Consider the following 112,588-nt stretch of genomic DNA (forward strand, 5'->3'; position numbering starts at 1 on the left):
CTGCCCGAACGCGCTGCCTAGGTTCGCTCGCGCTGCTGGCGTCAATCAGCCTGTTGCAGCCAGGCGATGACCGGCGCCCACTGCTCGAGGTCCTTCGCCGCCTGGCTGGGCGGCAGGTCCCAGAGGGTCAGGCCGTGTGCGGCCATCTGGGGGTAGAGCGTGGTCTGGCGCAGCGTGGTCAGCATCGGCAGACCGTTTTGCGCGACGAAGGCCATAAGCTGCTCAGCGGCATGGGTGCGGGGATCGATGCGCACCCCGACCAACCCGATGTCGAAGCCGCGTTTTTCGCTGGCATCGCGCAGTCTGTCGAGAAAGTCCTGCGTGGCGTAGATGTCGAAAATCGACGCGGACAGCGGCACTAGCACCTTGTCGGCCTGTTTCATCACATCATTGAGCCGCCAGCCGTGCAGCCCGGCAGAGGTGTCGATGACCGCGTGCGCAGTGCCCTTGGGCGGTTTGGCGATGAAATCCGCGCTCATCTCCCAAGTGTCGATGCGGGGCAAGGCGGGGTCGCGCAGCGACAGCCACAGCCGGGCCGACTCCTGGCGGTCGGCGTCGCCCAGCATGACCGGCTCTCCCCGGCTGGCAAAGTATCCGGCGATCTGCGTGGATAGGGTGGTCTTGCCGACTCCGCCCTTGGGATTGGCGACAACGATGACCGACATGGCGCAGCCTTTCTGTTCTGGTGGATAGAGGCAAAACGCAAATTACCAGAACCGGCGCGCAAATACCACGCCGCCGCGCATCGGGTCAGACGATGCGGCAGGCCTGCTCGAAACTCAGCCGCGGGCTGCGTGGGAACAGCGCCACCGGATCGCCATAGCCGAGGTTGCAGAGAAAATTCACCTTGATGTCGGTGCCAGCAAAAAACGCAGCGTTCACCGCCTCGGCATCAAACCCGCTCATCGGGCCGCAGTCCAGACCCAGCGCGCGGGCGGCAAGAATGAAGTAGCCGCCTTGCAGGCTGGAGTTGCGCAGCGCAGTGGTGGCGACGTGCTCTGGCTTGCCGGCGAACCAGTTGCGCGCGTCCGGGTTGTGCGGAAACAGCATCGGCAGCTTGTCAGGAAACGCCAGATCCATGCCGATGATCGCGGTCACCGGCGCCTGCAGGGTCTTGGCCCGGTTGCCCTCGCTCATGCACGGCGCGAGTTTGGCCTTGGCCTCGGGCGACTGCACGAACACAATGCGCGCCGGCGAGCAATTGGCCGAGGTCGGGCCCCATTTCATTAGATCGTAAAGCTGGTGCAGCAGTTGCTCAGGCACCGGCCTGTCCAGCCAAGCGTTGTGGGTGCGGGCATCGTCAAACAACTGGCGCAGGGCGCTGGGGTCGATCACAGGCATGGTTTTTCCCTGAAGTGGCAATGGGTAAATGCTCGCTCAAAACCCCTTTGTCTGCAGCGGCAAGCCGCTGTACGCCCCGCCTGCAGCGACAATATTGATTCGGCACGCGGATGTATCACCCGTCAAAAACTCCTCCTCACGTTCCCGGCGAGCGCAGAGGGGATGGCGCCTGCCCTGCCGTGCGGGGCAGGCCGGGAGGGGGAGGAGTGCAAACCGCTGCGCGCCGGATCGATGAGCCCATCATGTTCAACCCCAGCAAAGACGAGGTCCGCCAGTTCTTTCTCTCCGCCTGGCAGCGGCACCGCAGCGACGGTGTGCTGACCCCGCTGGAGCTGATCGCCGCCGACTGGATGGAGCAGCACCCCGAGTACCACGCCGAACTGTCCGATCCGCAAAGCGCCAGCCGCGACTACAGCGTGGAACAAGGCCGCACCAACCCGTTCCTGCACCTGTCGATGCATCTATCGATCGCCGAACAGGTGTCGATCGATCAACCGCCGGGTATCCGTCAAGCCTTCGAGCTGCTGCGCAGCCGGCTGGGTGAGCACGCAGCGCACCACAAGATCATGGAATGCCTGGGCGAAATGCTGTGGACCGCACAGCGCAGCGGCCTGCCGCCCGATGGTGCTGCGTATGTGGACTGCGTGCAGCGCAGCGCCACCGCGCGCTGAACGGCGCCAGAACCACGCGGTTCAGCCCTCCACCGCTTCGAGCACCAGCTGCACCTGGGTGACGCCCTGCCAGGTGTTGGCCTCCAGCCGGTAAGCGATGTGCGCCTGCTCGGGCAGGAATTCGGTGCGGCCCCAGGCGACCAGGTCGAACAGCGCATCGCCCGGCGCGCTGTCGACATCGAGCAGCCGCACCTTGGTCTTGAGATGCCGCTCGCCGAGCAGCCGTTGCTGCTTGACCTGCACCCGCGCGCTAAACAGCGGCGCGGCAAAGCCCTGCCCCCAGACCTGCGCGCCAAGCAGATGGGCCATTTCGGGGAGCATCCACCGCACCGGCAACGGGCCGTCGACCTCCAGCCGGCGCTGCAGCATCGTGGGCTCCAGCCATTCGTCTGCCACCTGCGCCAAGGCGGCGCGAAAGCGCGCGAAGCCATCGGGCACCAGCGAACACCCTGCCGCCATCGCATGGCCGCCAAAGCGCAGCAGCAGCCCCGGTTCGCGCTTGGACACCAGATCGAGCGCATCGCGCAGGTGAAACCCGGCGATCGACCGGCCAGAGCCGCGCAGCGTGCCGTCCTCTGCCGGGGCGAAGACGAAGGTCGGGCGGTGCGCGCGGTCCTTGATACGCCCGGCGACGATGCCGATCACCCCCTCGTGCCAGTGCGGGGCGAACAGGCTGATCGCGGGCTCGCCGCTGCCCGCGTCCGGACCGAGCGCATCGAGCATGGCCAGCGCCTCGGCCTTGATGCCGTCTTCGATGCCGCGCCGTTCGCGGTTGAAGCGGTCGAGCAGCTGGGCGAGCTCCAGCGCACGGGCCGAATCGTCGGTGCTCAGGCATTCGATGCCTACGGTCATGTCGGCCAGACGACCCGCGGCATTGATCCGCGGCCCCAGTGCAAAGCCGAGGTCCGCACTGTTGACCCGCGCCGGCTCGCGCCCGGCCACCTGCAGCAGCGCCGCAATGCCCGGCTGCATGCGGCCCTCGCGGATGCGCTTGAGCCCCTGCGCCACCAGCACGCGGTTGTTGGCATCGAGCCGCACCACGTCGGCCACGGTGCCGAGTGCGACCAGATCGAGCAGCGCGTCCAGCCGGGGCTGGTTCGATGCATCGAACACGCCGCGTCGGCGCAGTTCGGCGCGCAGCGCCAGCAGCACATAGAACATCACCCCGACTCCGGCGATGGACTTGCTCGGAAACGCGCAGCCCGGCTGGTTCGGGTTGACGATCACATCGGCCGCGGGCAGTGCGTCGCCCGGCAGGTGGTGGTCGGTGACCAGCACACGGATGCCGTGTGCCCTGGCATGCGCCACGCCATCCACGCTGGCAATGCCGTTGTCCACGGTGACGATCCAGTCCGGCTTGCCACCGGGGTGCTGCAATGCCATATCCACCACCGCGGGTGACAGGCCGTAGCCGGTGGTGAAACGGTTGGGCACGAGATAGGAGACCTTCGCGCCCATCGCCCGCAGGCCGCGCAGCCCCACGGCGCAGGCGGTAGCGCCGTCGCAGTCGTAATCGGCCACGATCAGCAGCCGCTCGCCGCGGGCGATGGCGTCGGCCAGACTCTGCGCAGCGGCGTCCACCCCCTTGAGCAGCGCTGGCGGCAGCAGTCGTGTCAGGCTCAGTTCGAGCTCCGCCGGCTCTTTCACCCCGCGCGCGGCGAACAGCTGCGCCAGCAGCGGATGCGCACCGGCCTGCTCCAGCCGGTGCTGGGCGCGCGGATCGGGCTGGCGTTGGACGAATTGCATGGTCGAAAGTTGGTCTGGAACAAACCGGCTATTTGAACCGATCGGCCCGCTGCCTCCCGCGTGCCTGCACCGGGCAACCAATTCATGACGCGATCCCGATTCGGTTCCGCCCCGATGTGCGCCTGCCGAGCACACATGGCATTGCGCCGCCAACCGCCTATGGATCGATTTCCGGCCGCCCCCAGAAATAGCCCTGCCCCCAGTCCACCCCGATGCGGCGCATGGCCTCGGCGGTGGCTTCGTCCTCGATACCTTCTGCAATGGTCTGGATGCCAAGTTCGTGCGCCATGGTGTTGATCGAGCACACCATCGCCCGTGCCCGCGCACTGCGCGCGGCTTCGCGCACCAGTTCGGCCTCGATCTTGATATAGCTCACCGGCAGCTTGAGCACGTAGAGGTACGAGGAATAGCCGCTGCCGAAGTCGTCCACTGCAAGCTGGAAGCCGAAATCGATCAGCGGCTGCACCAGCTTGCGCACGGCTTGGGCATCGCCAATGAGCTGGCGCTCGGTGATCTCGATGACCAGGGGCTTTGCCTTGCCTTGCATGTCCACCGCACAGGCCTCGCAGTAGTGTCGCGCGCGGTCGAGCAGTTGCTGCACATCGCCCGGCCGGCTGAGAAAGTCGGCAGAGCAGTTGACCATGTATTTCATCGGCGTGCCGGTCTGCGCCAGGCGCAGGCTGCAGCGCGCCATGACCTGTTTGGACACACAGGCATCGATGCTGTGTTCGAGCCGCAGGCGGTTGGCCACGTCGATGAACTGCGCAGCGGGTATCGCCTCGCCGGCCTCGGTCACCAGCCGTGCCAGCGCCTCATAGCCGAAGATCTGCCCATCGGCCAACGAGACCAGCGGCTGGTAAGCCACGCGGATGCGGTTGTCCTCGATCGCGCGCTTAAGGGTAAAGCCCTGCAAATAGTCCCGTGCCGATCTGCCCTCGAACAGCCGCACCTGGTTACGCCCGCCGGCTTTGGCGTCGTAAAGCGCCGAGTCGCATTGTCCGAGCAACTCGGCGACACCGACCCGGCGGTCTGTCTCCCAGGCTGAGACGCCAAAACTCGCGGTCAGCCGCAGCTCGGTGCCGCCCACCTTCATGCGGGTGTGCGCGATCAGGTCGCGCAGCTTTTCTGCGGTGGCGTGCGCGGTCTGCAGCGTCGCATCGGGCAGCAGCGCGAGAAACTCTTCACCCCCCCAGCGCGCCACGTGATCTTCGTTGCGCACCCGGGTCTGCAGCAGATGCGCCACCTGCTGCAGCACGGCGTCGCCTCCGGCGTGGCCAAAGCCATCGTTGATCAGCTTGAAATGATCGAGATCGAACAGCACCAGCGCGTAGCCGATGTCGTGCGCGCACGCCCGCTCGTGCGCGCGCTGCAGTTGCTCTGTCATGCCCCGGCGATTGAGCAGCCCGGTGAGGCTGTCCTGATTGGCCAGGCGGTACATGAGTTCGGCACGCTCGCGCAGCTGCGCGCCATCGCGCTCGGCCTGTTTGCGCACCAGACGGTAGACCACGGTCAGCAACGCCAGCCACAGTGCCAGGATGGTCAACGAGGGCCAGTAGGCGCGCCAGAAATCGCGCCACAGTAGCGCGCGGGGCACGGTCATATTGACCAGCACCTGATAATGCGCCAGCCGCACCCAGGCGCCCAGACGGGGAATGTCGTCCGAATCCACCCGCCCGCTGAACATGCCGGACTGCGCGTCGTCTGCCACCTGGCGCACCGCGCGGGCCAGCGCACCCTGCCGTCTGGTGTTATAGAAACGGGGCAGATCGGCGGTGTCCGGCGCCGGCCAGCGTGCCAGCAGATAGCCGTCTGCACGCAGCAGCGCGACCGACATACCGGGCATGGCATGTTGCGCCGCAGCGACCGAGCGCTGCCAGCGCGCGAGAAAGTCGTTGAGTTCTACCGGCACCGCAATCAGGAACTGCGGCTGTCCCGCGGCGTTTCTGACCATGAGCCGCAGCGGAATCACCCAGCGGTGCAGCATCGGGCCGTACACCGTATGGCCCACTTCGAGCCTGTCGGTCTGCGCCGCCTGCTGGGAGCTCGGCCAGATATCGGGATTGGCGCGCAGGTTGGGCAGCGCGTTCACATCCGGCAGGGTGGTGGCGAACATCTGCCCGTCCGGGGTGGACAGGTTGATTGCCAGTGCCTGATCGGCACCGAGCAGATCGCGGTAGCGCTGCAGCAGACCTCGCAGACGCGCCGGTGCGGTCAGCAGTTCCGGGTAAGCCAGCAGATCGCTGCCGAGAGCGGAGATGACCGTCTCGTAGCGGTCGAGATAGGCCGCGGTGGCATCGGCCAGAAACGCGGTCTCCACCCGCAGGGTGCTGCGCAACGTCTCGTCCTGCCGCTGCCAGTTGATCCACGCCAGCCAGACCGCGAAAAACAGCGTCAGCGCGATCAGCCCCCAATAGCCTCGGCGCAGTCGTCGCTGCATCGCCGTTGCATCTTGCACCGCTGGCGTCTGGGTGGGGGATGGCGATTGGTTCAGACCGGTAGGCATGCAGCGCAGTGAGGGTGGCCGGGGTGCTGCACCCTGCGGTGCAATCGCCCCTGGTGCGTCAGGAACCGGCGAAGTGTAAAGGCGCGCGTAACCGCGGCCGTGTGAATTGGTTCACGCTTTGCCGCTGCCCCCGCGAATGAGCGCTTCACCCGATGCGCGCAGGTCGGGGTCACATCCCTACGTAGTTCGGCCCGCCACCGCCCTGCGGCGCGACCCAATTGATGTTCTGCGTCGGGTCCTTGATGTCGCAGGTCTTGCAGTGCACGCAGTTCTGCGCGTTGATCTGCAGCTTGTCGTTGCCGTCCGTGCCCTTGACGAACTCATACACCCCGGCCGGGCAGTAGCGCGACTCGGGCCCGGCGTAGATCTTGAGGTTGATCTGCACTGGCACCGACAAGTCCTTGAGGGTGAGGTGCGCCGGCTGGTTTTCCTCGTGGTTGGTATTGCTCAGATAGACCGAACTGAGCCGATCGAAGGTCAGCACGCCATCGGGCTTGGGATAGTCGATGCGCGGACACTCGGCAGCCGGCTTGAGCATGGCATGGTCGGGAACATGGTGGTGAATCGTCCAAGGCGGCGACTTGATGCCGATGCGCGGCAGTAACCAGCGTTCCACCCCGGTCATCAACGTGCCCACCAGACGGCCCTTCTTGAACCACTGCTTGAAATTGCGCGCGGCCTCGAGCTCATCGTACAGCCATGACCGCTCGAACGCCGCGGGGTAGTCCGCCAGCTCGTCTTGCGCACGGCCGGCGGCCAGCGCGTCGGCGATGGCTTGCGCCGCCAGCATGCCGGTCTTGATCGCCGCGTGGCTGCCCTTGATGCGCGAGGCGTTGAGAAACCCGGCCTCGCAGCCCACCAGACAGCCACCAGGGAACACCAGTTTGGGCAAAGACAGCAGGCCACCAGCGGTGATGGTGCGTGCACCATAGCCCAGGCGCTTGGCGCCGTCGAACAGCCCGCGGATCGCTGGGTGGGTCTTGAGCCGCTGGAATTCCTCGAACGGGCTGAGCCACGGGTTGCTGTAGTCCAGGCCGACCACAAAGCCGATCGCCACCTTGCGGTCTTCAAGGTGGTAGAGAAAGCCGCCGCCATAAGTGCTCGGGTCGAGTGGCCAGCCGGCGGTGTGCAGCACCAGCCCGGGTTGATGCTTGGGCGCGGCGACTTCCCAGAGTTCCTTGATGCCGATGGCATAGCTCTGCGGATCGCGCCCAGCGTCGAGTTGATAGCGCGCAATCAGCTCCTTGCCGAGCTGCCCACGTGAACCTTCGGCGAAGACGGTGTATTTCGCCCGCAGTTCCATGCCTAGCGCGAAATGGTCGGTCGGCTCGCCATCCTTTCCCAACCCCTGGTTGCCAGTGGCCACGCCGCACACCCGGCCCCGATCGTCGTACAGCACCTCGGCCGCGGCAAAGCCGGGGAAGATTTCCACGCCCAACCCTTCGGCCTGCTGCGCCATCCAGCGCACCACATTGCCCAGGCTAATGACATAGTTGCCGTGGTTCTTGAAACAATCGGGCAGGAAGGCGGCGGGCACGGGTCTGGCGGACTGTTCGCCGAGGAACAGGAACTGGTCGGCAGTGACCGGCTGGTTCAGTGGCGCGCCCATCGCTTTCCAGTCCGGGAACAGCTCGGTCAGCGCGCCGGGATCCATGATCGCCCCGGATAGGATGTGCGCCCCGGCCTCCGAGCCCTTTTCCAGCACGCATACCGAAATCTCGCATCCCGCTTTTTGCGCCAGTTGCTTGAGGCGGATTGCCGTGGCCAGACCGCCCGGCCCGGCGCCGACGATCAACACGTCATAATCCATGGCCTCGCGCGGGCCAAACTGTTCCAAGAGTTGATGCGGGGTCATCGCGGTCTCCACGTCATGCGATCATCAGAGGCATTCTACCCATGTCCGCGATAAAAAAGCACGGTCGTTCGTTTTTCCCGGCTGACCGGATCGGGCAACGCCGCGCAGCTGCGTTGGCATGTTCCGGCAAATCCATGCCTGTGCAAGGAACCGGTCGCCGCACTATTCTTGCACTCGCGCGATCTGCCCCGTCCCGCACCTGCGCGTACTTCCTCGAAAAACCTACCGTGAGTTCCACCCCCACCACGCCCGCGCTCAGCCCTGCAGGCAGCGCGCAAGCCGAGCAGACTCGCTTTCGCATTCTTGGCGCGATCAGCTTCTCGCACTTTCTCAACGACATGATCCAGTCGTTGATGCTGGCGATCTACCCGCTGTTCAAGGCCGATTTTCAGCTGAACTTTGCGCAGATCGGGCTGATCACCCTGACCTACCAGTTCACCGCCTCACTGCTTCAGCCTATCGTCGGCGCCTACACCGATAAACATCCGAAGCCGTATTCGCTGGCCGTGGGCATGGGCTGCACGCTTACCGGGCTGCTGACCCTGTCTCTGGCGCCAAGCTTTCCGATGCTGCTGCTGGCGGCGGCGATGGTGGGCACCGGGTCGTCGATCTTCCATCCGGAATCCTCGCGGGTAGCGCGCATGGCCTCGGGCGGGCGGCATGGGCTGGCGCAGTCGATTTTCCAGGTCGGCGGCAATGCCGGGACGGCTACCGGGCCATTGCTGGCGGCATGGATCGTGTTGCCTCACGGCCAACGAAGCATCGCCTGGTTTTCGCTGGCGGCGCTACTGGCCATCATCGTGCTCACTGGCGTGGGGCGCTGGTACAGCCAGCAACATCGCCTGCCAAAAAAGCCCGCGGCCAGCCTCGCGTCGCCGCTGCCGCCGCGCTTGGTGCGCCGCACCCTGGCGGTGCTGCTGGCGCTGATCTTTTCCAAATTCTTCTATCTGGCCAGCATCAACAGCTACCTCATTTTTTACCTGATGCACAAATTCCACGTCAGCACTGAAGTGGGCCAGTATCACCTGTTCGTGTTCCTGTTCTCGGTGGCTGCGGGCACGCTGCTGGGCGGGCCGATCGGCGACCGCATCGGCCGTAAGGCGGTGATCTGGGTGTCCATCCTTGGCGTGGCACCGTTCACCCTGCTGCTGCCCGACGCCAGTCTGGAATGGTCGGCCGTGCTCAGCGCGATCATCGGCTTCATGCTGGCCTCGGCATTTCCGTCGATGGTGGTCTATGCGCAGGAACTCATCCCCGGCAAGGTCGGCACGGTGGCGGGGTTGTTTTTCGGCCTGGCGTTCGGGCTGGGGGGCATCGGCGCAGCGGTGCTCGGGCAACTCGCCGACATGTGGGGCATCGACGCGGTGTACCGGTTGTGCTCCTTTTTGCCGTTGATCGGTCTGCTGGCGGTGTTTCTGCCTAATCTGCACCAGCCTGGGTGCGGCCGCCACAACCCGCAATGCAGGAGCAAGGCTGCATCAAATCAGTCCTTGTGATCCTGCGCTCCGGGGACTTGTTCGGAGTTGACGATTGACTTCGCGCGCTGATGCATGAAGGGTCTCTGCCAAAAACTCCACCACCTCACATCCCTGGCAAGCGCCAACGTCATGGCCCCTCCCCCGCCGTGTGGGGGAAGGTGGAGAAGGGGGAGGCGTTCAAACCGCTTGGTGCCGCTTCAATAAAATGAAGCGAGACTGAAAATCGGTGCGGGCGAGCGAACCTCGGCGCACCGGTGCGGTCTACTTTCGGTGTGTTGAGGGTCTGTCGCGGCTCGGTGCACCCGGATGGCGTGAACAGGCCCACCCCATTGCGAAAGGAGTCGATCATGTCCATCAGATCTCAAGCCCTGCGCCGAGGCGCTGTGGTCGGCGCCCTGGCTGCCTGTCTGTTCAGCCCCGGAATCAGCCAGGCAGCGCAGGTGCATCATGCGGGCGATATTTCCTACGTCTGCGGCGGCGTGGGTGAAGACGCGCTCAAGGATCTGCAGGCGCAGGCACCGCACTACAACATGGGCTTCTGGATGGTCGAAGGGCCGCGCGGCGCCTACCTAGCTGGCGTGCCTATCCGCATTCTCCACCAAGGCAAGACGGTGGCGGAGTTCACCGCGGACGGGCCGCTATGCTATGTGCAGGCGCCTGCTGGCAGCTACACCATCGAGGGCACGCACCGGCAGCAGCAGCGCCGTGTGACGGTGCACACCGGAAATAAAAACGCCTACCTGCGCTGGTAGGCGTTGCCGACGCGAAAGCCGCTTACAGTGGCCGGCTGATGACCACCGCACCACGCAGCTGCCCCGGCGCGTAGCCGGTGGCCTGGTCGTGCGGGTATTCTGTCTTGAGCTTCTCGGCCACACCCGGCGCGAGTTGGTCGGCATTGCCGTGGCAGGCGATGCACTGCGGCTGCAGCACGATGGCCTTGGCGTAATGCAGCGTGGGCTTGCCGTTCTCGGTGACCACTTCGCTCCATTCCAGGGTTTCGGGCTTGGCGCCGGACTTCAGGTCGGCACTCAGATGCGCCAGCGCTTTGCGCTGCCAGACATTTGGCGTGCCCATGTCGACATTGCGCACGCGGGTGCCGACCCGGGTGATTTTCCAGCCGGTGCGGTCGGCCAGGCCTAGGGCGATCTGTGGGGCAATGGTCTTGCATACGCTGATCGAGCCGGCCGGGCCGTTTTTCTGCATGCTTTCCTGTAGCTTGCCGCTCAGGGTCTTGAGCAGTTCGCCGCTGACGGCGCGGGTTTCCTGCAACTGTTCAGGGGTTGCGACCGACTGCGCCTGCGCACCCAGCGGCAGAACGGCCAGGGCCACAGCGGCCATCACGGGGGACAAATGACGCATGGGAATCTCTCCAGAAAATCGCCTCCGCACGCCTTAGCGGACAGCATATGGCGATTATGTAACGAAATGTGCGATGATTCCGCAGTAGCCTGACCGCGCGTTGCGCGCTTTGATCTCTGTCAAGCAGAGCAGATGAGCGACCCGGCCGCAACACCATGTCGCAGCGCGGGTGCATCAATCGCGTGAACAGGCCCTCGCCGTGGCGGGTTCGAGAAAGCCGCCGGCGCGGTAGGTCAGCACCAAGGTGTCGCGCCAGCCACTGCCGGGCTCGCCCTCGGAAAGCACCGGCGTGGTTTCGTGGATCACCCGGGTGTCGTCCATCAGCAGCGCGCTGCACGGCTCGGACAGGGTGAAGTGCACGCCACGCTGGCCGGCCAGCTCGAACACCCGGGTCTCTCCGCCGCGGATGCGGTGACGCGCGATCAGCACCACAGCGACGAAGTCCACCCCGTCGCGGTGCGCGCCCTCGGGCGTGGGGCGGCCGACGCCTTCGCTGGTGTCGATGCGGAACTGATGCGCCTCGATGAACCACTGCGGTGCGCTACGCACCTGTGTAAACAGCCGCCCCAGCCCGAGCAGCAGCGGCTGCCAGAACGCCGCCTGCTGCAGCTCGGCGGACAGCGGTGCGAACCAGCGCAGCATGCCGCCGTGCAGGGCGTTGTACGCGGTGGGCTGCCAGTGCGCTCGGTGCGGCACAGCCAGCAGCGCCGCCTGCCCTGCTGCCGGCTGCAGGGTCTGGACAAAGCGACCGTGGCGGCGGAAACGGTAGTGGCCGCCGTCCTTCAGGTAGTCGTCGGGCGGCAGGTCGTGCCACAACGCGAACGCCGGCGCGCAGCGCGCCGGATCGAACCCGGCCAACGCCGCCAGCTCGACCGCGCCAAGCACACAAAAACCCGCCTGCTGCAGCCGCTGCAGCGCACTGCTGCCCGCAGGCAGCGGCGCGCCGAAGCTCAAGGTATCGGCAGACTGGATCTTCATTTGCCCCAGCTGTCCTTGAGGGTGGTGGTGCGGTTGAAAGTGGGTTGCGCCGGGTTGTGGTCGATGCGATCGGCCACGAAATAACCGTGGCGCTCGAACTGAAATGAGGCACCTGGCGGCGCAGAGGCGAGCGACGGCTCCAGATAGGCCTGCACCGTCTGCTTGCTGTGCGGGTTGAGTGCGGCCAGAAAATCGCGCCCGCCGGCGTCAGGATGCGCCTCGGTGAACAGGCGGTCGAACAGCCGAACCTGCGCAGCCACGCCGCGGCTGACGCTCACCCAGGTGATGACGCCCTTGACCTTGACCGCATCTGCGCCCGGGGTGCCGCTCTTGGTGTCGGGCAGTAGTTCGGCCAGCACCTTGGTCACCCGCCCCTCGGCGTCCTTCTCGCAGCCGGTGCAGCGCACCACATAGCCGTACTTCAGTCGTGCCATGCCACCGGGGGTCAGGCGGTGATAGCCCCTGGGTGGGGTTTCCATGAAGTCCTCGCGCTCGATCCAGACCTGCGCAGTGAGGTCGAAGTGACGCCGCCCCATCTCGGGATGCGCGGGATGCATGGGTGCGCTACAGGGCTCGGCGTGGTCTGCCGCGCCGAAGACCTCGGCCCAGTTGGTGAGTTCGAGCTCGAGCGGATCGAGCACGGCCATCGCGCGCGGGGCGCGTGCGTCGAGATCGTCGCGCAGCGCCTGTTCGAGCACGCCGTAGTCGATCCAGGAGTCGGCCTTGCTCACGCCTATGCGGTCGGCAAACAGCCGCAGGCTCTCAGGGGTGTAACCGCGACGGCGCAGCCCGACCAGCGTGGGCATGCGCGGATCGTCCCAGCCGTCCACATGGCGCTCGCCGACGAGCTGCGCTAGCTTGCGCTTGCTGGTGACCACATAGGTGAGGTTCAGCCGGGCGAATTCATACTGGTGCGGGCGGGGGCTGGCGACGAGGCCCAGGCGTACCAGATGGTCGAGTAGCCAGTCGTAGAACGGCCGCTGGTCCTCGAACTCCAGTGTGCAGATGCTGTGGGTGATGCACTCCATCGCGTCCTCGATCGGGTGCGCGAAGGTGTACATCGGATAAATGCACCAGGCATCTCCGGTGCGGTGATGCCGGGCGTAGCGGATACGGTAGATGACCGGGTCGCGCAGATTGATGTTCGGCGAGGCCATGTCGATCTTCGCCCGCAGCACCATGCTGCCCTCTGGATGCTGGCCCGCACGCATTTGCTCGAAGCGGCGCAGGCTGTCCTGCGGCGCGCGGTTGCGCCAGGGGCTGTCCACGCCAGGCTCGGTCAGCGTGCCGCGGTTGCGGCGCATGTCGTCTGCGCTCTGCTCGTCGACATAGGCCAGACCGTCCTCGATCAGCGCGCAGGCGCAGCGGTACATGAAGTCGAAATCGTCGCTGGCGTAATACAGGTGCGAGACGCCGCCGACGTTCCAGTCGAAGCCGAGCCAGCGCACCGCGTCGATGATGGCATCGACATATTCCTGGTCTTCCTTCTCGGGGTTGGTGTCGTCAAAGCGCAGGTGGCAGATGCCGCCGTAGTCCTGAGCCAGGCCGAAGTTCAGGCAGATGCTCTTGGCATGGCCGATGTGCAGATAGCCGTTGGGCTCGGGCGGAAAGCGGGTGCGGATGCGTGCCGGATCGATCGGCCCCGCCGCATGTCCGGCGGCGTCGGCCGGGTGGCCGGCGAAGCGCCGGTTCGCGTAAGTGCCCAGCGACAGATCGCGCTCTATGATCTGGCGCAGAAAGTTGGAGGGTTTGTCGGTCGGTTCCATGACTGTATTTGAACAGGTCCAGGCAGGACGGGGCACCGGATGTTGCAGCGCATACCGCAGCAGGAGATCGAAACAGAGCCGGAAAAAACATCTCCTGTGCTGTCAGCAAGGACGCGGCCGCGCCGTTGTGATTGCATCGATCACAGGATGCTCAGGAGGATTCGATCATGTTGCGTCACCTTGTTCTGGCCCTTGCCGGCAGCGCAGCGCTGGTTGCTGCGCCGGCTGCGCACGCGGACCGGGTGTTCTGGTCGGTCAATGTCGGGGTGCCCGGCGTGGTGACCAGCTTTTCCAATGCCTACCCGGTGTATCAGGCGCCGCCCGTGGTGTATGCCCCCCCGGTGGTTTACGCCCCGCCGCCCCCACTTCCACCGGTCTACTTTGCTCCACCGCCTCCACCCCCTCCGCCGCCACCGCGTCCGGTGTATTACGGATATGCTCCGGTGTATGGCCCGATTTACGGAGTCCCGGCCTGGCGCTGGGACCGTGATCACTGGCGACAAGGCCGCGGCTGGCGTCACCGGGGTGATGACCGTGGTGACTGGGACGATCACTGATCGCAATGCTTCGCGGCGCAGCGGCGGCTGAGCGTCAGCTCAACGCCGCTTGCTGCCGCCCAGCAGACTGCCGAGCACGCCGCGGATGATTTCGCGGCCCACCGTGCCGCCGATGGAGCGGGCTGCCGACTTGGCCAGCGTCTCGAGTAGCGAATCCTTGCGGCCCGAACCGCGCGCCAGCCCTCCCAGCCCCCCGCCAATCGAATCGAGCAGACCGCCGCCGGAACCTGCCGGAGCGCCGGCGGTTGGTGCGGGTGTAACGGCTTCAGGCGCTGCGTCCAGCCGGCCTTTAAGCAACTCGTAGGCCGACTCGCGGTCCACCGTCTTCTCGTACACCCCGGCCACCAACGAGCGCTGCATCAGCGCCTGTCGTTCTTCGGCGCTGATCGGCCCGATGCGGCTGCCCGGTGCCAGCATCCATACCCGCTCGGTGGGCGCCGGCCGGCCTTTGTCGTCGAGCAGCGAGACCAGCGCCTCGCCGGTGGCCAGTTCGGTGATCGCCTGAGCGATGTCGAGCGGCGGATTGGGCCGCATGGTGTCGGCTGCGGTTTTCACCGCTTTTTGGTCGCGCGGGGTGTAGGCGCGCAGCGCGTGCTGGATGCGGTTGCCCAGCTGCCCGAGCACGGTGTCGGGAATGTCCAGCGGGTTCTGCGTGACAAAGAACACGCCCACGCCCTTGGAGCGGATCAGCCGCACCACCTGTTCGATTTTTTCCAGCAGCGGCTTGGGCGCGTCGTTGAACAGCAGATGCGCTTCGTCGAAAAAGAACACTAGTTTCGGCTTGTCGGGGTCGCCGATCTCGGGCAGGCGCTCGAACAGTTCCGACAGCAGCCACAGCAGGAAGGTGGCGTACAGCCGCGGCGCCTGGTAGAGCTTGTCGGCAGCGAGGATGTTGACCATGCCACGGCCCTGTCCATCGGTCTGCATCAGGTCGTCGATGTTGAGCATGGGCTCGCCGAAGAACTTGTCGGCTCCCTGGCTTTCGAGCTGTAGCAACCCGCGCTGGATCGCGCCGGTGCTGGCGGCGCTGATGTTGCCGTATTCAGTGGTGAAGCTCGCCGCGTTGTCGCCCACCTCCTGCAGCATCGCGCGCAGGTCTTTGAGATCGAGCAGCAGCAGGCCGTTGTCGTCGGCGATCTTGAACACCAGGTTGAGCACGCCGGACTGCGTATCGTTGAGCTGCAGCAGGCGCGCGAGCAGCAGCGGCCCCATGTCGGAGATCGTCGCGCGCACCGGGTGCCCTTGCTCGCCGAACACGTCCCACAGCGTGACCGGGCAAGCGCCGAACACCGGCTCGGGCAGGCCGAGAGTGTTGAGCCGCTCGGCCAGCTTGGGGCTCAGGCTGCCGGCCTGCGACAGACCGGTGAGATCGCCCTTGACGTCGGCCAGGAACACCGGGGTACCGATGCGCGAGAAGGCCTCTGCCAGCACCTGCAGGCTAACGGTCTTACCGGTTCCGGTGGCGCCGGTGATCAGGCCGTGGCGGTTGGACAGGCGCGGCAGCAAGTGGCATTGCACCGCGCCGCTCTGGGCGATGAGGATCGGGTCGGACATGGATCTGGTCTGAATGGGCGAGACGGCCCGCCGGGGGTAAAAGTTACAATGCTCAGTCTATCCAAATGCCCGGCCGCGATGCGGCGCGCGGGGCGTCACCCAGGAGCATTGCACCACCATGGCCGGACATTCCAAATGGGCCAACATCCAGCATCGCAAAGGCCGCCAGGACGAAAAGCGCGGCAAGATCTGGACCAAAATCATCCGTGAAATCTCCGCTGCGGCCCGTCTGGGCGGCGGCGATCCCAGCGCCAATCCACGTCTGCGTCTGGCGATCGAAAAAGCCAAGGCCGCTAATATGCCGGCCGAGACGGTGAAGAAAAACATCGACAAGGCCACCGGCGCGCTCGAAGGCGTGCACTACGAGGAAATCCGCTACGAGGGCTACGGCGTGGGCGGCGCGGCGCTGATCATCGACTGCCTGACCGACAACCGCGTGCGCACCGTGGCCGAGGTGCGGCATGCACTGTCCAAACACGGCGGCAATCTGGGCACCGAAGGCTCGGTGGCGTTCCAGTTCCGGCATTGCGGGCAACTGGTGTTCGCCCCCGGCACGTCCGAGGACAAGGTGATGGAAGTGGCGCTCGACGCCGGCGCGGACGACGTGGTGACCGACGATGATGGCGCCATCGAGGTGCTCACTCCACCTTCGCAATTCGAGGCCGTGCGCGCCGCGCTGCAGGCCGCCGGCCTGCAGCCCGAGGTGGCCGCGGTCACGATGCGCGCAGAAAACACCGTGGAACTCACCGCAGACGACGCCGAGAAGATGCAAAAGCTCATCGATGCGCTCGAAGATCTCGACGATGTGCAGGATGTCCACCACAACGCCGTGTTCGGCTAAGGCGCGCACGACATGAAACTCCTGGTCATCGGCTCGGGCGGACGCGAGCATGCCATTGCCTGGAAGTTGGCGCAGTCACCCAGGGTGCAGACCGTGTATGTCGCGCCGGGCAACGGCGGCACCGCGTGCGATCCCCGGCTGCAAAACCTGCAGGTGGCCAACGCCGAAGAGCTGGCCGCATTCTGCGTGCGCGAAAAAATCGCCTACACCGTGGTCGGCCCGGAAGCGCCGCTGGCGGCTGGGATCGTGGACGGCTTTCGCGCCCGCGGGCTGAAAATCTTCGGCCCCACCCGGGCCGCCGCGCAACTGGAAAGCTCCAAGGCATTCTCCAAGGACTTCATGGCGCGGCACCACATTCCCACTGCGGCGTATGCCACGTTTGAAGACGCCGCCGCAGCACATGCCCATGTGGATGCGCACGGTGCGCCCATCGTGGTCAAGGCCGATGGCCTGGCCGCGGGCAAGGGCGTGGTCGTGGCGCAGACTGTCGACCAGGCCCATGCCGCAATCGACGACATGCTGCAGGCCAATCGCTACGGCGTGCAACACAACGCGGGCCGCGCGCGCGTGGTCATCGAAGAGTTTCTGCAGGGTGAGGAAGCCAGCTTCATCGTCATGGTCGACGGCCAGCATGTGCTCGCGCTGGCCTCCAGCCAGGATCACAAGCGCCTGCTCGACGGCGACAACGGCCCCAACACCGGCGGCATGGGCGCCTATTCTCCGGCGCCCGTGGTCACGCCCGAGGTGCACGCGCGGGTGATGCGCGAGATCATCCAGCCCACGGTCAAGGGCATGGCCGCAGACGGCATTCCCTACACCGGATTTCTCTACGCCGGGCTGATGATCGATGCGCAGGGCCGCGCCAAGACCCTGGAATTCAACTGCCGCATGGGCGACCCGGAAACCCAGCCCATCATGGCCCGGCTCAAGAGCGATCTGTCCGTTGTGTTCGAAAAAGCCATTGCGGGCCGGCTCGACCAGGTGGAACTGGAGTGGGATCGCCGCACCGCGCTCGGCGTGGTGCTGGCCGCGCACGGCTATCCGGACAATCCGCGCAAGGGCGATCTGATCAGCGGCATTCCGCCCGAAGCGCCCGACTGCATCACTTTCCACGCCGGCACTGTGCTCGACGCACAGGGCGCCCTGCGCACCGCGGGCGGCCGGGTGCTGACCGTCACCGCGCTGGGCGATTCACCGCGCATTGCGCAGCAGCGGGCGTACGAGACGATCCACTCCATCCATTTCGATGGCATGCAATACCGCCGCGACATCGGCTGGCGGGCAATCAGACGCCAGCACTGACCCGCGCCTGCGCCAGCAGCGCGGGCAGTGCAGCCGGGTCGAACAACTCGGTGCCCGGCTGCGCCGCGGTGCCGCTGCCGCAGGCCAACGCCAGGCGTAGTGCGTCTGCCGGGGCCTGCCCGCGGGCAAAACCGCCCACCAATGCACCGACCATCGCATCGCCCGCGCCAACGGTCGAGACCACCTGCACCGCCGGCGCCTGCCCGACATACACCTGGGCAGCATTCACCAGCACCGCACCTTCGGCGCCGAGCGACACGCACACCCATCTGACCCCGCGCGCGCAAATCGCCCGCGCCGCAGCCACGACCGCGGCAGTATCGGGCAGGCGCCGCTGCAGCAGCTGCTCCAGCTCGAAGCGGTTGGGCTTGATCAGAAACGGCCGCGCGGCAATTGCCTGCGACAGCATCTCGCCCTGGGCGTCGACCACGGCACGCGCGCCCTGCGCGTGCAGGGCGTCGATCAGCACGGCGTAGTAATCGGTCGGCACCCCGCGCATGCGCGAGCCGGTGAGCACGGCAAAGCCGCTGTCGACCAGTTGCAGCACGGTGTCGGTGATGTGCCGCAGGGTTGCGGCGTCTAGCCGCGGGCCGATGCCGCTGACCTCGAACTGCGCACGCGGCTGTTGCTGCTGCAGCGTGACATTGATGCGCGTCTCGTCGGCAATGCGCACGGCCTGCAGCCGGTCGATCTGCCCGGCGACCAGCCGGGTGAACAGATCGCCGATCTCTCCGCCGAGCACTGCGCAAGCCACTGCGGGAATCTGCAAGCGCTTGAGCGCGCGCGCCACGTTGATGCCGTTGCCGCCGGGGTCGAGCCGGTTGGCATTGGCGTGGACCTTCTGATCCTCAATCAGCTGGGTGACGTCGTAGCTGACGTCCACGCAAGGATTGAGGGTGAGGGTGATCAGCGGGGATGTCTGCATGCTTCAGCCATATCCGCCGCCGCCCGGCGTTTCGATGATGAATAGATCGCCCGCGCGCATGTCCACGCTGGCACATGCAGCCAGCGTGACGCTGCTGCCGTCGGCACGCAGCACACGGTTGATGCCCACCGCGCCGTGCGCGCCGCCGCGCAGGCCGAACGCGCCCACGCGCCGGCCGTTGGACAGGATGGCCGCGGTCATCGGCGCAAGAAAGCGGATGCAGCGCACCGCGCCGTCGCCGCCGCGCCAGCGCCCTGCTCCGCCCGACCCGGCGCGCAGGGTAAAGCGCTCCAGTCGCACGGGATAGCGCTGCTCGAGCACTTCTGGGTCGGTCAGGCGCGAGTTGGTCATGTGGGTCTGCACCGCCGAGGTGCCGTCAAAGCCGCCGACCAGCCGACCGGCGGCATCGAACAACCCTCCGGCGCCCGAGCCGCCGGCGATGGTCTCGTAATACTGGTACTGTGCATTGCCGAAGGTGAAATTGTTCATGGTGCACTGGCTGGCAGCCTGCACCCCGAGGGCGCCGAACAGCGCATTGGTCACGCACATGCTGACCTCCACATTGCCGGCCACCACCGCGGCGGGCGGGCGCGGCGCGAGCATCGATCCCTCGGGAATAATCAGCCGCAGTGGCTTGAGGCACCCGGCGTTGAGCGGGATGTCGTCGTCCACCAGACAGCGAAACACATACAGCACTGCGGCCACGGTGACCGCGCGCGGGGCATTGAAGTTGTCCGGCTGCTGCGGCGAGGTGCCGGTGAAGTCGATGGTGGCGCTGCGCGTGGCCTGATCTACGCGGATGGCCACGCAGATGCGTGCGCCGCTGTCGAGTTCGAGGCTGAAGCGCCCTTCATGCAGCGCGCCGATCACCCGGCGCACCGCGGCTTCGGCGTTGTCCTGCACATGGCGCATGTAGGCCTGGACAACGCTGAGGCCATGCTCCGCCACCAGGCGGTGCAGTTCCTGAACGCCAATCTGGTTGGCCGCGATCTGCGCCTTGAGGTCAGCCAGGTTCTGCTGCGGATTGCGCGCGGGCCATGCGCCGCCTTGCAGCAGCGCCAGTACCTCGGCCTCGCGCAGCCGCCCGGCCTCGACCAGCTTGAAGTTGTCGATCACCACGCCCTCCTCGTCGATGCGGCGTGAGAACGGCGGCATCGAACCCGGGGTGATCCCGCCGATGTCGGCATGATGACCGCGCGAGCCGACGTAGAACAGCACCTGCGCACCGGCGCGGTCGAACACCGGGGTCACCACGGTGATATCGGGCAGGTGGGTGCCGCCGTGGTTGGGGTCGTTGAGCATGAACACGTCGCCGGGCCGCATGGTGGCTCGGTTTTCGCGGATCACGGCCCGCACGCTCTCGCCCATCGATCCCAGATGCACCGGCACATGCGGCGCATTGGCGATCAGCTGGCCTTCGCTGTCGAACAGTGCGCACGAAAAATCCAGACGCTCCTTGATGTTGACCGACGCCGCAGTGCTTTGCAGCTGTACCCCCATCTGCTCGGCGATGTGCATGAACCGGTTGTTGAACAGCTCCAGCCGCACCGGATCGACTGCGGTGTCGTCGTCGCCGCTGCGGGTCTGCGCCGCATGGCGCTGCAGTTCCACATGACCAGCGGCGGTGATGCCGGCACGCCAGCCGGGCGCAACCAGGACGGTGGTGTGCGCATCGACCAGCAGCGCCGGGCCGTCGATGTACTGCCCCGGTCGGCAGTCCGTGCGCCGCACCAGCGCCGTCTGCTGCCAGCGCCCGCCGATGAACACGGGCACCTGCGCCTGGCACGGCATCGCCCCGCTGGCCAGCGGCTGCGCTGGTTCGGCCTCAACGCTCTGGCCACCTCCCGCGGCCTCGATGACCAGCGCCTCGACCATCAGTCCGCGCTCGGGCATGTGGTGCGCAAAGCGCTGCAGGTACGCCTGCTCGAACGCGGCACGCATCGTGCCGGGGCTGTCCAGCGCGACCGGCAACGCCGCGTCGCTGCCGGCGTAGCGCAGCAGTACGCGCACATCGACACGGATCGCATCGCCCGCAACCCCCTGCGCCTGCAGCGCGTGCACCGCCTCGGCGGCGAGGCTATCGCGCAGCGCGTGCAGATCGGGCAGCAGCACTGCGTCGAGCGGCGCTTCCACGCTGCGTTGCACCATCGTGGTCTGCTCGGCCAGCCCCATGCCGTAGGCTGACAGCACTGCAGCAAAGCGATGGATGAACACCCGCTGCATGCCCAGCGCGTCGGCCACGCTGCAGGCATGCTGCGCGCCGGCACCGCCGAAGCACTGCAGCACGTAGCGGGTGACGTCGTGCCCGCGCGCCATGGAAATGCGCTTGATCGCCCCGGCCATGGCCTGCACCGCGATGGCCAAACAGCCTTCGGCCACGCCTTCGGGCGTCTGCGCTTGGCCGGTGTCGCGCTGGATGCGTGCTGCCAGTTCCTCGAAGCCCGCGCGCACCACATCGACATCGAGCGGCTGGTCGGCCTGCGGGCCGAATACCGGCGGAAAATGCGCAGGCCGGATGCGGCCGAGCAGCACATTGGCATCAGTGAGGGTCAGCGGCCCACCGCGCCGGTAGCACGCCGGGCCGGGATTGGCCCCGGCAGAGTCCGGCCCGACGCGCAGCCGCGCGCCGTCGAACTGCACGATCGAGCTGCCGCCTGCGGCGACGGTGTGGATGTGCAGCATGGGTGCGCGCAGACGCACCCCGGCGATTTCGGTGTCGAACACCCGCTCGAAGCGGCCGGCGACATGCGACACATCGGTGGACGTGCCGCCCATGTCAAAGCCGATGACGTGGTCGTACCCCGCCGCCTGCGCGGTGCGCGCCATGCCGACGATGCCCCCGGCCGGGCCGGACAGAATGGCGTCCTTGCCGCGAAAGCCGTGCGCCTCGGTCAGCCCGCCGCTGGACTGCATGAACAGCAGCAGCACGCCCGGCATCTCGGCAGCCACCTGCTCGACATACCGCCGCAGGACGGGCGAAAGGTAGGCATCGACCACGGTAGTGTCGCCGCGCGAGATGAACTTGATCAGCGGGCTGGTCTGGTGCGAGGTGCTGATCTGTGTGAAGCCGATGTCGCGCGCGATGGCTGCGGCTTGCACCTCGTGCACGGTCTGTTGCCAGCCGTGCAGGAAGACAATGGCCACGGCGCGCAGCCCGGCATCGAAGGCCTGCTGCAGCTGCGCGCGCAGTGCGGCCTGGGCCAGCGGCTGCAGCACACTGCCGTCGGCTGCCACGCGCTCGTCCGCCTCGATCACACGGCTGTAGAGTAAATCGGGCAGGACGATGCGGCGGTCGAACAGCCGCGGGCGGTTTTGGTAGGCGATGCGCAGCGCATCGCGAAACCCGCGGGTGGTGACCAGCACCAACGGCTCGCCCTTGCGTTCGAGTAGTGCATTGGTCGCCACCGTCGTGCCCATGCGCACGCACTCCACCTGCTGCGGCGTGATCGGCGCATCCGGCGGCAGGTCGAGCAGGTGCCGGATGCCGGCGACCGCGGCGTCGCGGTACTGCTCGGGGTTGTCCGACAACAGTTTGTGGGTCAGCAGCGCACCATCGGGACAGCGCGCCACGATGTCGGTGAACGTGCCACCGCGGTCAATCCAGAATTGCCAGCGCCCCGGCCCGGACATGATTCGGCCACCCGCGGCTCAGCTGTTCTGCACGCTGATGGTCGGGAACCTGGCGCTGTAGTCGCGCCCCTGCTGCGCCACTTTCACCGCGACGGCGCGGGCGATGGACATGTAGATGTGCGCGATGGCGCAGTCAGGGTCAGCCACCACGGTGGGACGGCCGCCGTCGGCCTGCTCGCGAATACGGATGTCCAGCGGCAAGCCACCCAGGTAATCGACCCCGTACTCGCTGCTCATACGCTGCCCGCCGCCCTCGCCAAAAATGTGTTCGACATGGCCGCAGTGCGAGCACACATGCGTCGCCATGTTCTCGACGATGCCCAGGATCGGCACGCCGACCTTCTCGAACATCTTGAGGCCCTTGCGCGCATCGAGCAGGGCGATGTCCTGCGGGGTGGTGACGATGATGGCACCGGTCAGCGGCACGCGCTGGCTTAGCGTGAGCTGAATGTCGCCGGTGCCCGGCGGCATGTCGACGATGAGATAGTCGAGGTCCTGCCAGGCGGTCTGGCGCAGCAGCTGTTCGAGTGCCTGCGTGGCCATCGGGCCGCGCCAGATCATCGGGTTGTCGGGTTCGATCAGCAGGCCGATGGACATGATCTGCACACCGTAGTTCTCCAGCGGCTCCATGGTCTGGCCATCGCGGCTCTGCGGCTGGCCCGACACGCCCATCATCATCGGCTGCGACGGGCCGTAGATGTCGGCATCGAGCAGGCCGACGCGCGCACCTTCGGCCGCCAGCGCCAACGCGAGATTGGCCGCCGTGGTGCTCTTACCTACCCCCCCCTTGCCGGAGGCCACGGCGATGATGTTCTTCACCTCGGGCAGAGGCTTGAGGCCCCGCTGCACTGCGTGCGACACCACATGGCTGCGCACCGCGACCGATACGTTCTGCACCCCGGACACGGCACGCAGCGCATCGATGACCTGCTTTTGCAGGTCGGCATGCAGGCTGCGCGCCGGATAGCCGAGTTCGACCTCCAGCGACACTTCACCGCCCTCGATACGCAGATTCCTGATGGCCTTTTCCGCCACCAGCGATCTGCCGGTCTGCGGGTCTTGCAGGGTTTGCAGCGCGGCGTGAACCGCCGCTTCGAGCGTTGAGGACATGGTCTGAAAACAGTGCAGGATGCGAAAGCCGCCAGTGTAGGGCTACAAGCGCAGGCGCGAAGTCCCCCGCCGAGCAACCGGTTTGATGCGCCGCGACAATATCCGGCTGCAAAAGAGCATCCCCATGTCTGCCCATTCCCCGGTCTCTGCCCCTGCGCACGCCGCGCATCCGCCGCTGTCGCGCCATTTCATCGGTTTCATGGCGTTGGCCTGCGGGGTGTCGGTTGCCAACATTTATTACGCCCAGCCACTGCTGGAGCAGTTTGCTCAGTACTTGCACACCACGGTGGCAGGCGTGGCCGCGGTGCCTTCAGCCACGCAGATCGGCTATGCCGCCGGGCTGCTGCTGCTCGGGCCGCTGGGCGACCGCCATGCGCGCCACCGGGTCATTCTGATCATGGCCGCACTGCTCGCGCCCGCGCTGCTGTGCGCGGCGCTGGCGCCCAGCGTGTGGCTGCTGGCCGTGGCGTCGTTTGCCATCGGCATGCTGTCCAGCCTTGCACAGCAGATCATTCCGATGGTCGCGCACCTTGCACCGCCTCAGTCGCGCGGCAAGGCCATCGGCCTGGTGATGAGCGGGCTGCTGGTGGGCATACTGGGCGGGCGGGTGCTCGCCGGCTGCATTGCCGGGCTGCTGGACTGGCAAGCGGTGTATGGGTTTGCCGCGTTGGTGAACATCGGCATGTGGCTCATGCTGTGGCGCGTGCTGCCGAGGCTGCCGGTGGACAGAAGCGCTGCAAGCCAGAGTTATGCCGCTCTGCTGCGCTCGACGCTGCAACAGTTCACCCTGCACCGCGAACTGCGGTTTGCCGGAATCACCGGCGGGATGCTTTTCGCCAGCTTCAGCGTGTTCTGGGTGGGGCTCACCCCGCTGCTGCAAAGCCCGGCGTATGGTTTTGGCCCAGCGGTGGTCGGGGCGTTCGGCGTGCTGGGCATCATGGGCGCAACGGTCGCCCCCCTCTCTGGCCGACACTCCGACAGGCCGGGCGGGCCGCGACGGGTGCTGTTCGTCGCCATCGCGCTGACCTTGCTGTCCTGGGCCGTGTTCGCGCCGGGCGCGCATGGGCTGTGGTGGCTGATCGTCGGCGTGCTCTTGCTCGACGCCGGGGTGCAGGGTGGCCAGATCGCCAACCAGACGCGCATCTACGCGCTGGATGCGGCTGCGCGTAGCCGCATCAACGCGGTGTACATGACGCTGTACTTCATCGGCGGCTCGGTGGGCTCGTTCGTCGCCAGCCATGCCTGGACCGCAGGCGGCTGGCCAGCCGTGACCGCCGCAGGCGCGGGTTTTGCGCTGGCGGCACTCCTTCTGCATGCCGTCAGCAGACCGCGCAAAGGCGCTCAATAACCCAGATCGTCGAGTACGGCGAGTGTCGGCTCGGCCTGGTTCAGGGTGTAGAAATGCAGTCCGGGCGCGCCACAGGCGATGAGTTCCTCGCACAAACTGGCGACCACCTCACGGCCGAACGCACGGATGGACTCGCGATCGTCACCGTAGCTTTGTAGCCGCAGCCGGATCCAGCGCGGGATCTCGGCGCCGCACACCTCAGAGAAACGCAGCAACTGGCTGGAATTGGTGATGGGCATGATGCCCGGCACCACCGGCAGGTCCAGCCCCAGCGCGCGCACGTCGTCGACGAAACGCCGGTAGGCCGCCGCGCTGTAGAAGTACTGGGTGATAGCCGAGTCGGCCCCGGCGCGCACCTTCTCGGCGAAATGCTGCAGATCGTCGAGCGGGCTCCTGGCCTGCGGGTGCATCTCGGGATAGGCGGCAACCTCGATATGAAATGCGCTACCCATTTCCTCACGGATGAACGCGACCAGATCGCGAGCGTGGTGGAACTCGCCGCCGATGCCATAGCCCGACGGCAGATCGCCGCGCAGCGCGACGATGCGCCTGACCCCCGCGGCCGCAAACGCCTGCAGATGCCCGCGTACCGAGGCGCGGCTGGCCCCGATGCACGACAGGTGTGGCGCGGCGTCCATGCCCTCGGCAAGGATTTCGCGCACCGTCTGCAGCGTGCCCTCCTGCGTGGATCCACCCGCGCCGAAGGTCACCGAGCAGAACTCGGGGCGACGTGCATACAGCCTCTGGCGCACCGCCCGCAGCTTGTCGGCACCATCGGGCGTCTTGGGCGGGAAGAACTCGAAGCTCAGGCTGACCGGTTGTGACGAAGCCATGCTGTCAGTACCGGTAATGGGCCGGCTTGTACGGGCCTTCTTTGGGCACGTTGATGTAAGCCGCTTGCTGATCAGTCAGTTGCGTGAGCTCGGCATTCAAGGTGCTGAGCTGCAGCCGCGCGACATGCTCGTCCAGATGCTTGGGCAGGGTGTAGACGCCCACCGGGTAATCGGCGGTCTTGGTGAACAGCTCGATCTGCGCCAGGGTCTGGTTGGCAAAGCTCGAGCTCATCACGTAGCTCGGATGGCCGGTGGCGCAGCCCAGGTTGACCAGCCGTCCCTTGGCGAGCAGGATGATGCGCTTGCCGTCGGGGAAGATGACATGATCGACCTGCGGCTTGATCTCTTCCCACTGGTATTTCTCGATGCCCGCGACATCGATCTCGTTGTCGAAGTGGCCAATGTTGCAGACGATGGCCTGATTCTTCATGCGGGCCATGTGGTCGTGGGTGATGACGTGATAGTTACCGGTGGCGGTGACGAAAATGTCGGCCTTGTCGCAGGCGTAATCCATGGTTACCACGCGGTAGCCTTCCATCGCCGCCTGCAACGCGCAGATCGGGTCGATCTCGGTGACCCACACCTGCGCCGAGAGCGCACGCAGCGCCTGCGCCGACCCCTTGCCCACATCGCCATAGCCGCAGACCACGGCGATCTTGCCGGCGATCATCACATCAGTGGCACGCTTGATGCCGTCGACCAGGCTCTCGCGGCAGCCGTAGAGGTTGTCGAACTTGCTCTTGGTGACCGAGTCGTTGACGTTGATCGCGGGAAACTTGAGCTCGCCGCGCTGATGCATCTGGTAGAGGCGGTGCACGCCGGTGGTGGTTTCCTCGGTCACACCTTTGATCTGCGCAAGCCGCGTGGAATACCACTTGGGCGAGGTCGCAAGGCGCGCCTTGATCGCGGCAAACAGCACGCGTTCTTCCTCGCTGGTCGGGTGGCTGAGCACTGCGGCGTCGGTTTCGGCCCGCGCGCCCAGATGCAGCAGCATGGTGGCGTCGCCGCCGTCATCGAGGATCATGTTCGAGTAGCCCCCGTCGGGCCACTCGAAAATGCGATGCGTGTAATTCCAGTACTCCTCGAGCGACTCGCCCTTGACCGCGAACACCGGCGTGCCGTTGGCGGCAATCGCGGCGGCGGCATGATCCTGTGTGGAAAAGATGTTGCACGACGCCCAGCGCACCTGCGCGCCCAGCGCCTGCAGGGTTTCGATCAGCACCGCGGTCTGGATGGTCATGTGCAGGCTGCCGCTGATGCGCGCGCCACGCAGCGGCTGGCTGGCCGCGTATTCATTGCGGATGGCCATCAGCGCCGGCATTTCGCTCTCGGCAATGGCGATCTCGCGGCGGCCCCAGTCGGCCAGGCCGATGTCGGCAATCACATAATCGGGAGAAGTTTTCAAATCGACCACAGCGTTCATACACACTCCGAACAAAGTGGCCGGGAACGGATGCGCACCGCATCCCGCGCCCGGCACGGGTTGGGTGAGCGCCGTTGAAGGAAGGCCGCCTGCAAAGTGTTTCCATGGCGGCCTGCGATCAATGTCCCGAGCCTGGCGACGGCAGGTTTGCGACACCCGCCATGCGTTGCAACGCTCCTCGGAACCAAGCTGGCCGTGCAACGCCCCTGAACCGGTCCGTCTGCGCAAGCGGCTGGCAGGACCACATGGGCCTGACACCAACCCCGTTTTGCGTGCGGATGGACGCGAAGCATCTCAACGACGAGCCGACTGATTCTAGGGCCTGAACGTTATTCGTGCACCCGCGCTGCCCCCAGGCGGGGACGGCTGCAAGGCGGCGGACCCAGACGCGTGGTCAGATACCCGCGCCAGTAGGAAATCCCCAGTCCCGAGCCGAGCCAGTCTTGTTGATTATTACAAATCAAGACATCTGCAATTTTTTGCATCATGTCTTGATTGGCGTCTCAGCCGGAATTCACCAACAACAACCCATCCCGAGGACATTTTTCATGCAGATCGACAACGGTCGCCGAGACCTGCTCGGCCTGATCGGCGGCAGCGCTGCGCTGCTCGCCGCCCGCCCAGCCTGGGCGGTCGTCTCGCCACAAACCGAGACGCCGCTCGAGCCGTTCACCGGCCCGGGGCCGAATCCGCACTGGAACAGCGTCGGCCCATTCGTCACCTACCCGCAGAAGCTGCCGTTGATCCGGCTGACCGACCGGCCGATCCAGCTCGAGACACCGCGGCGCTATTTCCGCACCGCGATCACGCCAAACGAGGCGTTTTACGTCCGCTACCACCTGCCCGAGATCCCGAACGCGGTCGATCTGGCCAGTTGGCGGCTCACGCTCGAAGGGAATTTCGAGCGTCCGCTGCAGCTCAGCCTTGAGCAGTTGCGCCGCGAGTTCAAGCCGGTAACGATCGCCGCGGTCAACCAGTGCTCGGGCAATTCGCGCAGCCGCTTCCAGCCGCGGGTGCCCGGCGGGCAATGGGGTAATGGGGCGATGGGCAACGCGCAGTGGACCGGCGTGCGCCTGGTCGACGTGCTCAAGCGCGCCGGGGTCAAATCCGGCACGGTGCAAATCCAGTTCGAGGGGCTGGACCATGGCCCTGGGCCCGAAGGCAAGGGCTCGAACCGCTTCCTCAAATCGTGGGATGTCGACGAGCCGGTGCTCAAGCTTGCGGTCATCGCCTACCTGATGAACGGCGAGCCGCTGCCGATGCTCAACGGCTTTCCGGTGCGGCTGGTCATGCCTGGCAAGTTCGCCACCTACTGGACCAAGCACTTGAGTTTCATCCGCGCGCTGACCGAGCCTGACACCAATTTCTGGATGAAGCCGGCATATCAAATCCCCGACACGCCCAACGGCAGCACCACGCCCGATGACGTGAAGGCGGGCAAGGTCAAGCTGGTGCCGATCGGCCATGTGAACATGCCGGTGCGCTCGTTCATCGTCGACCCGGATGGTGCCGTGCCGCTGCTGCCCGGCGTGCCAGCGGTCATCCGCGGTGTAGCCTTCAGTGGGCATGGCGCGGTGACCAAGATCGAGGTCTCGGTCGACGACGGCCAGACCTGGCGACTGGCGCGCCTCGGCCCCAACCTCGGGCCCTACTCGTTCCGCGAATACAGCCTGCCGTGGACGCCGACCGCGCCGGGCAAATACACCCTCGCGGTGCGCGCCACCGACGCCAAGGGCCACGTACAGCCCGACACCGGTGTGTGGAACCCGGGTGGCTATCTGTGGAACAAGATCGAGCGCCAAGAGGTGCTCGTGCTCAACGCTTGAGGACGATGACCATGCGCAAAACCCTTCTCACTATTGCCGCGCTGTCGGCTGCGGCCAGCGTCTGGGCGCTCGAGCGCCCTGGCCTCGTCACCTCCGGCGACTACGCCAACGGCACGCTCGGCAGCGTCGCGCAGCCGGCCCGTGCCGAGCCCGGCGCCGGCACCGTCTACCGCGTCGGCAAATGGCCGACCTATACCGCCGAGCTGGCCGCAGGCCCCGGGCGCGACACCGTGCTCGGCCATTGCAGCATGTGCCACAGCGTGACCTACATCACCATGCAACCGCCGCTGCCCGCGGCGACCTGGGAGATGGAAGTCACCAAGATGATCAAGACCTACGGCGCACCGATCGACGAAGCGACCGCCAAGGAGATCACCGCCTACCTGCAGGCCCACTACACGCCACAGACACGCAAGCAGTGAGCCACGAGCCGGCAAGCGGCATGCGCAGCGCGGTGGCGATGGCGTCTGCGGTCTACTCGGTCGAATACGGGCTGACGAGCACCGCGTCACCGAGCTGCTCGGCGGCCCCGGCAAAGCGTGGCAGCACGAGCACGCCGGGGTCGTCCGGGTCTTGCACGGCGATGTACTCCTTCGCGACCGGGTTCATGCCGTCGCGCAGCGGTGTCACCAGCGCCACCCTGCGGCGCGGTACAGCCCAGGCAGACGCTGGCGGGTGACGGTGCGGTGCAGGTAGCGCACCGGCATCCACTCTAGTCCGCCGAAATCGCCGTTAATCGCGCCGCACAGCCCCTCGAGCTCCGCTTGAGCTCGTCGTAGGCGTCAATCCCTTCGCGCGACGGTGCGGCAACCTGGATCAGTGAGGCGCGTTCTCGCGTCTGGGGATAGCGCTCAAGGAGCCGGCGGAATGCCTTCAGCCTTTGCTGCAAGCCCTTGGAATCGTCGAGCCGGTCGACGCCGACGAGCAAATCGCAGCGGGCAAATCGTCGGCGAACAAATCATCCTCGCGAGTTTCAGCTAGCGCGTCGCCCAGGCCAGCCGCAGGCCAAGCACGACGAACAGCCCACCGACAACCCGCCGCAGCCACAGTGCCAGACGCTGCAGCCGCGCCGCCCGCCGCCCTGCATGCGCCGCACCCCAGGCCAGCAGCAGATTGACCAGCGTGCCGTTGACGCTGAACACCAGACCGAGGGCGAGCAGCGCCAATGCCCGGTGCGTGTCGTTTGGATCGACGAACTGCGGCAGGAAGGCGAGGAAAAACAGCACGACCTTCGGGTTGAGCAGATTGGTCAGCAGCCCCTGCATGAACACCGCGCCCAAGCGCTGCGGCGCAGATGCCTCGACCACGACCGGCTCACCCGCGCGAGAACGCAGCAAACCAATACCCAGCCACAAAAGATATGCCGCGCCGAGCCATTTGACGATGGCAAACGCAGTGGCCGATGCCGCAAGCAACGCGGAGAGCCCCGCAACCACCGCGCCCACATGGATCAGACAGCCCACGCCGACGCCGAGCGCCGCCGCAGCACCGGCGCGCACTCCCTGCTGCGCGCTGCGCGAGGCGATGAACAGCATGTCCGCGCCGGGCGTGAGGTTCAGCAGCAAACCGGAAATCACGAACAGAGTGAAATGATGGATGTCGGGCATCGGCGGCAAGGTCAGGTCGGTGGACGTCGTTCATTGTTCACCAGGTGACCTGCTGGACGCAAAGGACGCAGGCGACCCAACGCCTGTCGCGCGCGTCGACACGCCAGCTCCGCCGCCAGGCGCAAACGACGAGCCGGCCCTGCACTGCGACGCGTCGGTTTTGTCGCCCGACCCGCTTTGCCGTCGATCCAACCACACGCTCGCAAGTGTGTCGCGAGCATCACCACGTGCCGCGGCCATCGGCACAGGCCACGACATCACCCCATCCCAAATCGGGTCATTCACAACTTTGTTTTGCGAATAGTTACTATTTGCAAACGATGAACTTTTGCAAGGAGTTGGTGATGCGTGTTTTCACGTTCGATGCCTCGATCCGTTTGCTTCACTCTGCCGCCGGTGCTTTGACGCTGGGCTCGGCGGCGAGCCTGGCGTTGGCCGGCCCGACCTGCACCGACAAGCCGCCGTCTGCCTGGCGCGATGCGGCGACGTTCCAAGCCGAGCTCAAGGCCAAGGGCTACACCATCGATAAATTCAAGACGACCAAGGGCCAGTGCTACGAGATCTACGGCAAGGACGCGGCCGGCAAGCGGGTCGAGATTTATTTCGACCCAGTCGATGGCCGCATCGTCAAGGAAGAGCGGCGTTGAGCTTTCGCCGCATCAGCCCAGCGCTGCGCATTGCCCACTGGACTCTGGCAGGTGGCTGCGCAGCCGCCTGGCTGGTCGAGTCGAGCTCGCGCGAGGCGCACGTCTGGCTCGGGTACCTGGCCGCCGCTGCGGTAGTGTGGCGGCTGGGGTATGCGCTGTTCGGCCCAGCGCCAGCGCGCTTGGCTGCGCTGATGTTCGGTCCGCGTCGGGTGCTGCAGTGGCTGCGCGACCTGCTGCGCGGAGGTGCGCCGCTTGCCCACGGCTACAACCCGCTCGCAGCGTGGAACGTGCTGGCCATGTTCGCCACAGTGCTCGCGCTCGGCGCGAGCGGCCACCTGCTGCGCACCGATGCGTTCTGGGGGGATGAGACGCTGCAGAGCCTGCACGCGCTGGCGTCGGACCTGCTGTGGGGGCTGGTTGCGCTGCACCTGCTCGGCCTCGCCGTCGGTAGCTGGCGGGCGCGCTACCCGCTGCCGCTGGCGATGATCGACGGCAGGGAGCCGCCGCACTGAAGCGGTTCGGTGCCGCACCACGCCAGCGCACGTCGGTGCGACTGGCCGTGCGTATGACGGCCTCGCTCATCCGGAGTCATCGGCCGGCAGGCATCATTCGCGCCGATCGCCTTGCAAGTGCAGCATGCTGCTGGCGTCGCCCGTAGCGATCAGCCCGGCCTTGGCGTAGATGCCGAGCTTGGCGCGAGTGTCGGCGATGTCGAGGTTGCGCATGGTGAGCTGGCCAATGCGGTCGGCCGGGCTGAACGGCGCGTCCTCGACCTTTTCCATGGAGAGACGCTCGGGCGCGTAGGTGAGGTTGGGGCTTTGGGTATCGAGGATGGAGTAGTCGTTGCCACGACGCAGCTCCAGCGTGACCTCGCCGGTGATCGCGCGCGCCACCCAGCGCTGCGCAGCTTCGCGCAGCATCAGTGCCTGCGGGTCGAACCAGCGACCCTGATAGAGCAGGCGGCCGAGCTTCAAGCCATTGATGCGGTATTGCTCGATGGTGTCCTCGTTGTGGATGCCAGTGAGCAGGCGCTCGTAGGCGATGTGCAGCAGCGCCATGCCGGGCGCCTCGTAAATACCGCGACTCTTGGCCTCGATGATGCGGTTTTCGATCTGGTCGCTCATGCCCAGCCCGTGGCGGCCGCCGATGGCGTTGGCCTCGAGGAATAGCGCCACCGGATCGTCGAAGGTCCGGCCGTTGAGCGCAACCGGCTGGCCTTCTTCGAAGCGCACGGTCACTTCCTCGGCCTTGACCTCGACCTCGGGCTTCCAGAAGGCCACGCCCATGATGGGGTTGACGATGCGGATGCTCGACGACAGGCTTTCCAGATCTTTGGCCTCGTGCGTAGCGCCGAGCATGTTGCTGTCGGTGCTGTAGGCCTTCTCCACACTCATCTTGTAGTCGAAGCCGTTTTTGATGAGGAACTCACTCATCTCCTTGCGACCGCCGAGCTCGTCGATGAAGGTCTGGTCGAGCCAGGGCTTATAGATTTTCAGCGCCGGATTGGTCAGCAGGCCGTAGCGGTAGAAGCGTTCAATGTCGTTGCCCTTGAAGGTGCTGCCGTCGCCCCAGATGTGGACGTCGTCCTCCTTCATCGCGGCAACCAGCATGGTGCCAGTGACCGCACGACCCAGCGGTGTGGTGTTGAAGTAGGTGATGCCGCCGGTGGAGATGTGAAATGCGCCGCTCTGGATCGCGGCGATGCCTTCGTGCGCCAGCTGGCGGCGACAGTCCACCAGCCGGGCCTTGACCGCACCGAAGCCCAGCGCCTTGCGCGGAATGTCGTCGTAGTCGGTCTCGTCGGGCTGGCCGAGGTTGGCGGTGTAGGCATAGGGCTGGGCGCCCTTTTGCTTCATCCACAGCAGGGCGGCAGAGGTGTCAAGCCCGCCGGAAAAAGCGATGCCGACTTTTTGCCCGGTGGGCAGGCTTTGCAGAATAGTGGCCATGGGAGGATGCGCGTGTCGACGACGATTCAGCCGAAATGGCAGATGTAGTGATAGGGCTCGGAGGTGCGAATCTCAAAACGGGTGTTGCCTGGCACGCTGAAGCGCTCGCCCACGCTGGACTTGAGCCAGGTGTCGCTGCCCGGCAGCTTGTATTCGCAGGAACCGGCCACGCATTCCATGACTTCGGGCGCGGCGGTCTGGAAGGTGAGTGTGGACGGCAGGATCACGCCGACCGACTTCTTGCTGCCGTCTGGCAGGGTGATGCCGTGGCTGACGCACTTGCCGTCGAAATACACATTAGCCTGGGTATGGACGGTCACGCCGCCGAGTTCTGTGGTGCGCATGAAAGGGTGGGATTGAAATGTCGCGAAGCGGCTATTCTAGGAGGGTGCCCCGTGCGGGCACCCGTTCCATCCGCCGCTTTCCCTCGACATGAACCCACGCACCCTCTACCCCCCGATCGAGCCGTACCGCACCGGCATGCTCGACACCGGAGACGGACACAGCATCTATTGGGAACTGTGCGGCAACCCGAGTGGCAAGCCGGCGGTGTTCCTGCACGGCGGGCCGGGCTCGGGCTGCTCGCCCGAACATCGCAGCCTGTTCGACCCGGCGCGTTACAACGTGCTGCTGTTCGACCAGCGCGGCTGCGGACGCTCCACCCCCCACGCCAGTCTGGAGAACAACACCACCTGGCATCTGGTAGACGACATCGAGCGGCTGCGCACCTTGCTCGGGGTAGACCGCTGGCTGGTGCTGGGCGGATCCTGGGGCAGCACCCTGGCGCTGGCCTATGCGCAGACGCATCCCGAGCAGGTGTCGGCGCTGGTGCTGCGCGGCATTTTCACCCTGCGCCGGGCCGAGCTGCTGTGGTTCTATCAACACGGCGCGTCCTGGCTGTTTCCGGATTTCTGGGAAGATTTTATCGCCCCCATCCCCGAGGCCGAGCGCGGCGACCTGATTGCGGCCTACCGCAAGCGCCTGACCGGCACCGATCCCGAAGAGCAACTGGCCTGCGCCCGTGCCTGGAGCGTGTGGGAAGGCCGCACCATCCGCCTGCTGCCGAGCGAGCAGCAGATCGTGCAGCACGCGCAGGACGCGTTCTCGCTGGCATTTGCCCGCATCGAGAACCATTACTTCGTCCACGCCGGCTGGATGGAGGAAGGCCAGCTGATCCGCAACGCCAGTCGGCTGGCCAATATCCCCGGGGTGATCGTGCAGGGCCGCTACGACATCTGCACCCCGATGCGCACCGCCTGGGAACTGCACCGCGCCTGGCCGCAGGCCCAGTTCCAGCTCGTCCCCGACGCCGGGCACGCCTACAACGAACCTGGCATTCTGTCGCGCCTGATCGAGGCGACCGACCGCTTCGCGAACTGACGCCGCTGCAGCAGGCGGGGTCAGATGGCTGCGGCGGCAGCCCGCGCGCCCAGACCGGCGTCTTCGCGCAGCAGCGCAGCCTTGTCGGTGGCCTCCCAGCTGAACTCGGGCTCGTCGCGGCCGAAGTGACCGTACGACGCAGTCTTCTCGTAGATCGGCCGGCGCAGGTCGAGCATCTGGATGATGCCCTTGGGGCGCAGGTCGAAATGCCGACGCACCAGTTGTTCGAGCCTGGCGTCGTCGATCACCCCGGTGCCTTGCGTCGTGACCATGATGCTGGTGGGCTGCGCCACGCCGATGGCGTAGGAAATCTGCACCAGGCATTTTTTTGCCAGTCCGGCTGCGACGATGTTCTTCGCCACATAGCGCGCGGCGTAGGCGGCAGAGCGGTCGACCTTGGTCGGATCTTTGCCGGAGAATGCGCCGCCGCCGTGCGGGGCGGCCCCGCCGTAGGTGTCGACGATGATCTTGCGCCCGGTCAGGCCGCAGTCGCCCTGCGGGCCGCCGATGACGAAGCGCCCGGTGGGGTTGATGAGGTACTTGACCTCTGCGCGCATGAACTCGTGCGGCAGCACGGGCTTGACGATGTGCTCGATCACGGCCTCGCGCAGATCGGCCAGGGCGATGTCGGGCGCGTGCTGGGTGGACAGCACCACGGTGTCGATCGCCACCGGCCGGCCGTCCTCGTAGCGGAAGGTGATCTGGCTCTTGGCATCCGGGCGCAGCCAGGGCAAGCGGCCGTCGCGGCGCAGCTGGCTCTGGCGCTCGACCAGGCGGTGCGCGTAGAAGATCGGCGCAGGCATCAGATCCGGCGTTTCGTCGCAGGCGTAGCCGAACATCAGGCCCTGGTCGCCCGCGCCGATGTCGAGGTTGTCGTCGTGCGCGCGATTGACGCCCTGCGCGATGTCGGGACTTTGCTTGTCATAAGCCACCAGCACGGCGCAGCTCTTGTGGTCGATGCCGAAGTCGGCGTCGTCGTAGCCGATGCGCTTGAGGGTGTTGCGCGCCACCTGGATGTAGTCGACCACCGCGTGGGTGGTGATTTCGCCCGCAAGCACGATCAGCCCGGTGTTGGCCAGCGTTTCGGCGGCCACCCGCGCGGCCGGGTCTTGCGCGAGGATGGCGTCGAGAATGGCGTCGGAAATCTGGTCGGCCACCTTGTCGGGGTGGCCTTCGGAGACGGATTCGGAGGTGAACAGGAAGTGATTTGCCATGGGGGCCCCTTTCTCACGGTTGGTCTGACGCCACCGTCTGGGTCTCGCACGGCGACGCTTTAGCGGACATCGACACGGCAGACCCGAAAGCCTGCCGCCCCTGCCACCCCGCAAGTTGTCATTAACTCGGTGACAGTGCGCCGCATTCTATGCCCGCGCCGGGCACGCGCCAATCCGTAACATGGCACCCTTTGCATTGCAGGGAAATCATGCTGCTTCGCGTCTTGCGCTGGTTGTCCGTCTTGCCCCTGGGCCTGCTCCAGGCGCTCGGGGCGGCGCTCGGGCTGGCGGTCTATGCGGCGTCAGGCACCTATCGGCGGCGGCTGCGCGCCCATTTGCGTCAGGCCGGGTATGACCCGAAACGCCTTGCGCGCAAGGCCGCGGCGCAGGCCGGACGCATGGTCGGCGAATTGCCCGCGGTGTGGTTCCGCCAGGGGCCCGGAGCGCCGGTTCACCGGGTACGGGTCATCGGCAAGGAGCATGTGGACGCAGCCCGCGCGCAGGGTCAGGGTGTGCTTTACCTCACGCCGCATCTAGGGTGTTTCGATGTATCGGCGCAGACCGCTGCCGCCTGGGGCCCGATCACCGTGATGTATCGTCCGCCGCGCAAGGCCGCGCTGCAGCCGGTGGCACTGGCCTCGCGTCAGCGGCACAATCTGATGATCGCACCGGCCAATCTGGCCGGGGTGCGGCAGTTGCTGCGCGCGCTACGTGCGGGCGAATCGGTCGGGCTGTTGCCCGATCAGGCACCGGGCAGCGGCGAAGGTGTCTGGGCCGACTTTTTCGGCCGCCCTGCCTACACCATGACCCTCCCGGCCCGGCTGGTGCAGTTGGGCAACGCCCGCATCATTCTGGCCTCGGCACTGCGCCTGCCGCGCGGGCGCGGCTACACCCTCATGCTCGAACCGCTCCCGCAGCCGCTGGACGCCGATCCGCAACGCGCAGCCACGCAGATCAATCAGGCGATGGAAACACTGATCCGCCGCTGCCCCGAGCAATACCTCTGGGGCTACAACCGCTACAAGCGTCCCACGGGTGCCCCGCCACCCCCGACGGAGGGCGCGACATGAAGGCAGTGCTTGCGCGCCTAAGCATTGCGCTGATCTGGCTGCTGCACCTGCTGCCCTACCCTCTGCTTGCCGCGCTGGGCGCGGTGCTGGGCTGGCTGCTGTGGCCGCTGGCCCGCTCGCGCCGCCGCATCACCCTGCGCAACCTCGAGCTGTGCTTTCCCGAGTGGAGCGCGGCGCAGCGTCGTGCGATTGGGCGGCGGCATTTCGTCTATCTGGCGCGCGCCTTTCTGGAGCGCGGCGTGCTCTGGTACGCCAGCCCGCGCCGGCTGCAGCGGCTGCTGCATCTGGACGGCGCGGTGACCGAGGCGCTGGACGGCAGCCGCAACACCCTTCTGCTGGGCTTTCATTTCGAGGGACTGGATGCCGGCTGGACCGCGCTGAGCCTGGTGGCGCCGCGCCCGATCTCGGGCATGTACACCCCGCAGAAGAACAAGGTGCTCGACCAGTGGGTGGTGGCCCGGCGCAGCCGCTTTCACACCGCGGCCATCGTCTCGCGGCACGCTGGCGCGGCCGGCATGCTGCGGCAGCTGCGCGACGGGGTGCCGTTCTACACCCTGCCCGACATGGACTTCGGGCCGCGCAGCGCGCGCTTCATCGACTTTTTCGGCGTGCCCGCGGCCACGCTGGACGTGGTGCCACGGCTGGCCGCGTCAGCCGACGCCCGGGTGTACCCGGTGGTCACCCGCATGCTGCCCGGCGCGCGCGGCTATGGCATCACCGTGCATCCGGCCTGGGCCGACTTCCCTACCCTCGACGCCAAAGGCAAGCCCACCGACATCGACGCCGATCTGCGGCGCATGAACCGCTTCATCGAGGAACAGGTGCGCACCATGCCGGCGCAATACCATTGGGTGCATAAACGCTTCAAGACCCGCCCAGACGATCAGCCCTCCGTCTACTGAAAACGCCATGCGCCTGTCCTTCACCAAAATGCACGGCGCCGGCAACGACTTCGTCGTGCTCGATGCCACCCGCACGTCCATCGCGCTGAGCGCGGCGCAGCTGCGGCTGCTGGCCGACCGGCATGTCGGCGTCGGTGCTGACCAGATCCTGCTGGTCGAGCCCGCGCCCTCGGCCGATGTGGATTTCCGCTACCGCATTTTCAACGCCGACGGCGGCGAGGTCGAGCAGTGCGGTAACGGCGCGCGCTGCTTCGTCGCCTATGTGCATGGCAAGGGACTGACCGCAAAGCGCCGCATCCGGGTGCAGACGCTCGCCGGCGTCATCGAACCCGAACTGCAGGCCGATGGCCGCGTGCGCGTGGACATGGGCGCGCCGGTGTTCGATTTGCCGCAGGTGCCGTTCGATGCCAGCGATTTGTTGCCGCGGCAGGTGGACGGATGGGAGCAATGGCCGCTGGATCTGGGCGAGGCAACCGTCTGGGTCAGCGTGCTATCGATGGGCAATCCGCATGCGGTGCAGCGTGTGGCCGATGTGGACGCCGCGCCGGTGCACCAGCTCGGCCCGCGCATCGAGCATCACCCGCGTTTTGCCCGCCGGGTCAACGCCGGATTCATGCAGATCGTCGATCCGCAGCACATCCGCCTGCGGGTGTGGGAACGCGGCACCGGCGAGACCCTGGCCTGCGGCACCGGCGCCTGCGCCGCGGTCGTTGCCGGGCTGCGCCACGGCTGGCTGCAGGGCGCGGTCGATGTGCAGACCCGCGGTGGCCTGCTGACCATTTCCTGGGCCGGGCCAGGCCACGCGGTGCACATGACCGGCCCGGCCGCCTTTGTATTCGACGGCACGATCGATCTGCCCGATCCACGCTGATTTCAGGAGAACCCAATGGAACTGCACGAGCACGAGCTGGCCGCCTATCTGGCCGCCAACCCCGACTTTTTCGAGCGCCATGCCGAGCTGCTCGCCACGGTGCAACTGCCCAGCCCGCACGGCAACCGCGCGGTATCGCTGCAGGAGCGGCAGATGGAAATGCTGCGCGACAAGATGCGCACCCTCGAACACCGCCTGGCCGCGATGATGCGCAACGCGGTGGACAACGAGGCGCTGGCCGGCAAGCTGCTGCTGTGGGCGCGCGACCTGATGCTGGCGCAGCACGGCGCCGCAGAACACCTCCCCCGCGCCTTGCAGGACGCACTCAAGGCGCAGTTCGACCTGCCGATGACCGCGCTCAAGCTCTGGCCGGTGCGCGCGGAGTTCGCCGCACTCGGCTTTGCCACTGGAGTCAGTGACGACGCCAGAACCTTTGCTGCCAGCCTGGCCGCGCCCTTCGTCGGCCCTAACCCCGGTTTCGAGGCCGCGCACTGGCTAGCCGATGCGGCAATGGCGCAGTCGCTTGCGCTCATCCCCTTGCAGAACCCGCACACCAGCATGTGCATGGGCCTGCTGGTGCTGGCCTCGCCCGACACCCAGCGCTTCACCGCGGACATGGGCACCGACTTTCTCACCCATATCAGCCAGCTCGCCAGCGCCGCGCTCGTGGGGCTGCTGGCGCGCTGAGGGCGTCACAACGTTGCATGGCCGCGCCCGCCTCGCATCCCCCAGGCAGCACCGAGCTGCGCGCCCTGGCTGCGGATTACCTCGCCTACGCACAGACCGAGCGACGACTCGCGCCCGGCACGCTGGTGAACTACCGCCGCGATCTGGACGATCTGCTCACACGCGCCGGGGCGTTGCCGCTGGCGCAGATCGACACCGCGCACATCCGCCGCTGGGCCGCGCAACTGCACGCCGCAGGCATGAGCCCGCGCGCCATCGCGGCGCGGCTGTCGGCCTGGCGCAGCTTTTTCCGCTGGATGGGCCGCCGCGGTGTGGTCGCGGCCAACCCGGTGCAGGACGTACGCGCACCCAAGGCGGCCAGGCCGCTGCCCAAGGCGCTGCCGGTCGACCAGGCGGTGGCGCTGGCCGCCTATGCGCCCGAGCCGGCGGTATCGAGCAAGACGCATGCGCGCAACCGCGAAACCCTTGCTGCGCGCCATGCCCGCGTGCATGCCATCGCCGAACTGTTGTATTCCAGCGGCCTGCGCGTGTCCGAACTCACCAATCTGGACCTGCGCGCCAGCCCCGCCGCACGCGGCTGGATCGACTGGGACGCGGCCGAGGCCACGGTCACCGGCAAGGGCAGCAAGCGCCGCAGCGTGCCCATTGGCCAACCCGCGCTGCAGGCGCTGCGGCAATGGCTAGCGCACCGCGCAACCCTGCTGCGCCCCGACGCCGATGCCGACGCACAGGCCGCGCTGTTCCTCGGCGCACGCGGCGGGCGCATCACCGCGCAGCGCGTCTGGCTTGAACTGCGCGAACACGCCCGCGCTGCTGGAATCGATGCCCAGGTGCATCCGCACATGCTGCGCCACGCGTTTGCCTCGCACCTGCTGCAGTCCAGCGGTGACCTGCGCGCGGTGCAGGAACTGCTCGGTCACGCCAGCATCGCCACCACGCAGGTCTACACCCGCCTAGACTTTCAACACCTGGCCAAGGCCTACGATGCCGCGCACCCGCGTGCGCGCAAGAAAAGCTGAGCATTCAGCCCGCCTCGCATGAAAACCATCCGCCTGCACCCCGGCAAGGAACGTTCCCTGCTGCGTCGCCACCCCTGGGTGTTTGCCAGCTCGATCGCCAAGGGCAGCGCCGATAGCGGCGAAACCGTGCGGGTCGAGTCGCACGACGGGCAGTTTCTCGCCTGGGCCGCCTTCAGCCCCAGCTCGCAGATCCGGCTGCGGGTATGGAGTTTCGACGCGGCGCAGCGCATCGACGCGGCGTTCCTTGCCGAGCGGCTGCACGCCGCAATCGAACGCCGCCGCACGCTCGGGCTGGACCTGACCGCCTGCCGCCTGGTGCATGGCGAAAGCGACGGCCTGCCCGGCTGCATCGTCGACCGCTACGCCGACATCGTGGTGCTGCAGGCCGGCAGCGCCGGGATCGAGCGCTGGAAGCCCGCGCTGGTCGACGCGCTGCGCACGCTGCTGCCCAAGGCGCGCGTCTATGAGCGCTCCGACGCCGCGCTGCGCGAGCGCGAGGGCCTGCCAGCGGCCACCGGCTGGCTGCACGGCAGCGGCAGCACCGAGGTCGAGATCACCGAAAACGGTTTGCGGTTGCTAGTCGATGTCGCCACCGGACACAAAACCGGCTTTTACCTCGACCAGCGCGACGCCCGCGCCCGCTTTGCCGAGCTGGTGCGCGACCATGCTCTGGGGCGCGTGCTCAACTGCTTCAGCTACACCGGCGGTTTCACCCTGGCCGCACTGGCCGGCGGCGCGCAGCAGGTGGTGTCGGTCGATTCTTCCGCGCCGGCGCTGGCGCTGGCGGCGCAGCATGTGCTGCGCAACGGCTTCGACCCTGCGCACACGCGCTTTGTCGATGCGGATGTCAACGCCACCCTGCGCCGTCTGCGCGAGCAAAGCGCGCAGTTTGATGCCATTGTGCTCGATCCGCCCAAGTTCGCCTCCAGCCCGCAACAGGTCGAGCGCGCCGCCCGCGCCTACAAGGACATCAACCGCCTCGCGTTCCATCTGCTGCCCGCTGGCGGCTGGCTGTTCACCTTTTCCTGTTCCGGTGCGGTCAGCGCCGAGCTGTTCCAGAAAATCGTCGCCGGCGCCGCGCTCGACGCCGGGGCCGATGCGCAGATCGTCGCGCGCACCCATGCCGGGCTCGACCACCCACTCAGCCTGCACTTCCCCGAAGGCGATTACCTCAAGGGCCTGTTGCTGCGCAGGAATTGACTTTCCACCGAGTGCCCCCAATTCCCACTGTCGGCTCTGAAAAGGAAATCCCCATGTCCACCCTCATCCCCGCCACCATCGTCACCGGCTTTCTCGGCAGCGGCAAGACCACGCTGCTCAAGCGCGTGCTCACCGAAGCGCACGGCTCCCGGATTGCCGTCATCGAAAACGAATTTGGCGAGGAAAACATCGACACCGACATCCTGGTGCGCGAAGAAGGCGAGCAGATCGTGCAGATGTCCAACGGCTGCATCTGCTGCACCATCCGCGACGACCTGCGCGCCACCCTGGCCGACCTGGCGCTCAGGCGCCGCAAGGGCGAGATCGTGTTCGACCGGGTGATCATCGAAACCACCGGTCTGGCCGACCCCGGCCCGGTGGCGCAGACTTTTTTCATGGATGATGAAGTCGCCAGCCAGTACATGCTCGACGCCATCCTCACCCTGGTCGACGCCAAACATGCCAACCAGCAACTCGACACCCGCCAAGAGGCACGCCGCCAGGTGGGCTTTGCCGACCAGATTTTCATTTCCAAGGCCGATCTGGTCAGCAGCGACGAACTCGCCGCGCTGCAACATCGCCTTGCCCACATGAACCCGCGCGCCAGGCAAACCGTGGTGCATTTCGGCGAGGTACCGCTGGCGCAGGTACTCGACCTCAAGGGCTTCAACCTCAATGCCAAGCTCGACATCGACCCCGATTTCCTCAAGGCAGACGAGCATGGGCATGCGCACGACCATGACCACCCTCATGATCACGACCACGAACACGGCGCGCACTGCAACCACCCGCATCATCACCATCATGACGACGATGTGAAGTCTTTCGTGTTCCGCGCCGACAAGCCGTTCGATCCGGCCCGGCTCGAAGACTTTCTCGGCGCCATCGTCCAGGTCTACGGCCCGCGCATGCTGCGCTACAAGGGTGTGCTAAACATGCAGGGCATCGACCGCAAGGTGGTGTTCCAGGGCGTGCACCAGCTCATGGGGAGCGACCTGGCCGCGCCGTGGGGACCGCAGGAACAGCGGCAGAGCAAGATGGTGTTCATCGGCATCGATCTGCCCCGCGACATTCTGGAGCAGGGCTTGAGGCAATGCCTGGTCGGTTGATCGCCTTGCCTGGTCATGCGAAATGAATAGAATCGGGCGGTTTTTCCTGGACGGGCGCCTTAATCGCTTGACGGCTTGCACCATGCGGACGGGCTGATACCGGGTGCAGACGGCGGCATGGGCTGCGCGGCTGGACGAGCGGCCCATGGCCGCTGGAACCAAAAATTTCGGGAGGGTTTTCGCAGTGAAATTGCCTCAGAAAACAGCGTCCAAGCAAGCGTCGTCGAGCACGCCAGCGAACAAGACGGCCGCAGCGCCTGCCAAGTCCTCGCCCGCCGACAGGAAAAAAGCGGCAGCCGCGCCTGGCGGCCAAACCAGTACGGCCGCCTCGGCCAAGTCTGCCGCGCCGGCTGCTGCGCCCGCGCCAGCCAGAAAAACCGCTCCGGCGCTGCGACGCGCCGCATCACCCGGCGTGGGTAAACTCCACGCCGCAAAGCCCTTGTCGGCGGCCATGGGGTCGCCGCAGCCCATCCGACTCGACAGAAGTTCCATGAGCAGCACAACCATCGAACCCGCGCCCAAGAAGTCCGACCCCAAACACGCCAACGCCTGGAAGAACAAACCGGTGTCCGAGCTGACCGAGCAGGACCTGCTGGCCATGCCAGAATCCGAATACATGAACGAGGTACAGCTCGAATATTTCCGCCGCCTGCTCATCAGCATGCGCGACGACCTGATCCGTAATGCGGGTGAGACCACCGAACATCTGCGCGAAGACACCCTGCTCGTCCCCGACCCGGCAGACCGCGCCACCATCGAGGAGGAGCACGCGCTGGAGCTACGCACTCGCGACCGGGAACGCAAGCTGCTCAAAAAGATCGAGCAGTCGCTCGCCCGCATCGAAAGCGGCGAGTATGGCTGGTGCGAGGAGACTGGCGAGCCGATCGGCGTGGGCCGACTGCTGGCGCGGCCCACGGCCACGCTGTCGCTCGAGGCACAGCAGCGCCGCGAGCTCAAGCAGCGCATGTTCAACGATTGAGGGTGACTGATCGCGGCGATCCCGTGCGCGACGCCCACCAGGCTGCATCAGCATGAGCAAATCCGATTCAGGCAGTTTCTGGAAACGGGTGGGGGCATTCGTCAGGAACCCGACCCGCGACTGGTCGCTGACCGACGAGCAGGCGCTGCAAGAGCACGAAAACCAGGCCCGGATCAAGGCACGCGAGGACCAAAAACGCCAGGATGACTTCATCCGCAAGCGGGAACTCGACGGCCTGCGCAAGCTGCGCAAGCGAGAGGCCACCGATCTGGGCATCGATGACAGCCTGCAGACCAATGTGCCTGAGTTGAGTGCGCAGCCGACCCCGGTGCACGACCGAGACGAGACACTGCGCAAAATCAACGAAATCGAAAAGTCGATGGCAGGCGATCAGGCGGCGTCACCGGCCCGCTCGCGGCCGTCAGTCACCCGCCAGATGCCCACCGCGACTGCGGCGCCGGGATCGCGCGCCCCATCGATCGCCCCGCTGCGCACCGGTGCGCCGAACACTGCTGTACCACACACCGCCACGCCAGCGCTGACCGCACCGCCACTGTCTGCGCAAGCCACCGGCGGCTCGGACCGCTGGACCATCGACCCGGCCTATGCCGACACCACGCTGCTGACCAACCCGGGGGGAGCCGCCGTCCCGCCCGGCGCGCCGGCATCATCTGCACCCGTCACCGCCAGCGGCGCGCCGACGACCCAGCCGCCTCTGGATGCACCCACCGTGCCGTTTGCGCCAGCTGCGGCGCAGACACAGGCCCGGGCCGGCAACGCCACACCGCCGTCGTTCGATGACCTGCCCACCCTGGCCGCAGCCACGCGGCTGAGCGCCGACGCCCTGCAGTCTCGTGCCTCTGTGGCCTCCGGCGACAGTTGGCTGCGCCCGAGCAATGATTTCATGCCCAGCGCCTTTTTTGCGGTCGAGGTCCACGAGGCACTGAGCTCCAACCCGCTGTTCGACCAGGCGGTGATGGATTTCGCCAACGGCGACGACGCTGCCGCAGAGACCGCGCTGCGAGACGCCATTTCCAATACGCAGGATCTCGGCGCCGAAAAGGAGCTGTGGCTGGCCTTGTTCGACCTGTTTCGTGCGTCGAACCAGATCGACAAGTTCGAGGCGCTGGTGGTCGACTTTGTCAGCCGCTTCCAGACCTCCGCGCCGATGGCCGACGATGGCCTGCCCGCTGCATCCAACGTATCCAAGCCTGCCCCAAACGGCTTTCGGCCATCGATCCTGTTCTCGGCGCATGTCGACCTGGCACAGGCCGAGCGGCTGCGCAAGCTGGTGCTCGGCGCGCCTGCCGCGCTTGAATTGAATCTGACCGAGATTCGCACCATTGCAGCCGATGCCCTGCCCGCCCTGGTCGGTGCGCTCAAGCAGCTCAACCAGACGGCCTGCACCGTGACTCTACAAGGCGCCGAACATTTGCTCGCGCTGTGCCAGACGCAGGCGCCGGCGATGCAGCGCGAAGCCGATCCGCAGTGGTGGGCGCTGCGGCTGGAATTGATGCGGCTGGTCAACCAGCAGGACGATTTCGACGCCATCGCACTCGACTACTGCGTCACCTACGAAATTTCTCCGCCCCCCTGGGAACCTAGCCGCGCCCGGGTCGAGTTGCCCGGACATGAAAACCCGCTGCACACCGGCAGCACCTCGGTGACAGCGGATTTCCAGAATTCCAGCCTGAATCCGAACTCGGTGCTGGGCAACGGCGGCTCGCGCTCGGCGCAACTGCAGCTCAGCGGCGAGATCACCGGGAATTCCAGCGTCTTCCTCGCCCCCCTCGACCAGGCCGCGAAAAAACATGATCAGCTGAGCATTTCGCTGCGCCAGTTGCGCCGGATCGACTTTTCCAGCGCCGGCGCCCTGCTCAACTGGGCCATGACCCAGCATGAAGCGGGCAAGACCCTGCAGTTCACCGGCGTGCATCGCCTGATCGCCGGGCTTTTCAGCATCCTCGGCCTGCACGAGTACGCGCTCATCCAGCTGCGGCGCGACTGAGGTCGACCCCGCCGCCCGCGCAAGCGGGCCGCGACAGGGCTCTTGAGTTCTCCTTGCACATCCTCAAATCGCCATATGGACCAATATCACGGCACCACCATTTTGAGCGTGCGCCGCGGCGCCACCGTGGCCCTGGGCGGCGACGGTCAGGTGACTCTGGGCAACATCGTCGTCAAATCCACCGCGCGCAAGGTGCGCAGGCTGTACAACGACCAGATCCTGGCCGGTTTCGCCGGCGGCACCGCGGACGCATTCACCCTGTTCGAGCGCTTCGAGGCCAAGCTGGAAAAGCACCAGGGCCAATTGCTGCGCAGCGCGGTCGAACTGGCCAAAGACTGGCGAACCGACCGTATGCTGCGTCGTCTGGAGGCCATGCTGTCGGTGGCCGATGCCCAGCACTCGCTGATCATCACCGGCAATGGCGACGTGCTCGAGCCCGAGTACGGCATCGTCGCGATCGGCTCGGGTGGTGCCTATGCACAGGCCGCCGCACGGGCGCTGCTCGAACACACCGCCCTGAGCCCGCGCGAGATTGTCGCGCAGGCGCTGCGCATCGCGGGCGACATCTGCATCTACACCAACCAGTCGCACACCATCGAAACCCTGGGCGAGTAAAGCCATGAACATGACTCCCCGTGAAATCGTCTCCGAGCTCGACCGTTTCGTCATCGGCCAGACCAAGGCCAAACAGGCGGTGGCGATCGCGCTGCGCAACCGCTGGCGGCGCCAGCAGGTGCCCGAGCCGCTGCGGCACGAGATCACGCCGAAGAACATCCTGATGATCGGCCCCACCGGAGTGGGCAAGACCGAGATCGCCCGCCGACTGGCCAAGCTGGCCGACGCCCCGTTCATCAAGGTGGAGGCCACCAAGTTCACCGAAGTGGGCTATGTCGGGCGCGATGTGGACACCATCATCCGCGATCTGATGGAAGCTGCGGTCAAGCTGGCGCGCGAGAACGCCATGCGCGCGCAGCGCACCCGCGCAGAAGACCGCGCAGAAGACCGCATCCTCGACGTGCTGCTGCCCGCGCCCGCCGATTCCGCCATGCACGCGCCGTCGATCTCCGAGAACAATCCCACCCGCCAGATGCTGCGCAAGCGCCTGCGCGAAGGACAACTCGACGACAAGGAAATCGAAATCGACCTTGCGGTACGTCCGGCCAACATCGACATCATGGGCCCGCCCGGCATGGAAGACATGACCGAGCAGATCCGCGCCATGTTCGCCAATCTGGGCCAGACCCGCAGCCGGCGGCGCAAGCTCACGGTGCGCGAGGCGCACAAACTGCTGATCGACGAGGAAGCCTCCAAGCTCATCAACGAGGACGAGATCAAGGCCAGTGCGCTGCGCGCTGTCGAGCAAAACGGCATCGTGTTTCTCGACGAGATCGACAAGATCGCCTCGCGCAGCGACATCCAGGGTGCCGATGTGTCGCGTCAGGGCGTGCAGCGCGATCTGCTGCCACTGGTCGAAGGCACGACAGTGAGCACCAAGTACGGCATGGTGCGCACCGACCATATCCTGTTCATCGCCAGCGGTGCGTTTCATCTGGCCAAACCCTCCGATCTGATTCCCGAACTGCAGGGGCGGTTTCCAATCCGGGTGGAACTGGATTCGCTGTCGGTGGCGGATTTCGAGGCCATTCTCACCAGCACCGACGCCAGTCTGACCAAGCAATACGCCGCGCTGCTCGCCACCGACGGGGTGCGGCTCGAATTCACCGCAGACGGCATCCGGCGACTGGCAGAGGTTGCATTTGCGGTCAACGAAAAAACCGAGAACATCGGCGCACGCCGGCTGCACACGGTGATGGAACGCTTGCTCGAGGACGTGTCGTTTCATGCCGATGGCGCGCAGCACAAGACCGTGCAGGTCGATGCGGCGATGGTCGATGCGCGCCTGGGCAACATTGCCCGCGACGAAGACCTGTCGCGCTACGTGCTCTGAGCGCCTTGCGCTTGCTGTGCCGCGATGCACAGCAAGCCTTCGAACACTAGGTGCTCGACAAGCTGATGCGGCAGACCGAGCGCATCGCGCAGCTTGGGCGCGGCGCCTCCGGTCAACAGCACCTCGACCCCGCCGGGCTCACGCGCCAGCAGACGCGCATGCATCTGGCGCGCCGCACCCGAGATCGCCAGCGCGCCGCCGGTCATCAGCGCATCGCTCGTGTTGGTAGGAAACGCCACGATCTCGCCCTCGGGCACGCGCAGCCCGGCAGTGCCCATCTCCAGCGCCCTAAGCATCAGGCCGAATCCAGGCAGGATGATGCCGCCGATGAACTCGCCCGCAGCGCTGAGACAATCGACCGTGACCGCGGTGCCCACGCTGATCACCATGGCCGCCCGATCCGGCACCCTCTGGCGCGCCCCCAGCTGCGCCGCCCAGCGGTCCGCCCCCAGAAGCGCCGGCGTGGCATAGCCATTGCGCACCCCGCACTGCTGGGCCTGTGCGCTAATCCAGGTGCAGCGCAGGCCCAGCGCATCGAGTTCGGCGCACACCCGCGCGGTGACCACGGCACCCGCCACCGCACAGCCGATGGCCCGCCCGGCGCGCGGCTGCGCGGCCAGCAAGTACCGCAGCTTATCGACCTCTTCGAGCAGCATCGCCCCTGCGGCCAGCAGCGCAGCACCCGGTTGCGCCCGTTCATACAAGCCCCATTTCAGCCGGGTGTTGCCCACATCGAGAACGAGAAGATGCATGCCGGTTGCCGCGTTGAATGATGCCGGCACAATAGCAGACCGCGGCGCAAGGCGGCCGCATCACTTTACACTTGCCGCGTGATCGCAACCGCTTCGCTGCACATGCATCCAGACACCGTCCTGTTCAAAACACCCTTGGGACAACGCGAAATGGCCAAACAGGCCGTCCTGCAATCGCGTGCCCTGCGGAATGTCTTGCTGCTAGTCGACGGCAAACGCAACCTGCGCAGCCTGCAGGACATGATGCAGGCCATGTCCGCGCCGGCCAATGCCATCGAGCAGCTGCTGGCGCTCGGCCTGATTGCCGCGCAGGCAGAGCCCGCCGCAGCCGCATCCAACCCCGACGGGCGTGCATCCGACCGGTTTTTGCATGAGGATGATGCACTGCCGTCGAAACACGCGGTCGATCTCCGCGCCGCGGCAGAAGAAGACCCGCCAGCGGAGTTCTCCAGCCTGTACCGCCGGCTCAATGCACTGGTCAGCGGCCATCTGGGCATGATCAAGGCGTTTGGCCTGCAGCTCAAGATCGAGCAATGCCAGACCACCGCCGAACTCCTCGCCCTGCTACCGGAGATCGAGGCCGCGCTGCAGGCCAGGCATGGGTCAACCCAGGCGGCAGCGCTGCTGCGCCAGCTCGAAACATAGGGCTCAGCGCGGCGCGAAGAACCACGCGCACACTGCGATCGACGCAATCACCCCGGCCAGATCGGCCAGCAGCGCGCAGCCCACGGTGTGGCGCACGCGGCGAATGCCCACCGCGCCAAAATACACCGCGATCACATAGAACGTGGTCTCGGTGCTGCCCTGCATGGTTGCGGCCAGCAGTGCCGGGTAGCTGTCCACGCCGTCGTGCTGCATGGTCTCGATCAACATCGCGCGCGCGGCGCTGCCGGAGAATGGTTTGACCAGCGCCGTGGGCAGCGCGGCGACGAAATCGGTGTTTAGGCCGAGCGCATGCACCACGAAGCGGATGGCCTGCAGTACACCGTCCAGCGCCCCCGAGGCGCGCAGCACGCCCACGGCACACAGCATCGCAACCAGATAGGGCAACAGATCGCGCGCCACGCTGAAACCGTCCTTGGCACCGTCAATGAACGCCTCGTACACCGGCACCTTCTTAATCGCGCCGGCCAGCAGAAACGCGATGATCACACCGGACAGCGCCAGATTGCCCACTAGCGCCGACACACTGGCCAGCGCTGCCGCGCTCAGGCTCGCCAGGCCCGCGAGCAGACCGCCCAGCAGCAGCGCGCCGCCGCCAAGATAAGCCAGCGCCACCGGGTCCCACAGCCTGAGCCGCTGCATCCACGCCACGCTGAGCAGACCGGTCAGCGTGGACGCGCTGGTGGCGATCAGGATGGGCAGGAACACCAGCGTCGGGTCGGCCGCCCCCTGCTGCGCGCGGTACATGAAAATGCTCACCGGCAGCAGGGTCAGTGACGAGGCATTGAGCACCAGGAACAGGATCTGCGCGTTGCTTGCGGTGTCGCTGCTGGGGTTGAGGGTCTGCAGTTCGCGCATGGCGCGCAGGCCGATCGGCGTGGCGGCGTTGTCCAGCCCGAGCATGTTGGCGGCGAAGTTCAGCGTGATCAGACCAATGGCCGGATGACCTGCCGGCACCTCGGGCATCAGCCGCTGGAACAGGGGACCGAGCGCCCGCGCCAGCAGTTCCACCAGCCCGGCTCGCTCGGCGATGCGCAGCAACCCCATCCACAACGTGAGTGTGCCAAACAGCAGCACCATGACCTCGACCGACAGCTTGGCCATGGCAAACAGGCTGCCGACCACGGCGCCAAACACCGCGGCATCGCCCTGCATCCAGCGCGCCAGCGCAGCCACCGCGGCGACCAGAAAGAAGCCTAGCCAGAGCCGGTTGAGCATCGGGTGCGCGTCTGCAGCGGGGCGATCGGCAACCGCAGCCCTGCCGCTTCAGGGCTTGCGCTTGATGGTCTTGCCACCGGGAATCGGCGCGGCACGACGGCGCGGTACACCCTCGGTCTGCCCGGCGCCGAAGCGCTGCGATGGCATGCGACGCTGCGCCTGCTCGTGCGCCGCATCTCGACCGGGCGCAACCTTGCTGAGCTGCAGCTGCCGTCCAGCCACCCAGGTTTTCTGCAGGGTGCGAAACACATCCCTGGGCATGCCCTCTGGCAGATCAACCAGGCTGTGGTCGGCGCGAATCGCGATATTGCCGATGTGCTTGTTGTCCAGCCCGGCTTCGTTGGCGATCGCGCCAACCAGGTTGCGCACCTCGACCCCGTGTTCGCGCCCGACCTCGACCCGATAGGTCTCAAAGCGCAGACCGCCCGCGCCCGGCGCGCTACGCTCTGGCCGAGTGTGCGCAGGTGACGGACTGAAAGCGTCCCGCTCACGCGGTCTAGTGCGTTCGCGGCCCGGATGCGGCATCGCCGCTTCCTCGCGTGCCACGCGTGGAGTGCGCTCGGGGCGCAAGGCAGCGGATTCCGCGGTGAAAGACGGTTCGCCGCCGGTCGGCATCAGCAGCGGCTTGTTGCCCTGCACCATGCGCGCCAGCGCCGCAGCGATCTCGATCGCCGGCACGTCGTGCTCCTGCTCGTAGCGCTCGACCAGGCGCTGAAACTCCTCCAGCCCACCCTGCTCGCGCGCGGCGGTGATGCGCTGCATGAAGCGGTTAATGCGACTGTCGTTGACCGCCTCGGTACTGGGAAGCTGCATCGGCGTGATCGGCTGGCGGGTGGCGCGCTCGATCGCGCGCAGCAGGTGGCGCTCGCGTGGCGTGACGAACAGAATCGCCTCGCCGCTACGCCCGGCGCGACCGGTGCGGCCGATGCGGTGCACGTAACTCTCGGTGTCAGTCGGGATGTCGTAATTGACCACGTGGCTGATGCGCTCCACGTCCAGCCCGCGCGCGGCCACGTCAGTGGCCACCAGAATGTCGAGCTGGCCGTCCTTGAGCCGCTGCACCAGACGCTCGCGCAGCGCCTGCGGCACGTCGCCGTTGAGCGCGGCGGCGGCAAAGCCGCGCGCGGCGAGCTTTTCGGCGAGCTCCTCGGTGGCTTGCTTGGTGCGGGCGAAGACGATCATACCGTCGAACGGCTCGACCTCGAGGATGCGGGTGATCGCGTCGAGCTTGTGCAGCCCGCTGACCATCCAGAAGCGCTGGCGGATCTGCGTCGCGGTGGTAGTGGCGGCCTTGATCGCGATGTCCTGCGGCTCGCGCAGATAGGTTTGCGCGATGCGCCGGATCGCTGCCGGCATCGTCGCTGAAAACAGCGCGATCTGGCGGCCCGACGGCGTTTTCTGCAAGATGGTCTCGACATCGTCGATGAAGCCCATGCGCAGCATCTCGTCGGCCTCGTCGAGCACGAGATGCGCGAGCCGGTCGAGCTGCAGCGTGCCGCGTTCGAGGTGGTCGATGATCCGCCCGGGCGTGCCGACGACCACCTGCACGCCGCGGCGCAGCGCGGCGAGCTGCGGCGTGTAGCTCTGCCCACCATAGATCGGTAGCACGTGAAAATCCGGCAGATGCACGGCGTAGCGGGCAAACGCCTCGGCCACCTGGATCGCCAGCTCGCGCGTGGGCGTGAGCACCAGCGCCTGCGTGTGCCGCGCGCTGCAATCGATGCGCGCGAGGATCGGCAGAGCAAACGCTGCGGTCTTGCCGGTGCCGGTCTGCGCCTGCCCGACGACGTCGCGCCCGGCAAGCAGAGGCGGGATCGTCGCCGCCTGGATCGGCGATGGGCGCTCGTAGCCGACCTCGCGCAGCGCGCGCAGCAAGGGTTCGGGCAAGCCGAGATCGGTGAAGGACGGATTGTGTTCAGAAGTCATGTTCGAAGCCAGCGGGCGGCAAAACCTCCATTGTGCGCGCTGTCCCAGGCCCGCACACCTTGCACGTCCGGCGGTCAGGCCGCAGTGGAGATGCTGCGCCCTGACCGCCGGACGCTCGATCAAGCCACCATTGCTGCACTGAGTCAGTAAACAACACCCGGTGCGCGACCTGCACGGGTCGTGCAGCCGACGCAGAAAGGGCTGACATCATGTCGGCCCTTTTTCGTGCCGAGCGCCGGACCAACTCACAGCATCAGCAGCCGCGGGGCGGCGCACAATTTTTGCAAAAAATCACTATAAATAAAGTGCGCTACGGCGATGTCCTGCCGTGATCGCTCGAATCACAATATTCTTGGAGACAACATGTCCGCTTCCGTCACGACACCGCTGCCCAGCCCGGGCATGCTCGATCGCGAGCGCACCGTGGCCGGCCCCCGGTTCAACCGTTGGCTGGTCCCCCCTGCCGCGCTGGCCATTCACCTGTGCATCGGCATGGCCTACGGCTTTTCGGTGTTCTGGTTGCCGATGACCAAGCTGCTGGTCGGCACCGATCCGGCAGTATGTGGCAATATGGGTTTCTGGGAACATCTGACCACTTCGACCTGCAACTGGACCGTGCCATCGGTCACGCATATCTTTGAAGTCTTCATCGCGTTTCTAGGCATTTCTGCGGCCATCTGGGGTGCCTGGGTCGAGCATTCCGGGCCGCGCAGGGCCGGTTTCATCGCTGCGCTGTGCTGGGGCGGCGGCCTGGTGATCGGTGGGCTGGGCGTCTACATTCACCAGCTCTGGCTAGTGATTCTGGGTGCAGGCGTGCTAGGCGGCATCGGGCTGGGGCTGGGCTATATCACCCCGGTTTCCACGCTGATCAAATGGTTCCCCGACCGCCGCGGCCTGGCCACGGGCTTTGCCATCATGGGCTTTGGCGGGGGCGCGATGATCGGTGCGCCGCTTGCCGTGGCTCTGATGAAGTCTTTCAGCGCCAGCAGCCCGCAGGGCGTTGCGCCAACCCTGATCGTGATGGGCCTGGTCTATCTGGTGGTGATGACCCTTGGCGCCTTTGGCTTTCGAGTGCCGCCCGCCGGATGGAAACCGCTAGGCTGGACGCCAAAGGCCAAGGCCAGCAATGCCATGATCACCGACCACGAGGTGCATCTGAACAAGGCGATGAAAACCCCGCAGTTCTGGCTGCTCTGGGGCATGCTGTGCCTGAACGTCACCGCAGGCATCGGGGTGATTGCCATGGCCAGCCCGATGCTGCAGGATGTGTTCGGCGGACGGCTGATTGGCGTGGACAGCGGCGCGGCACTGGACGCCGCGCAAAAAGCGGCGCTGGCTGCGGCTGCCGGCGGCCTGGTCGGACTCATCAGCCTGTTCAACAGTGGCGGGCGGCTGTTCTGGGCCGCGCTGTCCGACTACATCGGCCGCAAGGCCACCTACGCAGTGTTCTTTGCGCTGGGCGCTGCGCTCTATGCCAGTCTGCCTGCCCTGGGGCATGCCGGGGCGGCGGGGCTGTTCATCCTGGCGGTCTGCATCATCATGACCATGTACGGAGGTGGCTTTGCCACCATTCCTGCCTATCTGGCCGATCTGTTCGGCACGCAGATGGTCGGGGCGATTCACGGCCGCCTGCTCACCGCGTGGTCGGTGGCGGGGGTGGCCGGGCCGTTTCTGATCGCCGCGATCCGCCAGGCGCAGATCGACGCCGGTATTGCGAAGAATCTGGTGTACGACCGCACGCTCTACATCCTTGCTGGTTTGCTGATCGTGGGCTTGCTTCTCAATCTGCTGGTACGCCCCGTGGCTGCCAGGTTCCGCATGACGCCGGAAGAACTGGCCCGCGAGCGGGCTCTCAAGCACGAGGACCGCATTGCCGGAGATGCCGAGCATGCCGCGCGCGGCCATTTCGGCTTGGTCGGTGTGCTGGCCTGGGCTGCGGTGGGAATTCCGTTTTTCATCGGCGTCACCATTGCCCTGCAAAAGGCAGCGGTTCTGTTCTAGGTGACAAGCTCATCGCCGTCGCTATGGGCGCGAAGCGCGGGGGCAAAGACGCCCCAAACCACCCGCCGCGCCCGTGTCGTGACGCAGTCCCGCCTAACAGGCCGTTGAAAAACGTCGCGAGGATGGCCAGATGCAAGGCGCACGGCGCGCAGCGACCGAGACATATCAAATAGATAGGCGAGGCAGCGAGCACCGTGCAACGCCGCAGATGGCCCACCGCAGTAGTTTTTCAACGGCCTGCTAATGGACACCTAATGGACAAGCTGGGTTCAACCAGCACAACTCGCCACCGACCCGCACCCGAACGCCCTGGTTGTAGCGGTTGGGTCATGGTTCTGGCCGGTCAGCGCGATGACGTGGCAGGTGGGTCGATGCCAGCCCGCCTGTCCTGATACTGCTTCGACTTATACGGTTTGCGCCCATGCCCTCCTCCCCTGCTCCCCTGCTCAACCCGGCACCGGTCGATCCGCAAAAAAGCGCGGCCCGACCTCAGGTGGTGCGTCTGTTTCGCGCCACTCCGCGCGGTGGGCTGATCAGCCCCGAAGCCCGCGCGGCGGTACAGGCTATTTGCGGCCACCTCGCTGCGCGGCCCGATCTGCTGATCGAGCATCTGCACTGCATCAACGATGCCGAGCGGGGGCTTCGACCCTCGCGTCTGGCGGCGCTGGCCGAGCGGCTGCGGCTGTCGACCAGCGAGGTGTACGAGGTCGCGAGCTTCTACCACCACTTTCGCTTGCTGCCGGAGGATGCGCCTGCCCCGGCCACCGTGGTTCGGGTCTGCACCAATCTGAGTTGCGCGCTCGCCGGGGCGGACGCACTCTTGCAGGAGCTGCAGCAGCGCTGCGGCAGTGAAGTGGCTGTGGAGGCAGCATCCTGCATGGGGCTGTGCACGCAGGCGCCGGGCGCTCTGGTCGGACGTCAGGCGTTGGGCCATGCCACCGCGGATGCCGTGCTCGCTGCGCTGCCGCAGGCCAGGCAAGCGCCGCAGCCGCCGGCAGGCGCCGAGGACTTCGACACTTACCGATCGCGCGGAGGTTATGCAGTGCTTGCCGACTGTCGCGCCGGGCGCATCACGCCTGAAGAGGTCATTCAGCGCATCGACGATGCCGCGCTGCGCGGCCTAGGCGGCGCAGGGTTTCCGAGTGCGCGCAAATGGCGTACCGTGGCGCAGCAGCCGGGGCCGCGGTTGCTGGTGGTCAATGCCGACGAGGGCGAGGTCGGCACCTGCAAGGACGGCCACCTGCTGCGCACCGCGCCGCACCGGCTGCTCGAAGGTCTGCTGATCGCCGCCTGGGCCGTCGCCGCTGGCCGGGTTTGGATCTACCTGCGCGATGAATACGCTGCCGAGGGCGCGCTGCTGCACCGCGAACTGCAGGTGCTGGACCAGGCCGGCCTGCTGCGCTACGGCGGGGTGGACATCGGTGGCGCATCGGATGACGAACCGGGGGACGACGCCGCGGTGCGCGCACGGCCGCCGCGCGTGGCGCTGCGTCGGGGCGCCGGGGCGTATGTCTGCGGCGAAGAATCGGCGCTGATCGAATCGCTCGAAGGCAAGCGCGGCATGCCGCGGCTCAAGCCGCCGATCGTCGCCCTCAGCGGCCTGTTCGGCAGGCCCACACTCGAACACAATGTCGAGACGCTGTGGTGGGTGCCCGAGCTGGTGTCGAACCCCGACGCGGACTGGTTCAAGCTCGGCCGCCGCGGCCGCAAGGGGCTGCGGCGCTTCACCGTGTCGGGACGGGTCGCGCGGCCCGGGGTGTATCTGGCGCCGGCAGGCATCACCGCGCTTGAACTCATCGACGAATTCGCCGGCGGCATGGCGCCCGGCTGGACGCTCTATGGCGTGCTGCCCGGTGGTGCATCGGGCGGCATCCTGAATGCCGGGCAGGCCTGCCTGCCGCTGGATTTCGGCACCCTCGATGCGCAGGGCTGCTTCGTCGGCTCGATGGCGGTAATCGTGCTCGGCCGTCATGCCGACGGCCGCGTCGACGCCGCGCGCGCGGCTGCGACCAATCTGCTGCGCTTTTTCTCGCACGAGAGCTGCGGCCAGTGCACGCCCTGCCGCGAAGGCACGCACCAGATGCTGGCCGCGATGGCCGGTGCGCAGTGGGATGCGCAGCACATCGGCACCTTGAGCCAGGTCATGCGCGACGCCTCGATCTGTGGCCTTGGTCAGGCCGCGCCCAACCCCACCGACAGTGTGCTGCGGCACTTTGCCCACGAAGTGACCGCCGCCAAGGAGTGACCCGATGGACATGCCCCCACCGACCCTGACCTTCCAGCTCGACGGCAAGTCGATCACCGCGCACGCGGGCGAGACCATCTGGGCTGCGGCCAAGCGCCACGGGGTGGAGATTCCGCATTTGTGCCACAGCGACCCGTTGCGCCCAGTGGGCAATTGCCGCGCCTGCATGGTCGAAATCGAGGGCGAGCGGGTGCTCGCTGCCTCGTGCTGCCGCACGGCGGCGCCGGACATGAAGGTGCATGCTCACAGCGACCGCGCCCGCGCCGCGCAACGCGGTGTGGTCGAGCTGCTCGCCGCACGCAAGCCGCAACGCGTTGATCGGTTGAACGACGAACTCGACCACTGGGTGCGGCGTCTCGGCGCGGACCGCGAGCGCTACGCCGGCGCATTCCGCGGCGAGCAGGCGCAGGCGGCGCACTGGCCCTCGCCCCCCGCGGCCGACATGTCGCACCCCGCGATCACCTTCAACGCCGACGCCTGCATTCAGTGCACCCGCTGCCTTCGCGCCTGCCGAGAAGAGCAGGGCAACGATGTCATCGGCCTGGCCGGACGCGGTGCAGCCGCGCGCATCGTGTTCGACCAGGCAGCGCCGATGGGCCAGAGCACCTGCGTGGCCTGCGGGGAATGCGTCCAGTCCTGCCCGACCGGCGCGCTCGCCCCCGCCAATGGCTCCTGGGCACGGGTGAGCGAACACACGGTCGATTCGGTCTGTCCCTACTGCGGCGTGGGCTGCGCGCTAACCTACCACATCCAGCTCGACGCCGAGGGAAAAGAGTACATCGCCCGGATCGAAGGTCGCGACGGCCTGGCCAACCGGGGTCGGCTGTGCGTCAAGGGGCGATTCGGCTTTGACTACGTGGCCAATCCCGCACGCCTGACCACACCGCTGATCCGCCGCGACGACGCGCCGAAAGACCCCGAGCAGGTCAGGCTGGCCGACTGGCGCGCTGTGTTCCGCGAAGCCACGTGGGATGAGGCGCTCGAGCGCGCCGCAGCCGGCCTGCTGCGCATCCGGCAGCAGCACGGCAGCGCGGCGCTGGCCGGCTTCGGAAGCGCCAAGGGAACCAACGAAGAGGCCTACCTGTTCCAGAAACTGGTGCGCGTGGGCTTTGGCACCAACAATGTCGACCACTGCACCCGGCTGTGCCATGCCTCCAGCGTGGCGGCGCTGCTCGAAGGCATCGGCTCGGGCGCGGTGAGCAATCCGGTGAAGGATGCGCTGCAGGCCGAGGTGATCCTGATCATCGGCGCCAACCCGACGGTCAACCACCCCGTCGGCGCCACCTGGATAAAAAATGCCATCCGGCGCGGGCGGCGTCTGATCCTGGCCGACCCGCGCCGCACCGAACTGGCACGCAAAGCCTGGCTGACGTTGCAATTCAACCCTGGCACCGACCTGGCGCTGCTCAACGCCATGCTGCACGTGGTGTTCGCCGAGAGCTTGCTGGATCAAGCCAGCATTGCTGCGCGCTGTCACGCCGAGGACGTGCAGGCGATCCGCGAGCACGTGGCCGCGTTGTCGCCGGAAGCGATGGCGCCGGTGTGCGGCGTGCCGGCCGAGGACATCCGCAAGGCGGCGCGCGCCTACGCGACAAGCAAGGCATCGATCATTTTCTGGGGCATGGGCATTTCGCAGCATGTGCACGGCACCGACAATGTGCGGGCGCTGATCGCGCTGTGCCAGCTCACCGGACAGATCGGCCGCCCCGGCACCGGGCTGCATCCGCTGCGTGGGCAGAACAATGTGCAGGGCGCCAGCGACGCCGGGCTGATTCCGATGATGTTTCCCGACTATGTCCGCACGCAGACCCCGGGCGCGACCGAACGGGCCGAGCGCTACTGGTCGCTGCCGCCGCAGAGCCTGAGCCGTACCCCGGGGCTGACCGTGGTGGAAATCGTCCACGCTGCGCTGGCCGGCAAGATTCGCGGCATGTACATCGAGGGCGAGAACCCGGCAATGAGCGACCCCGACGTCCACCATGCCCGGCAGGCGCTGGCCAAGCTGGAACACCTGGTCGTGCAGGACATTTTCCTCACCGAGACCGCTGCGCTGGCCGACGTGGTGCTGCCCGCCTCGGCCTGGCCAGAGAAGACCGGCTCCGTGACCAATACCGACCGCCTGGTGCAACTCGGCCGCAAGGCCCTGCCCTGCCCAGGCCAGGCGCGGGCGGACCTGTGGATCATCCAGGAAATGGGGCGTCGCCTGGGCGTGCCGCCGGTTGCCGAGACCGACATGCACGGCGGTGAGACCGGCGTGGGCGCCGTGTTCGAGGAAATGCGCGGCATGATGCAGTCGATCGCCGGCATCAGCTGGGAGCGGTTGCAGCGCGAGGGCGCGGTCACCTACCCCTGCGCGGCAGAAGACGAGCCCGGCCACCGCGTGGTCTTCGTCGACGGCTATCCCACCGCCGACGCCCGCGCGCGACTCAAACCCGCGCCGCTGGGCTTTGCCGACGAACAGCCCGACAATGCTTACCCTTATGTGCTGATCACCGGCCGCGAACTCGAACACTGGCACACCGGCGCGATGACCCGCCATGCCAGCGTGCTCGACGCGCTCGAACCCGCGCCGACGGTGAGCGTTCACCCGAACCTGCTTGCCAAGCTGGGCGTGCACGCGGGCGAGATGCTGCAGGTCGAATCACGCCGCGGCAGCATCACCCTGGCCACCCGTGCCGATCCGGCACTGCCCGAGGAAGCGGTGTTCATCCCCTTCGCCTACGCCGAGGCCGCAGCCAACCTGCTGACCAATGCCGCGCTCGACCCCTGGGGCAAGATCGCCGAGGTGAAGTATTGCGCGGTCAAGCTGGGCAAGCCGCAACCAGCTTTGGCAAGTGTCTGAGTCCTTCGCGCAAAGCCCAAGAGCGGCTCGATCCGCGTTCTACAGCCCTTGAAAAAGAGCTGGAAATGCGGTTCGCCGCCAAAACATCCAGTCCTTCTGACGACGGATCTGCACGGTGCGCCAGCCAAGCTCCCCGGCGAGGGTGAGCTGCACCGCGCCGTGCTGCTGCACCGCCCGGCCGATCGCGGCAGACAGTGCGGCATCGAGTTGCTGCGCGCCTCGGGCGGGGTCGTCGCGCAGGAAGCGGCGGGCGTCGAACAGTTGCAGCGTCGCGGGCGCTTCGGCTTGCGCCAGCCCACGCAGCGCGGCAGCGAGCATGGGATCGCTGGCCGCGTCATCCGCGTCGATCGGGCACAGCGGGCTGCGCCAGTCGGGCGGCAACCCACCGCAGCCGTGGATCCACAGGGTATTGACATCGGGCAGGCCGCGCTGCGTCCGCGTCTCGTTGACTGCGTGATGCTGCCAGGTCATCTGCACCTGGGTGAGCAGTTGTCGCCACGGGCGCGCTGCCGGGCCGCCGGGCATCCACGCCGCCACACTGCGGCCCTGTGCCCGCGCCACACCCGCGGTCACCACCTCGGCCAGACTGGGATGCGCGGCATACCAGCGCAACGGGGTCACGCGGTGTAGCGTCCAGCCGGCTTGGGCAAATAGCGGGACGATCGCGTCGAACAGTTGCTGCGATTCGTCGGCGCTTAGATCAAGGGCGGCGGGGTCGGTGAGCGACAGACTGTCGCGTCCCAGCCGCAGATGCGCCGGAGTGAGCAGGCCAAGCGGCTGGTCTGCGGCAAGCGTGTCGGTCACGCCGTCGGCCAGCGCGGCCAGACGCGCCCACGGCGCCTGCTCGGCCTCGATTCCGTCCAGCCGCAGCGCATGCAGCAGCCAGCGTTCAGCCGGTGTCAGCCAGGCGGCCTGCGCGTCCTCGCGCGGCGCTTCCTGTTCCAGCACCACGGCCTGCCGGCACAGCGCGGCAGTCGCGGGCAATCCCGGCTGCGCGAGCAACTGGGCAAACGCGGGCGAGGTGGTCGGCAGGTCGAACAGCAGCAGATGTTGCATGATGGGCGCGATCAAAAACCTTATTCATATCGCAGCGCCTGCGCCGGCTGCACCCGCGATGCGCTCCAGCTCGGGTAGAGCGTGGCCAGCAGTGACAGTACCAGAGAGGCCACGGTGATGGTGGCGATGTCGGAAAAGCGCGGGTCGCTGGGCATGGTGTGGATCAGGTACACACTGCGCGGCAGGAACTGGGTGTGCAGCACGGCTTCGAGAAACGACACGATGGGGTCGAGGTTGAACGCGATCAGACAGCCCAGCGCCACCCCGGCAAAGGTGCCGAGAAAGCCTGTGACCGCGCCCTGCAGCAGAAAGATGGCCATGATCGAGCCGGGGCTGGCGCCCTGGGTGCGCAGGATGGCGATGTCGGCCAGCTTATCGGTGACGGTCATCACCAGGGTGGAGACCAGATTGAACGCAGCCACTGCGACGATCATCGTCAGGATGATGAACATCATGCGCTTCTCAATCACTACGGCCTCGAACCAGGTGCGGTTCTGCTCGGTCCACGGCTGCGCCACCAGCTCGGGCGGCAGCACGCGCTGCAGGTCTTGGGCGATCTGCGGTGCGTCGTTCATATTGCGGGTCTGCACCCGCAACCCGGTGGGACCATCGGTACGGAACAAGGCGCTGGCATCCTGCAGGTTGACCAGCGCCAGCGTGCTGTCGTACTCGTAGTGCCCGACATTGAAAATGCCGACCACCCGTAGGGTACGCAGGCGCGGAATCATGCCTGCCGGGGTGATCGAGCCGCTAGGCACGACCATGGTGATCTGGTCACCCAGAGTCACACCGAGTGCATTGGCCAGCTCGTTGCCAAGCACCACACCGAAGTCTCCGTGCTTGAGCGCGAAAAGACTCCCGGCCACCATGTGTTCGGGGATTTGCGACACCCGGGTTTCCTCGCCCGGCTCTACACCCCACACCAGCACGCCCTGCAACTGGCTGCCCTGCGCCACCAGTGCCTGGCCCTGCACGAACGGCGCCACCCCGGTGACCGCCGGGTTGCGCTGCACCAGCTGCGCAACCCGGCGCCAGTCGGGCAGCGGCTGACCGTTGACATTGAAAATCTGGATGTGCGGAATGACGTTGAGCATGCGGTCGCGCACTTCCTTCTGAAACCCGTTCATCACCGAAATGACCACGATCAACGCAGCCACGCCCAGCGCGATACCGCCGACCGACACCGCCGAGATGAACGAAATGAAGCCATTGCGCCGACTGCGCCGCCCGCTGCGGGTATAGCGCCAGCCGATGAGCAGCTCGAAAGGCCAGGACATGGAAGACAACATGGACGGCAGTGTAGGCGACGCCGCAACGCCGTGGGCGCCGCGGGGCAAAGGAGGCGGGCTGCGGCGCGAACGCAAGGCACAATGTCGATCTGATCCAGTCGAACCCGTCCGATGCTCCACGCCACCGCCTTGTCTGCCCTGCTGTGCTGGCTCGGCTGCGCCGCACTCATCGTGCTCGGGCGGCGCAAACAGTTCGGTCTGGACGAAACCCACGGGGTGCAGAAATGGCACCGTCATCCCACGCCGCGCACCGGCGGTCTTGCCATGGCTGCGGGGATGATGCTGGGCATGGTGTGGCTGATGCACCTGGGTTATGTCAGCGCAACTGACACCGGGTTGCTGGCGCTCGCCATCCTGCCAGTGCTGCTGGCCGGCATCGCCGAAGATCTGCGGCGGCATGTGCCCCCTCTGTGGCGTGCGCTGGCCACTGTACTGGCTGCTGCGCTGGCGGTGTGGCTGCTAGGTGCCAGCGTGCATCGCGTCGGTCTGTGGCCGTTCGATGCGTGGCTTCAGGCCTGGCCTGTGCTGGGCTGGCTGCTCGCGATAGTGGCGATCGGCGCACTGCCGCATGCGATCAACATGATCGACGGTTACAACGGCCTGGCCGGCATGGTGAGCTTCATGATCTTCGGCGCGATCGGCTATGTGGCGTTCAAGGTCAACGATGCGCAAATCATGGCGCTGAGCCTGGCTGCCATCGGCGCGCTGCTGGGCTTTTTGTTCTGGAACTGGCCGCGCGGGCAGATTTTTCTCGGCGATACCGGCGCCTATCTGCTCGGCTTCTGGATGGCGCTGCTGAGCGTGCTGCTGGTTGCGCGCAACCCCGCGGTCTCGCCATGGTTCGCGCTGATGGTGCTGATGTATCCGGCGTGGGAACTGCTGTATTCGCTGTGGCGGCGCAAATTCAGGCAGCGTGCAGGCACCGCGCCCGACACCCTGCATCTGCACCATCTGGTGTACTGGCGGCTGACCCGCCTGCTCGATTTCGACGAGCATCCAGACCCACGGCTGCGGCGCAACGCGGCCACCTCGCCTTATTTGTGGGCGGTCGCCGCGTTCAGCGTCGGGCCGGCGATGCTGTGGTGGAGCAGCACACTGATCTTGATGCTGTGCAGCGCGGCCTTCGTGACGCTGTATCTGCTGGCCTATCGTCTGCTGGTGCAGCGCCGCATCTGACCTGCGGCGTCAGCCCACATCCTGCCAGTCGACGCTCCAGGTGCCGCTCAGCAGCTTTTCCAGCCAGAAGGCGCCGATCACGGTCTTGACATCGGTGATCTGGCCCTTGCGCACCCATTCCAGGACATCCTGCGCACTGGCCTCGAACACCTCGAGCAGTTCGTTGTCGTCCAGCGATTGCGCCCCAGCGACCAGACCGCGCGCCACTGCGAGATGGATGGTTTCATCGGAGTAGGAAATGGCGTTGTTGATCGGGCCGATATAAGCCCATTGTCTGGCGCTGTAGCCGGTTTCTTCGCGCAGCTCGCGCTGAGCGCAGGCCAGCCAACCCTCCCCTGCGTCGAGCTTGCCCGCAGGGAACTCGATCATCACCCGTTGCATCGGCGTGCGAAACTGGCGCTCCATCAGTACGCGGCCGTTGTCCAGCAGGGGAATGATCATGACCGCGCCGGAGTGCCGCACATACTCGCGTGTGACCTGCGCGCCGTTGGGCAGTCGCACCAGATCGCGGGCGATGTTGAGAAACTGGCCGCGAAACACCATCTCGCTATCGAGGGTGTGCTCGCGCAGCGCAGCAGGCTGCGACGCCCGTGCCGGATCGCCGCTCATGTCTGGCTCGCGCCCGGATGGCGTTTGACCATATAGCGCAGCACATAGCCCGGAAAGGCCAGCACCAGGAACATGGAAAGCGACACCGCGTAGAACTCCCAATGTTGCGGATAGTTCTGCCCGATCCGCGCTTCGAGCGCACGACCGATGAAGCCGACGACAAAAAACAGAATCAGCAACTCTGCCAGCCGCAGCCAGATCGACTTGGGCGTCTTTTTGAGCGGGAAGACCAGAAAAAAGCGGTTGGACAGGAAGGGCAGGTTCGCGGCAACGAACGCCAGCACGATGACCAGCCAGACAGCGGGAGTTTGCACGTTCGAATCCTTTTTCAGTGCAGGGTATTGGCCATGGCCTGATAGCACAGGGTCATGAGTCCACCGGGCATCAGTCCAAGCAGCAGAACCGCCAGACCGTTGAGCGACAGCAGGGCACGCGCACCGCCCGCGCCGACGGCCCGGCTGGCCGACAACGCCGTAGGCGCATCGAAATACATGACCTTGACCATGCGGATGTAGTAGTAGGCACCGATCACCGACAGAATCACCGCATACACCACCAGCCAGACGCGGCCCGTGTTGAACAGAATGGTCAGCACTTCGAGCTTGGCGTAAAAGCCGGCGAACGGCGGAATCCCCGCCAGAGAGAATAAGAGAAAGGTCATGACACCTGCCATCCAGGGGTCGGTCTTGGCCAGGCCGGCAAAGTCGCGCATTTCCTCAGCCTCGAAGCCCTCACGTGCCAGCAGCAGAATGACGCCGAAGGTGCCCAGGGTGGTCAGCACATAGATGATCATGTAGTACATCGCGCCGCTGTAGGCGGTGGAGGCCGACAGGCCGTTGCCGTTGAGCATGCCCGACAGCAGCGCCAGCAGCACGAAGCCGACCTGCGCAATGGTCGAATACGCCAGCATGCGCTTGAGATTGGTCTGCGCAATGGCCGCCAGATTGCCCAGGCCGATCGACAGCACAGCCAGCACCACCAGCATGCCCTGCCAGTCCATCGCAAGCGGGAACATACCCTCGACCAGCAACCGGATGGCCATCGCGAACGCCGCCAGCTTGGGCGCAGCGCCGACCATCAGCACCACCGCGGTGGGCGCGCCCTGATAGACGTCGGGAATCCACATGTGGAACGGCACCGCACCAAGCTTGAACGCCAGACCGGCAACGATGAACACCGCGCCCAACACCAGCACCGCACGGTTGATCGGCTCGACAGCGATCATGCGAAAGATGGTCACCAGATCCAGCGAGCCGGTGGCGCCGTACAACATGGACATGCCGTAAAGCAGAAAGCCCGAGGCCAGCGCACCGAGCACGAAATACTTCATCGCCGCCTCGGTGGACTGGGTGTGGTCACGCCGCAGCGCCACCAGCGCGTACAGCGCAAGCGACAGCAACTCCAGCCCCAGATAGATGGTCAGCAGATTGTTGCCCGAGATCATGATGAACTGGCCGAGCAGCGACAGCAGCACCAGACTGAACAGCTCGCCACCCCACATCCTGCGGTCGAGTGCGTAACGGCGCGAGTAGATCAGCGTGACGATGGTTGCGCCGACGGTAAGCAGTTTGAGCAGCGACGCCATCGGGTCGATGATCAGCGCCCGCGCCATGGCGAGCTGCCGCATGCCCGAGGCATAGTACAGCTCGCACAGAACACCCAGCAGGATCAGGCCGACCAGCGTCATCCAGTAGCTCACGCGATGCTGGTTGTCCTTCACGAATAGGTCGACGAGCATGACCATGCAGGCCAGCACGAGCAGAAAGATTTCCGGATAAATGGCGATCCAGTTCATAGCGGTCGTTGTCACTGCAATTTGGAAGTCGCCGCAAACTGCAGCAAATGTTGCACCGATGCCTGCATCGGGTCGGTGAAGAATTTGGGATACACGCCCATCCAGAGGACTGCGCCCACCAAGACGGCCAGCATGAAGAACTCCCGCGCGCCGATGTCCTTCAGGGCAGCGACATGGGCATTGCCGATCGGGCCGAAATACACCCGCTTGATCATCCACAGGGTATAGCTGGCGGCGAGGATCAAGGTGGTGGCAGCGAGCAGCCCAATCCAGAAATTGAATTTCACCGCAGCCAGAATCACCATCCACTCCCCGACAAAGCCGCTGGTACCCGGCAGGCCCGCATTGGCCATGCCGAACAGCACCGCCAGCGCGGCGAATTTGGGCATGGTGTTGGTGACCCCGCCATAGTCGGCAATCTCGCGGGTATGCATGCGGTCGTACAGCACCCCGATGGTCAGGAACATCGCGCCGGAAATGAAACCGTGCGAGATCATCTGCACCAGCCCGCCCTGCACGCCCAGATCGGAGAACAGAAAGAACCCAAGGGTGACGAAACCCATGTGCGCAATCGACGAGTAGGCCACCAGCTTTTTCATGTCGGCCTGTACCAGAGCGACAAAGCCGATGTAGATCACCGCAATCAGCGACAGCGCGATCATCACCGGCGCCAACGCGTGGCTGGCATCGGGCAGAATCGGCAGCGAGAAGCGGATGAAGCCATACGCACCGAGCTTGAGCATGATCGCCGCCAGAATGACCGAGCCACCGGTGGGCGCCTCGACGTGGGCATCGGGTAGCCAGGTGTGCACCGGCCACATGGGAATCTTCACGGCGAAGGCAAAGAAAAAAGCGATAAAAATGAGAATCTGCGCACTCATCGACAGTGGCACGTGGTACCAGTTGGCGATCTCGAAGCTGCCGCCCGACTGCAGGTAAAGATAGATCAGCGCCACCAGCATGAGCAGCGAGCCCAGCAGGGTGTAGAGAAAGAACTTGAACGCCGCGTAGACCCGGCGCGGCCCGCCCCAGATGCCGATGATCAGGTACATCGGAATCAGGGTGGCCTCGAAGAACACATAGAACAGCAAGGCGTCGGTGGCTGCGAACACCCCGATCATCAGCCCGGAGAGGACGAGAAACGCGCCAAGGTAGAGATTGACCCGGTCTTGGATGACCTCCCAGGCGCTGATCACCACGATCATGGTCATCAGCGCGGTCAGTGGCACGAACCACAGCGACACGCCGTCGACACCGAGCGCGTACTGGATGTTGAACGGCCGGATCCACGGCACCGATTCGACGAACTGCATGCCGGCCTGCGTGCTGTCGAATCCGGTGATCAGCGGGAGGGTGACGGCAAAGGAGATTGCCGAGCCGACCAGCGCCATCCAGCGCGCAGCAGCCGCACGCTGCGGGCCCTGGAAAAACAAAAGCACGACGCCAAAAGCGATGGGAATCCAGATGGACAGACTGAGCAGTGGAAGGGATTGCATTCTTTTGTAGCGCGCTTGGCTGTTATCTGATGAACCAGCCGGACAACAGCTTGCCCGGAACAAAGTAGCCCATGAACACCACCACACCGGCAATCATCGCCAACGCGTAGTAGTAGATGTAGCCGGTCTGCAGCAGACGCACGACACGCGACGTCCAGCCGACCAGGCGCGCCGAGCCGTTGACCAGCAGGCCATCGATCAGCCCAACGTCCCCCCCTTTCCACAGCCCCTTGCCGAGCAGACGCGCTGCGGCGGCCAGTACATGCTCGTTGAACCAGTCGAAGTAATACTTGTGGTCGAGGATGGTGTAGATCGGCCCGAGCGCGCGCTGCACCGTGCGGGGGAAGTTCAAGTTGACCATGTAGGCGTAGTACGCCGTGGCAAAACCGGCCACCGCCAGCCACAGCGGCAGCGCGGTGAATCCATGCAAGGTCATCGCCAGCGCCCCGTGGAAATGCTCGGCCAGATCGGCCATGGCCGGGTGCGCCGCGGTGTCGACAACGATTGCCCCCTGGAGGAAGTGTCCATACAAGAGCGGCTGGATCAGGAAATAGCCGCTGACCACTGAAGGAATCGCCAGCATGATCAGCGGGAAGGTCACCACCCAGGGTGACTCATGCGGCTCCACGCCATGGCCATGGCCATGGCCGTGCGCATGCGGGTCGTGGCCGTGGTCGTGCGTGACTTCGCGAAAGCGCTCGTTGCCGTGGAACACCAGGAAGTACAGGCGGAAGCTGTACAGCGCGGTGACGAATACGCTGGCCACCACCGCAAAGTAGGCAAAGCCCGCGCCCGGCAGATCGCTGGCATGCACCGCCTCGATGATGCTGTCTTTGGAGTAAAAGCCCGAGAAGAACGGCGTGCCGGTCAGAGCCAGAGTGCCGATGAGAAAGGTGATCCAGGTGATGGGCATGTACTTGCGCAGCCCGCCCATGTGGCGAATATCCTGATCATGGTGCATGCCCAGGATCACCGAACCGGCACCGAGAAACAGCAGCGCCTTGAAAAAGGCATGGGTCATCAGATGAAAGATCGCGACCGAATACGCCGAAGCGCCCAGCGCCACGGTCATGTAACCGAGCTGCGACAGGGTGGAGTAGGCGATCACGCGCTTGATGTCGTTCTGGATCACGCCGAGGAACCCCATGAACAGCGCGGTGATCGCGCCGATGACCAGGATGTACGACAGCGCAGTGTTGGACAGTTCGAACAGCGGCGACATGCGTGCGACCATGAAAATGCCCGCGGTCACCATGGTTGCAGCGTGAATCAGCGCGGAGATCGGCGTTGGGCCTTCCATCGAGTCGGGCAGCCAGACATGCAGCGGAAACTGCGCGCTCTTGCCCATCGCGCCAATGAACAGGGAAATGCAGGCCACAGTGACCAGCATCCAGTCGGTACCCGGCAGATGCAGAAGGGCCAGCTCCGGACCTTTGGCAAAGATTTCGGTGTAATTCAGGCTGCCGGTGTAGGCGGCGAGCAGGCCGATGCCGAGAATGAAGCCGAAGTCGCCCACCCGGTTAACGATGAACGCCTTCATGTTGGCAAACACCGCGCTCGGCCGGGTATACCAGAAACCGATCAGCAAATAGGACACCAGACCGACCGCTTCCCAGCCGAAGAAAAGCTGCAGCATGTTGTTGCTCATCACCAGCATCAGCATGGAGAAGGTGAACAACGAGATGTAGCTGAAAAAGCGCTGGTAGCCGTCGTCATCGGCCATATAGCCGATGGTGTAGATGTGCACCATGAATGACACGAAGGTCACCACGGTCATCATCAGCGCCGACAGGCCATCGATCATGAAGCCTACTTCCATGTGCAGCGTGCCGACCGTCATCCAGTCATAGATCGTGGCGTTGAAGCGGGCGCCGTGGATCACGTCGTTGAGCACCACCAGCGACAGCACAAATGACAGCCCTACCGATGCGGTGGTCAGCCAATGCGACGCGGACCGCCCGATGGTTCGGCCGAACAGGCCGACGATGATGGACGCGGCCAGAGGAGCCAGTGCGATGACCAGCAGCAGGTTGGGGTTCAAGGTGGCTTGCATCGATCAGCCCTTGAGTTGGTCGAGTTCCTCGACGTCGATGGTGTTGAGGTTACGGAACAGCACGACCAGAATGGCCAGGCCGATGGCCGACTCCGCCGCCGCAACAGTCAGGATGAAGAACACGAATACCTGACCGGCGAAATCCTGCAGGTAGTGCGAGAACGCGATGAAATTGAGGTTGACCGCCAGCAGCATCAGTTCGATGGCCATCAGGATGACGATCAGGTTGCGGCGATTGAGAAAGATGCCGACCACCGAAATGGCGAACAACATCGCGCCAAGCACCAGGTAATGCGCCAGGGTAAGTGAACCGAGCATATGGCTTACTCCTTCGGTTGGGCGGGGATGGACACCAGACGCACGCGGTCGGCGCGGCGTGCCTTGATTTGCTCGGAGGCGGGGATGTGCCGCGCATCCTTGCGTTTGCGCAGCGTCAGTGCGATCGCGGCAATGATGGCCACCAGCAGAATGACCGCGGCGATCTCTACGGCAAACAGGTATTGCGAATACAGCACCACGCCCAGTGCCTGGGTATTAGGAATGTGTTTGAGCGGGTTGTCGGGCGAAACCGCCGCCCCGACCTGCGCTGCGCGCGTCAAACCGCCGATCTGGAAGCCCTGCATCAGCACCGCAGCCATTTCCAACACGATGAGGACACCCACCAGCGCAGCCACCGGAAAGTAACGCCAGAATCCCTTGCGGATAGTGTCGAGATTGATGTCGAGCATCATCACCACGAACAGGAACAGCACCATCACTGCCCCGACATACACCAGCACCAGCACGATGGCGAGAAACTCCGCACGCAGCAGCAACCAGATGGCCGACATCTGAAAGAAAGCCAGCACGAGAAAGAGCGCGGAATGCACCGGGTTACGTGCCGTGATCACCCGCAATGCGGCAAACAGCAGCACGGCGGAGAACAGGTAGAACAGGATGATTTGAACGTCCATGGTCACAAAAGGGCCAGTCCACGGCCGGGGCCGTCGGCATCGAAACTGTGGGAAGAGCACCCGACCCGCTGCACAGCGGGCGCGTGGCGTTCAGCGGTACGGGGCGTCGGCCTCCTTGGCTGCGGCGATTTGCGGCTCGTAGCGGTCGCCCACGGCCAGCAGCATCTCCTTGGTGAAGTAGAGATCACCGCGCTTTTCGCCGTGGTACTCGAAGATGGGCGTCTCGACGATCGAGTCGACCGGGCAGCTTTCCTCGCACAGACCGCAGAAGATGCACTTGGTCAGATCGATGTCGTAGCGGGTGGTACGGCGGGTGCCGTCCTCGCGCTGCTCGGACTCGATGGTGATGGCCAACGCCGGGCATACCGCTTCGCACAACTTGCAGGCGATGCAGCGTTCCTCGCCGTTGGGATAGCGACGCAGGGCATGCAAGCCGCGAAAGCGCGGCGACAGCGGCGTTTTTTCCTCGGGGTATTGGACCGTGATCTTGCTCTTAAAGGCGTACTTGCCGGTCAGCGCCAGGCCCTTGAAGAGTTCGACGAGGAAAAAGCTGTTGAAGGTGTCACGCAAAGCGGCCATAGTTGCGCCTCACTTCCAGATGTTCCAAGGGGTCTGTATCCAGGCTGCGACGACCACCAGCCAGACCAGCGTGACCGGAATGAAGATCTTCCATCCCAGCCGCATGATCTGGTCGTAGCGGTAGCGTGGGAAGGTGGCGCGAAACCACAAAAACATGCTGACCATGATGAAGGTCTTGATGCCCAGCCAGATCCAGCCAGGAATGAAGCCGAGAAAGGCCACCGGCGCATCCCAGCCACCGAGAAACAACACGGTGGTCAGGATGGAGATCAGGATCATGTTGGCGTATTCGGCGAGGAAGAACATGGCAAAGGCCATACCCGAATACTCCACCATATGCCCGGCGACGATTTCGGATTCGCCCTCCACCACGTCGAACGGGGCACGGTTGGTCTCGGCCACGCCCGAGATGAAATACACCACGAAGATAGGCAGCAGCGGCAGCCAGTTCCACGACAGAAAGTTCAGCCCCATCTCAGCGAACATGCCCTGGGTCTGGCCCTGGACGATTTGGGTCAGGTTCAGGCTTCCCGAGACCATCAGCACGATGACCATGGCAAAGCCCATCGCGATCTCGTAGCTCACCATCTGCGCCGATGCCCGCATCGCGCCGAGAAACGCATATTTGGAGTTGGACGCCCAGCCGGCAATGATGATGCCGTACACCTCCATCGACGTGATCGCCAGCAGCAGCAACAGCCCGGCGTTGATATTGGCCAGCGCGACATCGGGGCCGAACGGAATCACTGCCCAGGCGGCCAGCGCCGGCATGATGGTCATCACCGGCCCGAGCAGAAACAGGCGCTTGTTTGCGCGGAACGGAATGACGATTTCCTTGAGCAGCAGCTTCAGACCGTCGGCAACAGGTTGCAGCAGACCGAACGGTCCGACCCGGTTGGGCCCGATGCGGATCTGAATCCAGCCGATGAGCTTGCGCTCCCACAGCGTGAGATAGGCAACCGCCCCCATCAGTGGAGCGACGATGACCACAATCCAGATCAGGTTCCAGACCACGGGCCAGGCAATCGGCCCGAGCAAGGAGAGTCCAGCTTGGTTGAACGATTCGAGCATCTCAGACCTTTTCGACGGCAGGTGTGGCAGCAGACGGCGCGGAAGAGGGCGCAACCCGCTCGATCCGTACGGCGCCGAACATCGCTCCCAGCGGGGCGGCTTCCTCCCATGCCGCTGCGACGCGCACTACATTCCCGGCCAGCGTGTCATCGCAGTACGCGGGCAGCACCACCGCCTGTGCATCGGTAGCCGAACTCAGGCGCACGGCGTCGCCGCTGCACAGCCCCAGTCGCTGCCACAGCGCAGCCGACACGCCGACCATGCGCGCCTGCCGCGCATCGCGGGTACGCTGCAGGCTCGGGGCCCGGCGCACGATGGCATCGCTCGAATAGATCGGGACGGTGGCCAGGCGCTCGACCGCCTGAGCAGGCGCGAGGGCTCCGATCTGCGGCAACGGCAGTACGGTTTGCTGCGCCAGTCTGGCGGCGATCTGCTCCGCGCCGCCGAAACTGCCGAACGCTTCGGCACGCACCTCGGCGATGCTCTGGTAGTCGAACCCCGCCAGACCAAGCAGATTGCCGAGCACGCGCAGCACTTTCCAGCCGGGACGGGTTTCCCCCAGCGGCTGGACCACCGGGTTGAACTGCTGCAGCCGGCCCTCCGCGTTGATCAGGCTGCCCGCGGTCTCGGTAAACGGCGAAATCGGCAGCATGACGTCGGCGTGACCTTCCGCCGAGTTGACGAAGGGACTGAACGAGACGATGAACTCGGCCTGCTGCAACGCCCGGGCGAACGCCTGCGGGTCTGCGCCGTCTTCTTCAGGCTCGACATCGAACAGCAACATCGCGCGTGGCGGCTCGGCAAGGATGCGCGCGACATCGCGCCCGGCTGCCAGCGGCGATACGCCCACCAACGCAGCGCCGACAGTGTTGCCCGCTTCTGTCAGATCACCGCACACCGCGCCGGTTTCGCGGGCAATCCATTGCGCCAGCGCGCGCAGTGCCGCCGCCTGCGGGTGCTGAACCGCGGCATTGCCAAGAAAGACCGCCTTGCGTTCACCGGCGAGCAGACAGGAAGCGATCGAGCGGGACTCGGCGCTCGGCTCACTCAGCGCCTGCAGTGCCGCAGGCAGGGCGATGCCCTTGGCCTGGGCCACCGCGGCCGCAATGTCGCCAAGCTGCTGCAGCCACTGGCTGGGAGCAACAGCGATGCGCGCATGCATCGGCATGAGCCAGTCGTCGTTTGCAGCGTGCAGGGTGCAGACCTTGGCGCCGTCCTTGGCTGCTTGGCGCAGCCGGGTGGACAGCAGCGGCTGTTCCTTGCGCAGGGTGCTGCCGATGAACAGCGCAGCCTGCAACTGCGCAACCTCGGCAATCGGCATGCCCAACCAGGCAATGCCCGCGGCCTGCGCATCGGCGGAGAAATCGCTTTGCCGCAGGCGGGTGTCCAGACTGATGCTGCCCATTGCGGTGAGCAGTTTTTTCAGCAAGTACAGTTCTTCGACGGTGCTGGTCGGTGCAGCCAGCGCTGCCAGTCTGCTGCCGTCCGCCGGGACACCAAGCGCACGGCGCAGGCCATGGACGGTGAAATCGAGCGCGGTCTGCCAATCGACTGCTTTCCACTGCCCGTTTTCGCGGATTTGCGGCTGGGTCAGACGTTCGGAACTGTTGAGACCTTCATAGGCGAAACGATCGCGGTCGGACAGCCAGCATTCGTTGACCGCTTCATTCTCGAGCGGCAACACGCGCATCACGCGGTCGCCCTTGACCTGGACGATGAGATTGGCACCGACACTGTCGTGCGGGCTGATCGAGGCGCGCCGCGCCAGCTCCCAGGTGCGCGCACTGTAGCGGAACGGCTTGCTGGTCAGTGCGCCGACCGGGCACAGATCGATCATGTTGCCCGACAGTTCGGAGTCGACCGTGCTGCCGACGAAGGCCATGATCTCGGAATGCTCGCCGCGGTTGGCCATGCCGAGTTCCATGATGCCGGCGATTTCCTGGCCGAAGCGCACGCAGCGAGTGCACTGGATGCAGCGGCTCATTTCCTCCATCGCGATCAGTGGGCCGACATCCTTGTGAAACACCACCCGCTTTTCTTCGGTGTAGCGCGAAGCGGAGGCGCCGTACCCCACGGCCAGATCCTGCAGCTGGCACTCTCCGCCCTGATCGCAGATCGGGCAGTCGAGAGGATGGTTGATGAGTAGGAACTCCATCACCCCTTTTTGTGCCTGCACCGCGCGCTCCGAATGGGTGCGCACCACCATGCCTTGCGCCGCCGGCGTGGCACAGGCAGGCAGGGGCTTGGGGGCTTTTTCCACATCCACCAGACACATGCGGCAGTTGGCGGCAATGGTCAGTTTGTGGTGATAGCAAAAGTGCGGCACATAGATGCCGAGCTTTGTGGCCGCGTCCATGACCATCGCCCCTTCGGGCACCTGGACCTTCCGACCGTCGATTTCGAGTTCAACCATGAGGGGGCGTCCTGTGCGGGATCGGAACGAGCAGCGCTTCAGGCATAGGCCGGCACGAGGCAGGCTTTGTGCGTGATGTGGTGCTCGAATTCGTCGCGGAAGTGCTTGATAAACGATTTCACTGGCATGGCCGCGGCATCTCCGAGGGCGCAGATGGTGCGTCCGGCGATGTTGTCGGACACCGAATTGAGCAGATCGAGATCTTCCATCCGCCCCCGGCCGTTTTCGATGCGATGCACCACACGGTACAGCCAGCCAGTGCCCTCGCGGCACGGTGTGCACTGGCCGCACGATTCATGCTGGTAGAAGTAAGACAGGCGCATGAGCGACTTGACCATGCAGCGCGTGTCGTTGAGCACGATCACCGCGCCTGAGCCCAGCATGGAACCGGCCTTGGAGATTGAGTCATAGTCCATGGTGCAGTCCATGATGATGCTGGCGGGCAGCACCGGAGCGGAGGAGCCGCCGGGAATCACGGCCTTGAGCTGGCTGCCGTCGCGCATGCCGCCAGCGAGCTCGAGCAGGGTGGCAAACGGCGTGCCCATCGGCACCTCGTAGTTGCCAGGCCGGGCCACATCGCCCGAGACCGAGTAGATCTTGGTGCCGCCGTTGTTGGGCTTGCCCACTTCGAGATAGGCTTGGCCGCCGTGGCGGATGATCCAGGGCACGGCCGCGAAAGTTTCGGTGTTGTTGATGGTGGTCGGTTTGCCGTACAGACCAAAACTCGCAGGGAAAGGCGGCTTGAACCGCGGCTGTCCCTTCTTGCCTTCGAGCGATTCGAGCAGCGCGGTTTCCTCGCCGCAGATATAGGCGCCGAAGCCGTGCGCGGCATGCAGCTGGAAGCTGAAATTGCTGCCCAGGATGTTGTCGCCCAGATAGCCTGCCGCACGCGCTTGGCGCAGTGCTTCTTCGAAGCGCTCGTAGTCTTCGAAAATTTCGCCGTGGATGTAGTTGTAGCCCACGGAAATGCCCATCGCAAACGCGGCGATCGCCATGCCCTCGATCACCGCATGCGGGTTAAAGCGCAGGATGTCGCGGTCCTTGAAAGTGCCGGGCTCGCCCTCGTCGGAGTTGCACACCAGGTACTTCTGGCCGGGGAACTGGCGCGGCATGAAACTCCACTTCAGCCCGGTGGGGAAGCCGGCGCCGCCACGGCCTCGCAGCGCCGAGGTCTTGACCTCGGCGATGACCTGCTCGGGCGTCCAGCCTTCGGTGAGAATCTTTCGCAGCGCCTTGTAGCCGTCGCGCGCCAGATAGCCGTCGAGGTCCCAGTTGGTGCCGTCCAGGCCGGCTAGGATCTGCGGCTGGATGTGCCGTCCGTGAAAGCAGGTTTCCTGTCCCGTGCTGCGTCCGAAGGCTTGGTTCATTGCGACTCTCCGTTGGTCGGCTGCGCCTGCGCCGCAGCGCGCAGTTCGTCGATCAGCGCGTCGAGGCGTTCTGGCCGCATGAAGCTGCACAGTCTGCGGTCGTTGACCAGCATGGCCGGTGCGTCGCCACAGGCACCCAGGCATTCTGACTCCTGCAACGTGAACAAACCGTCCGCAGTGGTCTCGCCGAGGGCAACACCGAGCTTTTCGCTCAGATATTGCGCGGCTGCCGTGCCGCCGCTCAAGGCACAGGGCAGATTGGTGCAGACGTTGAGCTTGAACCGGCCGACCGGCCGGGTGTTGAACATGTTGTAGAAAGTCACCACTTCATGCACGGCAATGGGCGGCATGCCAAGATAGTCGGCCACGGCCCGCTCGGCCTCGGGCGAGACCCAGCCCTGCTCCTGTTGCACGATGGCCAGCGCGGCAATCACCGCCGACTGCTTTTGGTCTGCAGGGTATTTGGCAACTTCCTGATCGATGCGCTGACGCGTGGTTTCGGACAACATCATGCGTTGCAGTTCTTGCGATGTGGGAGGGCAGTCCATCAGCGGTCGATCTCCCCGAAAACGATGTCGAGCGTGCCGATGATGGCCACGACGTCGGCGATCATGTGCCCGCGCGACAGTTCGTCGAGCGCGGCCAGATGGGCAAAACCGGGGGCACGGATTTTCAGCCGGTAGGGTTTGTTTGCCCCGTCGGAGACGAGATAGATGCCGAACTCGCCCTTGGGATGCTCTACCGCTGCGTAGACTTGCCCTTCGGGCACATGGATGCCTTCGCTGAACAGCTTGAAATGGTGGATCAGCGCTTCCATGCTGGTCTTCATTTCCTCGCGCGCGGGCGGGGCGATTTTGTGGTTGTCGGTGATCACCGGCCCCGGGTTGGCGCGCAGCCAGTCCACGCACTGCTTGATGATGCGGTTGGACTGGCGCATCTCTTCGATGCGCACCAGGTAGCGGTCGTAGCAGTCGCCATTCTTGCCCACCGGAATGTCAAATTCCAGGCGGTCGTAGACCTCGTAGGGCTGGGTCTTGCGCAAGTCCCACACCACCCCCGAGCCGCGCAGCATCGGGCCGGTCATGCCCAGATTCATCGCCCTTTCGGGAGAGACGACACCAATGCCCACGGTCCGCTGCTTCCAGATGCGGTTGTCGGTCAGCAGGGTTTCATATTCGTCGACATATCCGGGGAAGCGCTGGGTGAAGTCGTCGATGAAGTCGAGCAGCGAACCCTGGCGGTTCCTGTTGCGTTCTTCGACTGCACGGGCGCTGCGGATCTTGGATTCGCCATACTGCGGCATGCGATCGGGCAAATCGCGGTACACGCCACCCGGCCGGAAGTAGGCCGCATGCATGCGCGCACCGGAGACGGCCTCATACATGTCGAACAGATCTTCCCGCTCGCGAAAGGCGTAGAGGAAGATGGTCATTGCGCCACAGTCAAGACCGTGTGCGCCAAGCCACATGAGATGATTGAGCAGGCGGGTGATCTCGGCAAACATCACGCGGATGTATTGCGCCCGCACCGGCACTTCCACGCCCAGCAGCTTCTCGACCGCCAGGCAGTACGCATGCTCGTTGCACATCATCGACACGTAGTCGAGACGATCCATGTAAGGCAGTGCCTGGATGTAGGTCTTGTGCTCGGCCAGCTTTTCGGTGGCACGGTGCAGTAACCCGATGTGCGGATCGGCGCGCTGCACCACTTCGCCGTCGAGCTCGAGCACCAGACGCAGCACGCCGTGCGCCGCCGGATGCTGCGGACCAAAGTTGATGGTGTAATTCTTGATGTCCGCCATATCAGTGTCCCAGACCGCCGTAACCCGGCTCGCGGATGACGCGCGGGGTGATTTCGCGCGGCTCGATAGTGACCGGTTGATAGATCACCCGCTTACTGTCCGGGTCGTAGCGCATCTCGACCGTGCCCGACAGCGGAAAGTCCTTGCGAAAAGGATGGCCGATGAAGCCGTAATCGGTGAGGATGCGGCGCAGGTCCGGGTGGCCCTCGAACACGATGCCGTAGAGATCGAAAGCCTCGCGCTCGAACCAGTTGGCCGCGTTCCAGATGGTGTTGACCGAGGCAACCATCGGCAGATCATCCTGCGGGCAGCGCACCCGAACGCGCAGACGCCAGTTGTGACGCAGTGACAGCAGATGCAAGACCACCATGAACCGCCCGCCGTCATCGCGCAGCGCATTGCCGTACTGCGCGTAGTCCACGCCGCACAGATCGATCAGCTGCTCGAAGTGCAGGTCTGCATGGTCATGCAGTGTGGTGCAAACCTCGAGGTAATGCGTCGCATCCACGTCGAGCGTGAGCTCGCCCAGGCTGGCTTTGAGGGCCATGATGCGCTCGCCGAGTGCGGCGCGCAGGGCGGTGTCGAGTTGTGGGAGCTTGCTGGTCATGACATCGGCCAAGGGGGACGTGCGAACACTGAGGCTCAGCGCGCAATGGTTTCAGTGCGCCGGATCTTGTTTTGCAACTGGATCAGGCCGTAGAGCAGCGCCTCGGCGGTCGGCGGACAGCCCGGCACATAGACATCGACCGGCACGATGCGATCACAGCCGCGCACCACAGAGTAGGAGTAGTGGTAGTAGCCGCCGCCGTTGGCGCACGAGCCCATCGACACCACCCAGCGCGGCTCGGCCATCTGGTCGTAAACCTTACGCAAGGCCGGCGCCATTTTGTTGCACAAGGTGCCAGCGACGATCATCAGATCGGATTGGCGCGGGCTCGGACGGAACACGATGCCGAAGCGGTCGAGGTCGTAACGTGCCGCTCCGGCATGCATCATCTCCACCGCGCAACAGGCCAGACCGAAGGTCATGGGCCAGAGTGACCCGGTTCGCGTCCAGTTGATCAACTTGTCTGCCGAGGTGGTGATGAAGCCCTCGCGCATCACGCCTTCAATGCTCATGATCCACTCCTGATCAACCATTCAGACTGGCGCCGCCACGCAAGGGTTCAGCCCCGCCAGGCGCACCGGGTTCACTCCCAATCGAGCGCCCCTTTTTTCCACTCGTAGATGAAGCCGATGGTCAGGATGGCGAGGAAGATCATCATCGCCCAGAAGCCGATCAGGCCGATGTCCTTCAGGGCAACCGCCCAGGGGAAAAGGAATGCGATTTCGAGGTCGAACAGGATGAACAGGATGGCGACGAGGTAGTACCGTACGTCAAACTTCATCCGGGCGTCTTCGAAGGCTTCGAAGCCGCACTCGTAAGGGGAGTTTTTCTCGGCGTCAGGACGACGCGGGGCGATGAGATAACCGAGCAACTGCGGCACGACACCGACGCCGATGCCCACCAGGATGAACAACAACACCGGCAGATACTGCTCAAGGTTCATCGCACTCCATCTCCTATTGTGATCCGGGCAGATGGTGACCCTGCCCTTTGCTCTTTTGGTGCCGACGGCGAGACTCGAACTCGCACAGCTTTCGCCACTACCCCCTCAAGATAGCGTGTCTACCAATTCCACCACGTCGGCTCAAAACCGGATGCTGCCAGAACACCGCCGCTGGACTCGGGTGCGGCGAAGACAGCCCAGCGCAACATGCCGCAGGACAGGCTGGTCGAGCCGCCAGGCGACTACCGAGGCGGTCAAGTGCCACTTGCTATGGCACTTGACCGCCCACCTATCTTGCCGCAACACGGTTTGGAGCCTGCTGGATTGGCCTGGCAAGCCTCGCACCGTGCGAGTCTGTTACTGGATTTTCAAAACAGAAGAATCTTACCCGCTTCCCATGCGCCGAAGCAACACAGCCTTCCGAGATATTGCGCCGCCTCAAGGCGCCATTTCACTGAGGATTGACAAGTCGCAGAACTTGTGTTTGCTGCAACGCACAATCCAACGGATTGCTTGATGCAGATCACACCAAAATTCATTTTGTACTGGATACGCTGGGCTTGGGGCCAGAGGCTGGCTGCGGCGCAACGGGCGCAGCAGGAACTGTAGGAATCTGGCTGATCGGACCACTAGGTTTGACGGGCGCGGCCACCGACGCCGCCGGCGCTGGCGCGGCAAGCTTTTCCATCAGCCCACCGTCGCCCGAGCCGGCGCGGTTACCGAAGTAGGCCATCATCAACGTGGTGGCAAAGAACAGCGTGGCTGCCACGGCGGTGCTGCGGCTGAGGAAATTGGCCGATCCGGTCGCGCCGAACAGGCTGCCAGATGCACCGGAGCCGAATGACGCCCCCATATCGGCACCCTTGCCATGCTGCATCAGCACCAGAACGATCATCACGAGTGCAGACAGAATCTGCACCACCAGGGTCAAGGTCATCAGGATTTGCATGTCAAACTCGATCGCGCCGCCAGGCGCGTGTCACAACATCAAAACAACTGGGCCAGCCGCGCGGCATGTCAGCGTGCCGCGGCTATGATGGCAAGAAAGTCGGCGGCCTTGAGCGATGCACCGCCGATGAGGCCGCCATCAATGTCCGGCTGGGCAAACAGCACCGCGGCATTGTCGGGTTTGACGCTGCCGCCGTACAGAATGCGCACGTCGTCGGCCGCAGGGTGGACACTGCGCAAATGCGCGCGCAACACTGCGTGCACCTCCTGCGCCTGCTCCGGCGTTGCAGTGCGACCGGTGCCGATCGCCCAGACCGGCTCGTATGCAACGACGATGCGCCGGGTCTGATCGCCCAGCAGGTGGGTCACGGCCTGCAGCTGGCGCAGCACCACGGTGGAAGTCTCGCCGGCCTCCCGCTGCTCCAGGGTCTCCCCGACGCAGACGATCGGTGTCATGCCCGCTTCGAGCACGCGCTCGGCCTTGGCCGCGACCTGCACATCGGATTCATGGTGATCGGCACGGCGCTCGGAGTGACCGACGATGACATACCGGCAACCGAATTCCTGCAGCATGCCGACCGCGACTTCGCCGGTATGCGCACCGCTGAGATGCATCGAGCAATCCTGCGCACCGAGCGCAACCGGACTGGACTGCAGCAATTGCTGCACCTGAAACAGATAGGGATAGGGCACGCAGACCGCTACCTCGCAGCGCGCGGCGGCAACCCCGGCGAGGACATCCCCCAGCAACGCGGCATTTCCAGCCAGGCTGCCGTGCATTTTCCAGTTACCGGCTACGAACTGCTGACGCATTGTCATTTCTCCCCTGTCATGTCGTTTGATCTGGTCTCGAGAATCAATCCCAGCGCAACACCAGCTTACCGATGTGCCGGCCCTGCTCCATGCGCTGATGCGCCTGCACGATCTGCTCCGCGGCGAAAACGGTGTCGATGACGGGTCGCACACGGCCCTGTTCGATCCACGGCCAGACCATCTCGCGCAGGGCGCGCGCCACGGCGGACTTGAATGCCACGCTGCGGTTGCGCAAGGTCGATCCAGACAGCGTCTGCCGCTTGCGCATCAGCAGTGCGGCGTCGATTTCGGCGTGCACCCCACCCTGCGCCGCAATGACCACCAAGCGCCCGTCCTCGGCCAGGCAACGCTGTTCGCGGGCGATGTAGCCGCCGGCCACCATGTCGAGCACCACGTCGACGCCCCGCGACGTGTGCTGCAACACCGCCTCGACAAAGTCTTGCTCGCGGTAGTTGATCACCAATTCCACGCCGAGACGCAGGCAGGCCGCGCATTTTTCAGCCGAACCCGCGGTAGCGATGACCCGCGCGCCGGCGGCAATGGCCAACTGGATGGCCGTGGTACCGATGCCGCTACTGCCCCCCTGCACCAACAGGGTTTGACCGGCCTGCAACTGACCACGCTCGAACACGTTGTGCCAGACGGTGAACAGAGTCTCGGGCAAGGCGGCGCCCTCTTCCACGGTCAGGCCGGCCGGCAAGGGCAGGCACTGCCCGGTGGGCGCTACGCAATACTCAGCATAGCCACCGCCGGCCAGCAGCGCGCAGACCATTTGCCCCGGCTGAAAATCGGTGCCGCTCAGATCGCCAGAGACGATCTCGCCGCACACCTCCAACCCCGGGATGTCGGACGCGCCCGGCGGCGGCGGATACAGGCCGCGACGTTGCAGCAGGTCGGGACGGTTGACACCGAACGCCCGTACCCGCAGCAGCACCTCACCCGCACCGGGCTGCGGCATCGGCCGCGTGCACAGGCACAGCACCTCGGGGCCGCCGGGCTGGGAGATTTCGATGGCGCGCATCGGACGACAGGCGTGCTTTGCCTCAGGCCCCGGGCTCGGGGTCGGCTTGCGCGGTCGCGGGCTGGACTGCATCGCCCGCATCTGACAGCAGCGCCTTGATCGACAGACGGAAGCGCCCCTTGTCGTCGGTTTCGATCACCTTGACCCGTACCTTCTGGCCCTCTTGCAGGTAATCGCTCACCTTGTTGATGCGTTCGTTGGCGATCTGCGAGATGTGCAGCAGACCGTCCTTGCCGGGCAGCACATTGACCAGTGCGCCGAAATCGAGAATTTTCACCACCGTGCCGTCGTATACCTGCCCGACCTCGACCTCGGCCGTGATGTCCAGAATGCGCTGGCGGGCGATTTCCGCCTTGGCTGCGTCGGTCGAGGCAATGGTGATGGTGCCATCCTCTGCGATGTCGATCTGCGTGCCGGTTTCCTCGGTGAGCGCGCGGATGGTCGCGCCCCCCTTGCCGATCACGTCGCGGATACGCTCGGGATTGATCTTGAGGGTGTATAGACGCGGCGCGAACAGCGACACCTCCTCACGGGCTCCGCCCACTGCCTGCTGCATGATGCCCAGGATGTGCAGCCGCGCCTCACGCGCCTGCGCCAGCGCCACCTGCATGATTTCGCGGGTGATGCCCTGGATTTTGATGTCCATCTGCAGCGCGGTCACGCCGGTGGCGGTCCCGGCGACCTTGAAGTCCATGTCGCCGAGATGATCCTCGTCTCCGAGAATATCGGTGAGCACCGCAAAGCGGTTGCCTTCCTTGATCAGCCCCATCGCAATGCCCGCCACATGCGCCTTGAGCGGCACGCCCGCGTCGAGCAGCGCCAGACAGCCACCGCACACCGAGGCCATCGACGACGAGCCGTTGGACTCGGTGACCTCGGAAACCACGCGCATGGTATAGGCGAAATCTTCCTTGCTCGGCAACACCGCCAGCAGCGCACGCTTGGCCAGGCGCCCGTGGCCGATTTCGCGCCGCTTGGGGCTGCCCACGCGCCCGGTCTCCCCGGTGGCGAACGGGGGCATGTTGTAGTGCAGCAGGAAACGGTCGCGATACTCGCCGCCCAGCGCGTCGATGATCTGCGCGTCCTGGTCGGTGCCCAGTGTGGCCACCGCCAGCACCTGCGTCTCACCACGGGTGAACAGCGCGCTGCCGTGGGTGCGCGGCAGCACCGAGGGCCGGATGCTGATCGGCCGCACCGTGCGGGTGTCGCGCCCATCGATGCGTGGCTCGCCGGCAAGAATCTGGTCGCGCACGATGCGCGCTTCCATGTCGAACAGAATGCCGTCCACCTTGGCGGCATCAACCTCGATACCTGCTTCGGCAAGGCCGGCGTGTGCCTTGGCCGAGACCTCTCGCAGCGCCTGGGTGCGTGCCTGCTTTTGCGTGATCTTGTATGCCGCACGCAGATCATCACCGACCAGCGCCTGCAGGCGGTCGATCAATGCCTGATCCTTTTCCGGCGGCGTCCAGTCCCATGCGGGCTTGCCACCGTCGCGCACCAGCTCGTGAATCGCATCGATCGCCGTCTGGAACTGCGCATGTCCGAACATGACCGCCTCGAGCATCACATCCTCGGGCAGTTGATCGGCCTCGCTCTCGACCATCAGCACAGCGGCCTCAGTGCCGGCAACCACCAGATCGAGCCGGCTGTTGGCCAGTTCGCTGCGGCTGGGGTTGAGCACGAACTCGCCGTTGATATGTCCCACGCGGGCCGCGCCCACCGGGCCGTTGAACGGCAGGCCGGAGACGGCCAGCGCAGCGCTCGAGGCAAGCAGCGCCGGAATATCGGCATCCACATCCGGGTTGACCGACAGCACATGCACCACCACCTGCACTTCGTTGAAAAACCCTTCGGGAAACAGCGGGCGGATCGGGCGGTCGATCAGGCGGGAAATCAGCGTCTCGTTTTCGCTCGGGCGGCCTTCACGCCTGAAAAAGCCACCGGGAATGCGGCCGGCGGCGTAGGTCTTCTCGATATAGTCGACCGTGAGCGGAAAAAAGTCCTGCCCGGGCTTGGCGCTGCGCGCGCCCACCACGGTGGCGAGCACCACGGTGTCATCCATATTGAGCAGCACCGCGCCGCTGGCCTGGCGCGCGATCTCGCCGGTTTCCATCGTGACTTGATGGCGCCCCCACTGGAAGCTCTTGACGACTTTGTTGAACATGACAGACTCCTTGTCAGGACGCGCCGGTCGCACTGCGCCGCTGGGCCGGGTTTTCGGCACAGCGCGCAGCGCGGGCGTATCCGTTGAAAAATCCGGCGGAGTGATGCCATTCCAGCGACACTCGGAACGGCCGAGGCGCCGGTGGAATGACACGGGTCACACCGCCCACTGAAAACACTGTAGAGAAACACAAAAAACGCCTGTGCCGAAAAACCATCACAGGCGTCGTTCCCACACAGCTGCTTACTTGCGCAGGTTGAGCTTGTTGATCAGGTCGCGGTAGCGATCCACGTCCTTGTTCTTCAGGTAGTCGAGCAGTTTGCGACGACGGCTCACCATCTTGAGCAGACCACGGCGACCATGATGGTCCTTGGCATGGATTTTGAAGTGGTCGGTGAGTTCGTTGATGCGCGCCGTCAGCAGCGCCACCTGAACCTCGGTCGAACCGGTATCCCGGGTGCTGCGGGCGTGCGCAGCGACGATTTGCGCCTTGTTGATATCCGTGACAGACATGGTCAGTTTCCTATGAAAAACTCGCGAACGCAGAAGAAACCGTTCCGCGCCGTGAAGGGTCAAAACACTACATTGTAGCCACAGCGCGACCGAATCGATGCGCGCCCCATCGCCATCTTGAAAACCGGACGATTGGCGGCATATCGATGGTATCGGGGCATCGCCCCCTATTCACACAGGAGGATCATCATGGCTTATTCGATCACAACCCCTTCCAACCGCGTTTCTCTCTACAGCAGCGGGCTGGAGCCTCTGTTCGGTCGGCTGTTCGACCAAGCGTTCCGCGACTTCTTCGCCGTTGCCGACGGCAATGAGCAGTCGCTGAAAAAACTCGCCATGGACGTGTCGGAAACCGACAACGGCTATGTGGTGCATGCCGATCTGCCCGGCGTCGACAAATCGGCGGTGAAGATCCAAATCGACGGCGCCCGCGTGACCATTTCGGCCGAAACCAAGAAAGAGGACGAGAAGACTGAAGGTGGCAAGGTGATCTACCGCGAACGCAGCGCCAGCCAGTTCTACCGCTCGTTTGAGCTGCCGGCCGAACTTGACCCGGCTGCAGCGCAGGCCAAGCTCGAAAACGGTGTGCTGACACTGACCCTGCCACGCAAAGCGCAGGCCACTGCGCAGCAGATCACGGTCGAGTGATCGCCCTCGGCGCGGCGCTGTGCGGCCGCGCCGGTTGGCGCACGTGCGGGCTGCGCGTGCGAATTAATTCACACTCGCGCCGAGTCCGTGCATCTGCGCTGCAACAGCGCGGTCGAAGCGGTTTACAGTGTCCCGGTACCACTCGAACCGCTCCACGACCGCGCCATGCGCATCCAGCTTCTGTCCGACTTGCACCTCGAAACCGAGACCTTCCAGCCTGAGGCGGCACCTAACGCCGACCTGCTCGTCCTGGCCGGCGATATCGATGCCCACCACACCCGACTCGACCTGTTTCGCGACTGGCCCGTGCCGGTGATCTACGTGCCGGGCAACCATGAGCACGACCACAGAGATTTCGACCAAGCGCGCGACGCGCTGCGCGAACGCTGCGAGCGGCTGGGTTTCACCATGCTCGACTGCGAGCAAACGCGCATCACGCATGCAGGTCGCACCATCCGCGTGTTGGGCACCACGCTGTGGAACGACTTCGAGTTGTTCGGAGCCGAGGGGGTCGATCGCTGCATGCGCGCAGCGCGCTACTTTGCCGAGCAGGTACAACGTGCCACGCGGCACGGCAAGCCCATGGGCGTGGCTGAACTGCGGGAGGAAGGTCTGCGTTGCCGGGAGTGGCTGCGCGACCAACTCACCAACCCGGCGCATCGCGCGCCGCAGCATGATGCCACGCTGGTCATCACCCATTTCGCGCCCAGTCTGCGCAGCAACGACCCGCGCTACCCGCTCAACGCCTCCACCGCGAGCTTCTGCAATGCCTACGACGACCTGATCGAACACGCCTCACTGTGGCTGCACGGCCACCTGCATTGCCGGCACGACTACCGCGTCGGCTCGGCAAGGGTAGTGTGCAACGCCCGCGGCCTGGCGAGCAAAGGCGAGGACAGCGATTTCCAGCCGCAAGGGGTCTGGGAAATTTAGATCGCACCGATCTGAGTCAGGTCCCAGCGCGGCAGCACGTCGAATGGCCCGGCAGCGTGCGCCGCCTCTGGGCGGGCCTGCAGGCGCAGTGCGCCAGCCAGAGCGATCATCGCGCCGTTGTCGGTGCACCATTGCAGTTCCGGAAAGAACAGTTGCACGCCCCGCCCGGACAATTGCGCCGCGAGCTTTTCCCGCAGTTGGCGGTTCGCACCCACGCCCCCTGCGATGACCACGCGCTCGCGCCGCGTAAGCTGCTGCGCGCGCAAGGTCTTGTGGGCCAGCACGTCGGTGATCGCGTCTTGAGCCGCCGCCGCCAAATCGGCGCGACTTTGTTCGCAGACATGGGCACCAAGCGCGCGCACCTTGGTCAACACCGCGGTTTTCAGCCCGGAGAAAGAAAAATCCAGGTCCGGGCTGTGCATCTTGGGGCGCGGCAAGTCAAATGCCTGGGGATTGCCGAATGCCGCCAGACGTGCGAGCTCCGGCCCACCGGGGTAGCCCAGCCCGAGTAGCTTGGCGGATTTGTCAAAAGCCTCCCCGGCAGCATCATCCACCGTTTCGCCCAGCAGGGTGTAGTGGCCAAAGGCCTGCACGTCGAGCAGCATGGTATGACCGCCAGACACCAGCAGCGCCAGAAAGGGAAAGGACGGCGGCTGATTGGATAGCAGCGGCGACAGCAAATGCCCTTCCAGATGATGCACGCCGATCAGCGGCTTGCCCAGCGCCAGACCCAGCGCCGAGGCCATCCCGGCGCCGACGAGCAGCGCCCCGGCAAGCCCAGGGCCGCGGGTGTAGGCGATCGCATCGAGATCGCGCAGGCGCACTTGCGCTTGCCGCAGCACCAAATCGGTCAGCGGCAGCAGGCGGCGAATATGGTCGCGCGAGGCCAGCTCGGGTACGACACCCCCATAAGCCTGGTGCATATCCACCTGCGAATGCAGCGCATGGCCAAGCAGACCCGCTTCGGTGTCGTACAGTGCGGCGGCGGTTTCATCGCACGACGTTTCGATTCCAAGAACCAGCATGTCCAGCAGTCTAGCCCCGCGTACAGAACCGCAACGCTTCGACGTCATCGTGCTGGGCGCCGGCGCAGCCGGCCTGCTGTGCGCCTCGATGGCCGGCCAGCGCGGACGGCGCGTGCTGCTGCTCGATCACTGGCCGAAGATTGCGGAAAAAATTCGCATTTCAGGCGGAGGCCGGTGCAATTTCACCAATCTGCATACCCGGCCTGAGAATTTTCTGTCCGACAACCCGCACTTCTGCAAATCGGCGCTGTCGCGCTACGGTCCGCAGGACATCATCGATTTGCTGAAAAAACATCGCATCGGCTTTCACGAAAAGCACAAAGGCCAGCTGTTTTGCAACGACTCCGCCGAACGGCTCATCGCCGCGCTGCTCAACGAGTGTGCCGTCGGCGCAGTGACGCACTGGCAGCCCTGTCCCGTGGAGACGGTCGAGGCCGCCTCGCCAGGGTTTCGGCTGCGCACGAGCAGGGGCTGGGTCATCGCTGATGCGCTGGTGGTCGCCACCGGCGGGCTGTCGATCCCGCAGATCGGCGCCACGCCCCTAGGTTACCGGATTGCCGAGCAGTTCGGGCTGGCGGTCGTGCCACCCCGGCCAGCGCTCGTGCCGCTGGCGTTCGATCCGGCACAATGGGCGCCATTTGCCGAGCTCAGCGGCGTCTCGATCGAGGTCGACATCCGGGTGAACGGCGCGCGTTTTCGCGAAGACCTGCTGTTCACCCATCGCGGTCTGAGCGGCCCAGCCATTCTGCAGGCTTCCAGCTACTGGCAGCCAGGACAGGCGCTCCACATCGACTTGCTGCACCAGTTGGAGCAGTCCGCTTGGCTTCAGGCCAAGCGCGGCAATCGTCGCACCCTCGCCGGCGAGCTTGCCCTGCACATGCCGCAGCGTCTGGCGCAGGTGCTCGCCGCACAGACAGCGCGGGCCCACTGCCGCATGGCCGACTTCAGCGACAGTACGCTGCGCGCGCTCTGGCAGCAATGGCACGACTGGCAGACGCGCCCCAGCGGCACGCTGGGCTGGCGCAAGGCCGAGGTGACCGCAGGCGGCGTAGACACAGCGGCGTTGTCATCCACGACCATGATGGCGCGAAAGGTTCCGGGGCTGTATTTCATCGGCGAGGTGGTCGACGTCACTGGCTGGTTGGGCGGCTACAACTTCCAGTGGGCCTGGAGTTCGGCCGCCGCCTGCGCGCGGGCGCTTTGATGGAAGAAGCGTTTGTCGTCAGCACGCCGTGTGCGTATAATTGCAAGGTTTACACCGGCGCGGCGGCACCGGAGCCAGATGCCACCGCAGGAACCATAGCACAGGCCCGGGCAAAGCCGAGGGCTTTATCTGCCCAGACGCCGCCCAAACCTGTCTTTCTTCGATTCAAGCTCATCAATGACCACCGTCCGTATCAAAGAAAACGAACCTTTCGACGTTGCCCTGCGGCGCTTCAAGCGCACCATCGAAAAGCTTGGGCTGCTGACTGAACTGCGCGCCCGCGAGTTTTATGAGAAGCCCACTGCCGAACGCAAGCGCAAAAAGGCCGCGGCGGTCAAGCGCCACTACAAGCGCATCCGCAGCCAAATGCTGCCCGAGCGCAAGTACTGAAACCCGACGTTTGCGTTCCGCGGCGGGCGGTCGACCCAGCGCCTGCAGCGCAACCCGCCGAAGCCAGCCCGCCCTCGACGCGGGCTTTTTTGCATTGTTGCCATGACTCTCAAAGACCGCATTCAGGACGACATGAAGGCTGCCATGCGCGCCAAGGACGCTGCGCTGCTGGGCGCCATCCGGCTGCTGATGGCAGCGATGAAGCAAAAGGAAGTGGACGAGCGCATCACGCTGGACGATGCCGCAGTGATCGCCATCATCGACAAGATGATCAAGCAGCGCCGCGATGCCATTGCCCAGTTCGCGCCTGCCGGGCGGCAGGATCTGGTGGACAAGGAGACGGCCGAAATCGCCGTGCTCGAACGCTACCTGCCAGAGCGTCTGGATGCCGAGGCGATCGACGTCGAAATCCGCGCACTGATGGCGCAGACCGGCGCCAGTAGCCCGCAGGATCTGGGCAAACTCATGGGGCCGCTCAAGGCCCGGCTGGCCGGCCGTGCCGACATGAGTCTGGCCGCGGCGCGCGCCAAGGCCCTTCTGGCCGGCGCCTGACCCGGTGTGAGCGTGTCCGCTCATACTGGACAGCGACCGCTGCTGGTGTTTTCGCACGCCAACGGCTTTCCTGCGCCGGTCTATCGCAAGCTGTTCAATGTGCTAGAGCCGGCGTTCCGGGTGCGCGCCGTGCACCGCTTCGGCCATGATGCGCGCTATCCCGTGCGTGATGGCTGGCGACCGCTGGCGCAGCAGTTGATCGACTTTCTGCGCGGCGAGTGCCAGTGCGAGCCGGCCGTGCTGGTCGGACATTCGCTGGGCGGCTACCTCAGCCTGATGGCCGCGCAAGCCCACCCCGAGTTGGCGCGGCAGGTCATCCTGCTCGATTCGCCGGTGGTCGCTGGCTGGCGTGCACGGCTGCTATGGCTGTCCAAGCGCACCGGGCTGGGCGAGCGGTTTTCGCCTGCCGCTGTAGCCAGGCGGCGGCGAACCGAATGGCCGGATCTCGCCGCGGTGCACAGCCACTTCGCATCCAAGGCTGCGTTCCGGCAGTGGGATCCAGAGATGCTGGAGGACTACGCCCGGTTCGGCACGGCCGAAAGCCCCCGGGGCCGCACGCTGGCGTTCGAGCGGGAGATTGAATACCGTATCTATAAAACCCTGCCGCACCAGCTCGGCAAGCTTTCGCGCAAGCCCTTCCCCGTTCCGGTGAGTTTCATCGGCGGCAGATCGTCGCGCGAAATTCGCATGGCGGGTCTGCAGGCCACGCAGCGCCTGGCGCAGGGGCGGCTGCATTGGCTCGACGGTTCGCACCTGTTTCCATTCGAGGCACCACAGCAGACCGCGCGCTTGATCGAACAGGTTTTCGCCGAGGCCGAGGGTATGTGTCATCGGGAACACCAAACTGGCTCCCTATAATGCCCTTTTACCGGCACTCGTCGCGGCCATGACCAAATATGTGTTCGTCACCGGCGGAGTGGTGTCCAGCCTTGGCAAGGGCATCTCGTCCGCATCTCTCGCCGCGATTCTCGAATCGCGCGGCCTCAAAGTCACCCTCATCAAGCTCGATCCCTACATCAATGTCGATCCGGGAACGATGAGCCCGTTTCAGCACGGCGAAGTCTTCGTCACCGAAGACGGTGCCGAGACCGATCTGGATCTGGGGCACTACGAGCGTTTTATCACCACCCGCATGCGGCGGGTGAACAACTTCACCACCGGCCAGATTTACGACAGCGTGTTGCGCAAGGAGCGACGCGGAGAATACCTTGGCAAGACGGTGCAGGTGATTCCGCACATCACCAACGAAATCCAGGACTTCATCCGCCGCGGCGCAGGCGACGGCACGGCCGAGGCGGTAGATGTAGCCATTGTCGAGATCGGCGGCACCGTGGGCGACATCGAATCGCTGCCGTTTCTCGAAGCCGCGCGGCAGATGAGCCTGCGCATGAAGCGAGGCGATTGCGCTTTCGTCCACCTCACCCTGGTGCCTTACATTCCAGCTGCGGGCGAGCTCAAGACCAAGCCCACACAGCACAGTGTGCAAAAGCTGCGCGAGATCGGCATCTCGCCCGACGCGCTGCTGTGCCGAGCCGACCGGCCGATTCCAGACGACGAGCGCGCCAAGATCTCGCTGTTCTCCAACGTGCACGAGGACGCTGTGATCTCGGTATGGGACGTGGACACCATCTACAAAATCCCTCAGATGCTGCATCAGCAGCACCTGGACGACATCATTTGCGACAAACTGGGCATCAGCGCCCCGCCGGCCAACCTGAAGGTCTGGGACGATCTGGTCCAGGCGCTCGAGCATCCGCAGCACACCGTGCGCATCGCGATGGTCGGCAAGTATCTCGATCTGTCCGACTCCTACAAATCGCTCATCGAGGCACTGCGCCATGCCGGCATCAAGACCGGCTCGCGCGTGGAGATCGGCCCTCTCGACTCGGAAACCCTCGACCCGAGCAACATTGCCCAGCTCGACGCATTTGATGCCGTGCTCGTGCCCGGCGGCTTTGGTAAGCGCGGCATCGAGGGCAAGATTCTGGCGGCGCAGTACGCGCGCGAGCATCGCATCCCCTACCTGGGCATCTGCCTGGGTATGCAGGTGGCGACCATCGAATTCGCCCGCCATGTAGCCGGTCTACCGCAGGCCAACAGCACCGAGTTCGACCCCGATACCCCGCACCCGGTCATCGCGCTGATCGACGAGTGGCAGGACCGCGACGGCACCATCCAGAGGCGCCATGCCGGCTCCGACCTAGGCGGCACCATGCGCCTGGGCGCGCAAAGTGCCGACGTCAAACCCGGCACCCTGGCGCACAGCATCTACGGCAATGTGGTCACCGAGCGTCACCGCCATCGCTACGAGGCCAACGAGCATTACCTCGCCACCCTGCAAAAGGCCGGGCTGGTGATCTCGGCCATCACCCAGCGCGAGCATCTGACCGAAATCATCGAGCTGCCGCAATCGGTCCATCCCTGGTTCATCGGGGTACAGTTTCACCCCGAGTTCAAGTCCACGCCCTGGGGCGGTCATCCGCTGTTCACCGCCTTCATCCAGGCCGCGCTGCAGCGGCATGAACACCGCGCCTGAGCGCCGCACGACACCATGCCCACACCCCAGACGCTCTGCGGCTTTCCGGTCGGCCTCGACCAGCCGTTCTTTCTCATCAGCGGCCCCTGTGTGGTCGAGTCCGAACAGTTGCAGATGGACGTGGCCGGACAGTTGCGCGACATCTGCCGCTCGCTCGACATCCCGTTCATTTTCAAGTCGAGCTACGACAAGGCTAACCGCTCCAGCGGCAGCGCGTTTCGCGGCCCCGGCATGGAGCGTGGGCTGGAGATTCTCGCCAAGGTGCGCCGCGAACTGGGCGTGCCCGTACTTACCGATGTGCACACCGCCGAAGAAGCGCCCCGCGTGTCCGAGGTGGTGGATGTGCTGCAGACCCCAGCTTTCCTGTGCCGCCAGACCGACTTCATCCACGCGGTCAGCAGCCTGGGCAAGCCGGTCAACATCAAAAAGGGCCAGTTTCTCGCCCCCGGCGACATGAAAAACGTCATCGCCAAGGCACGCGCAGCCGCACAGCAGGCCGGGCACCCGGACACGCTTTTTCTGGCCTGCGAACGCGGTGTGACCTTTGGCTACAACAATCTGGTGTCGGACATGCGCGCGCTGGCCATCCTGCGCGAGACGCAAAGTCCGGTGGTGTTCGACGCCACCCACTCGGTGCAGCTGCCAGGGGGACAGGGCACGCATTCTGGCGGACAGCGCGAGTTCGTTCCCGTGCTTGCCCGCGCCGCGGTGGCGGCTGGCGTGTCGGGGGTGTTCATGGAAACCCACCCCGACCCGGCCAACGCGCTGAGTGACGGCCCCAACGCGGTGCCGTTGCACCACATGCGCGCGCTGCTCGAAAGCCTCAAAGACATCGATGCTGCGGTCAAGCGCCGCGGCTTTCTCGAAACCCGCTTCAACTAAACAGAACATGAGCGCCTACATCATCGCCCAGGTCGACGTGACCGACCCAGAGCAATACGCGCAGTACAAGGAGTTGTCCTCGCAGGCCATCGCCGCGCATGGCGCCGAGGTCTGCGTGCGTGGCGGCTCGGTCGAGGTCCTCGAAGGCGACTGGGTGCCGACCCGGGTCGTCGTGCTCAGGTTTCCCGACATGGCCGCCGCGCGCGCCTTCTACGACAGCGCCGAATATCGCCGTGCACGCCAGGCACGCGCCGGCGCTGCAACCATGCGCATGATCGTTGTGCAGGGCGCGTGACGTCCGGCCGCCCATTTTTCCATTCACTACACCATTGCCCGAACAGGAGTTTTCATGAGTGCCATCGTTGACCTGACCGCCCGCGAGATTCTCGACAGCCGCGGCAACCCCACCGTCGAATGCGACGTGGTGCTGGAAACCGGATTCATCGGTCGTGCTGCAGTGCCGTCGGGTGCATCTACCGGCACGCGCGAAGCCATGGAACTGCGCGACGGCGACAAGTCGCGCTACGGCGGCAAGGGCGTGCTGCGCGCGGTGGAGCACATCAACACCGAAATCACCGAAGCGGTGATGGGCCTGGATGCCACCGAGCAGACCTTCCTGGACCAGACCCTGATCGATCTGGACGGCACGCACAACAAGTCACGCCTGGGCGCCAACGCGATTCTGGCGGTGAGCATGGCCGTGGCCAAAGCCGCAGCGGAAGAAGCCGGCATCCCCATCTACCAGTACCTCGGCGGCTTCTCGGCGCGCGAACTGCCGGTGCCGATGATGAATGTGATCAACGGCGGCGCCCACGCCAACAACAGCCTGGACATGCAGGAATTCATGATCATGCCGGTGGGCGCGCCCAACTTCCACGAGGCGCTGCGCTACGGTGCCGAGGTGTTCCATGCGCTCAAGGGCATCCTCAACGACCGCGGTATGCCCACCACGGTAGGAGATGAAGGCGGCTTTGCGCCCAACGTGGCCAACCACGAGGCGGCGCTGCAGCTCATCGTCGAGGCGATCGAAAAGGCGGGTTACCGCCCCGGCGAGCAGATTGCCATTGCGCTGGACCCCGCGTCGAGCGAGTTCTACAAAGACGGCAAATACCACCTCGAAGGCGAAGGCCTGTTGCTGTCCACCGAGGAGATGATCGACTTCTACGACAACTGGCTGGGCAAGTATCCCATCGTGTCGATCGAGGACGGCCTGGCCGAGCAAGACTGGGACGGCTGGAAGCGCCTGAATGAACGTCTGGGCAAAAAGGTGCAGCTGGTGGGCGATGATGTGTTCGTCACCAATACCTCGATCCTCAAAAACGGCATTGCAGACAGGCTAGCCAACTCCATCCTCATCAAGGTCAACCAGATCGGCACGCTGACCGAGACCTTCGCCGCCATCGAGATGGCCAAGCGCGCGGGCTGGACCGCCGTGGTGTCGCACCGTTCGGGCGAGACCGAGGACAGCATCATCGCCGACATCGCGGTGGCGACCAACGCCGGGCAGATCAAGACCGGCTCGCTGTCGCGCAGCGACCGCATCGCCAAGTACAACCAGCTGCTGCGCATCGAGGAAAACCTGGGCGAGACCGCCCGCTTCCTCGGCCGCGACGTGTTCTACAACCTGCGCTGACCACGCCGAGCCAGGCGACTGCGCCATGCGCTGGGTCACCGTCCTGCTCGTGGGTCTGCTGCTGCTGTTGCAGTGGCCATTGTGGTTTGGCGAGCGGGGTTGGTTTGCGGTGCAGCGGCTGCAAAACCAGCTGGCGCAGCAGAATCAGGCCAACCTGCGCGCGCAGCAGGACAACGACCGCCTAGCCGCCGAAGTACACGATCTGAAAACCGGCCTGGGCGGCGTGCAGGATCAGGCGCGGCGGGAAATGGGCATGGTCAAGCCCGATGAAATCTTTGTGCAGATCGTGCCGCCTGCCCGCAGCAGCAGCCAGGCCGCCGGCACGCCGAGCAAGGTCGCGTCTGCGCCGCAGTGAGTTTCAGTGGCGGCCAGGCGCCACCGGAGGCTGGGCCGCGATATCGAGAAACACCTGCGCCGCATCGATCGCATCGAAGGCGTAGCCTTGGCCGCAGAATTCGCAGCGCACATCCACCTCGCCCTGCTCAGCAAGGATGGCCTGCACCTCATCACGTCCCAGCATGCGCAGCATGCCCGCCACCCGCTCGCGCGAACAGGTGCAGTGAAACCTTGGTGACTGCGGCGCAAACACCCGCACACCCTCCTCCCAGAACAGCCGGCGCAGAATGTCCTGCGGCGCAAGCCGCAGCAGTTCTTCCTGAGTCAGCGTCGCGGCCAGATGCCGCGCGCGAACGAAATCCTCGTCGGGCTGTCCGGGTGCGCCGGCGTCAGCCTGCGGTGCCGGCATGCGCTGCAGCAGCAGGCCGCAGACCGCCTGCTCGTCGCTCGCCAGCATGAGCATCGAATCGATCTGTTCGGACTGCGCCAGATACTGCTCGAGCATGGCTGCAAGCGACGGCAGCGTTGCCCCTTGCGGATCGGTCAGTGCAACGATGCCCTGGTAGGGCTGCTGACCCGACTCCGGATTGCGCGGATCGAGGGTGATCGCGCAACGACCCTTGCCATGCAGGTTGACCAGCGCAGCCAGTTCGGTGGGCAGCACGGCGTCATCCGGCAGGTCCTCGGCCATCTTGGCCGTGGCGCGCACGCCGAAGTCAGGCTGGCATTCAGCCACCGCGAGCTTCAGAGGCCCATCGCCCTGGATCTGCAACACCAGCGCGCCGTCGAACTTGAGGCTGCCGGCCATCAGCGTGCTCGCCGCGGCCATCTGCCCGACCAAGGCGGAAATCGCCTGCGGGTAGCTGCGGCGCTTTTGCAGCTCTGCCCAGGTCGCGTCCAGGCGCACAAGCACGCCGCGCACATGACCGGAGCCGAGCATGAATTTGACAAGTTGATCGTTCATGGTTGGATGAGTTGGAGTTCTCGGGAGAAGCGCCTGGCGCGCTCGACATAGTGTTGGGTATTGGCCTGCATCGCAGCAATGTCCTGCGGCGTCAGCTCGCGCGCCACGCGCGCAGGCGCGCCAAGGATGAGCACGCCGTCCGGAAAGACCTTGCCTTCGGTCACCAACGCGCCGGCGCCGACCAGACAGTTGCGTCCGACCTGCGCACCGTTGAGAATGACCGTCTGGATGCCAATCAGGCTGCCCTCGCCGATGGTGCAGCCGTGCAGCATGGCCTGATGGCCGATGGTCACGCGCGGCCCTACGGTCAGCGGATAGCCCGGATCGGTGTGCAGCACCGATCCATCCTGCACATTGGACTCCTCGCCGATGTCGAGCGGCTCATTGTCCCCACGCAGCACCGCGCCGAACCAGACACTGCAGCGCGGCTGCAGCCGCACCCGACCTATGACATGCGCCCCAGGCGCCACATAGGCGTCTGCGGCGATCTCAGGCCGCCAGTTCGCGAATTGGTAAATTGCCATGATGCACGCCTCCAGAATGTCGCCATGAACTGGCAACTCCCCCGGTTGGCTCCGGGAGACGATTTTCCGCCTGTCTCGCAGGCCCTGCCCGCATTGTCGCCTTTCCCCGGTCTGCTCGCCGCAGGCGGCCGGCTGGACGCGGACACGCTCGAGCGCGCCTACCGCCGCGGCATCTTCCCGTGGTTCAGCCCGGGCGAGCCCATCCTGTGGTGGAGCACCGATCCACGCATGGTGCTGCGCCCTGAGCAACTGCGCGTGACGCGATCACTGCGGCAATCCGCCCGGCGCTTTCTGCGCAATCCCGACATCCACCTGCGCATCGATGCGGCCTTCTCCCAGGTGATGCAGCAATGCGGCGCACAGCGCGAAGTCACCGGCACCTGGATCACCCCGGAGATGCGCGCTGCCTACGGTGCCTTGCATGCGCGCGGCCTGGCGCACAGCCTCGAGCTGTGGGAAGGGCAGCGCCTGCGCGCCGGGCTGTACGGCGTGTGCATCGGTCGCATGTTCTACGGCGAATCAATGTTCACCACCGTGCCCGACGGCTCCAAGACGCTGCTGATGGCGCTGTGCGGACTGTGCCTGCGCGAGGACATTGCGCTGATCGACTGCCAGCAGCAGACCGACTATCTGGCGCAGATGGGCGCCACCCCCATCCCACGCGACGACTTCCTGCAGCATGTCGAGCAAGCCACCACCCTGCCCGCGGTACAGGGCTGGCAGTATGATCGAAACACCTTTCTCACCGACTGTGCACGCTGGCTGTGACCCACCCCAAAGAACTTCCGTTGACCACCCTGCAGTTTTATGCCACGGCGAGCTATCCGTGCAGCTACCTGCCGGGGCATCTGGCGCGCTCGCAGGTGGCCACGCCCAGTCACCTGATCAACGCCGATGTGTATTCCGATCTGGTACGGGTCGGATTTCGACGCAGCGGTCTGTTCACCTACCGCCCGCAATGCGAGGACTGCCGGGCCTGTCTGCCCATCCGTGTGCTGGCAGCGCAATTCAACCCCAACCGCACGCAGAGGCGAGTGTGGAAGCGGCATGGCGATCTCGTGGTCCGCGTGCTCAAGCTGGGCTTCATCCCCGAGCATTACCAGCTCTACCTACGCTACCAGGCCGCGCGGCACACCGGCGGCGGCATGGATCACGACAGCATCGACCAGTACGCCCAGTTCCTGCTGCAAAGCCGGGTCAATACCCGGTTGGTCGAGTTCCGCGCACCGGCCCAGTCGGGCGAGGAACTCGGCACGCTCAAAATGGTGTCGGTAGTCGACGTGCTCTCCGACGGTCTTTCCGCGGTCTATACTTTTTTCGACACCACCGACCCGCACAGCAGCTACGGCACCTACAACGTGCTGTGGCAGATCGAACAGGCTCGCGCGATGCAACTGCCGCATGTCTATCTGGGGTATTGGATCGCGCACAGCCGCAAGATGGCCTATAAGTCCAACTTCACCCCGTTCGAGATCTACCGCGACGGCCGCTGGTTCAACCCGCTGGAGCCGAGCGCCTGAAAGCCCCTCGCTCAGCTCGGCGTGTCCTGCCGGGCGCGCTGCGCGAACTGCTGCTTGAACGAGGGTTGCGATGGCACGGGAAGATCGCGATAGGCGGTCCACCCCCTGGCAAGCGCCAGATGCTGAACCCGCCTGCGCTCACCGCCCAGCAGACGCAGCACACGCGAAGCCAACTTCGCCCCGGGCCGGTACAGCCAAGGATGTCGCGCCGCAAAACCCCAGATGCGCAGCGCCCAGCGCTCCAGGCCCGGCCGCAAGCCCCGCTCGAACTGCTGCTCGCGCAGCTTGCGCAGCAGGTCGGGTAGCGGGATTTTCATCGGGCAGACCACCTGACACTGCCCGCACAGCGTGGCCGCCTGCGGCAAATCCAGGGTTTGCTCCAGCCCTTGATAGCTCGGTGTGAGCACAGAACCCATTGGCCCCGGATAGACCCAGCCATAGGTGTGTCCGCCGATCTTCTGATAGACCGGGCAGTGATTCATACACGCACCGCACCGGATGCAGCGCAGCATGTCGGCGAACGCGCCGCCCACTAGACTGCTTCGCCCGCCGTCGAGCAGCACCACATACATATGCTCCGGGCCGTCGAGATCGCCCGGACGCTTCGGCCCGGTAAGCACCGAGAAGTAATTGCTGATGGTCTGTCCGGTGGCGGACCTTGGCAGCAGGCGCATCACTGCGGCTAGATCCTCGAGGGTGGGCAGCACTTTCTCGATGCCGGTCACCGCCACATGCACCCGCGGCAAGATGGTGCACATGCCCTCATTGCCTTCGTTGGTTACCAGCGCGACCGAGCCAGTTTCGGCAATGATGAAATTGCCCCCGGTGATGCCCATGTCTGCTGCGAGAAACCTCGTCCGCAGCACCTCGCGTGCCTCGCGCGTCATCTCGGGAATATCGGTCTTGCGCGCGGTGTGGTGCACCTTGGCGAACAGGTCGGCGATTTCCTCCTTGTCCTTGTGCACCACCGGGGCGATGATGTGCGACGGCGGCTCGTTGCCGTTGATCTGCAGGATGTACTCGCCCAGATCAGTCTCTGTCACCTGAACCGCAGAAGCCTCTAGCGCGGCGTTCAGCCCCATTTCCTCCGACACCATGGACTTGGACTTGATCGCCCGCGTGCAGCCGTGTTTGCGCGCAATTCTCACCACCAGATCGGCCGCCTCCTGCGGCGTCAGCGCCCACAGCACAGTGGTACCGCGGCGCTGCGCCTCGGCCTCGAACCGTTCCAGCCAGACATCGAGTGTGTCGAGTGCCAGCTTGCGGCGATGCACCGCGGCATCGCGGATGACCTCAAAACCGTCCAGTGCCGCCACCGCGGCAGCCCTGCCGCTGACGAACTTGGTCGAGAGTTTTTTCAGATTCTGCTGCAGCCGCTGGTCGGCAAGTTTCTGCCCGGCACGCGCCTTGAACTGCATGGCCTGTGATTGCATGTCAGTGCCTTCCTGTGAGGACTTCGGCGATGTGCAGCACCTGGGTGGTGTTGTCCCCCTGACGGCGCAGCCGCCCTTCGATCTGTAGCATGCAGCCCAGATCGCCGAGCACCACAGCGCGCGCCTTGGTCGCCTGGATGTTGGCGCATTTGTCGTCGGCGATTGCGGCCGAGACATTGCCGTACTTCACTGCGAACGTGCCGCCAAAGCCGCAACATTGCTCGCACTGTTCCATTTCGCGCAGCTGCAGCCCCGGCACGAGTGCAAGCAATTGTCGCGGCTGCTGCTTGATGCCCAGCTCGCGCAGACCCGAACAGGAGTCGTGATAAGTCACCTCGCCGTCGAACTGGCCCGGAACCTGGCTCACACCCGCCACATTCACCAGAAAGTCGGTAAGCTCGAACAGGCGCGGCTGCATCGCCGCGAGGCGGCGCAGCAGATCGGGCTGGTCTTTCAGCACATCCGGATAGTGGGTCTTGATCGTGCCCATGCACGAGCCAGACGGCGCCACCACAAAATCGAACCCCTCGAACTCGTCGAGAAATTTCTTGGCCAGCGCCAGCGCGGTGTGCCGGTCACCCGAGTTGTATGCCGGCTGACCGCAACAGGTCTGCGACATGGGCACGTGCACCTCGAAGTGTTCTGCCTCGAGCAGTTGCAATGCAGCCATGGGAATGCTTGGCCGCATCACATCGGCCAGGCAGGTGATGAATAGGCCCACACGCTTTTTCATAGTGTGATTATCGACCCGCTGGCTGTAGCCATGCTGACACCAAGCCGCTGGCTGACCTGCTGACCGCCCGATTTCCGGCAGGCAAAAATGCGTTCCGGGACATAAAATTTCTGCGATGCAACATCCCGCTTCCCGCCCATCCGCCTTACCGGGCGCAGAGACCGCCGAGCCGACTATCCAGGTGCTGGGTCGAGCGTTTGCCCTGCTCGATGTTCTGGCGCGCAACCCTGACCCCATGCAACTCAAGGACATCGGCGCAGCCACCGGGCTGCATCCATCGACGGCGCACCGCATTCTCAACGATCTGGTGGTCGGCCAGCTAGTCGAGCGGGTCGATTCCGGCACTTACCGTCTGGGCATGCGCCTGCTCGAATACGGCAATCTGGTCAAGGCCCGCCTGAGCGTGCGCGAGGCGGCCATCGGCCCGATGCGCGAATTGCACCGCCTCACGCATCAACCGGTCAACCTCAGCGTGCGCCAGGGCGATGAAATCGTCTACATCGAGCGCACCTACAGCGAGCATTCGGGGATGCAGGTGGTGCGCTCGGTGGGTGGGCGCGCACCGCTGCACCTGACTTCGGTGGGCAAGCTGTTCCTCGCCGCAGACGATCCTGCACGCGTGCGGGCCTATGCGCTGCGCACCGGTCTGGCCGGACAGACGCGCAACAGCATCACCAATCCACAGCAACTCGAGCGCGAACTGGGCAAGGTCCGTCAGGATGGCTACGCGCGCGACAACGAGGAGCTGGAGCTCGGTGTGCGCTGCATGGCCGCGGGAATTTACAACGACGCGGGTGAACTGATTGCCGGGCTGTCCCTATCCGCCCCGGCAGACCGGTTGATGGAAGACTGGCTGGACAAGGTTCAGGCCACCGCACAGCGTATTTCGGCGGCACTGGGCTATCGCGGGCCCTGGCGCTGATCGCGCTGGTTCATTCGCCGATCGCCGCCTGCTGCGTGCTGTCCACCCGCGCAGTGCGAACCAGTCCGTGCGTACTGCCATGACCAGAGCGCGCCTCTGGCCGTGACGGCGCGGCATCGTGTAATGCGGCAAAACCCTTGGTCTGCAGCCAGTTGCGGATCCGTTGCGCGTCGCCAAAGTGCGAGTACTTGCCCCAGGCATCGAGCAGTACGACGATCACCCGCCGACCTTCAAACTGGGTCTGCAGCACCAGGCAATGGCCCGCCTCGTTGATATAGCCAGTTTTCTGCAACAGAATGTCCCAGCCGCGGTTGAACACCAGATGGTCGGTATTGCGAAATTGCAGGGTGCGCGATCCGATATCGACCTCACTTTCCGGATGGGTAGAAAAAGCGCGGATCAAAGGGTAGTGGTACGCCTCCTTGACCAGCAGCGCAAGATCATGTGCAGTCGATTCGTTTTGCGGCGACAGACCAGTGGGCTCGACATAGCGGGTGGAATTCATCCCCAGCGCGCGCGCCTTGGCGTTCATTGCAGCAACGAAGGCCTGCAACCCGCCGGGGTAGTTGCGCGCCAGCGCATGCGCAGCCCGGTTCTCCGACGACATCAGCGCTAGCTTGAGCAGCTCTTCCCGAGTGAGTTTGGTTCCTGGGCGCAGCCGCGACGCACTCCATTTGAGGGTATCGATGTCTGCGTCGGTGATTTCGATGACCTGGTCCATCGGCTGGTGCGCGTCCAGAACCACCGCCGCGGTCATCAATTTAGTGAGCGAAGCAATCGGCCGGGCGATGTCTGCATTCTTGCTCAACAGAATGCGGCCCGTGCCTTCGTCGACCACCAGCGCAGAGCCGGAGCGGAGAAAGACTGGATCATCATTTGCAGCGGTGGATGCTGCCGACACCTGAAGGCGGTCGGCCTTGGCTGTAGCGGATGCCGTGGACGAAACCGGCAGGGCTCTGCCCGCCACCGGATGTGCGTCGCGCTGCGCTTCTCGCGCAGTAATCATTGTTCTGTCTGCGCTTTTCGCTTCACCAACGAGCCGTCGCTGCGCCACTTTCCTGCCTGCAAGCCGGTGCGCCCGCCCAGCAGCATGCACTGCTTCATGGCGAATCGAAGTTTTTCGGGTTTCCTTTGCGGCGGTCCGCGCCGGGGAAATGGATCGTTTCGTTGACCCGTGGCGGATCGACCTCGCCGCGCTCACCGCGCCCTTCCTGGCTTCAGACTTTTCGGCGGTGCTGTGTCGTTGGGTCTGGCTGACCGCAGCAAGCGCAGGGTCTGCCTGCGCGCCGAGGAGCATCACCGCTGCGAGCAGCAGCCCCTGCAGACGAATCAGCGGATGAAGGAGAGGCAAACGCATGTCGAAAACGACTTGAATCGAGGGATGGACGCCAGCCTATCAAAGGGCGGAATAAGTCACAAGATCAAAAAGTTGAGGGTGCATCTTCAAGTGACTTTTCACGCACGCGACAAGCACCAATGCAAACAGCCCGCGAAGCGGGCTGTTTGTAGGGCAGAACACGCAACACTCAGAAGTTGTGAATCTTTCCGTTGCGCGGCTCGCTGGCCGTAAAGCGCGATGATCGGGTCTGGCCGATCTGGTTGATCAGTCTCGACCCTGCGCGCCGTGCGCCTTGCCACCGGGCCGCGCGTGGCGGAATCTTCACAACTTCTCAGAACATTTTGCTGTAATCGGCCAAGCCCGGGTTGCCCTTGACGCCGATGAGCTTTGGTTCGTTGACCTTCAACGGTTTGATGACCTTTTGATGCTTGAGGTATTCCTCAACGATGTCCCAGATCGGGGGATTGTCGGGTGTCGCGCTGGCCTTCTGCACCGGCGCCCAGCCTGCCACCTTGTAGGTCTTTTTCGGGTCGATCGGCTTGCCTCTCAGGCGCATGTCCTGGATGCGATTGCCGATTTTTTCCTTCGGCGCGCAGGTGTATTCCAGCGCGCCCACCCGCACCATATCCCCACCCTGCTGGTAGTAGGGATCGGGATTAAACAGGTTGTCACAGACGTCTTCCATCACGTTCTTGACGGTCTCGCCGGTCATCTCGGACAAGGTGCAATACGGGTACGTGATGGCCAACTGCGTCATCATGTCTTCGCGTGTAATGGGCGTACCAGGCAGCAGGTCGCCGCCCCAGCGGAAGCCCGGAGAGAAGGCAATGTCACCGCCGCGCACAGCCAGCATCGCGTCGACGATCAGCTGATCCCAAGTGCCGTTGAAATTTCCGCGGCGATAGAGTAACCCCTCTGTGTGTGCGAGCACTTCGGTGAGCTTGCTTTCGTAGGGCGCACGCAGCTTGTTGATCAGCGCGTCCATTTCGGGGTCGGCTGGGAGCAGATCGGAGAACACTGGCAGCAGCTTGTACTTGTAGCCGACCATCTTGCCACCGCGAACATCGAAATCCATGACGCCGAGGAACTTGCCGTGCGAGCCTGCATTGGTCACCAATGTCATGCCGCCAGAGGGCCGACGCACCTCGACCGCGACAGCCTCGCCGTCATGGGTGTGACCACCGAAAATGCAGTCGATGCCTTCGACCAGGGTAGCCATTTTGCGGTCCACGTCCATCCCGTTGTGCGAGATGACAACCACGAGCTGTGCGCCGTTTTTCTTGACTTCGTTGACCACTTTTTGCATGTGGTCGGTGTCAATGCCAAAAGTCCAGTCCGGGATTAGGTAACCCGGGTTGGCAATCGGGGTATATGGAAAAGCCTGACCGATGATGGCAACCTGCACGCCATTCATCTGCTTCATCACGTAATTCGGGAACACCGGGTCGCCGAAATCCGCGGTCTTGACGTTCTGCGCGACAAAATCGATTTTTCCCTTGAAATCCTTGTTGACGATTTCCTTGACCCGATCCTGGCCGTAGGTGAATTCCCAGTGCGCGGTCATGACATCAACACCCAGCTTCAACTGGGCCTCGACCATATCCTGCCCCTTGGTCCACAGCGACAAAGCAGTTCCTTGCCAAGTGTCACCGCCATCGAGCAGTAACGCCCCGGGCCGCGATGCCTTGAGCTGTTTGACCAAAGTCGCGATGTGCGCGTACCCGCCCATTTTGCCGTACTGCTTTGCGGCGCGCACGAAATCCAGGTAGGTGAATCCGTAAGATTCGCGTGTATTAGGCTTGAAACCAACGCGCTTGAGGTAATTTGCGCCGACCAAGTGTGGAAGATGGCCTTCCATGCTTCCGATACCGATATTGACATTCGGCTCGCGAAAATAGATCGGTCGCAGATGAGCATGACTATCGGTCATATGCAGGAAGTGCACATTGCCCGTCTTCGGCGGATTGTAAAGATTTTTGACTTCGGCGGCAGTTGCCTCACGGGTCATGGGAAAGCCAGTCGCAGCGGCAGCGGCAAGCACACCCATGAATTCACGGCGGGTCAGGCTCATTCGATCATCCTCAGAGAATAAAAAAAATCTCGCCGAACTCAGGGATTCGGCGAGTCTGAGCGATTAGCTCAGTGGTCCTAAATTATTTGTTGACTGGAGATTGTGGGTCAAACAGCAATGCCATGATGTCCTTCATTTGCTGCGGCGTCAGTACGTGGTTCGCGCCCAACGGTGGCATTTGCGAACAGGCATTGAATGCTGTTGAATCGTAAATACGTGCCCAAGTGTATTTCACGACCTCCATCGAGTTACCTCGGGTTTTGCCATAACCCACCAAAGAGGGGCCAAGATTACCCTGAGAGGGGTTGTTCGGCAGCAAGGCATGACAGTTGATGCAGTTACCCCCATTGGGAGTTCCAGGCTTGTCATTCCAGGTCATGCCTTTGCCGCTTTCGGCAATTTTCAGGCCTTCTTTCCAATCACCAAAATATTGACCATCTGCCGGGTAAACGACCTTGCTGTAATGATCTTTTTCGATGCGTGAGGCGATTTCCTTGGGGATTGGCTTACCAAGATAGTCGTATTTCGAGCACTCATGCTGTGCCTCGGTCTGTACCATCCTATCTAGACCGGCAGATCCTTTTGCCTGGAAGTCGTTCGCAATGATATCCTTGAACGATTTGGTCATGTAGGTGGAAGCATCTTCATTGGCAGATGCCATACCGCCACCATTGCTCGCGCACCCAACCAGCCCCATCGAAAGGGCCAAAGCAGAAAAAACTGCAATTCTCTTCATTATGTCTCCTCTCAGCGCTTGAACGACGGCGTCAGGATTTTGTGACCCTTGGCCATCACTCCCATATAGGTTTGAAGATCGATCACGGCCTGGGAAAGATACTTCGGCTCGGCAATGCGTTGTTGACGCATGCAGTCGTTCATACGCCATTCGAGCGTGCGCACCACGCCCTGAGAGTCTGGATACGCCGGCCATGTCGCAGAGACCCAAGCTTTTTCTCCATTGGGAGTAGCGAGGTTAGGGAGTTTGGAGATCTTGATCTGTTTGCCATCCTCAGAATGGCAGGTGGCACATGAAAAGTTGTATGGACCCGCACGGTACCAGAAGAACTTCTTGCCATTGATGAATGACAGCTTTTCTTCCGGCGTGTTTTGCGGCACATTCATCGGCATGCCATCGGACTGGTGCGCCACATAAGCCGCCAGATTGACGATGTCTGTGGCATTACCGCCGTTCTTGGCGAACGGGTCTTTCAGTACATCTTTCTGGATTTGTTCCTTGCTGAAGCCTTGAATGGTCTCCATGCAGGTTACCAGCCGAGACTCGACATCTTGCACCTTGCCGGTGTCGGCAAAGTAGCGGGGCATCTGTGCATAAGCGCCCTTGAGCACACCGGGGCCAAGGCCAAAGTCGCAGGTTTCCAGGCTCTTGTGATTGGGACCGCGCTTTTCCTTGAACAGCTTTTCCCCTGCGGAGACATTGAACTCGGCGGGATTACCGCCCATCTGGTTGAGCATGTCGATATAGGAATCAGCATGCGCAATAGTGGGCATCAGACCTACTCCAACCGGCAGCGCAAGTGCAACAGATGCCGCCGCAGTCGATAGAGCGAAATTCACCAGTCTTTTTTTCATAGTCTCCTCACAGTACAAGTGGATTGTTGACTTTCGAGGCTGGCCCAGACAGGCCAGCCTCATCTGCTCCATCGGACCGCGATCAAGACACCGTGGTGTCGGCCGTCGAGGTCTCGCCCTTGTTGTCGATCCAGGACACCGTGACCTTGTCCCCGCTCTTGCCGCCCTTGAAGCGGAACTCCAGGAACGGGTTCTTGGAAATGGCGGTGCCCCAGTCGCAGGTCAGCACGGTCTTGTCATTGTTCTTGCAGGTGACGGACTGGATGAAGTGCGCCGGGATGATCTTGCCTTCTTTATCTTTCAGAAGACCAGTCTCTTCGGGGTGCGTCATCAGCACGCGGACAACCACGGCGTCGCCTTCGACGTTAGCCCGCATACGCATCGGAAAAGCCATTGTGTTACTCCTTTATGGGGTGAATGCTGCCACTCAGCAACGAAAAATATCAATCAAAAACTGCGCACAGAACAACGGAGCGCGTGGAAAATCAACCGCCGCAACCGCCGAGCGTGACCTTGATTTCCTTCTTGCTGTAGAGCAGTTTGTCACCCACCTTGGCGACCGCGTAGACGTTCGAGGTTTGCGCCATCTTGATGCGGGTAGCGACATTGGGAATCGACACATCTGTCATATTGAACTGACCAACCAGCGAGGTCGGGTTCTTTTCGACCACGATGCCCAGAGCAGTGGTTCCGGCCGCATTGCTCTTCACACCCACGGGCACGACCGCGCCGTTTTCGGCGATGTCGGGACCGATGATCGACACATCGGTGCTTTCGGTGGGCGTACCCCCCCAGATCTTGGCCACGTCAGCGAAGGACTTGGCTTCGAACAGCGGTGCATTCCAGCCCGGAGCATCGGCAGCCAGGGCAACATTGGGCACAAGACCTGCCGATGCGGCAACGCCCAATGCGGCCGCGCCTGCACCGATCTGCATGATCTGGCGACGAGTTTGATTCATCTGTTTTCTCCTTAAAGTGAACAGGGCAGCCCTGTATCCGAGTAACGTATTACTGCTTCGCGCCGTCGACAATCCATTGCGCAATCATCTTGGCATCGGCTTCGCTAATGTTTTGCGGCGGCATGGGGACGGATCCCCAGACACCCGATCCGCCCTTGATGATGCGGGTGGTCAGTTCGGCGACCATGTCTTTCTTGCCACCATACTTGGCAGCGACTTCCTTGTAGCCCGGTCCGACAAGCTTGGTGTCACCCAGGCTGTGGCAAGCCAGACAGGACTTGTCTTTCAAAAGAGCAACAACCTTGGCACCGGGGTTGTCGGCCGCCGCAGCCTTTTCTTTTGCCTTCTTTTCCTGTTCAGCGGCAGATTCGGTCACCATGCCGCGGATCGGTCCCCACTGACGGTATTGGTCGGCGAGGTTGCCGTTGTTGTTCAGTGCAAACTCAGGAATGAAGCTTGTGATCTTGGGAGCTGGAGCGCAGTTTTTCATGCAATCCTTATTGTGGGTATCCGGGATACCCCCATTCCCAATCTCCTTGCCAGGCCACATTCCATGGTTCCAGATCATGCCGTTGCGGTTGGGCAGCATGTCCTGCACCTGCTGCACATTGTCTCGGGTGAGCACGAAATTACTCGGCACGATGTTGGCCAGATTGAGCAGATAGGCCACCAGCGCGTAGGTGTCATCCCACGTCAGCGAGCCCGGCTCGTTCCACGGCATTGCGCGATGGATGTAATCGAACAGGGTGGAGACTGTCGACAGCTTCTCGATGGTCGTGGCACCGTCGTTGATATCGGCTAGCTTGGCGACACGGCCGGTCTTGATGTCCTGCTTGGTCGCCTGATAGGCACCGACGAGGGGCGGAAAGACCGCGTTGGAGTCGGCAAAATCTCCATGACACGAGGCGCACTTGGCTTCCCACAGCTTGGTGCCAGTCGCGACGCTGCCGGAGCCTGCCGGCAGGCCCTGGAAATCAGGGCGCACATCGATATTCCATGCCTTGATTTCATCTGGCGTTGCCGGTCGTCCTAGCGTGGCATCGAGCTTGACTGCCTTTGCAGGCACTTGCGGGTTGACGGCAGGGCCGGCGGCCTGCGCCAGCGAGGCACCACCTGCGAACACCCCACCCAGAATGGCCGCCAGTGCGGCTTTACGAATTCGCGAGTTGGACATTGCGAACATCTCCAGTTTCTTCGACTTGCCAGGTTTGGATTGCGTTGTTGTGATAGACGGAACGGGTGCCGCGCACCTTACGCAACTCCTCGTAGGTAGGTTGCACCATACCGGTTTCGTCGATCGCACGACTTTGCAGGAAGGCAACTTGGCCTTTCCAAACCCAAGGAATGTTGAATCGCGTGAACGCCTTGCTCATGACAGGCCCCTCCAGCCGCGCCTGTTGCCAGTTCACGCCTCCGTCGAAAGAAACATCAACACGCTTGATTTTGCCGCGACCTGACCAGGCCAGACCGGTCACGTTGTACAGACCCTTGTCGAGCAACACCTGGCCACCAGAGGGAGAGGTGATCACCGACTTGACTTCCATCACCGAGGTGTATTGGCGCAGGCGACCATCGGGCATCAGGTCGACATAACCCACAGTCTCGTCCTTGGTCGCGAACGGCTGGGTACCCAGCTTGATGCGACGCAGGTACTTGATGTTCGAAACCCCCTCGACACCTGGCACCACCAGGCGGAGCGGATAGCCGTTTTCGGGGCGAAGCATCTCACCGTTTTGGCCATACGCCACCAGCACTTCGCCGGAAAGCACCAGCGACATCGGAATCGTGCGGTTCTCGGTCGAGCCGTCTGCACCTTCGGCCATGATGAAGCGCACGCCTTTCAGGTCGGCACCGCAGTCTTCGAGAATGTCGATCAATGGCACGCCAGTGAACTCGGAGCATGACACCATGCCGTGGGTGTATTGCACCGTCGGCAGCGCCACGTTGCCCCATTCCATCGCCGAGTTGGCGCCACATTCGATGAAATGAAAACGCGACACCGGCTGCATGCGCATGATATCGCCCACGGTGTAGACCTTGGGGGTCTTGATGAGCTTGCCCTCGCCCATCACCATGAAGCGAAAGTCTTCGGGGTTGATGTCGTACCAGCCCTGGTGCGAGCGGTTGAAATGTAGCCCTGACGGAGTGACGATGCCGAACATGCCCTGCAGCGGCGCAAATGCGACGTTGGCCTGGTTCACCGCAGCCAGGCCTGGGCTGATGCGGCGCACGAGGTCTTTCTCGTACTTGGACGGCATGCCGTAGGGCGGCTCGTTCACCGGAGCACCCAGCGTGGTGCGCCATTCCTGCTCCTTGAGGATGAACTTGCTGCCCTTGTCACCCTCCCAGTCCTTGCGATCCGCTGCATAGACGTTCGCAGCACCGCCTGCAGCCATGCTGGCACTGGCAGTGAGGAACGCCTTACGCAAAAAATCGCGGCGCCCCGCCTGAACCTGGGCGATTTGCTCAGCGGTCAGGAAGTTTTCCGGTGCCTTGCGCAACCGGCCTAGCTTTTTTGTGTAGTCACTCATCCTCTTTCTCGCTCTTAGTAAGCACGTCGGGCCAGACGATCCGACTGGGATACCGATTCGGGGTCGTCGAGTTCGATGGCAATTTGCGTACACACGGTGCGGCACAACTGCACTGCCTTCTCGCTTTGCACGCGGTAATAAACCTGATTGCCGACGCGACGCTTGGCGACCACGCCGGCTTGGTACAACACCTTGAGATGCTGGGACACATTGGGCTGGGTCGAATCGACCTGGCTCATGATTTCGCTGACGCTCTTTTCCCCGGTACAGATCGAGTTCAGGATCCGCAGACGCAGTGGTGTGGCGAGTACACCGAAGAGTTCTGCCGCGGTGTCAAAGACCCGATCCACATCGACCGAGAGGTCGTCAGCAGGCGATGTGACCAGTTCCGGGGGAGATTCGTTCTCAAGCATGTGAATTTGCTTATAAGCAAGCACTGATATTTTTCTCGCCCAGATTAGCCTTGTCCACCCTTGGCGCCTAGGAGTTTCCCTAGGACTTGTTCATGCAATCCAAACCCGCGTGCAGGCCTAACCAGGGACAACACCGCACCACGCGACGCAAGCCGTGCTGTGCGGTGCGCCCGCCCGGATTCTTGACGAGACGCTGAATTATGCGCATGGACTATCAGGAGCGGGCAATGGCATCTGGAATTTGCTGGAGGGCAAGCGGGTCTTCGAGGGTCGTGAGGTCACCGGGATCGCGCCCCTCGCAGATGGCCTGGATGGCCCTGCGCAGCATTTTGCCAGAACGCGTCTTGGGCAATGCAGACACCAGGCAGATGCGCTGCGGCCGGGCAACTGCGCCCAACTGTACGTCCACATGCGCGGCGATCGCTGCCTGCTGTGCCGCGGCGGTGCCGTCCTGTCCCGGGCGGAGCACCACGAAAGCCCAGGCAACCTGGCCCTTGAGCGCATCCTGCACCCCGACCACAGCAACCTCGGCGACCAACGGATGTGCACTGATGCACTCTTCGATCTCGCGGGTGCCGAGCCGGTGTCCCGCGACGTTGATGACATCGTCGGTGCGCCCCAGAATGTAGATATAGCCATCGGCGTCCTGCCGGCCCCAGTCGAAGGTGGAATACACCTGCTTGTTGGGGTATGTACTCCAGTAGGTACGGACAAACCGGTCATCATCACCCCAGATGGTCTGCAGGCAGCCCGGCGGCAGCGGCCAGTCGATCGCGACCACGCCTTTCTCACCCGGCGCAACCGGCTCACCGTCGGCTTCGTTGCGCAGACAGACCTGATAACCAGGCATCGAAACGCCGGGCGATCCCAGGCGCGAGGGAACATCGGGAAACGCTTGCGGTGTGGCCAGGATGGGCCAGCCGGTCTCGGTCTGCCAGTAGTTGTCGATCACCGGCTTGCCTATCGATTCGGCCACCCAGCGGCCGGTCGGCTCGTCCAGCGGTTCGCCTGCAAGAAAGATGGCGCGCAAGGCCGACAGGTCGTGCCGCTTGAGCAGCGCCGGGTCATGGCGCTTGAGTACGCGCATGGCCGTTGGTGCTGAAAACATCAGATTGGCCCGGTACTGCTCGGCCACGCGCCAGAACACCGCGGCGTCCGGGCGGACCGGCGTGCCTTCATACAGGATGGTGGTCATGCCGGTGAGCAGCGGCGCGTAGACGATGTAGCTGTGCCCGACAACCCAGCCGATGTCGCTGGTGCAGAAAAACGTCTCACCGGGCTTGCCGCCGAAAATCAATCGCATCGACAGGTGCAGCGCGACGGCATAACCACCGGTGTCGCGCTGCACGCCCTTGGGCCTGCCGGTGGTACCCGAGGTGTAGAGGATGTAGCTCGGATGCGTCGCCTCGACCCAGGTGCAGGGCACCTGCGCCTGCGCGTGCGCCGCATGCAGTTCGGCATAGGCAATGTCTCTGCCGTCCTGCCGCGACCAATCCGCCAGACCGCGATCGACCACGACCACCCGGGCTGCCGGATGCGTAGAGAGGCGCAGCGCCTCGTCGAGCAGCGGCTTGTAGGGCATGATCTTGCCGCCGCGCGATCCGGCGTCCACACTGACGATCACCTTCGGCCGGGCATCGTCGATGCGCGCAGCCAGGCTGGCCGAGGCAAAGCCGCCGAACACCACCGATTGCACCGCGCCCAGCCGCACGCAGGCCAGCATGGCGAATACCGCCTCGGGGATCATCGGCATGTAGATCAGCACTCGGTCGCCCTTGACCACGCCCAGGCTTTGCAGACTCGCGGCCATGGTCTGCACCTCGCGATGCAGCTCGGCGTAGGGATAGGTGCGCTCCTGCCCGGTTTCGGTAGACACATACACCAGCGCAGGCTGTTGTGCGCGATCCGGCAGGTGCCGATCGACCGCGTTGTGGCACAGATTGGTCATCCCGCCGACGAACCACGGTGCGAACGGCGGATGGCTGCGGTCGAGCACCTGATCCCAGGGACGCTGCCAGTCGATGGCCTGCGCCTGTTCGGCCCAGAACGCCTCGGGGGATTGCACACTGCGGCGGTAGAACGCCGCGTAGGAGGTCTCGGACATCATGTTGTCTCCTGTGTGTTGTTCTGGGGTCAGCCTAGAAAGCGGGGCTGACACTTGACTGACATGGGCAGTGCCGATTGATTGGGTATGGGGTCTGTCGAACGACCCCCCTCCCATCCTCCCCCACCGGATGGGGGAAGGGGCAAGCCTTTGTGTATGAGGGAAGGCAGGGTGGACGGTGATTGGCGATGCCCTTCGAACATCAGCGTGTCGAATCAACCAAGGTGTGATCCGACCTTGACCACCAATCTGCCCCGCACCTTGCCGTCCAGCAAGTCCTGCGCCGCTGCGGCTGCCTGTTCGAGCGGAATGTCGCGGGCGATGCGATCGAGCATCTGTGGGTCGATGCGGTCCACCAGCAGCTGCCATGCCTTGCAGCGGGCGGGCCGGGGTTGCATGACACTGTCGATGCCCGCCAGCGTCACCCCGCGCAGGATGAACGGTGCCACGGTACCCGGAAAATCCATGCCCCCGGCCAGACCGCAGGCGGCGACCACACCGCCCCAGCGTGTCTGCGCGCAGGCATCGACCAGGGTATGGCTGCCCACCGTATCTACCACCGCCGCCCAGCGCTCTTTCTGCAGCGGTTTGCCCGGGGTCGACAGAGTGTTGCGGTCAATGATTTCCGCAGCACCGAGTTCGCGCAAGTAGGCTTGCTCGTGCAGCTTGCCGGTGGAGGCCACCACGGTCCAGCCCAGCCTGGCCAGCAGCGCCACGGCCACACTGCCCACGCCGCCGCTGGCACCGGTCACCAGCACCTCACCTTGCCCCGGGTGGACGCCATGCTGCTGCAGCGCCAGCACGCACAGCGCGGCGGTATAGCCTGCAGTGCCCAGCGCCATGGCCTGACGCGCAGTGAATCCCTTGGGTAGGGGAATGAGCCAATCGCCGTTTAGACGCGCGCGCTGGCTCAGGCAGCCCCAATGCGTCTCGCCCACGCCCCAGCCGTTGAGCAGCCAGCGGTCGCCCGGCCGCCAATCGGGATGAGTGCTCTCCAGCACTGTGCCGGCGCCGTCGATGCCCGGCACCATCGGCCAGCGTCGCACCACCGGGCTGCGGTGCGTGAGCGCCAGCGCGTCCTTGTAGTTGATGGTGGAATAGTCCACCGCCACGGTCACATTGCCCTCGGGTAGTTCGCTATCGTCGAGCGTAGTAAGTGCTGCACGAAATCCCTGATCGGTCTGATCGAGTCGCCACGCCGTGAACATACAGTCGCCTCCGCAAGATCGTTGATTTTTATTTTGCGCCGCACAATCGTTGACACCAAGGGGCAATTTACCTAAATTGCTGCGCTTATGCGTGTCAAGCCCTTGTTCCCGCCCATCGTTTTCGCGTGCTGTCTGCTGTGCAGCGCGCCGGCTTGGGCCGACCCGGGGATGCTGCCGAAAATCGATCCGCC

At 64.7% G+C, this 112,588-nt stretch carries 105 protein-coding genes, 1 tRNA gene, 1 pseudogene and 1 riboswitch (2 of these 108 only partly in view); of the genes and pseudogenes, 44 read left to right on the plus strand and 63 right to left on the minus strand.

Features of this window, described 5'->3' with window-relative positions; all coding sequences use genetic code 11:
• Positions 1-21, plus strand: partial view of a Crp/Fnr family transcriptional regulator gene (locus tag ACZ47F_RS00300; RefSeq protein WP_464925320.1) — the 3' portion only. 795 nt of this gene lie to the left of the window's left edge; the window shows 21 of its 816 coding nt (coding positions 796-816); its start codon lies off the left edge, out of view; the stop codon is at positions 19-21.
• Positions 22-41: 20 nt separating this feature from the next.
• Here the strand turns inward: ACZ47F_RS00300 and ACZ47F_RS00305 are convergent, their stop codons facing one another.
• Together ACZ47F_RS00305 and ACZ47F_RS00310 are read right to left on the minus strand one after the other, a co-directional pair.
• Entirely contained in the window at positions 42-665 is a 624-nt protein-coding gene (locus ACZ47F_RS00305) for a nucleotide-binding protein (RefSeq protein ID WP_464925321.1), read from the minus strand.
• 85 nt (positions 666-750) lie between these two features.
• Positions 751-1,341 (minus strand): malonic semialdehyde reductase, encoded by a 591-nt coding sequence (locus ACZ47F_RS00310; protein WP_464925322.1) that lies wholly within the window; start codon positions 1,339-1,341, stop codon positions 751-753.
• A 242-nt stretch (positions 1,342-1,583) separates the two neighbouring features.
• Between ACZ47F_RS00310 and ACZ47F_RS00315 the strand changes: the two genes are divergently transcribed.
• Positions 1,584-2,012, plus strand: a complete 429-nt coding sequence (locus ACZ47F_RS00315) for a DUF1841 family protein (protein WP_464925323.1) — start codon at positions 1,584-1,586, stop codon at positions 2,010-2,012.
• Positions 2,013-2,033: 21 nt separating this feature from the next.
• Here ACZ47F_RS00315 and recJ read toward each other — a convergent pair whose 3' ends face one another.
• The 3 genes from recJ to ACZ47F_RS00330 form a co-directional block, all read right to left on the minus strand.
• Positions 2,034-3,758: a single-stranded-DNA-specific exonuclease RecJ gene (gene recJ, locus ACZ47F_RS00320; protein ID WP_464925324.1), complete on the minus strand. Its 1,725-nt coding sequence runs from the start codon at positions 3,756-3,758 to the stop codon at positions 2,034-2,036.
• Positions 3,759-3,915: 157 nt separating this feature from the next.
• Positions 3,916-6,195 (minus strand): putative bifunctional diguanylate cyclase/phosphodiesterase, encoded by a 2,280-nt coding sequence (locus ACZ47F_RS00325; RefSeq protein WP_464925325.1) that lies wholly within the window; start codon positions 6,193-6,195, stop codon positions 3,916-3,918.
• 235 nt (positions 6,196-6,430) lie between these two features.
• Positions 6,431-8,116 carry an electron transfer flavoprotein-ubiquinone oxidoreductase gene (locus tag ACZ47F_RS00330; protein WP_464925326.1) on the minus strand — a complete coding sequence of 562 codons (1,686 nt, stop codon included), beginning with the start codon at positions 8,114-8,116 and terminating at the stop codon, positions 6,431-6,433.
• Between the two features lie 227 nt (positions 8,117-8,343).
• On the opposite strand from ACZ47F_RS00330, the gene ACZ47F_RS00335 reads away from it, so the two are divergent.
• Together ACZ47F_RS00335 and ACZ47F_RS00340 are read left to right on the plus strand one after the other, a co-directional pair.
• Entirely contained in the window at positions 8,344-9,612 is a 1,269-nt protein-coding gene (locus tag ACZ47F_RS00335) for an MFS transporter (RefSeq protein ID WP_464925327.1), read from the plus strand.
• A 329-nt stretch (positions 9,613-9,941) separates the two neighbouring features.
• A complete protein-coding gene (locus tag ACZ47F_RS00340; protein ID WP_464925328.1) occupies positions 9,942-10,346 on the plus strand; it encodes a hypothetical protein in 405 nt (134 codons plus the stop codon).
• A 22-nt stretch (positions 10,347-10,368) separates the two neighbouring features.
• Here ACZ47F_RS00340 and ACZ47F_RS00345 read toward each other — a convergent pair whose 3' ends face one another.
• The 3 genes from ACZ47F_RS00345 to ACZ47F_RS00355 form a co-directional block, all read right to left on the minus strand.
• On the minus strand, positions 10,369-10,953 hold the full coding sequence (locus ACZ47F_RS00345) for a Tll0287-like domain-containing protein (RefSeq protein WP_464925329.1): 585 nt from the start codon (positions 10,951-10,953) through the stop codon (positions 10,369-10,371).
• 174 nt (positions 10,954-11,127) lie between these two features.
• Positions 11,128-11,931 (minus strand): 2OG-Fe dioxygenase family protein, encoded by an 804-nt coding sequence (locus ACZ47F_RS00350; protein ID WP_464925330.1) that lies wholly within the window; start codon positions 11,929-11,931, stop codon positions 11,128-11,130.
• Entirely contained in the window at positions 11,928-13,697 is a 1,770-nt protein-coding gene (locus ACZ47F_RS00355) for a glutamine--tRNA ligase/YqeY domain fusion protein (RefSeq protein WP_464925331.1), read from the minus strand. Before ACZ47F_RS00355 ends, ACZ47F_RS00350 begins: the two co-directional genes overlap by 4 nt.
• A 167-nt stretch (positions 13,698-13,864) precedes the next feature.
• Here ACZ47F_RS00355 and ACZ47F_RS00360 point away from each other — a divergent pair, with 167 nt between their 5' ends.
• Complete coding sequence (locus ACZ47F_RS00360; RefSeq protein ID WP_464925332.1) at positions 13,865-14,254, plus strand: glutelin; 390 nt, start codon at positions 13,865-13,867, stop codon at positions 14,252-14,254.
• 39 nt (positions 14,255-14,293) lie between these two features.
• On the opposite strand, the gene ACZ47F_RS00365 is transcribed toward ACZ47F_RS00360, so the two are convergent.
• Positions 14,294-15,808, minus strand: a complete 1,515-nt coding sequence (locus ACZ47F_RS00365) for a helicase HerA-like domain-containing protein (RefSeq protein ID WP_464925333.1) — start codon at positions 15,806-15,808, stop codon at positions 14,294-14,296.
• 118 nt (positions 15,809-15,926) lie between these two features.
• On the opposite strand from ACZ47F_RS00365, the gene ACZ47F_RS00370 reads away from it, so the two are divergent.
• Both ACZ47F_RS00370 and purD read left to right on the plus strand, forming a co-directional pair.
• Complete coding sequence (locus ACZ47F_RS00370) at positions 15,927-16,649, plus strand: YebC/PmpR family DNA-binding transcriptional regulator (protein WP_464925334.1); 723 nt, start codon at positions 15,927-15,929, stop codon at positions 16,647-16,649.
• Positions 16,650-16,661: 12 nt separating this feature from the next.
• Positions 16,662-17,951, plus strand: a complete 1,290-nt coding sequence (gene purD, locus ACZ47F_RS00375; protein ID WP_464925335.1) for a phosphoribosylamine--glycine ligase — start codon at positions 16,662-16,664, stop codon at positions 17,949-17,951.
• Here the strand turns inward: purD and ACZ47F_RS00380 are convergent.
• Genes ACZ47F_RS00380 through apbC form a run of 3 tightly spaced genes read right to left on the minus strand, consistent with a single transcriptional unit; the run spans position 17,935 to position 23,616 of the window.
• Positions 17,935-18,876 (minus strand): 1-phosphofructokinase family hexose kinase, encoded by a 942-nt coding sequence (locus tag ACZ47F_RS00380; protein WP_464925336.1) that lies wholly within the window; start codon positions 18,874-18,876, stop codon positions 17,935-17,937. The two genes, purD and ACZ47F_RS00380, sit on opposite strands and share 17 nt — an antisense overlap.
• 3 nt (positions 18,877-18,879) lie before the next feature.
• The gene (locus ACZ47F_RS00385) at positions 18,880-22,506 is read right to left on the minus strand and encodes a hydantoinase B/oxoprolinase family protein (protein WP_464925337.1); all 3,627 of its coding nucleotides are present in this window, start codon (positions 22,504-22,506) and stop codon (positions 18,880-18,882) included.
• Between the two features lie 18 nt (positions 22,507-22,524).
• Positions 22,525-23,616, minus strand: coding sequence for an iron-sulfur cluster carrier protein ApbC (apbC, locus tag ACZ47F_RS00390; RefSeq protein ID WP_464925338.1), 1,092 nt, complete (start codon positions 23,614-23,616; stop codon positions 22,525-22,527).
• A 124-nt stretch (positions 23,617-23,740) separates the two neighbouring features.
• Between apbC and ACZ47F_RS00395 the strand changes: the two genes are divergently transcribed.
• Positions 23,741-24,964 carry an MFS transporter gene (locus tag ACZ47F_RS00395; protein WP_464925339.1) on the plus strand — a complete coding sequence of 408 codons (1,224 nt, stop codon included), beginning with the start codon at positions 23,741-23,743 and terminating at the stop codon, positions 24,962-24,964.
• Here ACZ47F_RS00395 and metF read toward each other — a convergent pair.
• Both metF and ahcY read right to left on the minus strand, forming a co-directional pair.
• Positions 24,958-25,797: a methylenetetrahydrofolate reductase [NAD(P)H] gene (gene metF, locus ACZ47F_RS00400; RefSeq protein WP_464925340.1), complete on the minus strand. Its 840-nt coding sequence runs from the start codon at positions 25,795-25,797 to the stop codon at positions 24,958-24,960. The two genes, ACZ47F_RS00395 and metF, sit on opposite strands and share 7 nt — an antisense overlap.
• A gap of 4 nt (positions 25,798-25,801) precedes the next feature.
• Entirely contained in the window at positions 25,802-27,220 is a 1,419-nt protein-coding gene (gene ahcY, locus ACZ47F_RS00405; RefSeq protein ID WP_464925341.1) for an adenosylhomocysteinase, read from the minus strand.
• Positions 27,221-27,279: 59 nt separating this feature from the next.
• A riboswitch (S-adenosyl-L-homocysteine riboswitch) is annotated at positions 27,280-27,406 on the minus strand.
• A gap of 362 nt (positions 27,407-27,768) precedes the next feature.
• On the opposite strand from ahcY, the gene ACZ47F_RS00410 reads away from it, so the two are divergent.
• Together ACZ47F_RS00410 and ACZ47F_RS00415 are read left to right on the plus strand one after the other, a co-directional pair.
• A complete protein-coding gene (locus ACZ47F_RS00410) occupies positions 27,769-29,046 on the plus strand; it encodes a molybdopterin-dependent oxidoreductase (protein WP_464925342.1) in 1,278 nt (425 codons plus the stop codon).
• Positions 29,047-29,057: 11 nt separating this feature from the next.
• Positions 29,058-29,468 carry a sulfide dehydrogenase gene (locus ACZ47F_RS00415; RefSeq protein ID WP_464925343.1) on the plus strand — a complete coding sequence of 137 codons (411 nt, stop codon included), beginning with the start codon at positions 29,058-29,060 and terminating at the stop codon, positions 29,466-29,468.
• A 55-nt stretch (positions 29,469-29,523) separates the two neighbouring features.
• Here the strand turns inward: ACZ47F_RS00415 and ACZ47F_RS00420 are convergent.
• Positions 29,524-29,983, minus strand: a pseudogene (locus ACZ47F_RS00420) (trehalose-6-phosphate synthase); the annotation flags it as partial.
• A gap of 40 nt (positions 29,984-30,023) precedes the next feature.
• On the minus strand, positions 30,024-30,653 hold the full coding sequence (locus ACZ47F_RS00425; protein ID WP_464925344.1) for a LysE family translocator: 630 nt from the start codon (positions 30,651-30,653) through the stop codon (positions 30,024-30,026).
• 344 nt (positions 30,654-30,997) lie between these two features.
• Here ACZ47F_RS00425 and ACZ47F_RS00430 point away from each other — a divergent pair, with 344 nt between their 5' ends.
• Together ACZ47F_RS00430 and ACZ47F_RS00435 are read left to right on the plus strand one after the other, a co-directional pair.
• Complete coding sequence (locus ACZ47F_RS00430; protein ID WP_464925345.1) at positions 30,998-31,300, plus strand: PepSY domain-containing protein; 303 nt, start codon at positions 30,998-31,000, stop codon at positions 31,298-31,300.
• The gene (locus tag ACZ47F_RS00435; protein ID WP_464925346.1) at positions 31,297-31,812 is read left to right on the plus strand and encodes a cytochrome b/b6 domain-containing protein; all 516 of its coding nucleotides are present in this window, start codon (positions 31,297-31,299) and stop codon (positions 31,810-31,812) included. The genes ACZ47F_RS00430 and ACZ47F_RS00435 overlap by 4 nt, the downstream gene beginning before the upstream one ends.
• Positions 31,813-31,905: 93 nt before the next feature.
• Here the strand turns inward: ACZ47F_RS00435 and argG are convergent, their stop codons facing one another.
• Positions 31,906-33,246, minus strand: coding sequence for an argininosuccinate synthase (gene argG, locus ACZ47F_RS00440; protein WP_464925347.1), 1,341 nt, complete (start codon positions 33,244-33,246; stop codon positions 31,906-31,908).
• A 26-nt stretch (positions 33,247-33,272) separates the two neighbouring features.
• Positions 33,273-33,590, minus strand: a complete 318-nt coding sequence (gene ppnP, locus ACZ47F_RS00445) for a pyrimidine/purine nucleoside phosphorylase (protein ID WP_464925348.1) — start codon at positions 33,588-33,590, stop codon at positions 33,273-33,275.
• An 88-nt stretch (positions 33,591-33,678) separates the two neighbouring features.
• Between ppnP and pip the strand changes: the two genes are divergently transcribed.
• On the plus strand, positions 33,679-34,626 hold the full coding sequence (gene pip / locus ACZ47F_RS00450) for a prolyl aminopeptidase (RefSeq protein WP_464925349.1): 948 nt from the start codon (positions 33,679-33,681) through the stop codon (positions 34,624-34,626).
• 20 nt (positions 34,627-34,646) lie between these two features.
• Here the strand turns inward: pip and metK are convergent, their stop codons facing one another.
• Complete coding sequence (metK, locus tag ACZ47F_RS00455; protein WP_464925350.1) at positions 34,647-35,840, minus strand: methionine adenosyltransferase; 1,194 nt, start codon at positions 35,838-35,840, stop codon at positions 34,647-34,649.
• Positions 35,841-36,049: 209 nt separating this feature from the next.
• On the opposite strand from metK, the gene ACZ47F_RS00460 reads away from it, so the two are divergent.
• Genes ACZ47F_RS00460 through ACZ47F_RS00490 form a run of 7 tightly spaced genes read left to right on the plus strand, consistent with a single transcriptional unit; the run spans position 36,050 to position 42,698 of the window.
• Complete coding sequence (locus ACZ47F_RS00460; protein WP_464925351.1) at positions 36,050-36,910, plus strand: lysophospholipid acyltransferase family protein; 861 nt, start codon at positions 36,050-36,052, stop codon at positions 36,908-36,910.
• On the plus strand, positions 36,907-37,812 hold the full coding sequence (locus ACZ47F_RS00465; RefSeq protein WP_464925352.1) for an LpxL/LpxP family acyltransferase: 906 nt from the start codon (positions 36,907-36,909) through the stop codon (positions 37,810-37,812). The genes ACZ47F_RS00460 and ACZ47F_RS00465 overlap by 4 nt, the downstream gene beginning before the upstream one ends.
• Positions 37,813-37,819: 7 nt before the next feature.
• Complete coding sequence (dapF, locus tag ACZ47F_RS00470) at positions 37,820-38,683, plus strand: diaminopimelate epimerase (RefSeq protein WP_464925353.1); 864 nt, start codon at positions 37,820-37,822, stop codon at positions 38,681-38,683.
• A 15-nt stretch (positions 38,684-38,698) separates the two neighbouring features.
• Positions 38,699-39,370 carry a DUF484 family protein gene (locus tag ACZ47F_RS00475; protein ID WP_464925354.1) on the plus strand — a complete coding sequence of 224 codons (672 nt, stop codon included), beginning with the start codon at positions 38,699-38,701 and terminating at the stop codon, positions 39,368-39,370.
• A gap of 17 nt (positions 39,371-39,387) precedes the next feature.
• The gene (locus ACZ47F_RS00480) at positions 39,388-40,389 is read left to right on the plus strand and encodes a tyrosine recombinase XerC (protein WP_464925355.1); all 1,002 of its coding nucleotides are present in this window, start codon (positions 39,388-39,390) and stop codon (positions 40,387-40,389) included.
• A gap of 18 nt (positions 40,390-40,407) precedes the next feature.
• Entirely contained in the window at positions 40,408-41,589 is a 1,182-nt protein-coding gene (locus ACZ47F_RS00485; RefSeq protein WP_464925356.1) for a class I SAM-dependent rRNA methyltransferase, read from the plus strand.
• Positions 41,590-41,642: 53 nt separating this feature from the next.
• Positions 41,643-42,698 (plus strand): CobW family GTP-binding protein, encoded by a 1,056-nt coding sequence (locus ACZ47F_RS00490; protein WP_464925357.1) that lies wholly within the window; start codon positions 41,643-41,645, stop codon positions 42,696-42,698.
• Positions 42,699-42,893: 195 nt separating this feature from the next.
• On the opposite strand, the gene ACZ47F_RS00495 is transcribed toward ACZ47F_RS00490, so the two are convergent.
• The gene (locus tag ACZ47F_RS00495) at positions 42,894-43,190 is read right to left on the minus strand and encodes a hypothetical protein (protein WP_464925358.1); all 297 of its coding nucleotides are present in this window, start codon (positions 43,188-43,190) and stop codon (positions 42,894-42,896) included.
• Between ACZ47F_RS00495 and dksA the strand changes: the two genes are divergently transcribed.
• The 4 genes from dksA to hslU all read left to right on the plus strand — a co-directional run bounded on the left by dksA (position 43,189) and on the right by hslU (position 47,633).
• Entirely contained in the window at positions 43,189-43,677 is a 489-nt protein-coding gene (dksA, locus tag ACZ47F_RS00500) for an RNA polymerase-binding protein DksA (RefSeq protein ID WP_464925359.1), read from the plus strand. The two genes, ACZ47F_RS00495 and dksA, sit on opposite strands and share 2 nt — an antisense overlap.
• A 52-nt stretch (positions 43,678-43,729) precedes the next feature.
• Positions 43,730-45,685, plus strand: coding sequence for an STAS domain-containing protein (locus ACZ47F_RS00505; RefSeq protein WP_464925360.1), 1,956 nt, complete (start codon positions 43,730-43,732; stop codon positions 45,683-45,685).
• A gap of 75 nt (positions 45,686-45,760) precedes the next feature.
• Entirely contained in the window at positions 45,761-46,300 is a 540-nt protein-coding gene (hslV, locus tag ACZ47F_RS00510) for an ATP-dependent protease subunit HslV (protein WP_464925361.1), read from the plus strand.
• Positions 46,301-46,304: 4 nt separating this feature from the next.
• A complete protein-coding gene (gene hslU, locus ACZ47F_RS00515) occupies positions 46,305-47,633 on the plus strand; it encodes an ATP-dependent protease ATPase subunit HslU (protein ID WP_464925362.1) in 1,329 nt (442 codons plus the stop codon).
• Here the strand turns inward: hslU and ACZ47F_RS00520 are convergent.
• The gene (locus ACZ47F_RS00520; RefSeq protein WP_464925363.1) at positions 47,621-48,385 is read right to left on the minus strand and encodes a type III pantothenate kinase; all 765 of its coding nucleotides are present in this window, start codon (positions 48,383-48,385) and stop codon (positions 47,621-47,623) included. The two genes, hslU and ACZ47F_RS00520, sit on opposite strands and share 13 nt — an antisense overlap.
• Before the next feature lie 150 nt (positions 48,386-48,535).
• Here ACZ47F_RS00520 and ACZ47F_RS00525 point away from each other — a divergent pair, with 150 nt between their 5' ends.
• The gene (locus ACZ47F_RS00525) at positions 48,536-49,030 is read left to right on the plus strand and encodes a hypothetical protein (protein WP_464925364.1); all 495 of its coding nucleotides are present in this window, start codon (positions 48,536-48,538) and stop codon (positions 49,028-49,030) included.
• Between the two features lie 3 nt (positions 49,031-49,033).
• On the opposite strand, the gene ACZ47F_RS00530 is transcribed toward ACZ47F_RS00525, so the two are convergent.
• Together ACZ47F_RS00530 and ACZ47F_RS00535 are read right to left on the minus strand one after the other, a co-directional pair.
• A complete protein-coding gene (locus ACZ47F_RS00530) occupies positions 49,034-50,266 on the minus strand; it encodes a nucleoside recognition domain-containing protein (protein WP_464925365.1) in 1,233 nt (410 codons plus the stop codon).
• A gap of 48 nt (positions 50,267-50,314) precedes the next feature.
• Positions 50,315-52,192: a DEAD/DEAH box helicase gene (locus ACZ47F_RS00535; RefSeq protein WP_464925366.1), complete on the minus strand. Its 1,878-nt coding sequence runs from the start codon at positions 52,190-52,192 to the stop codon at positions 50,315-50,317.
• A gap of 363 nt (positions 52,193-52,555) precedes the next feature.
• On the opposite strand from ACZ47F_RS00535, the gene ACZ47F_RS00540 reads away from it, so the two are divergent.
• The 3 genes from ACZ47F_RS00540 to ACZ47F_RS00550 all read left to right on the plus strand — a co-directional run bounded on the left by ACZ47F_RS00540 (position 52,556) and on the right by ACZ47F_RS00550 (position 59,280).
• Positions 52,556-54,193, plus strand: a complete 1,638-nt coding sequence (locus ACZ47F_RS00540; RefSeq protein ID WP_464925367.1) for an L-lactate MFS transporter — start codon at positions 52,556-52,558, stop codon at positions 54,191-54,193.
• Positions 54,194-54,614: 421 nt separating this feature from the next.
• Positions 54,615-56,438 (plus strand): NADH-ubiquinone oxidoreductase-F iron-sulfur binding region domain-containing protein, encoded by a 1,824-nt coding sequence (locus tag ACZ47F_RS00545; protein ID WP_464925368.1) that lies wholly within the window; start codon positions 54,615-54,617, stop codon positions 56,436-56,438.
• A 4-nt stretch (positions 56,439-56,442) separates the two neighbouring features.
• Positions 56,443-59,280 carry a molybdopterin-dependent oxidoreductase gene (locus ACZ47F_RS00550; protein ID WP_464925369.1) on the plus strand — a complete coding sequence of 946 codons (2,838 nt, stop codon included), beginning with the start codon at positions 56,443-56,445 and terminating at the stop codon, positions 59,278-59,280.
• Between the two features lie 39 nt (positions 59,281-59,319).
• Here ACZ47F_RS00550 and ACZ47F_RS00555 read toward each other — a convergent pair whose 3' ends face one another.
• Together ACZ47F_RS00555 and ACZ47F_RS00560 are read right to left on the minus strand one after the other, a co-directional pair.
• Complete coding sequence (locus tag ACZ47F_RS00555; protein ID WP_464925370.1) at positions 59,320-60,336, minus strand: hypothetical protein; 1,017 nt, start codon at positions 60,334-60,336, stop codon at positions 59,320-59,322.
• A 20-nt stretch (positions 60,337-60,356) separates the two neighbouring features.
• Positions 60,357-61,613, minus strand: a complete 1,257-nt coding sequence (locus ACZ47F_RS00560; protein ID WP_464925371.1) for a lipoprotein-releasing ABC transporter permease subunit — start codon at positions 61,611-61,613, stop codon at positions 60,357-60,359.
• A 123-nt stretch (positions 61,614-61,736) separates the two neighbouring features.
• Here ACZ47F_RS00560 and ACZ47F_RS00565 point away from each other — a divergent pair, with 123 nt between their 5' ends.
• Positions 61,737-62,801 carry an MraY family glycosyltransferase gene (locus ACZ47F_RS00565; protein ID WP_464925372.1) on the plus strand — a complete coding sequence of 355 codons (1,065 nt, stop codon included), beginning with the start codon at positions 61,737-61,739 and terminating at the stop codon, positions 62,799-62,801.
• Positions 62,802-62,810: 9 nt separating this feature from the next.
• Here the strand turns inward: ACZ47F_RS00565 and ACZ47F_RS00570 are convergent, their stop codons facing one another.
• The 22 genes from ACZ47F_RS00570 to rpsO all read right to left on the minus strand — a co-directional run bounded on the left by ACZ47F_RS00570 (position 62,811) and on the right by rpsO (position 83,947).
• Positions 62,811-63,410, minus strand: a complete 600-nt coding sequence (locus tag ACZ47F_RS00570; RefSeq protein ID WP_464925373.1) for an NUDIX domain-containing protein — start codon at positions 63,408-63,410, stop codon at positions 62,811-62,813.
• Positions 63,407-63,724, minus strand: coding sequence for a DUF2818 family protein (locus tag ACZ47F_RS00575; protein WP_464925374.1), 318 nt, complete (start codon positions 63,722-63,724; stop codon positions 63,407-63,409). The genes ACZ47F_RS00570 and ACZ47F_RS00575 overlap by 4 nt, the downstream gene beginning before the upstream one ends.
• Positions 63,725-63,738: 14 nt before the next feature.
• A complete protein-coding gene (nuoN, locus tag ACZ47F_RS00580) occupies positions 63,739-65,205 on the minus strand; it encodes an NADH-quinone oxidoreductase subunit NuoN (protein ID WP_464925375.1) in 1,467 nt (488 codons plus the stop codon).
• Positions 65,206-65,216: 11 nt separating this feature from the next.
• On the minus strand, positions 65,217-66,701 hold the full coding sequence (locus tag ACZ47F_RS00585; protein WP_464925376.1) for an NADH-quinone oxidoreductase subunit M: 1,485 nt from the start codon (positions 66,699-66,701) through the stop codon (positions 65,217-65,219).
• A gap of 22 nt (positions 66,702-66,723) precedes the next feature.
• Complete coding sequence (gene nuoL, locus ACZ47F_RS00590; RefSeq protein WP_464925377.1) at positions 66,724-68,754, minus strand: NADH-quinone oxidoreductase subunit L; 2,031 nt, start codon at positions 68,752-68,754, stop codon at positions 66,724-66,726.
• 3 nt (positions 68,755-68,757) lie between these two features.
• Complete coding sequence (gene nuoK / locus ACZ47F_RS00595) at positions 68,758-69,072, minus strand: NADH-quinone oxidoreductase subunit NuoK (protein WP_464925378.1); 315 nt, start codon at positions 69,070-69,072, stop codon at positions 68,758-68,760.
• Between the two features lie 5 nt (positions 69,073-69,077).
• Positions 69,078-69,707 (minus strand): NADH-quinone oxidoreductase subunit J, encoded by a 630-nt coding sequence (locus ACZ47F_RS00600; RefSeq protein ID WP_464925379.1) that lies wholly within the window; start codon positions 69,705-69,707, stop codon positions 69,078-69,080.
• Positions 69,708-69,797: 90 nt separating this feature from the next.
• Positions 69,798-70,286 carry an NADH-quinone oxidoreductase subunit NuoI gene (gene nuoI, locus ACZ47F_RS00605; RefSeq protein ID WP_464925380.1) on the minus strand — a complete coding sequence of 163 codons (489 nt, stop codon included), beginning with the start codon at positions 70,284-70,286 and terminating at the stop codon, positions 69,798-69,800.
• 9 nt (positions 70,287-70,295) lie between these two features.
• Positions 70,296-71,357 (minus strand): NADH-quinone oxidoreductase subunit NuoH, encoded by a 1,062-nt coding sequence (gene nuoH, locus ACZ47F_RS00610; protein ID WP_464925381.1) that lies wholly within the window; start codon positions 71,355-71,357, stop codon positions 70,296-70,298.
• Between the two features lies 1 nt (position 71,358).
• Positions 71,359-73,770: an NADH-quinone oxidoreductase subunit NuoG gene (gene nuoG / locus ACZ47F_RS00615; protein WP_464925382.1), complete on the minus strand. Its 2,412-nt coding sequence runs from the start codon at positions 73,768-73,770 to the stop codon at positions 71,359-71,361.
• A gap of 38 nt (positions 73,771-73,808) precedes the next feature.
• Entirely contained in the window at positions 73,809-75,137 is a 1,329-nt protein-coding gene (gene nuoF / locus ACZ47F_RS00620) for an NADH-quinone oxidoreductase subunit NuoF (RefSeq protein ID WP_464925383.1), read from the minus strand.
• Positions 75,134-75,646 (minus strand): NADH-quinone oxidoreductase subunit NuoE, encoded by a 513-nt coding sequence (gene nuoE / locus ACZ47F_RS00625; protein ID WP_464926549.1) that lies wholly within the window; start codon positions 75,644-75,646, stop codon positions 75,134-75,136. Before nuoE ends, nuoF begins: the two co-directional genes overlap by 4 nt.
• A gap of 38 nt (positions 75,647-75,684) precedes the next feature.
• Positions 75,685-76,938, minus strand: a complete 1,254-nt coding sequence (locus tag ACZ47F_RS00630; protein WP_464925384.1) for an NADH-quinone oxidoreductase subunit D — start codon at positions 76,936-76,938, stop codon at positions 75,685-75,687.
• Between the two features lies 1 nt (position 76,939).
• Positions 76,940-77,545, minus strand: coding sequence for an NADH-quinone oxidoreductase subunit C (locus ACZ47F_RS00635; protein ID WP_464925385.1), 606 nt, complete (start codon positions 77,543-77,545; stop codon positions 76,940-76,942).
• Between the two features lie 35 nt (positions 77,546-77,580).
• Entirely contained in the window at positions 77,581-78,057 is a 477-nt protein-coding gene (locus tag ACZ47F_RS00640) for a NuoB/complex I 20 kDa subunit family protein (protein WP_464925386.1), read from the minus strand.
• Positions 78,058-78,128: 71 nt separating this feature from the next.
• Complete coding sequence (locus ACZ47F_RS00645; protein ID WP_464925387.1) at positions 78,129-78,488, minus strand: NADH-quinone oxidoreductase subunit A; 360 nt, start codon at positions 78,486-78,488, stop codon at positions 78,129-78,131.
• Positions 78,489-78,544: 56 nt separating this feature from the next.
• Positions 78,545-78,629 (minus strand) — tRNA-Leu (locus ACZ47F_RS00650).
• A gap of 394 nt (positions 78,630-79,023) precedes the next feature.
• Entirely contained in the window at positions 79,024-79,437 is a 414-nt protein-coding gene (gene secG / locus ACZ47F_RS00655; RefSeq protein WP_464925388.1) for a preprotein translocase subunit SecG, read from the minus strand.
• Positions 79,438-79,505: 68 nt separating this feature from the next.
• Positions 79,506-80,249, minus strand: a complete 744-nt coding sequence (gene tpiA, locus ACZ47F_RS00660; RefSeq protein WP_464925389.1) for a triose-phosphate isomerase — start codon at positions 80,247-80,249, stop codon at positions 79,506-79,508.
• A 43-nt stretch (positions 80,250-80,292) separates the two neighbouring features.
• A complete protein-coding gene (locus ACZ47F_RS00665; RefSeq protein ID WP_464925390.1) occupies positions 80,293-81,270 on the minus strand; it encodes an NAD(P)H-quinone oxidoreductase in 978 nt (325 codons plus the stop codon).
• A gap of 22 nt (positions 81,271-81,292) precedes the next feature.
• Positions 81,293-83,434 (minus strand): polyribonucleotide nucleotidyltransferase, encoded by a 2,142-nt coding sequence (pnp, locus tag ACZ47F_RS00670; protein ID WP_464925391.1) that lies wholly within the window; start codon positions 83,432-83,434, stop codon positions 81,293-81,295.
• A 243-nt stretch (positions 83,435-83,677) separates the two neighbouring features.
• Positions 83,678-83,947: a 30S ribosomal protein S15 gene (rpsO, locus tag ACZ47F_RS00675; RefSeq protein WP_464925392.1), complete on the minus strand. Its 270-nt coding sequence runs from the start codon at positions 83,945-83,947 to the stop codon at positions 83,678-83,680.
• A 189-nt stretch (positions 83,948-84,136) separates the two neighbouring features.
• Here rpsO and ACZ47F_RS00680 point away from each other — a divergent pair, with 189 nt between their 5' ends.
• Both ACZ47F_RS00680 and ACZ47F_RS00685 read left to right on the plus strand, forming a co-directional pair.
• Positions 84,137-84,595: an Hsp20/alpha crystallin family protein gene (locus ACZ47F_RS00680; RefSeq protein ID WP_464925393.1), complete on the plus strand. Its 459-nt coding sequence runs from the start codon at positions 84,137-84,139 to the stop codon at positions 84,593-84,595.
• A 165-nt stretch (positions 84,596-84,760) separates the two neighbouring features.
• A complete protein-coding gene (locus tag ACZ47F_RS00685) occupies positions 84,761-85,528 on the plus strand; it encodes a metallophosphoesterase (RefSeq protein ID WP_464925394.1) in 768 nt (255 codons plus the stop codon).
• Here the strand turns inward: ACZ47F_RS00685 and tsaD are convergent.
• On the minus strand, positions 85,525-86,553 hold the full coding sequence (gene tsaD / locus ACZ47F_RS00690; RefSeq protein WP_464925395.1) for a tRNA (adenosine(37)-N6)-threonylcarbamoyltransferase complex transferase subunit TsaD: 1,029 nt from the start codon (positions 86,551-86,553) through the stop codon (positions 85,525-85,527). The genes ACZ47F_RS00685 and tsaD overlap by 4 nt on opposite strands.
• Between tsaD and ACZ47F_RS00695 the strand changes: the two genes are divergently transcribed.
• From ACZ47F_RS00695 to ftsB, 9 genes are all read left to right on the plus strand, one after another.
• The gene (locus ACZ47F_RS00695; protein ID WP_464925396.1) at positions 86,552-87,757 is read left to right on the plus strand and encodes a BaiN/RdsA family NAD(P)/FAD-dependent oxidoreductase; all 1,206 of its coding nucleotides are present in this window, start codon (positions 86,552-86,554) and stop codon (positions 87,755-87,757) included. The two genes, tsaD and ACZ47F_RS00695, sit on opposite strands and share 2 nt — an antisense overlap.
• 177 nt (positions 87,758-87,934) lie before the next feature.
• Positions 87,935-88,147, plus strand: coding sequence for a 30S ribosomal protein S21 (gene rpsU / locus ACZ47F_RS00700; RefSeq protein WP_464925397.1), 213 nt, complete (start codon positions 87,935-87,937; stop codon positions 88,145-88,147).
• Between the two features lie 102 nt (positions 88,148-88,249).
• The gene (locus ACZ47F_RS00705) at positions 88,250-88,699 is read left to right on the plus strand and encodes a GatB/YqeY domain-containing protein (protein ID WP_464925398.1); all 450 of its coding nucleotides are present in this window, start codon (positions 88,250-88,252) and stop codon (positions 88,697-88,699) included.
• 6 nt (positions 88,700-88,705) lie between these two features.
• On the plus strand, positions 88,706-89,557 hold the full coding sequence (locus ACZ47F_RS00710) for an alpha/beta fold hydrolase (RefSeq protein ID WP_464925399.1): 852 nt from the start codon (positions 88,706-88,708) through the stop codon (positions 89,555-89,557).
• Positions 89,558-89,585: 28 nt separating this feature from the next.
• The gene (locus tag ACZ47F_RS00715; protein WP_464925400.1) at positions 89,586-91,235 is read left to right on the plus strand and encodes a CTP synthase; all 1,650 of its coding nucleotides are present in this window, start codon (positions 89,586-89,588) and stop codon (positions 91,233-91,235) included.
• Positions 91,236-91,250: 15 nt separating this feature from the next.
• On the plus strand, positions 91,251-92,117 hold the full coding sequence (gene kdsA, locus ACZ47F_RS00720; RefSeq protein ID WP_464925401.1) for a 3-deoxy-8-phosphooctulonate synthase: 867 nt from the start codon (positions 91,251-91,253) through the stop codon (positions 92,115-92,117).
• A 7-nt stretch (positions 92,118-92,124) separates the two neighbouring features.
• Complete coding sequence (locus ACZ47F_RS00725; RefSeq protein ID WP_464925402.1) at positions 92,125-92,412, plus strand: DUF1330 domain-containing protein; 288 nt, start codon at positions 92,125-92,127, stop codon at positions 92,410-92,412.
• Between the two features lie 54 nt (positions 92,413-92,466).
• Entirely contained in the window at positions 92,467-93,750 is a 1,284-nt protein-coding gene (eno, locus tag ACZ47F_RS00730) for a phosphopyruvate hydratase (protein WP_464925403.1), read from the plus strand.
• A 25-nt stretch (positions 93,751-93,775) separates the two neighbouring features.
• Complete coding sequence (gene ftsB, locus ACZ47F_RS00735) at positions 93,776-94,105, plus strand: cell division protein FtsB (RefSeq protein WP_464925404.1); 330 nt, start codon at positions 93,776-93,778, stop codon at positions 94,103-94,105.
• A 3-nt stretch (positions 94,106-94,108) separates the two neighbouring features.
• Here the strand turns inward: ftsB and hslO are convergent, their stop codons facing one another.
• Positions 94,109-95,050 (minus strand): Hsp33 family molecular chaperone HslO, encoded by a 942-nt coding sequence (gene hslO / locus ACZ47F_RS00740; protein WP_464925405.1) that lies wholly within the window; start codon positions 95,048-95,050, stop codon positions 94,109-94,111.
• Positions 95,047-95,574: a gamma carbonic anhydrase family protein gene (locus ACZ47F_RS00745; RefSeq protein ID WP_464925406.1), complete on the minus strand. Its 528-nt coding sequence runs from the start codon at positions 95,572-95,574 to the stop codon at positions 95,047-95,049. Before ACZ47F_RS00745 ends, hslO begins: the two co-directional genes overlap by 4 nt.
• 24 nt (positions 95,575-95,598) lie before the next feature.
• Between ACZ47F_RS00745 and aat the strand changes: the two genes are divergently transcribed.
• Positions 95,599-96,342, plus strand: a complete 744-nt coding sequence (gene aat / locus ACZ47F_RS00750; RefSeq protein WP_464925407.1) for a leucyl/phenylalanyl-tRNA--protein transferase — start codon at positions 95,599-95,601, stop codon at positions 96,340-96,342.
• Complete coding sequence (locus tag ACZ47F_RS00755; protein WP_464925408.1) at positions 96,339-97,094, plus strand: arginyltransferase; 756 nt, start codon at positions 96,339-96,341, stop codon at positions 97,092-97,094. Before aat ends, ACZ47F_RS00755 begins: the two co-directional genes overlap by 4 nt.
• 11 nt (positions 97,095-97,105) lie before the next feature.
• On the opposite strand, the gene ACZ47F_RS00760 is transcribed toward ACZ47F_RS00755, so the two are convergent.
• Positions 97,106-98,527: a LutB/LldF family L-lactate oxidation iron-sulfur protein gene (locus ACZ47F_RS00760; protein ID WP_464925409.1), complete on the minus strand. Its 1,422-nt coding sequence runs from the start codon at positions 98,525-98,527 to the stop codon at positions 97,106-97,108.
• 1 nt (position 98,528) lies between these two features.
• On the minus strand, positions 98,529-99,260 hold the full coding sequence (locus ACZ47F_RS00765) for a (Fe-S)-binding protein (RefSeq protein ID WP_464925410.1): 732 nt from the start codon (positions 99,258-99,260) through the stop codon (positions 98,529-98,531).
• A 115-nt stretch (positions 99,261-99,375) separates the two neighbouring features.
• Between ACZ47F_RS00765 and ACZ47F_RS00770 the strand changes: the two genes are divergently transcribed.
• The gene (locus tag ACZ47F_RS00770; RefSeq protein WP_464925411.1) at positions 99,376-100,182 is read left to right on the plus strand and encodes an IclR family transcriptional regulator; all 807 of its coding nucleotides are present in this window, start codon (positions 99,376-99,378) and stop codon (positions 100,180-100,182) included.
• 10 nt (positions 100,183-100,192) lie between these two features.
• Here ACZ47F_RS00770 and pbpG read toward each other — a convergent pair whose 3' ends face one another.
• The 11 genes from pbpG to acuI all read right to left on the minus strand — a co-directional run bounded on the left by pbpG (position 100,193) and on the right by acuI (position 112,397).
• Positions 100,193-101,188 (minus strand): D-alanyl-D-alanine endopeptidase, encoded by a 996-nt coding sequence (gene pbpG / locus ACZ47F_RS00775; RefSeq protein WP_464925412.1) that lies wholly within the window; start codon positions 101,186-101,188, stop codon positions 100,193-100,195.
• Between the two features lie 664 nt (positions 101,189-101,852).
• Complete coding sequence (gene soxB / locus ACZ47F_RS00780) at positions 101,853-103,592, minus strand: thiosulfohydrolase SoxB (RefSeq protein WP_464925413.1); 1,740 nt, start codon at positions 103,590-103,592, stop codon at positions 101,853-101,855.
• A gap of 82 nt (positions 103,593-103,674) precedes the next feature.
• Positions 103,675-104,328: a sulfur oxidation c-type cytochrome SoxX gene (gene soxX, locus ACZ47F_RS00785; RefSeq protein ID WP_464925414.1), complete on the minus strand. Its 654-nt coding sequence runs from the start codon at positions 104,326-104,328 to the stop codon at positions 103,675-103,677.
• An 11-nt stretch (positions 104,329-104,339) separates the two neighbouring features.
• Entirely contained in the window at positions 104,340-105,182 is an 843-nt protein-coding gene (soxA, locus tag ACZ47F_RS00790; RefSeq protein ID WP_464925415.1) for a sulfur oxidation c-type cytochrome SoxA, read from the minus strand.
• An 82-nt stretch (positions 105,183-105,264) separates the two neighbouring features.
• Positions 105,265-105,576 (minus strand): thiosulfate oxidation carrier complex protein SoxZ, encoded by a 312-nt coding sequence (gene soxZ / locus ACZ47F_RS00795; RefSeq protein ID WP_464925416.1) that lies wholly within the window; start codon positions 105,574-105,576, stop codon positions 105,265-105,267.
• Between the two features lie 91 nt (positions 105,577-105,667).
• Positions 105,668-106,141, minus strand: a complete 474-nt coding sequence (gene soxY, locus ACZ47F_RS00800; protein WP_464925417.1) for a thiosulfate oxidation carrier protein SoxY — start codon at positions 106,139-106,141, stop codon at positions 105,668-105,670.
• 49 nt (positions 106,142-106,190) lie between these two features.
• On the minus strand, positions 106,191-107,315 hold the full coding sequence (locus ACZ47F_RS00805; RefSeq protein WP_464926550.1) for a c-type cytochrome: 1,125 nt from the start codon (positions 107,313-107,315) through the stop codon (positions 106,191-106,193).
• Positions 107,293-108,672, minus strand: coding sequence for a sulfite dehydrogenase (gene soxC / locus ACZ47F_RS00810; protein ID WP_464925418.1), 1,380 nt, complete (start codon positions 108,670-108,672; stop codon positions 107,293-107,295). The genes ACZ47F_RS00805 and soxC overlap by 23 nt, the downstream gene beginning before the upstream one ends.
• A 14-nt stretch (positions 108,673-108,686) precedes the next feature.
• The gene (locus ACZ47F_RS00815; RefSeq protein WP_464925419.1) at positions 108,687-109,085 is read right to left on the minus strand and encodes an ArsR/SmtB family transcription factor; all 399 of its coding nucleotides are present in this window, start codon (positions 109,083-109,085) and stop codon (positions 108,687-108,689) included.
• Between the two features lie 214 nt (positions 109,086-109,299).
• Positions 109,300-111,189: a propionate--CoA ligase gene (locus ACZ47F_RS00820; RefSeq protein ID WP_464925420.1), complete on the minus strand. Its 1,890-nt coding sequence runs from the start codon at positions 111,187-111,189 to the stop codon at positions 109,300-109,302.
• Positions 111,190-111,404: 215 nt separating this feature from the next.
• Entirely contained in the window at positions 111,405-112,397 is a 993-nt protein-coding gene (gene acuI / locus ACZ47F_RS00825) for an acrylyl-CoA reductase (NADPH) (protein ID WP_464925421.1), read from the minus strand.
• Between the two features lie 87 nt (positions 112,398-112,484).
• Between acuI and ACZ47F_RS00830 the strand changes: the two genes are divergently transcribed.
• A protein-coding gene (locus tag ACZ47F_RS00830; protein ID WP_464925422.1) for a C40 family peptidase crosses the window boundary here: on the plus strand, positions 112,485-112,588 show its 5' end (the start). 550 nt of this gene lie beyond the right edge of the window; only the first 104 of its 654 coding nucleotides appear in the window; the start codon lies at positions 112,485-112,487; the stop codon falls past the right edge of the window.

It is taken from the genome of Thiomonas islandica, from assembly GCF_055383445.1.

Excerpts from the sequence above, each read along its gene's own strand:
- ACZ47F_RS00305 (WP_464925321.1), bottom strand. The coding sequence starts at position 665 with ATGTCGGTCATCGTTGTCGCCAATCCCAAGGGCGGAGTCGGCAAGACC.
- ACZ47F_RS00310 (WP_464925322.1), bottom strand. The coding sequence starts at position 1,341 with ATGCCTGTGATCGACCCCAGCGCCCTGCGCCAGTTGTTTGACGATGCC.
- ACZ47F_RS00315 (WP_464925323.1), top strand. The coding sequence starts at position 1,584 with ATGTTCAACCCCAGCAAAGACGAGGTCCGCCAGTTCTTTCTCTCCGCC.
- recJ (WP_464925324.1), bottom strand. The coding sequence starts at position 3,758 with ATGCAATTCGTCCAACGCCAGCCCGATCCGCGCGCCCAGCACCGGCTG.
- ACZ47F_RS00325 (WP_464925325.1), bottom strand. The coding sequence starts at position 6,195 with ATGCAGCGACGACTGCGCCGAGGCTATTGGGGGCTGATCGCGCTGACG.
- ACZ47F_RS00330 (WP_464925326.1), bottom strand. The coding sequence starts at position 8,116 with ATGACCCCGCATCAACTCTTGGAACAGTTTGGCCCGCGCGAGGCCATG.
- ACZ47F_RS00340 (WP_464925328.1), top strand. The coding sequence starts at position 9,942 with ATGTCCATCAGATCTCAAGCCCTGCGCCGAGGCGCTGTGGTCGGCGCC.
- ACZ47F_RS00345 (WP_464925329.1), bottom strand. The coding sequence starts at position 10,953 with ATGCGTCATTTGTCCCCCGTGATGGCCGCTGTGGCCCTGGCCGTTCTG.
- ACZ47F_RS00350 (WP_464925330.1), bottom strand. The coding sequence starts at position 11,931 with ATGAAGATCCAGTCTGCCGATACCTTGAGCTTCGGCGCGCCGCTGCCT.
- ACZ47F_RS00355 (WP_464925331.1), bottom strand. The coding sequence starts at position 13,697 with ATGGAACCGACCGACAAACCCTCCAACTTTCTGCGCCAGATCATAGAG.
- ACZ47F_RS00360 (WP_464925332.1), top strand. The coding sequence starts at position 13,865 with ATGTTGCGTCACCTTGTTCTGGCCCTTGCCGGCAGCGCAGCGCTGGTT.
- ACZ47F_RS00365 (WP_464925333.1), bottom strand. The coding sequence starts at position 15,808 with ATGTCCGACCCGATCCTCATCGCCCAGAGCGGCGCGGTGCAATGCCAC.
- ACZ47F_RS00370 (WP_464925334.1), top strand. The coding sequence starts at position 15,927 with ATGGCCGGACATTCCAAATGGGCCAACATCCAGCATCGCAAAGGCCGC.
- purD (WP_464925335.1), top strand. The coding sequence starts at position 16,662 with ATGAAACTCCTGGTCATCGGCTCGGGCGGACGCGAGCATGCCATTGCC.
- ACZ47F_RS00380 (WP_464925336.1), bottom strand. The coding sequence starts at position 18,876 with ATGCAGACATCCCCGCTGATCACCCTCACCCTCAATCCTTGCGTGGAC.
- ACZ47F_RS00385 (WP_464925337.1), bottom strand. The coding sequence starts at position 22,506 with ATGTCCGGGCCGGGGCGCTGGCAATTCTGGATTGACCGCGGTGGCACG.
- apbC (WP_464925338.1), bottom strand. The coding sequence starts at position 23,616 with ATGTCCTCAACGCTCGAAGCGGCGGTTCACGCCGCGCTGCAAACCCTG.
- ACZ47F_RS00395 (WP_464925339.1), top strand. The coding sequence starts at position 23,741 with ATGTCTGCCCATTCCCCGGTCTCTGCCCCTGCGCACGCCGCGCATCCG.
- metF (WP_464925340.1), bottom strand. The coding sequence starts at position 25,797 with ATGGCTTCGTCACAACCGGTCAGCCTGAGCTTCGAGTTCTTCCCGCCC.
- ahcY (WP_464925341.1), bottom strand. The coding sequence starts at position 27,220 with ATGAACGCTGTGGTCGATTTGAAAACTTCTCCCGATTATGTGATTGCC.
- ACZ47F_RS00410 (WP_464925342.1), top strand. The coding sequence starts at position 27,769 with ATGCAGATCGACAACGGTCGCCGAGACCTGCTCGGCCTGATCGGCGGC.
- ACZ47F_RS00415 (WP_464925343.1), top strand. The coding sequence starts at position 29,058 with ATGCGCAAAACCCTTCTCACTATTGCCGCGCTGTCGGCTGCGGCCAGC.
- ACZ47F_RS00425 (WP_464925344.1), bottom strand. The coding sequence starts at position 30,653 with ATGCCCGACATCCATCATTTCACTCTGTTCGTGATTTCCGGTTTGCTG.
- ACZ47F_RS00430 (WP_464925345.1), top strand. The coding sequence starts at position 30,998 with ATGCGTGTTTTCACGTTCGATGCCTCGATCCGTTTGCTTCACTCTGCC.
- argG (WP_464925347.1), bottom strand. The coding sequence starts at position 33,246 with ATGGCCACTATTCTGCAAAGCCTGCCCACCGGGCAAAAAGTCGGCATC.
- ppnP (WP_464925348.1), bottom strand. The coding sequence starts at position 33,590 with ATGCGCACCACAGAACTCGGCGGCGTGACCGTCCATACCCAGGCTAAT.
- pip (WP_464925349.1), top strand. The coding sequence starts at position 33,679 with ATGAACCCACGCACCCTCTACCCCCCGATCGAGCCGTACCGCACCGGC.
- metK (WP_464925350.1), bottom strand. The coding sequence starts at position 35,840 with ATGGCAAATCACTTCCTGTTCACCTCCGAATCCGTCTCCGAAGGCCAC.
- ACZ47F_RS00460 (WP_464925351.1), top strand. The coding sequence starts at position 36,050 with ATGCTGCTTCGCGTCTTGCGCTGGTTGTCCGTCTTGCCCCTGGGCCTG.
- ACZ47F_RS00465 (WP_464925352.1), top strand. The coding sequence starts at position 36,907 with ATGAAGGCAGTGCTTGCGCGCCTAAGCATTGCGCTGATCTGGCTGCTG.
- dapF (WP_464925353.1), top strand. The coding sequence starts at position 37,820 with ATGCGCCTGTCCTTCACCAAAATGCACGGCGCCGGCAACGACTTCGTC.
- ACZ47F_RS00475 (WP_464925354.1), top strand. The coding sequence starts at position 38,699 with ATGGAACTGCACGAGCACGAGCTGGCCGCCTATCTGGCCGCCAACCCC.
- ACZ47F_RS00480 (WP_464925355.1), top strand. The coding sequence starts at position 39,388 with ATGGCCGCGCCCGCCTCGCATCCCCCAGGCAGCACCGAGCTGCGCGCC.
- ACZ47F_RS00485 (WP_464925356.1), top strand. The coding sequence starts at position 40,408 with ATGAAAACCATCCGCCTGCACCCCGGCAAGGAACGTTCCCTGCTGCGT.
- ACZ47F_RS00490 (WP_464925357.1), top strand. The coding sequence starts at position 41,643 with ATGTCCACCCTCATCCCCGCCACCATCGTCACCGGCTTTCTCGGCAGC.
- dksA (WP_464925359.1), top strand. The coding sequence starts at position 43,189 with ATGAGCAGCACAACCATCGAACCCGCGCCCAAGAAGTCCGACCCCAAA.
- ACZ47F_RS00495 (WP_464925358.1), bottom strand. The coding sequence starts at position 43,190 with ATGGAACTTCTGTCGAGTCGGATGGGCTGCGGCGACCCCATGGCCGCC.
- ACZ47F_RS00505 (WP_464925360.1), top strand. The coding sequence starts at position 43,730 with ATGAGCAAATCCGATTCAGGCAGTTTCTGGAAACGGGTGGGGGCATTC.
- hslV (WP_464925361.1), top strand. The coding sequence starts at position 45,761 with ATGGACCAATATCACGGCACCACCATTTTGAGCGTGCGCCGCGGCGCC.
- hslU (WP_464925362.1), top strand. The coding sequence starts at position 46,305 with ATGAACATGACTCCCCGTGAAATCGTCTCCGAGCTCGACCGTTTCGTC.
- ACZ47F_RS00520 (WP_464925363.1), bottom strand. The coding sequence starts at position 48,385 with ATGCATCTTCTCGTTCTCGATGTGGGCAACACCCGGCTGAAATGGGGC.
- ACZ47F_RS00525 (WP_464925364.1), top strand. The coding sequence starts at position 48,536 with ATGGCCAAACAGGCCGTCCTGCAATCGCGTGCCCTGCGGAATGTCTTG.
- ACZ47F_RS00530 (WP_464925365.1), bottom strand. The coding sequence starts at position 50,266 with ATGCTCAACCGGCTCTGGCTAGGCTTCTTTCTGGTCGCCGCGGTGGCT.
- ACZ47F_RS00535 (WP_464925366.1), bottom strand. The coding sequence starts at position 52,192 with ATGACTTCTGAACACAATCCGTCCTTCACCGATCTCGGCTTGCCCGAA.
- ACZ47F_RS00540 (WP_464925367.1), top strand. The coding sequence starts at position 52,556 with ATGTCCGCTTCCGTCACGACACCGCTGCCCAGCCCGGGCATGCTCGAT.
- ACZ47F_RS00545 (WP_464925368.1), top strand. The coding sequence starts at position 54,615 with ATGCCCTCCTCCCCTGCTCCCCTGCTCAACCCGGCACCGGTCGATCCG.
- ACZ47F_RS00550 (WP_464925369.1), top strand. The coding sequence starts at position 56,443 with ATGGACATGCCCCCACCGACCCTGACCTTCCAGCTCGACGGCAAGTCG.
- ACZ47F_RS00555 (WP_464925370.1), bottom strand. The coding sequence starts at position 60,336 with ATGCAACATCTGCTGCTGTTCGACCTGCCGACCACCTCGCCCGCGTTT.
- ACZ47F_RS00560 (WP_464925371.1), bottom strand. The coding sequence starts at position 61,613 with ATGTCCTGGCCTTTCGAGCTGCTCATCGGCTGGCGCTATACCCGCAGC.
- ACZ47F_RS00565 (WP_464925372.1), top strand. The coding sequence starts at position 61,737 with ATGCTCCACGCCACCGCCTTGTCTGCCCTGCTGTGCTGGCTCGGCTGC.
- ACZ47F_RS00570 (WP_464925373.1), bottom strand. The coding sequence starts at position 63,410 with ATGAGCGGCGATCCGGCACGGGCGTCGCAGCCTGCTGCGCTGCGCGAG.
- nuoN (WP_464925375.1), bottom strand. The coding sequence starts at position 65,205 with ATGAACTGGATCGCCATTTATCCGGAAATCTTTCTGCTCGTGCTGGCC.
- ACZ47F_RS00585 (WP_464925376.1), bottom strand. The coding sequence starts at position 66,701 with ATGCAATCCCTTCCACTGCTCAGTCTGTCCATCTGGATTCCCATCGCT.
- nuoL (WP_464925377.1), bottom strand. The coding sequence starts at position 68,754 with ATGCAAGCCACCTTGAACCCCAACCTGCTGCTGGTCATCGCACTGGCT.
- nuoK (WP_464925378.1), bottom strand. The coding sequence starts at position 69,072 with ATGCTCGGTTCACTTACCCTGGCGCATTACCTGGTGCTTGGCGCGATG.
- ACZ47F_RS00600 (WP_464925379.1), bottom strand. The coding sequence starts at position 69,707 with ATGGACGTTCAAATCATCCTGTTCTACCTGTTCTCCGCCGTGCTGCTG.
- nuoI (WP_464925380.1), bottom strand. The coding sequence starts at position 70,286 with ATGGCCGCTTTGCGTGACACCTTCAACAGCTTTTTCCTCGTCGAACTC.
- nuoH (WP_464925381.1), bottom strand. The coding sequence starts at position 71,357 with ATGCTCGAATCGTTCAACCAAGCTGGACTCTCCTTGCTCGGGCCGATT.
- nuoG (WP_464925382.1), bottom strand. The coding sequence starts at position 73,770 with ATGGTTGAACTCGAAATCGACGGTCGGAAGGTCCAGGTGCCCGAAGGG.
- nuoF (WP_464925383.1), bottom strand. The coding sequence starts at position 75,137 with ATGAACCAAGCCTTCGGACGCAGCACGGGACAGGAAACCTGCTTTCAC.
- nuoE (WP_464926549.1), bottom strand. The coding sequence starts at position 75,646 with ATGTTGTCCGAAACCACGCGTCAGCGCATCGATCAGGAAGTTGCCAAA.
- ACZ47F_RS00630 (WP_464925384.1), bottom strand. The coding sequence starts at position 76,938 with ATGGCGGACATCAAGAATTACACCATCAACTTTGGTCCGCAGCATCCG.
- ACZ47F_RS00635 (WP_464925385.1), bottom strand. The coding sequence starts at position 77,545 with ATGACCAGCAAGCTCCCACAACTCGACACCGCCCTGCGCGCCGCACTC.
- ACZ47F_RS00640 (WP_464925386.1), bottom strand. The coding sequence starts at position 78,057 with ATGAGCATTGAAGGCGTGATGCGCGAGGGCTTCATCACCACCTCGGCA.
- ACZ47F_RS00645 (WP_464925387.1), bottom strand. The coding sequence starts at position 78,488 with ATGAACCTTGAGCAGTATCTGCCGGTGTTGTTGTTCATCCTGGTGGGC.
- secG (WP_464925388.1), bottom strand. The coding sequence starts at position 79,437 with ATGCAAATCCTGATGACCTTGACCCTGGTGGTGCAGATTCTGTCTGCA.
- tpiA (WP_464925389.1), bottom strand. The coding sequence starts at position 80,249 with ATGCGTCAGCAGTTCGTAGCCGGTAACTGGAAAATGCACGGCAGCCTG.
- ACZ47F_RS00665 (WP_464925390.1), bottom strand. The coding sequence starts at position 81,270 with ATGCGCGCCATCGAAATCTCCCAGCCCGGCGGCCCCGAGGTGCTGTGC.
- pnp (WP_464925391.1), bottom strand. The coding sequence starts at position 83,434 with ATGTTCAACAAAGTCGTCAAGAGCTTCCAGTGGGGGCGCCATCAAGTC.
- rpsO (WP_464925392.1), bottom strand. The coding sequence starts at position 83,947 with ATGTCTGTCACGGATATCAACAAGGCGCAAATCGTCGCTGCGCACGCC.
- ACZ47F_RS00680 (WP_464925393.1), top strand. The coding sequence starts at position 84,137 with ATGGCTTATTCGATCACAACCCCTTCCAACCGCGTTTCTCTCTACAGC.
- ACZ47F_RS00685 (WP_464925394.1), top strand. The coding sequence starts at position 84,761 with ATGCGCATCCAGCTTCTGTCCGACTTGCACCTCGAAACCGAGACCTTC.
- ACZ47F_RS00695 (WP_464925396.1), top strand. The coding sequence starts at position 86,552 with ATGTCCAGCAGTCTAGCCCCGCGTACAGAACCGCAACGCTTCGACGTC.
- tsaD (WP_464925395.1), bottom strand. The coding sequence starts at position 86,553 with ATGCTGGTTCTTGGAATCGAAACGTCGTGCGATGAAACCGCCGCCGCA.
- rpsU (WP_464925397.1), top strand. The coding sequence starts at position 87,935 with ATGACCACCGTCCGTATCAAAGAAAACGAACCTTTCGACGTTGCCCTG.
- ACZ47F_RS00705 (WP_464925398.1), top strand. The coding sequence starts at position 88,250 with ATGACTCTCAAAGACCGCATTCAGGACGACATGAAGGCTGCCATGCGC.
- ACZ47F_RS00715 (WP_464925400.1), top strand. The coding sequence starts at position 89,586 with ATGACCAAATATGTGTTCGTCACCGGCGGAGTGGTGTCCAGCCTTGGC.
- kdsA (WP_464925401.1), top strand. The coding sequence starts at position 91,251 with ATGCCCACACCCCAGACGCTCTGCGGCTTTCCGGTCGGCCTCGACCAG.
- ACZ47F_RS00725 (WP_464925402.1), top strand. The coding sequence starts at position 92,125 with ATGAGCGCCTACATCATCGCCCAGGTCGACGTGACCGACCCAGAGCAA.
- eno (WP_464925403.1), top strand. The coding sequence starts at position 92,467 with ATGAGTGCCATCGTTGACCTGACCGCCCGCGAGATTCTCGACAGCCGC.
- ftsB (WP_464925404.1), top strand. The coding sequence starts at position 93,776 with ATGCGCTGGGTCACCGTCCTGCTCGTGGGTCTGCTGCTGCTGTTGCAG.
- hslO (WP_464925405.1), bottom strand. The coding sequence starts at position 95,050 with ATGAACGATCAACTTGTCAAATTCATGCTCGGCTCCGGTCATGTGCGC.
- ACZ47F_RS00745 (WP_464925406.1), bottom strand. The coding sequence starts at position 95,574 with ATGGCAATTTACCAATTCGCGAACTGGCGGCCTGAGATCGCCGCAGAC.
- aat (WP_464925407.1), top strand. The coding sequence starts at position 95,599 with ATGAACTGGCAACTCCCCCGGTTGGCTCCGGGAGACGATTTTCCGCCT.
- ACZ47F_RS00760 (WP_464925409.1), bottom strand. The coding sequence starts at position 98,527 with ATGCAATCACAGGCCATGCAGTTCAAGGCGCGTGCCGGGCAGAAACTT.
- ACZ47F_RS00765 (WP_464925410.1), bottom strand. The coding sequence starts at position 99,260 with ATGAAAAAGCGTGTGGGCCTATTCATCACCTGCCTGGCCGATGTGATG.
- ACZ47F_RS00770 (WP_464925411.1), top strand. The coding sequence starts at position 99,376 with ATGCAACATCCCGCTTCCCGCCCATCCGCCTTACCGGGCGCAGAGACC.
- pbpG (WP_464925412.1), bottom strand. The coding sequence starts at position 101,188 with ATGATTACTGCGCGAGAAGCGCAGCGCGACGCACATCCGGTGGCGGGC.
- soxB (WP_464925413.1), bottom strand. The coding sequence starts at position 103,592 with ATGAGCCTGACCCGCCGTGAATTCATGGGTGTGCTTGCCGCTGCCGCT.
- soxX (WP_464925414.1), bottom strand. The coding sequence starts at position 104,328 with ATGAAGAGAATTGCAGTTTTTTCTGCTTTGGCCCTTTCGATGGGGCTG.
- soxA (WP_464925415.1), bottom strand. The coding sequence starts at position 105,182 with ATGAAAAAAAGACTGGTGAATTTCGCTCTATCGACTGCGGCGGCATCT.
- soxZ (WP_464925416.1), bottom strand. The coding sequence starts at position 105,576 with ATGGCTTTTCCGATGCGTATGCGGGCTAACGTCGAAGGCGACGCCGTG.
- soxY (WP_464925417.1), bottom strand. The coding sequence starts at position 106,141 with ATGAATCAAACTCGTCGCCAGATCATGCAGATCGGTGCAGGCGCGGCC.
- ACZ47F_RS00805 (WP_464926550.1), bottom strand. The coding sequence starts at position 107,315 with ATGTCCAACTCGCGAATTCGTAAAGCCGCACTGGCGGCCATTCTGGGT.
- soxC (WP_464925418.1), bottom strand. The coding sequence starts at position 108,672 with ATGAGTGACTACACAAAAAAGCTAGGCCGGTTGCGCAAGGCACCGGAA.
- ACZ47F_RS00815 (WP_464925419.1), bottom strand. The coding sequence starts at position 109,085 with ATGCTTGAGAACGAATCTCCCCCGGAACTGGTCACATCGCCTGCTGAC.
- ACZ47F_RS00820 (WP_464925420.1), bottom strand. The coding sequence starts at position 111,189 with ATGTCCGAGACCTCCTACGCGGCGTTCTACCGCCGCAGTGTGCAATCC.
- acuI (WP_464925421.1), bottom strand. The coding sequence starts at position 112,397 with ATGTTCACGGCGTGGCGACTCGATCAGACCGATCAGGGATTTCGTGCA.